General features: G+C 70.7%; 101 protein-coding genes (2 of these 101 running past the window's edge). 64 read left to right on the plus strand and 37 right to left on the minus strand.

Annotated elements, in window-relative coordinates:
• The 3 genes from AB0N02_RS05300 to AB0N02_RS05310 form a co-directional block, all read left to right on the plus strand.
• Positions 1–142: the 3' end of a deoxyribodipyrimidine photo-lyase gene (locus tag AB0N02_RS05300; RefSeq protein WP_363942964.1), read on the plus strand. The gene continues 1,139 nt to the left of window position 1, outside the view; the window shows 142 of its 1,281 coding nt (coding positions 1,140–1,281); its start codon lies off the left edge, out of view; the stop codon is at positions 140–142.
• A gap of 262 nt (positions 143–404) precedes the next feature.
• Positions 405–1,394, plus strand: a complete 990-nt coding sequence (locus AB0N02_RS05305) for a hypothetical protein (RefSeq protein ID WP_363942966.1) — start codon at positions 405–407, stop codon at positions 1,392–1,394.
• A 317-nt stretch (positions 1,395–1,711) separates the two neighbouring features.
• The gene (locus AB0N02_RS05310) at positions 1,712–2,113 is read left to right on the plus strand and encodes a VOC family protein (protein WP_363942967.1); all 402 of its coding nucleotides are present in this window, start codon (positions 1,712–1,714) and stop codon (positions 2,111–2,113) included.
• Between the two features lie 2 nt (positions 2,114–2,115).
• Here AB0N02_RS05310 and AB0N02_RS05315 read toward each other — a convergent pair whose 3' ends face one another.
• The 6 genes from AB0N02_RS05315 to AB0N02_RS05340 form a co-directional block, all read right to left on the minus strand.
• Positions 2,116–2,463: a hypothetical protein gene (locus AB0N02_RS05315; RefSeq protein WP_363942969.1), complete on the minus strand. Its 348-nt coding sequence runs from the start codon at positions 2,461–2,463 to the stop codon at positions 2,116–2,118.
• A 36-nt stretch (positions 2,464–2,499) separates the two neighbouring features.
• Positions 2,500–3,177, minus strand: a complete 678-nt coding sequence (locus AB0N02_RS05320; RefSeq protein ID WP_363942971.1) for a uracil-DNA glycosylase — start codon at positions 3,175–3,177, stop codon at positions 2,500–2,502.
• Between the two features lie 78 nt (positions 3,178–3,255).
• Positions 3,256–4,131 carry a carbohydrate ABC transporter permease gene (locus AB0N02_RS05325; protein WP_363942972.1) on the minus strand — a complete coding sequence of 292 codons (876 nt, stop codon included), beginning with the start codon at positions 4,129–4,131 and terminating at the stop codon, positions 3,256–3,258.
• Positions 4,128–5,459, minus strand: a complete 1,332-nt coding sequence (locus tag AB0N02_RS05330) for a sugar ABC transporter permease (protein ID WP_363942974.1) — start codon at positions 5,457–5,459, stop codon at positions 4,128–4,130. The genes AB0N02_RS05325 and AB0N02_RS05330 overlap by 4 nt, the downstream gene beginning before the upstream one ends.
• Before the next feature lie 254 nt (positions 5,460–5,713).
• Complete coding sequence (locus AB0N02_RS05335; RefSeq protein WP_363942976.1) at positions 5,714–7,045, minus strand: ABC transporter substrate-binding protein; 1,332 nt, start codon at positions 7,043–7,045, stop codon at positions 5,714–5,716.
• An 81-nt stretch (positions 7,046–7,126) separates the two neighbouring features.
• Positions 7,127–8,407 (minus strand): ABC transporter substrate-binding protein, encoded by a 1,281-nt coding sequence (locus AB0N02_RS05340; protein WP_363942977.1) that lies wholly within the window; start codon positions 8,405–8,407, stop codon positions 7,127–7,129.
• Positions 8,408–8,541: 134 nt separating this feature from the next.
• Here AB0N02_RS05340 and AB0N02_RS05345 point away from each other — a divergent pair, with 134 nt between their 5' ends.
• From AB0N02_RS05345 to AB0N02_RS05360, 4 genes are all read left to right on the plus strand, one after another.
• Positions 8,542–9,048 carry a PadR family transcriptional regulator gene (locus AB0N02_RS05345; protein ID WP_363942979.1) on the plus strand — a complete coding sequence of 169 codons (507 nt, stop codon included), beginning with the start codon at positions 8,542–8,544 and terminating at the stop codon, positions 9,046–9,048.
• Between the two features lie 76 nt (positions 9,049–9,124).
• Positions 9,125–9,874, plus strand: coding sequence for an ABC transporter ATP-binding protein (locus AB0N02_RS05350; protein ID WP_363942981.1), 750 nt, complete (start codon positions 9,125–9,127; stop codon positions 9,872–9,874).
• Complete coding sequence (locus tag AB0N02_RS05355; RefSeq protein ID WP_363942983.1) at positions 9,871–12,150, plus strand: FtsX-like permease family protein; 2,280 nt, start codon at positions 9,871–9,873, stop codon at positions 12,148–12,150. Before AB0N02_RS05350 ends, AB0N02_RS05355 begins: the two co-directional genes overlap by 4 nt.
• 159 nt (positions 12,151–12,309) lie before the next feature.
• Entirely contained in the window at positions 12,310–12,966 is a 657-nt protein-coding gene (locus tag AB0N02_RS05360) for an HAD-IA family hydrolase (RefSeq protein WP_363942985.1), read from the plus strand.
• A 51-nt stretch (positions 12,967–13,017) separates the two neighbouring features.
• Here AB0N02_RS05360 and treS read toward each other — a convergent pair whose 3' ends face one another.
• Both treS and AB0N02_RS05370 read right to left on the minus strand, forming a co-directional pair.
• Positions 13,018–14,703, minus strand: coding sequence for a maltose alpha-D-glucosyltransferase (gene treS / locus AB0N02_RS05365; RefSeq protein ID WP_363942987.1), 1,686 nt, complete (start codon positions 14,701–14,703; stop codon positions 13,018–13,020).
• 830 nt (positions 14,704–15,533) lie between these two features.
• Positions 15,534–17,192: an asparagine synthetase B family protein gene (locus AB0N02_RS05370; RefSeq protein ID WP_363942988.1), complete on the minus strand. Its 1,659-nt coding sequence runs from the start codon at positions 17,190–17,192 to the stop codon at positions 15,534–15,536.
• Positions 17,193–17,277: 85 nt separating this feature from the next.
• Here AB0N02_RS05370 and AB0N02_RS05375 point away from each other — a divergent pair, with 85 nt between their 5' ends.
• Positions 17,278–19,230 (plus strand): hypothetical protein, encoded by a 1,953-nt coding sequence (locus AB0N02_RS05375; RefSeq protein ID WP_363942990.1) that lies wholly within the window; start codon positions 17,278–17,280, stop codon positions 19,228–19,230.
• A gap of 124 nt (positions 19,231–19,354) precedes the next feature.
• Here AB0N02_RS05375 and AB0N02_RS05380 read toward each other — a convergent pair whose 3' ends face one another.
• Positions 19,355–19,780 carry an NUDIX domain-containing protein gene (locus tag AB0N02_RS05380; protein WP_363942992.1) on the minus strand — a complete coding sequence of 142 codons (426 nt, stop codon included), beginning with the start codon at positions 19,778–19,780 and terminating at the stop codon, positions 19,355–19,357.
• 11 nt (positions 19,781–19,791) lie between these two features.
• The gene (locus AB0N02_RS05385) at positions 19,792–20,019 is read right to left on the minus strand and encodes a UTRA domain-containing protein (RefSeq protein WP_363943430.1); all 228 of its coding nucleotides are present in this window, start codon (positions 20,017–20,019) and stop codon (positions 19,792–19,794) included.
• Positions 20,020–20,033: 14 nt separating this feature from the next.
• On the opposite strand from AB0N02_RS05385, the gene AB0N02_RS05390 reads away from it, so the two are divergent.
• The 5 genes from AB0N02_RS05390 to AB0N02_RS05410 all read left to right on the plus strand — a co-directional run bounded on the left by AB0N02_RS05390 (position 20,034) and on the right by AB0N02_RS05410 (position 25,694).
• The gene (locus tag AB0N02_RS05390; RefSeq protein ID WP_363942994.1) at positions 20,034–20,768 is read left to right on the plus strand and encodes a DALR anticodon-binding domain-containing protein; all 735 of its coding nucleotides are present in this window, start codon (positions 20,034–20,036) and stop codon (positions 20,766–20,768) included.
• A gap of 48 nt (positions 20,769–20,816) precedes the next feature.
• Complete coding sequence (locus AB0N02_RS05395; protein ID WP_363942996.1) at positions 20,817–21,611, plus strand: neutral zinc metallopeptidase; 795 nt, start codon at positions 20,817–20,819, stop codon at positions 21,609–21,611.
• Positions 21,612–21,751: 140 nt separating this feature from the next.
• Positions 21,752–23,134 (plus strand): diaminopimelate decarboxylase, encoded by a 1,383-nt coding sequence (lysA, locus tag AB0N02_RS05400; RefSeq protein WP_363942997.1) that lies wholly within the window; start codon positions 21,752–21,754, stop codon positions 23,132–23,134.
• A 91-nt stretch (positions 23,135–23,225) separates the two neighbouring features.
• On the plus strand, positions 23,226–24,518 hold the full coding sequence (locus AB0N02_RS05405) for a homoserine dehydrogenase (protein WP_363942999.1): 1,293 nt from the start codon (positions 23,226–23,228) through the stop codon (positions 24,516–24,518).
• A gap of 399 nt (positions 24,519–24,917) precedes the next feature.
• Complete coding sequence (locus AB0N02_RS05410) at positions 24,918–25,694, plus strand: polysaccharide deacetylase family protein (RefSeq protein ID WP_363943001.1); 777 nt, start codon at positions 24,918–24,920, stop codon at positions 25,692–25,694.
• Positions 25,695–25,896: 202 nt separating this feature from the next.
• Here the strand turns inward: AB0N02_RS05410 and AB0N02_RS05415 are convergent, their stop codons facing one another.
• The 7 genes from AB0N02_RS05415 to AB0N02_RS05445 all read right to left on the minus strand — a co-directional run bounded on the left by AB0N02_RS05415 (position 25,897) and on the right by AB0N02_RS05445 (position 34,574).
• The gene (locus AB0N02_RS05415) at positions 25,897–26,856 is read right to left on the minus strand and encodes an ATP-binding cassette domain-containing protein (RefSeq protein WP_363943002.1); all 960 of its coding nucleotides are present in this window, start codon (positions 26,854–26,856) and stop codon (positions 25,897–25,899) included.
• Between the two features lie 45 nt (positions 26,857–26,901).
• Positions 26,902–27,744, minus strand: a complete 843-nt coding sequence (locus AB0N02_RS05420; RefSeq protein WP_363943004.1) for a DUF4097 family beta strand repeat-containing protein — start codon at positions 27,742–27,744, stop codon at positions 26,902–26,904.
• 36 nt (positions 27,745–27,780) lie between these two features.
• The gene (locus AB0N02_RS05425) at positions 27,781–28,335 is read right to left on the minus strand and encodes a hypothetical protein (RefSeq protein WP_363943005.1); all 555 of its coding nucleotides are present in this window, start codon (positions 28,333–28,335) and stop codon (positions 27,781–27,783) included.
• Between the two features lie 158 nt (positions 28,336–28,493).
• Positions 28,494–30,314 (minus strand): glycosyltransferase, encoded by a 1,821-nt coding sequence (locus AB0N02_RS05430; RefSeq protein WP_363943007.1) that lies wholly within the window; start codon positions 30,312–30,314, stop codon positions 28,494–28,496.
• Positions 30,311–32,248 (minus strand): glycosyltransferase, encoded by a 1,938-nt coding sequence (locus tag AB0N02_RS05435; protein ID WP_363943009.1) that lies wholly within the window; start codon positions 32,246–32,248, stop codon positions 30,311–30,313. Before AB0N02_RS05435 ends, AB0N02_RS05430 begins: the two co-directional genes overlap by 4 nt.
• Positions 32,248–34,074: a glycosyltransferase family 2 protein gene (locus tag AB0N02_RS05440; RefSeq protein ID WP_363943011.1), complete on the minus strand. Its 1,827-nt coding sequence runs from the start codon at positions 34,072–34,074 to the stop codon at positions 32,248–32,250. The genes AB0N02_RS05435 and AB0N02_RS05440 overlap by 1 nt, the downstream gene beginning before the upstream one ends.
• Positions 34,071–34,574: a hypothetical protein gene (locus AB0N02_RS05445; protein ID WP_363943013.1), complete on the minus strand. Its 504-nt coding sequence runs from the start codon at positions 34,572–34,574 to the stop codon at positions 34,071–34,073. The genes AB0N02_RS05440 and AB0N02_RS05445 overlap by 4 nt, the downstream gene beginning before the upstream one ends.
• Before the next feature lie 208 nt (positions 34,575–34,782).
• Between AB0N02_RS05445 and AB0N02_RS05450 the strand changes: the two genes are divergently transcribed.
• Together AB0N02_RS05450 and AB0N02_RS05455 are read left to right on the plus strand one after the other, a co-directional pair.
• Complete coding sequence (locus AB0N02_RS05450) at positions 34,783–36,060, plus strand: glycosyltransferase (protein ID WP_363943015.1); 1,278 nt, start codon at positions 34,783–34,785, stop codon at positions 36,058–36,060.
• Positions 36,057–37,790, plus strand: coding sequence for a glycosyltransferase (locus tag AB0N02_RS05455; protein WP_363943016.1), 1,734 nt, complete (start codon positions 36,057–36,059; stop codon positions 37,788–37,790). The genes AB0N02_RS05450 and AB0N02_RS05455 overlap by 4 nt, the downstream gene beginning before the upstream one ends.
• On the opposite strand, the gene AB0N02_RS05460 is transcribed toward AB0N02_RS05455, so the two are convergent.
• Entirely contained in the window at positions 37,774–38,571 is a 798-nt protein-coding gene (locus tag AB0N02_RS05460; protein WP_363943018.1) for an SAM-dependent methyltransferase, read from the minus strand. The two genes, AB0N02_RS05455 and AB0N02_RS05460, sit on opposite strands and share 17 nt — an antisense overlap.
• Before the next feature lie 94 nt (positions 38,572–38,665).
• On the opposite strand from AB0N02_RS05460, the gene AB0N02_RS05465 reads away from it, so the two are divergent.
• Positions 38,666–40,030 carry an MFS transporter gene (locus tag AB0N02_RS05465; RefSeq protein ID WP_363943020.1) on the plus strand — a complete coding sequence of 455 codons (1,365 nt, stop codon included), beginning with the start codon at positions 38,666–38,668 and terminating at the stop codon, positions 40,028–40,030.
• Positions 40,031–40,109: 79 nt separating this feature from the next.
• Here the strand turns inward: AB0N02_RS05465 and AB0N02_RS05470 are convergent, their stop codons facing one another.
• Positions 40,110–41,693: a glycosyltransferase gene (locus AB0N02_RS05470; RefSeq protein ID WP_363943022.1), complete on the minus strand. Its 1,584-nt coding sequence runs from the start codon at positions 41,691–41,693 to the stop codon at positions 40,110–40,112.
• 202 nt (positions 41,694–41,895) lie between these two features.
• Between AB0N02_RS05470 and thrC the strand changes: the two genes are divergently transcribed.
• The 5 genes from thrC (at position 41,896) to AB0N02_RS05495 (ending at position 48,948) form a co-directional block, all read left to right on the plus strand.
• Positions 41,896–42,954: a threonine synthase gene (thrC, locus tag AB0N02_RS05475; protein ID WP_363943432.1), complete on the plus strand. Its 1,059-nt coding sequence runs from the start codon at positions 41,896–41,898 to the stop codon at positions 42,952–42,954.
• 204 nt (positions 42,955–43,158) lie between these two features.
• On the plus strand, positions 43,159–44,151 hold the full coding sequence (locus AB0N02_RS05480; RefSeq protein ID WP_363943024.1) for a homoserine kinase: 993 nt from the start codon (positions 43,159–43,161) through the stop codon (positions 44,149–44,151).
• 465 nt (positions 44,152–44,616) lie between these two features.
• Positions 44,617–46,671, plus strand: coding sequence for a transcription termination factor Rho (gene rho, locus AB0N02_RS05485; protein WP_363943025.1), 2,055 nt, complete (start codon positions 44,617–44,619; stop codon positions 46,669–46,671).
• Positions 46,672–46,969: 298 nt separating this feature from the next.
• Positions 46,970–48,292, plus strand: coding sequence for a sensor domain-containing protein (locus AB0N02_RS05490; protein ID WP_363943027.1), 1,323 nt, complete (start codon positions 46,970–46,972; stop codon positions 48,290–48,292).
• 11 nt (positions 48,293–48,303) lie between these two features.
• Entirely contained in the window at positions 48,304–48,948 is a 645-nt protein-coding gene (locus tag AB0N02_RS05495; RefSeq protein WP_363943029.1) for a response regulator transcription factor, read from the plus strand.
• A 338-nt stretch (positions 48,949–49,286) separates the two neighbouring features.
• Here the strand turns inward: AB0N02_RS05495 and AB0N02_RS05500 are convergent, their stop codons facing one another.
• Positions 49,287–50,387: a hypothetical protein gene (locus tag AB0N02_RS05500; RefSeq protein WP_363943031.1), complete on the minus strand. Its 1,101-nt coding sequence runs from the start codon at positions 50,385–50,387 to the stop codon at positions 49,287–49,289.
• Positions 50,388–50,674: 287 nt separating this feature from the next.
• Here AB0N02_RS05500 and rpmE point away from each other — a divergent pair, with 287 nt between their 5' ends.
• From rpmE to AB0N02_RS05595, 19 genes are all read left to right on the plus strand, one after another.
• A complete protein-coding gene (rpmE, locus tag AB0N02_RS05505; RefSeq protein ID WP_363943033.1) occupies positions 50,675–50,893 on the plus strand; it encodes a 50S ribosomal protein L31 in 219 nt (72 codons plus the stop codon).
• 108 nt (positions 50,894–51,001) lie between these two features.
• A complete protein-coding gene (gene prfA, locus AB0N02_RS05510; RefSeq protein WP_363943035.1) occupies positions 51,002–52,054 on the plus strand; it encodes a peptide chain release factor 1 in 1,053 nt (350 codons plus the stop codon).
• Positions 52,055–52,063: 9 nt separating this feature from the next.
• The gene (gene prmC, locus AB0N02_RS05515) at positions 52,064–52,918 is read left to right on the plus strand and encodes a peptide chain release factor N(5)-glutamine methyltransferase (RefSeq protein ID WP_363943037.1); all 855 of its coding nucleotides are present in this window, start codon (positions 52,064–52,066) and stop codon (positions 52,916–52,918) included.
• A gap of 10 nt (positions 52,919–52,928) precedes the next feature.
• Entirely contained in the window at positions 52,929–53,630 is a 702-nt protein-coding gene (locus AB0N02_RS05520; RefSeq protein WP_363943039.1) for an L-threonylcarbamoyladenylate synthase, read from the plus strand.
• Between the two features lie 106 nt (positions 53,631–53,736).
• Positions 53,737–55,803, plus strand: a complete 2,067-nt coding sequence (locus tag AB0N02_RS05525) for a hypothetical protein (RefSeq protein ID WP_363943041.1) — start codon at positions 53,737–53,739, stop codon at positions 55,801–55,803.
• A 16-nt stretch (positions 55,804–55,819) separates the two neighbouring features.
• Entirely contained in the window at positions 55,820–56,200 is a 381-nt protein-coding gene (locus AB0N02_RS05530; protein WP_363943042.1) for a hypothetical protein, read from the plus strand.
• A gap of 239 nt (positions 56,201–56,439) precedes the next feature.
• Positions 56,440–57,705, plus strand: coding sequence for a serine hydroxymethyltransferase (glyA, locus tag AB0N02_RS05535; protein ID WP_363943044.1), 1,266 nt, complete (start codon positions 56,440–56,442; stop codon positions 57,703–57,705).
• 57 nt (positions 57,706–57,762) lie between these two features.
• Positions 57,763–59,103 carry an MraY family glycosyltransferase gene (locus AB0N02_RS05540; RefSeq protein ID WP_363943045.1) on the plus strand — a complete coding sequence of 447 codons (1,341 nt, stop codon included), beginning with the start codon at positions 57,763–57,765 and terminating at the stop codon, positions 59,101–59,103.
• A gap of 153 nt (positions 59,104–59,256) precedes the next feature.
• On the plus strand, positions 59,257–59,673 hold the full coding sequence (locus AB0N02_RS05545; RefSeq protein ID WP_363943047.1) for a hypothetical protein: 417 nt from the start codon (positions 59,257–59,259) through the stop codon (positions 59,671–59,673).
• A gap of 85 nt (positions 59,674–59,758) precedes the next feature.
• On the plus strand, positions 59,759–59,974 hold the full coding sequence (locus AB0N02_RS05550; protein ID WP_242675831.1) for an AtpZ/AtpI family protein: 216 nt from the start codon (positions 59,759–59,761) through the stop codon (positions 59,972–59,974).
• A gap of 67 nt (positions 59,975–60,041) precedes the next feature.
• Entirely contained in the window at positions 60,042–60,836 is a 795-nt protein-coding gene (atpB, locus tag AB0N02_RS05555; protein ID WP_363943049.1) for a F0F1 ATP synthase subunit A, read from the plus strand.
• A gap of 64 nt (positions 60,837–60,900) precedes the next feature.
• Positions 60,901–61,128: an ATP synthase F0 subunit C gene (atpE, locus tag AB0N02_RS05560; protein ID WP_363943051.1), complete on the plus strand. Its 228-nt coding sequence runs from the start codon at positions 60,901–60,903 to the stop codon at positions 61,126–61,128.
• 34 nt (positions 61,129–61,162) lie between these two features.
• On the plus strand, positions 61,163–61,711 hold the full coding sequence (locus tag AB0N02_RS05565; RefSeq protein ID WP_363943053.1) for a F0F1 ATP synthase subunit B: 549 nt from the start codon (positions 61,163–61,165) through the stop codon (positions 61,709–61,711).
• Positions 61,711–62,520: a F0F1 ATP synthase subunit delta gene (locus tag AB0N02_RS05570; RefSeq protein ID WP_363943055.1), complete on the plus strand. Its 810-nt coding sequence runs from the start codon at positions 61,711–61,713 to the stop codon at positions 62,518–62,520. Before AB0N02_RS05565 ends, AB0N02_RS05570 begins: the two co-directional genes overlap by 1 nt.
• A 23-nt stretch (positions 62,521–62,543) precedes the next feature.
• Positions 62,544–64,193 carry a F0F1 ATP synthase subunit alpha gene (gene atpA / locus AB0N02_RS05575; protein ID WP_363943056.1) on the plus strand — a complete coding sequence of 550 codons (1,650 nt, stop codon included), beginning with the start codon at positions 62,544–62,546 and terminating at the stop codon, positions 64,191–64,193.
• A gap of 3 nt (positions 64,194–64,196) precedes the next feature.
• Positions 64,197–65,096 (plus strand): F0F1 ATP synthase subunit gamma, encoded by a 900-nt coding sequence (locus AB0N02_RS05580; protein ID WP_363943058.1) that lies wholly within the window; start codon positions 64,197–64,199, stop codon positions 65,094–65,096.
• A gap of 1 nt (position 65,097) precedes the next feature.
• A complete protein-coding gene (atpD, locus tag AB0N02_RS05585; protein ID WP_363943060.1) occupies positions 65,098–66,525 on the plus strand; it encodes a F0F1 ATP synthase subunit beta in 1,428 nt (475 codons plus the stop codon).
• Between the two features lie 64 nt (positions 66,526–66,589).
• Entirely contained in the window at positions 66,590–66,997 is a 408-nt protein-coding gene (locus tag AB0N02_RS05590) for a F0F1 ATP synthase subunit epsilon (RefSeq protein ID WP_363943062.1), read from the plus strand.
• Between the two features lie 40 nt (positions 66,998–67,037).
• Positions 67,038–67,451, plus strand: a complete 414-nt coding sequence (locus AB0N02_RS05595) for a DUF2550 domain-containing protein (RefSeq protein ID WP_363943064.1) — start codon at positions 67,038–67,040, stop codon at positions 67,449–67,451.
• A gap of 350 nt (positions 67,452–67,801) precedes the next feature.
• On the opposite strand, the gene AB0N02_RS05600 is transcribed toward AB0N02_RS05595, so the two are convergent.
• Both AB0N02_RS05600 and AB0N02_RS05605 read right to left on the minus strand, forming a co-directional pair.
• The gene (locus AB0N02_RS05600) at positions 67,802–69,412 is read right to left on the minus strand and encodes a M4 family metallopeptidase (protein ID WP_363943066.1); all 1,611 of its coding nucleotides are present in this window, start codon (positions 69,410–69,412) and stop codon (positions 67,802–67,804) included.
• A gap of 348 nt (positions 69,413–69,760) precedes the next feature.
• The gene (locus AB0N02_RS05605) at positions 69,761–70,600 is read right to left on the minus strand and encodes an NAD(P)H-binding protein (RefSeq protein WP_363943068.1); all 840 of its coding nucleotides are present in this window, start codon (positions 70,598–70,600) and stop codon (positions 69,761–69,763) included.
• 186 nt (positions 70,601–70,786) lie between these two features.
• On the opposite strand from AB0N02_RS05605, the gene AB0N02_RS05610 reads away from it, so the two are divergent.
• Positions 70,787–71,272, plus strand: coding sequence for a MarR family transcriptional regulator (locus AB0N02_RS05610; protein ID WP_363943070.1), 486 nt, complete (start codon positions 70,787–70,789; stop codon positions 71,270–71,272).
• Here the strand turns inward: AB0N02_RS05610 and AB0N02_RS05615 are convergent.
• Positions 71,269–73,932 (minus strand): helix-turn-helix transcriptional regulator, encoded by a 2,664-nt coding sequence (locus AB0N02_RS05615; protein WP_363943071.1) that lies wholly within the window; start codon positions 73,930–73,932, stop codon positions 71,269–71,271. The genes AB0N02_RS05610 and AB0N02_RS05615 overlap by 4 nt on opposite strands.
• 737 nt (positions 73,933–74,669) lie before the next feature.
• Positions 74,670–75,260: a cob(I)yrinic acid a,c-diamide adenosyltransferase gene (locus tag AB0N02_RS05620; protein WP_363943072.1), complete on the minus strand. Its 591-nt coding sequence runs from the start codon at positions 75,258–75,260 to the stop codon at positions 74,670–74,672.
• 66 nt (positions 75,261–75,326) lie between these two features.
• Here AB0N02_RS05620 and AB0N02_RS05625 point away from each other — a divergent pair, with 66 nt between their 5' ends.
• The 6 genes from AB0N02_RS05625 to AB0N02_RS05650 all read left to right on the plus strand — a co-directional run bounded on the left by AB0N02_RS05625 (position 75,327) and on the right by AB0N02_RS05650 (position 82,911).
• Positions 75,327–78,536, plus strand: a complete 3,210-nt coding sequence (locus AB0N02_RS05625) for a S41 family peptidase (protein WP_363943073.1) — start codon at positions 75,327–75,329, stop codon at positions 78,534–78,536.
• A 95-nt stretch (positions 78,537–78,631) separates the two neighbouring features.
• Entirely contained in the window at positions 78,632–79,714 is a 1,083-nt protein-coding gene (locus AB0N02_RS05630; RefSeq protein ID WP_363943074.1) for an ABC transporter ATP-binding protein, read from the plus strand.
• Positions 79,715–79,720: 6 nt separating this feature from the next.
• The gene (locus AB0N02_RS05635; RefSeq protein WP_363943076.1) at positions 79,721–80,518 is read left to right on the plus strand and encodes an ABC transporter permease; all 798 of its coding nucleotides are present in this window, start codon (positions 79,721–79,723) and stop codon (positions 80,516–80,518) included.
• 13 nt (positions 80,519–80,531) lie between these two features.
• Positions 80,532–81,734, plus strand: a complete 1,203-nt coding sequence (locus AB0N02_RS05640; RefSeq protein ID WP_363943078.1) for a sensor histidine kinase — start codon at positions 80,532–80,534, stop codon at positions 81,732–81,734.
• Positions 81,735–81,771: 37 nt separating this feature from the next.
• The gene (locus tag AB0N02_RS05645) at positions 81,772–82,365 is read left to right on the plus strand and encodes a response regulator transcription factor (RefSeq protein WP_363943080.1); all 594 of its coding nucleotides are present in this window, start codon (positions 81,772–81,774) and stop codon (positions 82,363–82,365) included.
• A 228-nt stretch (positions 82,366–82,593) separates the two neighbouring features.
• On the plus strand, positions 82,594–82,911 hold the full coding sequence (locus AB0N02_RS05650) for an STAS domain-containing protein (RefSeq protein WP_363943082.1): 318 nt from the start codon (positions 82,594–82,596) through the stop codon (positions 82,909–82,911).
• A 27-nt stretch (positions 82,912–82,938) separates the two neighbouring features.
• Here the strand turns inward: AB0N02_RS05650 and AB0N02_RS05655 are convergent, their stop codons facing one another.
• The 6 genes from AB0N02_RS05655 to nucS form a co-directional block, all read right to left on the minus strand.
• The gene (locus AB0N02_RS05655) at positions 82,939–83,520 is read right to left on the minus strand and encodes a TetR/AcrR family transcriptional regulator (RefSeq protein ID WP_363943084.1); all 582 of its coding nucleotides are present in this window, start codon (positions 83,518–83,520) and stop codon (positions 82,939–82,941) included.
• Positions 83,521–83,819: 299 nt separating this feature from the next.
• Positions 83,820–84,443, minus strand: coding sequence for a response regulator transcription factor (locus tag AB0N02_RS05660; protein WP_363943086.1), 624 nt, complete (start codon positions 84,441–84,443; stop codon positions 83,820–83,822).
• Between the two features lie 15 nt (positions 84,444–84,458).
• Positions 84,459–85,661, minus strand: coding sequence for a sensor histidine kinase (locus tag AB0N02_RS05665; RefSeq protein WP_363943087.1), 1,203 nt, complete (start codon positions 85,659–85,661; stop codon positions 84,459–84,461).
• Entirely contained in the window at positions 85,658–86,500 is an 843-nt protein-coding gene (locus AB0N02_RS05670) for an ABC transporter permease (protein ID WP_363943089.1), read from the minus strand. The genes AB0N02_RS05665 and AB0N02_RS05670 overlap by 4 nt, the downstream gene beginning before the upstream one ends.
• Positions 86,501–86,605: 105 nt before the next feature.
• Positions 86,606–87,448, minus strand: coding sequence for an ABC transporter ATP-binding protein (locus AB0N02_RS05675; RefSeq protein ID WP_363943091.1), 843 nt, complete (start codon positions 87,446–87,448; stop codon positions 86,606–86,608).
• 177 nt (positions 87,449–87,625) lie between these two features.
• Positions 87,626–88,285 carry an endonuclease NucS gene (gene nucS, locus AB0N02_RS05680; RefSeq protein ID WP_363943093.1) on the minus strand — a complete coding sequence of 220 codons (660 nt, stop codon included), beginning with the start codon at positions 88,283–88,285 and terminating at the stop codon, positions 87,626–87,628.
• Between the two features lie 163 nt (positions 88,286–88,448).
• On the opposite strand from nucS, the gene AB0N02_RS05685 reads away from it, so the two are divergent.
• The 4 genes from AB0N02_RS05685 (at position 88,449) to AB0N02_RS05700 (ending at position 91,861) form a co-directional block, all read left to right on the plus strand.
• A complete protein-coding gene (locus AB0N02_RS05685; RefSeq protein ID WP_363943095.1) occupies positions 88,449–89,921 on the plus strand; it encodes a 3-hydroxybutyryl-CoA dehydrogenase in 1,473 nt (490 codons plus the stop codon).
• The gene (locus AB0N02_RS05690) at positions 89,918–90,241 is read left to right on the plus strand and encodes an ATP/GTP-binding protein (RefSeq protein WP_363943096.1); all 324 of its coding nucleotides are present in this window, start codon (positions 89,918–89,920) and stop codon (positions 90,239–90,241) included. Before AB0N02_RS05685 ends, AB0N02_RS05690 begins: the two co-directional genes overlap by 4 nt.
• A 37-nt stretch (positions 90,242–90,278) precedes the next feature.
• On the plus strand, positions 90,279–90,995 hold the full coding sequence (locus AB0N02_RS05695) for an alpha/beta hydrolase (protein ID WP_363943098.1): 717 nt from the start codon (positions 90,279–90,281) through the stop codon (positions 90,993–90,995).
• A gap of 62 nt (positions 90,996–91,057) precedes the next feature.
• The gene (locus AB0N02_RS05700; protein ID WP_363943100.1) at positions 91,058–91,861 is read left to right on the plus strand and encodes an alpha/beta fold hydrolase; all 804 of its coding nucleotides are present in this window, start codon (positions 91,058–91,060) and stop codon (positions 91,859–91,861) included.
• Here AB0N02_RS05700 and AB0N02_RS05705 read toward each other — a convergent pair.
• The 3 genes from AB0N02_RS05705 to mce all read right to left on the minus strand — a co-directional run bounded on the left by AB0N02_RS05705 (position 91,821) and on the right by mce (position 95,068).
• Positions 91,821–93,017, minus strand: coding sequence for an AI-2E family transporter (locus tag AB0N02_RS05705; protein WP_363943102.1), 1,197 nt, complete (start codon positions 93,015–93,017; stop codon positions 91,821–91,823). The two genes, AB0N02_RS05700 and AB0N02_RS05705, sit on opposite strands and share 41 nt — an antisense overlap.
• A 148-nt stretch (positions 93,018–93,165) precedes the next feature.
• Entirely contained in the window at positions 93,166–94,446 is a 1,281-nt protein-coding gene (locus AB0N02_RS05710; protein ID WP_363943104.1) for a DivIVA domain-containing protein, read from the minus strand.
• Positions 94,447–94,645: 199 nt separating this feature from the next.
• Positions 94,646–95,068 (minus strand): methylmalonyl-CoA epimerase, encoded by a 423-nt coding sequence (gene mce, locus AB0N02_RS05715; protein WP_363943434.1) that lies wholly within the window; start codon positions 95,066–95,068, stop codon positions 94,646–94,648.
• Positions 95,069–95,152: 84 nt separating this feature from the next.
• On the opposite strand from mce, the gene AB0N02_RS05720 reads away from it, so the two are divergent.
• Both AB0N02_RS05720 and meaB read left to right on the plus strand, forming a co-directional pair.
• Positions 95,153–96,340 (plus strand): acetyl-CoA C-acetyltransferase, encoded by a 1,188-nt coding sequence (locus AB0N02_RS05720; protein WP_363943106.1) that lies wholly within the window; start codon positions 95,153–95,155, stop codon positions 96,338–96,340.
• Positions 96,337–97,332: a methylmalonyl Co-A mutase-associated GTPase MeaB gene (gene meaB, locus AB0N02_RS05725; protein WP_363943108.1), complete on the plus strand. Its 996-nt coding sequence runs from the start codon at positions 96,337–96,339 to the stop codon at positions 97,330–97,332. The genes AB0N02_RS05720 and meaB overlap by 4 nt, the downstream gene beginning before the upstream one ends.
• 46 nt (positions 97,333–97,378) lie before the next feature.
• On the opposite strand, the gene AB0N02_RS05730 is transcribed toward meaB, so the two are convergent.
• Positions 97,379–98,053 carry a DUF4230 domain-containing protein gene (locus AB0N02_RS05730; protein WP_363943110.1) on the minus strand — a complete coding sequence of 225 codons (675 nt, stop codon included), beginning with the start codon at positions 98,051–98,053 and terminating at the stop codon, positions 97,379–97,381.
• Between the two features lie 55 nt (positions 98,054–98,108).
• Positions 98,109–99,704 (minus strand): hypothetical protein, encoded by a 1,596-nt coding sequence (locus tag AB0N02_RS05735; protein ID WP_363943112.1) that lies wholly within the window; start codon positions 99,702–99,704, stop codon positions 98,109–98,111.
• A 304-nt stretch (positions 99,705–100,008) separates the two neighbouring features.
• On the opposite strand from AB0N02_RS05735, the gene AB0N02_RS05740 reads away from it, so the two are divergent.
• From AB0N02_RS05740 to AB0N02_RS05760, 5 genes are all read left to right on the plus strand, one after another.
• On the plus strand, positions 100,009–100,542 hold the full coding sequence (locus tag AB0N02_RS05740) for a MarR family transcriptional regulator (protein ID WP_363943114.1): 534 nt from the start codon (positions 100,009–100,011) through the stop codon (positions 100,540–100,542).
• Between the two features lie 125 nt (positions 100,543–100,667).
• Complete coding sequence (locus AB0N02_RS05745) at positions 100,668–102,335, plus strand: methylmalonyl-CoA mutase family protein (protein WP_363943115.1); 1,668 nt, start codon at positions 100,668–100,670, stop codon at positions 102,333–102,335.
• A 152-nt stretch (positions 102,336–102,487) separates the two neighbouring features.
• Positions 102,488–103,417: a tetratricopeptide repeat protein gene (locus tag AB0N02_RS05750; RefSeq protein WP_363943117.1), complete on the plus strand. Its 930-nt coding sequence runs from the start codon at positions 102,488–102,490 to the stop codon at positions 103,415–103,417.
• Positions 103,418–103,570: 153 nt separating this feature from the next.
• Complete coding sequence (locus AB0N02_RS05755; protein WP_363943119.1) at positions 103,571–104,200, plus strand: cytidylate kinase-like family protein; 630 nt, start codon at positions 103,571–103,573, stop codon at positions 104,198–104,200.
• An 81-nt stretch (positions 104,201–104,281) separates the two neighbouring features.
• Positions 104,282–105,694, plus strand: coding sequence for an NAD-dependent malic enzyme (locus AB0N02_RS05760; protein WP_363943121.1), 1,413 nt, complete (start codon positions 104,282–104,284; stop codon positions 105,692–105,694).
• A 75-nt stretch (positions 105,695–105,769) separates the two neighbouring features.
• Here AB0N02_RS05760 and AB0N02_RS05765 read toward each other — a convergent pair whose 3' ends face one another.
• Positions 105,770–106,549, minus strand: a complete 780-nt coding sequence (locus tag AB0N02_RS05765; RefSeq protein WP_363943123.1) for a hypothetical protein — start codon at positions 106,547–106,549, stop codon at positions 105,770–105,772.
• Between the two features lie 132 nt (positions 106,550–106,681).
• On the opposite strand from AB0N02_RS05765, the gene AB0N02_RS05770 reads away from it, so the two are divergent.
• Positions 106,682–107,260, plus strand: a complete 579-nt coding sequence (locus tag AB0N02_RS05770) for a YqgE/AlgH family protein (RefSeq protein ID WP_363943125.1) — start codon at positions 106,682–106,684, stop codon at positions 107,258–107,260.
• On the opposite strand, the gene AB0N02_RS05775 is transcribed toward AB0N02_RS05770, so the two are convergent.
• Positions 107,221–107,904 carry a TetR family transcriptional regulator gene (locus tag AB0N02_RS05775; RefSeq protein ID WP_363943127.1) on the minus strand — a complete coding sequence of 228 codons (684 nt, stop codon included), beginning with the start codon at positions 107,902–107,904 and terminating at the stop codon, positions 107,221–107,223. The genes AB0N02_RS05770 and AB0N02_RS05775 overlap by 40 nt on opposite strands.
• Positions 107,905–108,153: 249 nt before the next feature.
• On the opposite strand from AB0N02_RS05775, the gene AB0N02_RS05780 reads away from it, so the two are divergent.
• The 5 genes from AB0N02_RS05780 to AB0N02_RS05800 all read left to right on the plus strand — a co-directional run.
• Positions 108,154–109,659, plus strand: a complete 1,506-nt coding sequence (locus AB0N02_RS05780) for a DHA2 family efflux MFS transporter permease subunit (protein WP_363943129.1) — start codon at positions 108,154–108,156, stop codon at positions 109,657–109,659.
• Positions 109,660–109,772: 113 nt separating this feature from the next.
• Positions 109,773–110,027 (plus strand): DUF3039 domain-containing protein, encoded by a 255-nt coding sequence (locus AB0N02_RS05785; protein ID WP_363943131.1) that lies wholly within the window; start codon positions 109,773–109,775, stop codon positions 110,025–110,027.
• Positions 110,028–110,123: 96 nt separating this feature from the next.
• Positions 110,124–111,215: a zinc metalloprotease gene (locus AB0N02_RS05790; RefSeq protein ID WP_363943132.1), complete on the plus strand. Its 1,092-nt coding sequence runs from the start codon at positions 110,124–110,126 to the stop codon at positions 111,213–111,215.
• Positions 111,212–112,741: an MFS transporter gene (locus tag AB0N02_RS05795; protein ID WP_363943134.1), complete on the plus strand. Its 1,530-nt coding sequence runs from the start codon at positions 111,212–111,214 to the stop codon at positions 112,739–112,741. Before AB0N02_RS05790 ends, AB0N02_RS05795 begins: the two co-directional genes overlap by 4 nt.
• Before the next feature lie 70 nt (positions 112,742–112,811).
• Positions 112,812–114,020: the 5' portion of a hypothetical protein gene (locus AB0N02_RS05800; RefSeq protein WP_363943136.1), read on the plus strand. 666 nt of this gene lie beyond the right edge of the window; only the first 1,209 of its 1,875 coding nucleotides appear in the window; the start codon lies at positions 112,812–112,814; its stop codon lies beyond the right edge, outside the window.

Genomic DNA, 114,020 nt, shown 5'->3' on the forward strand with positions numbered 1-114,020 from the left:
CAGGCGGTTCGATCCGGAGGGGGAGTACATCCGGCGCTATCTGCCGGAGCTGGACGCCGTGCCGATAAAAATGATCTACGAGCCGTGGCGTCTGCCCAGGGGGGTCAGGGGATATCCCGCACCGCTCGTCTCGATGGACTGAGCGGTCCGGCGCGCGGCGAACGGACTCCGCCCCCTCGCGCGGACAGGGGGACCGACGCGGGGGTGCGTGTGACCCGCTGTCCGTCTTCCCGGCGGGCAGCGGGTCGGCCACCCTTCCGGGCCGCCCCCGGACCCCCGGACAGGGGCAGCGGGCCGGCCTCCTTCCGAGCCGTCCCCGCGCAGGGGACGACGAACCGGTCGCCGTCCCACACCGTCCCCGGACGGGGGACGGCGGAGCGTGGGGTATGACCGCAATCCCCGATATGTCACGTGCGGAACGATTCCCCACCGCCGCGCGTCGCACAGGTGTGATCTCCTTCGACGACATCGACGACGACCTGCGCGCCGCCCGTGAGCGGGTGCGGCGGCTGGAACAACTGACCACCCGGCATCGGACGCTGGCCCTGCAACTCGACGAAGTCGGGCAGTTGCTCGTCGACCTCGAAGACCGGCTCGCCAAGGAGGAGCACGACGTCGCCAAACTCGAGGCGGGCGGCTTCGCGGCGTTCCTGGCCGGGCTCGCCGGCTCCAAGGAGGAGAGGCTCGCCAGGGAACGGGCCGAGGCCCAGGCGCTGCGGGAGCGGCTGGAGGGCCAGCGGACCCGCCTGCGGTGGCTGGAGGCCGACAGGGCGACCGTGGAGAGCGGCCTGGCCGAGGTCGGCACGGCCCGCGAGGAGTTCGCCGCGCTGCTCGAACGCAAGGAACGCCTGCTGGTGGAGTCGGACGATCCGCGGGGCCGGGAGCTCACCGAGATCGGTCAGCGGCTGGCCGACACCCGGGCGGACCTCCGCGAGCACGAGGAGGCCCACGGCGCGGGGGTCTCCGCGGCCCAGGCCGTCGCCCGGGTCCTGCACAGCCTCGGCAACGCCCGCGGCGCCTCCCGGTGGGACATGCTGAGCGGTGGCGGCGGTCTCGCCGACATGATGGAGCACGGCCACCTGCGCAACGCGGACGAGGCGGCCTGGCACGCGCAGGGGGCCCTGGACGCCTTCTCCAGGGAGCTCGCGGACGTGGGGGTGCGCGCGAGCCTCCAGTTGCCCGAGGTGGACACCCGCTGGTTCGCCGACATGTTCTTCGACAACATCATCACCGACGCGATCAAACACCAGCGGATCGCCCGCACCGGCGAGGCGGTCGCCGAGATCGGCCAGTGGGTGAACGGCACGGTCGGCGACCTGGCCGCCCGCTGCGAGGAGCTGACGCGTCAGCGCGACCTTCTCGTCGCCCGCAGGGAGGAGGTCATCGCGGGCTGAGCCTCGCGGGGAAGGCGCGGAGACGAAACGGGGAGAGCGCCCTCGGACCCACGGGGAGCCTCTGGGGACCCACGGGGAGCCTCTGGGGACCCACGGGGAGCCTCTCGGGACCCACAGGGAGCCTCTCGGGACCAACGGGGAGCACGGAGGGGCGGGGGCAGGGCGGGGTTTCGCCGATGTGCGGGATCCACGGGGTGAGACGGGGACGTTCATGGGAAGATCGTTGGAAGGGAAGATGTGTCCCATGGGCTGACGGGGTCGGCCAACGGTGACAAGCTCTGGGCTGAAGGCATCGCATCGTCTCGATGGAGGGCAGCATGTCGAACCCCCACGTGGTTCCGTTCCTTCGTTACCAGGATGCCCCGGCCGCCATCGACTGGTTGGGCAAGGTCTTCGGCTTCCGGCCCGCGGTCACGATTCCCGGCCCCAGAGGGGGCATCGGATACGCCCGGCTCACCCTGGGGAACGCGGTGGTCATGCTGGCCTCGGTCCGCGCGGGCGAGCCGTACCTGCGCAGCGCGCTCGACCTGCCCGCGGTCAGTCAGGGGGTGTTCGTCGTGGTCGACGATCTGGACGCCCACTACGAGCAGGCGGTCGCCAGGGGGGCGGAGATCGTGGTGGAACCCGAGGCCGTCCCCGAAGGCGCCAGGGTCTACATGGCCTTCGATCTGGAAGGACAGCTCTGGGCTTTCGGGGACGGCTTCGAGGTCAACGACTGACCTCAGTGCTCGTGGTCGTGGTCATGGTCATGGTCGTGCTCGTCGTCTTCCTCCGAGGGGCCGTCTGAGGGCTCGACCCCCAGTACGGCCTCTCGAGGCTCGATCTGCTCGACATGCTCGATGAGCCCCAGCACGTGGTCCGGCTCGATGAGCCACTGCAGTGCCGTTGCTCCGCTGTCGTCGGCGGAGACCATTTCCGCCTGCTCCCTGCGCTCGTCGTCGTCCAGGTCGGCGTCAGGGTGGTTGATCTCCTTCAGCGCGGCTTCCTGGAGTGCGGCGAGGTCCTGCACCTCCACGGTCAGCTCGACCGTCAGACGTAGATAGCGTTCGGTGCCCGATTCATCACTCATGGTGGAATCCTAGTGCCCCGGCGAGAGGTGATCGGACTAAGGGAGCTTCCACTCGACCGGTGCCACGCCCTGCTGCTGGAGAAGGTCGTTGGCGCGGCTGAACGGGCGGGAGCCGAAGAAGCCGCTGCGGGCGGACAGGGGGCTCGGGTGGGCCGACTCGATGGCCGGGGTCTGGCCGAGCATCGGGCGCAGCGAACGGGCGTCGCGCCCCCACAGGATCGAGACCAGCGGCTGGTCACGGGCGACCAGGGCCTTGATGGCCTGCTCGGTGACCTCCTCCCAGCCCTTGCCGCGGTGCGAGGCGGGCTTGCCCGGCATGACGGTGAGCACCCTGTTGAGCAGCAGCACCCCCTGCTCGGTCCACGGGGTCAGGTCGCCGTTGCTCGGCATCGGCAGCCCGAGGTCCTCGGTGAGCTCCTTGTAGATGTTGCGGAGACTGCCGGGGATCGGACGCACGTCGGCGGCGACCGAGAAGCTCAGGCCGATCGGGTGGCCCGGCGTCGGGTAGGGATCCTGCCCGACGATCAGCACCTTGACCTGGTCGAAGGGCTGTTGGAAGGCGCGGAGCACGTTGGCCCCCGCGGGGAGGTACTGCCTGCCTTCTGCGACTTCCTGCCGGAGGAAGTCGCCCAGCTGGGCGATCTTGTCAGCGACGGGTTCCAGGGCCGTGGCCCACCCGGCTTCCACGACTTCGTTCAAAGGACGTGCGGACATACCGAAAACCTTATCGAGGTTTGAGACCCGGTACGGCTCGCAAGGGAAATCGGCGCGAGCCGTACCGGACCTGCCCCTTTATTTCACCGATCCCGCCATCATGCCCTGCACGAAATACCTCTGAAACGCGAAGAACAGGACTAACGGGATTAACAGCGACAGAAAGGCACCAGGAGCGAGAATGTCGATGTTGGTTCCAAACTGTCGCATCTGGGACTGAAGGGCCTTGGTCATCGGCTGGTTGTCGGTGTCGGCGAAGACCAGGGCGACGAGCAGGTCGTTCCAGACCCAGAGGAACTGGAAGATGCCGAGCGAGGCGATCGCGGGCTTGGCCAGCGGGAACACCACGGTCGAGAAGATCTTCCACTCGCCCGCGCCGTCCATCCGTGCAGCCTCGAGCAGTGAGCCGGGAATGCCCACGAAGAAGTTGCGGAGCAGGAAGATGGCGAAGGGGAGACCGAAGGCGGTGTGGAAGATCACCACACCGGCGATGGAGCCGAAGATGCCGAGCGCGCCGTAGAGCTTCGCGATCGGGATCAGCGCGATCTGGACCGGCACGATCAAAAGGCCGATCACGACGAGGAACAGCGTGTCCCTGCCGGGGAACTCCATCCAGGCGAAGGCGTAGGCGGCCATGGCCGCGATGCCGATCACCAGGACGGTCGTCGGCACCGTGATGAGCACGGTGTTCCAGAACGACGAGGTGAAGCCGGTGGCCAGCAGGTTCGAGTAGTTCCGCAGGGTCAGCTCGGCCGGCTGGGTGAACGCCGTCCACCAGCCCGAGGAGTTGTTCGCGCTCTCGCCGCGGAGCGAGACCACGAACAGGCCGAGCGTGGGGACCAGCCAGAACACGCCGACCACCGCGAGCAGGGCCTGGAGCAGGCCGCCGCCGACCCGGTCGAGGACCCGGCCGAGGGGGCCGCGGCGCGGCGCGCCGAGGGCGGAGGTCGTCATTGGTTGTCCCTCCTGAACCGGCGAATGTTGATGATCATGAACGGCAGGACGAGGACCAGCAGGAAGACGGCCAGCGCGCTGCCCAGCCCCTGGTCGCCCCCGCCGCCGAACGAGACCCGCCACATCTCCAGCGCGATCACGTTCGCCTGGGGCTGCACCGACCCGGGGGCGATCACGAAGACCAGGTCGAAGACCTTGAGGGTGTTGATGATCATGGTCACCAGTACGACGAGCAGCACCGGGGAGAGCAGCGGGACGGTGATCTTGCGGAACACCTGCCACTCGCTCGCCCCGTCGATGCGGGCCGCCTCCAGCGCGTCACGTGGGATGGCCGAGAGTCCGGCCGCGATCAGCACCATGGCGAAACCGGCCCACACCCAGATGAACGCCCCGATGATCGCCGGTGTGATCAGGGTCGGCCCCAGCCAGGAAACCCCGCCGAAGGACGCCTCGAAGTTCGACCGCGGCAGCCGCAGAAGGTAGTCCCCCTGGGGGAGACCGGTGAGGCGGAAGGTCCCGTCGGCCCCGGTGGTCGCGGTCGCCGCGACGGCGCCGTCCCGTACCGCCTCCACCGTCACCCCGGCCAGGGCCTTCTCCGTGCCGTCCACCTGGTTGAGCGTGCCGCCGCCGCCCTGGGTGAAGTCGACCCAGACGGTTCCGGCGACCTCGCCGGGGCCCGCCTGCGGGGCCTTCGCGACCGAGGCCGAGGCGAGGGTGTCCGGCTTGACCCCCACCAGCGGGATGAGCGCGGTCTGCCCCGGTCTGACGGGCTGCCTGGTCACGACCGCGCCCTGTTGCAGGGCGACCGGGGCCTTGTCGTTCTCCCGCGGCCTGGCGTCCGGATAGCCCTGCCTGGAGTCGAAGAGGCTCTGAACCGAGGTGATCACGGCGTTGGCCACGCCCCGGTCCGGATCCTGCTCGTAGACCAGCCGGAAGATGACGCCGGAGGCCATCAGGGAGACGGCCATCGGCATGAAGACCACCAGCTTGAACGCGGTCGCCCAGCGGATCCGCTCGGTCAGCACCGCGAAGATCAGGCCGATGACCGTGACCAGGGCGGGGGCGACCACGACCCAGATCAGGTTGTTCCTGATCGTGGTGAGCGTCGAGGAGTCGCTGAAGATCGACGCGTAGTTGTCGGCGCCGACGAAGGTGCCGCCACTCGAGTCGAAGAGGCTCCGGAAGATCGAGTAGATGATCGGGTAGATCACCATCGCGCCCAGGACGACCGCCGCGGGCAGCAGGAACAGCAGTGCCAGCACCTTGGACGGGCCCAGCCGCGTGGTGCGGCGTGGCCCGGCCACCGGTGCCCCCGGTGTCGCCGGCACCGCCGGTTCCGTGACGGGGCCGCGTGGCTCTGCGGAGCCGGAGTCACGCGGCCCGGCGGAGCCGGAGTCGTGCGGTCCGGGAGCGTCGGAGTCCGATGCTCCCGGAGGGGCGTGCGGTCCCGGAGAACCGTGCGGTCCCGGAGAACCGTGCGGTTCCGGGGAATCGTGCGGTCCTGGAGAGGAGCCGCGGGCGACGTCGTCGTCGCCGCGCGGTTCCTGCGGGCCGTCCAACCGTTCGGTCACGGCCTCTTCCCTTACTTCCAGGCCTTCTTGGCCTCGTCCTCCAGCTTTTGCTGGATGCCCTTGATGTCGGAGGGCGTGCGCACGAAGTCCTGCAGGAGCTTCCACTCGCCCTTGCCCTCGGTGCCGCCGAAGGCGCTGGGTGCGAGGTCGGACATGTCATAGCGGACGGCCTCGCCCCCCGCGACGATCGTCTGCGCCAGCTGCCTGGTCAGCTCGTCGGGGTAGACGTCGGGGGAGACGTTGCGGTTGGGGGACAGGTAGCCCGGGAGCTTGGCCCAGACCTCGCCGCCCTCCTTGGAGGTGAGGAACTCCAGCAGCGCCATCGCGCCCTTGCTGTCCTTCATCGCCACCGCGACGTCGCCGCCGAGCACCACGGGCGCGGTGTCACCGGCCTTCGGGAACGGGAAGATCTTGGCGTCCTCGCCGATCTTCGCCCCGCTCTGGGTGGCCGAGGCGGCCACGAAGTCGGCCTCGGGGATCATCGCGGCCTTCTTCTGGCCGAAGACCTTGGTCACACAGGTCGGGAAGTCGGTCTGCAGCGCCCCCGAGCTGCCGTCGAGCAGGAACTCCTTCTTGCCGACGACCTGGGCCAGCTTCTCCAGGGCCGTGGTGACGCTGGGGTCGGTCCACGGGATCTCGTGGTTGGAGAGCTTGTCGTACTTCTCCGGTCCGGCGCTGGACAGGTAGACGTTCTCGAACAGGTCGGTGAGCGTCCAGCCCGACGCCGCGCACAGGGAGAGCGGCGCGGTGCCCGAGTCGGCGATCGTCTGCGCGGCGGTCAGCAACTCGTCCCAGGTGGCCGGGGGCTTGACCCCGGCGTCGTCGAACGCCTGCGGGCGGTACCAGACCAGCGACTTGTGCGCCGCCTTCACCAGCACGCCGTACACCTTGCCGTCGACCGAGCCCAGGTCCTTCCAGTAGGGCGTGTAGTTCTGGTCGATCTGCGCGAGGACCTCGGGCGAGAGCGGCTTGAGGGCGTTCTGCTGGGCGTACTGCTTGGCCAGGCCCGGCTGCGGCAGGATCGCGACGTCCGGCGGGTTGCCGCCCTGGACGCGGGGGCCGAGGTAGGCGCCGATGTTGTCACCCGTCGAGGCGAAGGTCACGTCGGCGCCGGTCTTCTCCTCGAAGGCCTGGAGCACCTTCTCGAAGTTGGCCTGCTCCGCGCCGGTCCAGACGGCGGCCACCTCGATCTTCTCGCCCTGCAGCGGCTTGGCGCCGGCCTGGGACGTGCTCTGGGAAGCGCCCTGGGACGGGGCCGTCGTGCTCGGTGAGGATCCGCCTCCGCACGCGGCGACCGCGACGGCCAGACCGGCGGCCACGATCGCGGCTCTTGCTGTTCTCATACTGCTTGGCCTCCTGCGTTCGAAGTCCGAAAGGGGAAGATGTCGTGGGGATGACGACCTGGGATCAAGAGGGGGTCGCCCTCATCCGCGGGTCCGGTTGAGCTCGTCGAGCTCGGACTTCAGGGAGGCGATGACGTCGTCGCTCGACTCCTTGAAGGGTGGGGTGAGCGCTCGGGCGACCGAGCTGGTGATGGCCAGGCTCACCTGGTTGTAGTTCGGGCCCGCCGGCCGCGGCCGCGCCGCGAGGATGCTCTCCTTCAGGACCGGCAGGTAGGGAAAACGCTTGATCAGGGCGGGATCGTCGTACAACTCGGCCCACACCGGCGGGAACGATCCCTCGGTCAGCAGCCGGCGCTGGTTGGGCAGGTCGGTGAAGTAGCGGATGAACTCCAGCGCGGACTTCTGCCGCTTGGAGTAGGCGCTGACGGCCAGATTGAGCCCGCCGAGGGAGCCGGACCCGGGGCCCTTGAGGCCGGGGAGCCGGGTCACCGCGAACTTCCCCGCGACCGGTGACCGGGTTGCGGGGCCGTAGGCGTGCGGCCAGTTGCGGGCGAACAACAGACGTCCCTCCTGGAACGCCAGGCGGGACTCCTCCTCCTTGTAGGTCAGGGCCTCCTGCGGGATCCAGCCCTCGCGGAACCCCCTCAGCAGCAGGTCGAGCCCGGTCTTGGCCTTGTCGGCGTCCATCGTGACCGTGCCGTCGTCGGAGCTGCGGATCTCGCCGCCCGCCGACTGCACCGCCTCGGCGAAGTTGACGATCAGCCCCTCGTATGCGAGGAACTGGCCGGCGTATCCGCCGATGTCGTGCTTTCCGGATCTCCCGCTGAGCTGTCTCGCCTCCGTCCGCAGCTCCTCCCAGGTCCTGGGGGGCCGCAGACCCGCCTTGTCGAGCAGGTCCTTGCGGTAGTAGAGGAGACCGGCGTTGCTGCTGTACGGCACCGCCCACAACTTGCCGCGGTAGACGGCCGTGTCCACGACCGGTTTGAGGAAGCGGTCCAGCGGGAAACGGGTGCGGTCCAGCGGGATGATCCAGCCCGCGTCGGCGAACTCGGCGGTCCACACCACGTCCAGGCCGAGCACGTCGTAGCGGTCGCTTCCCGCCTGCAGGTTGGCGACCATCTGGGCGCGCTGCTCGTCGGCCGCCTCGGGCAGCTCCAGCAGCGTGACGCGTTCGGCGGGGTGCGCGGCGTTCCAGCCGTCCAGCAGGGGTTGCAGATAGGCGGTCGTGTCGCGCCCGGTGACGAAGGTGAGGGGGCCGACGCCCCCCGTCGCGCCCGGATCGCCGCCGCGTTCCTCGCCCGGAGCCGAGCACGCCGACAGCAGCAGGACGGTCAGCGTGAACGCGATCGTCGGATTACGCATCTGTCCTCCCGCAGCTCGTGGGCTACATACGTGTTATGTAGGGTTGAGATGCATGCATGTTATGCATGACGCTAAGGTGAGCGTCAACGGATGGTCCGTAACGCTCGTGTAACGAGCTCGCCGGGGAGGTGCGGGTGCGGCTGCTGCTGCTGGCTCTCCTTGCGAAGGAACCTGCCCACGGGTACGAGCTCAAACAGGAGCTGGAGCAGACGTTCGGGAGTGCCTATCCGTCACCGAACATCGGCCAGATCTATGTCACCCTGGGCCGGTTGGAGAAGGACGGACTGGTTCGCGCGGTCGACGTCGAGCAGTCCAACCGGCCGAACAAGAAGGTGTACCACCTGACCGCGGCGGGCCGGGACGCCCTGGTGACCTGGGCGGCCGAGCCGACCGAGGGCCCCAGGGTGCGCGACGAGTTCTTCATGAAACTGGTGCTCGCCCCGATGACCGGCATCGCCGACCGGATGGCGCTGATCAGCAGGCAGCGCCGCCACTACCTCGGCCTGATGCGCGACCTGAACGACCTCGCGGACCGTGTCGACCCCGGCAATCATGTCGAGCTGCTGCTGATCGAAGGAGCGATGTTGCACCTGCAGGCCGACCTTGACTGGCTCCAGCGCTGCCAGGAGGATCTGCGGTGAGTGCGCGAGGCAGGCGCGCCTACGCGCACGGCGGCTTTTCCGAGGGTCATCTGACGGAGCCGGCGAAGGAGGCCGCGTGAGTGGTTCCCCCGCCACGGTGAAGACCATCAACCTCAACAAGGTCTACCAGAACGGCACGGTGCCGGTGCACGCGGTGCGCGGGGTCGACCTGCGCGTCGATCCCGGGGAGTTCGTCGCGGTGATGGGCCCGTCCGGTTCCGGCAAGTCGACCCTGCTGCACATGCTCGGCGGGCTCGACAGCCGCACCAGCGGCGAGATCTGGCTGGACGGCAAGCGGGCCGACACGCTCTCGGAGAGCGCGTGGGCGCTCCTGCGCCGCAGGAAGGTCGGCTTCGTCTTCCAGTTCTTCAACCTCGTCGCGACCATGACCGTGGCCGACAACGTCGAGCTGCCCGCCCTGCTGGCCGGGATGTCCCCCCGTACGGCACGCGAGCGCAGGGAGTACCTCCTCGGCGCGCTCGGCATGACCGAGCGGGCGGACGCGCCGCCCGCCCAGCTCTCGGGCGGCGAGCAGCAGCGGGTGGCGCTCGCCCGCGCGCTGGCCAACCGCCCCAGCCTGCTGCTGGCCGACGAGCCGACCGGCAACCTCGACAGCCGCAACACCCGCGACGTGCTGCGCCTGCTCGGCGAGGTGCACCGCGACGGGCAGACGATCGTCCTGGTCACCCACGACGCCCGGGTCGCCGGTCTCGCCGACCGGGTGGTCTCCCTGCTGGACGGTGAGATCGTCGACGACGGCGTGGTCCCCGCCCCGCGCCGCGGCCCGGCGGGCAGGGTCGGCGACGTCATCGAACTGCGCGGATGAGCACCGTCCGGGCGGCGGCCCGGTGGATCAGGGCGGACCTGCGGGCCCGCCGGGGCCAGGCGCTGCTCACCGTGCTCGCGCTGGCCGGGATCGTCACCGCGCTGATCACCGCGGTGACGCTGCTGGAGGACGGCACCAACCCGTGGCGGGGCCTGTTCGCCAGGACCGTGGGCGCCCACGTGTGGATCCACACCAGGAGCGCCCCCGACCCGGCCGCCCTGTCCGGGCTGGACGGGGTCGAACGGGTGGCGGGGCCGTACCGCACCGCGCCGGTCACCTTCGTGCGCGACGGCAGGAAGGCCCAGGTCGAGCTGCGCGCGCTGCCCCCGCGCCCGCCCGCCGTCTCCCACCCGCTGGTCAGCGAGGGGCGCTGGCTGGACCCCGGCGACCCGTCCGGCGTCGTCGTCGAGACCTCGTTCGCCAGGACGTTCGGCCTGCGCCCCGGCAGCCCGTTCCCGGCCGTCGGGTTGAACGGCGCCCAGCACGCGCTGCGCGTCGTCGGCGTCGCCGACACCGCCGAGCAGGGCTTCTACCCCGCGTGGACGCCCGGCCTGGCCTGGGCGCGGCCCGAGACGCTCGCGGAGGTCGAGCCCGCAGTCGGCCGCAGCGAGTTCGTCACCGGGCTGCGCCTGGCCGACACCGACGCCACCGGCCTGGTCGCCCAGCGGGCGATGACCTCCCTGGGCGGCCAGGTGCAGCGGGTGTCCACCTGGCGCGAGGTGCACGCGGCGATGGAGTTGGACAACCGGCTGCTCGGCGTGCTGCTGGCGCTGTTCGGCGCCGTCGGCCTCGTCGCCGCGGCGCTGGCCGTCGCCAACGTCGCGGGCGGCAGGGTGCTGACCCAGCTGCGCGACCTCGCCACGCTCAAGTCGATGGGCTTCACCCGGGGGCAGGTCGCGGGCGCGCTGCTCGCCGAGCACGGCGCGCTCGGGCTGCTGGGCGTCGGGGCGGGCCTGCTCGGCGCCCGCCTCACGGGCGCCGTCGCGTTCGGCGACCATTCGGTGCCCTGGCTCTCCGTGGGCCCGCTGCTGGCGATCACCGCGGGGACCGCGACGGTGGTCCTGGTCGCCGTCGGCCTGCCCGCCTGGCGCGGCGGCCGTACCCCGCCGATCCCGGCGGCCCCCGCGGCCCCGCTCCGCGGCCGTCTGTCGCGGACGGCCAGGCTCGCCCTGCTGGTACGGCTGCCGCCCGCGCTCGTCCTGGGCGCCAGGGACGCCTTCACCCGCAGGGGGGCCGCGCTGCTGACCGTGTTCGGCGTCGCCGTGCCGATGATGATGATCACCATCGGGCTGGGCTGCTGGGCCACGCTCGACGGGTTCCTGCGCCATCCCGAGCAGGTGGGGCAGGCCGCGGCGCTGATCGTACGGCCCGGCAGGCTGACCACGGCCGAGGCGCAGCGCCTGGCGCTGTCCGATCCCGGCGTCGCCAAGGCCTATCCCGGCGCGGCCGTGGACTCCCTGGTCCCCGAGCAGACCCGGACCGTGCTGACCCGCGGGCTGGGCACCTCGGCCGACCCCTACCCGTTCCCGGTGGTCGAGGGGCGGATGTTCGCCGGGCCGGGCGAGGCGGTGGCCGGGCAGGGCCTGCTCAGCCTGCTCCACGTCAAGATCGGCGACCGGGTGCGGGTCACGGTCGGCGGCACGCCGCTGATCCTGCGCATCGTCGGCCGGGTGGTCGAGCCCGAGCAGGACGGCGAGGTGCTGTCGGCCGGGATGGACAGCCTGCCCGCCAGGGACGCGGTGCCCTCCGAGTTCTACAGCCTGGTGCTCAAGCCGGGGACGGATCCGGCGGCGGTGCGCGAACGGCTGCTGGCGGCCTCCGCCGGGGGACTGGAGGTGGAACGCGCGGTCAACCCGGCCGACCGGCTGAAGGTCATCCGGGTGATCATCGTCGCGCTGGTCGCGGTGCTGGCGCTGATCGGGCTGGCCAACCTGCTGACCGCGAGCGCGCTGAGCCTGCGCGACCACGCCGTCGACCTGACGGTGCTCAAGGCGATGGGGCTCACCCCCCGCCAGGTCGCGCTCACCCTGGTCACCGGCACCGGCCTGCCCGCCGCGCTGGGGGTGGTCGGGGGCGCGCTGGCCGGGGGCCTGCTGGCGGCGGGCCTGATCGATCTGCAGGGCCGCGCCAGCGGCATGGGCGCGGGCATCGGGCGCGCGCCGTCCCTGCTCACCCTGGCCGCCGCGGTGCTGGTCGCGGTCAGCGCGGCACTGCTGGTCGCGCTGATCCCGGCCCGCAGGGCCGCCCGCGCCCGGATCCGCGTCACCGCCCGCTGACCACCGCCCGCGGCGCGGGTGCCGGGGCGTGCGGCGGGCGCGGCGGGGGTATGCGGGGGGATACAGGGGGATGCGGGGATGCGGTCATCGCGCCGGCGCGTGCCGCCGCCCGCGCGTCAGGACGGTTCCGTAAGTCCGTAAGTCCGTAAGGAGGACGGGATGCTCACGGTCAGCGTGCGGGATCACCCCCGCCGGACGTTCACCTGCGAGGCGCTGCTGTTCGACATGGACGGCACGCTGGTGGACTCCAGGGAGTGCGTCGAGCGGACGTGGCGCGACTGGTGCGTCAGGCACCGCCTGGACTGCGACGAGCTGCTGCGGCTCTCCCACGGGCGGCAGAACCACGACACGATCCGGATGGTGGCCCCGCACCTGCAGACGGACGAGGAGCTCGCCCTCCTGGCCCGGGCGGAGGAGGAGTGCCGGGACGGCGTCGTGGCGGTGCGGGGCGCGGCCCGGCTGCTGGGCGGACTCGCCCCCCGGCACTGGGCGGTGGTGACCTCGGCCTGGCGGCGCCTGGCGGAGATCCGGCTCGGGCTCGCCGGTCTGCCGGTCCCGCCCGTCCTGGTCACCGCCGACGAGATCCGGCGGGGCAAGCCGGATCCGGAGGGATATCTCAGCGCCGCCGACCACCTGGGGGTCGATCCCGCCGCCTGCGTGGTGGTCGAGGACGCGCCCGCGGGGGTGGAGGCGGGCCGGGCGGCGGGGATGCACGTCATCGGCGTCACCACCACGTTCGGGCCCGGCCTGGCAGGGTGCGAGTGGTACATCGACGACTTCGACGCGTTGACGGTGCGGGCCTCGGAGGATCCGTAGCGGCCGCGCCGTCCGCGCGGAGGGCGGGCGTGGGCCGCGCCCCCCGCGGATTCAGCTCTGCAGGGAGAACCAGTAGAAACCGTGACCGGGCAGGGTCAGCAGGTACGGCAGCTCCCCGACGAGCGGGAAGGGCACGCCGCCCCTGGCCTCGACCGGCGTCATGCCCATGAAGCGCCGCAGGTCCAGCTCGACGGGCTGCGGATACTTCGACAGGTTGTTGACGCACAGCATCAGGTCGTCCCCGTCCTCGCGGATGAAGGACAGCACGGCGGGGTTGCTGGACCACAGCTCGTTGTAGATGCCGGTGCCGAAGACCGGGTGGTTGCGGCGGATCTCCAGCATCCTCTTGGTGAAGTGGAGCAGCGACGCGGGGTTCTTCTGCTGCGCCTCCACGTTGACCGCCTGGTAGCCGTAGATCGGGTCCATGACGACGGGGAGGTAGAGCCGGCCCGGGTCGGCCTGGGAGAAACCGGCGTTTCGGTCCGGGCTCCACTGCATCGGGGTGCGGACCGAGTCGCGGTCCTCGAGCCAGATGTTGTCGCCCATGCCGATCTCGTCGCCGTAGTACATGACCGGTGAACCCGGCAGCGACAGCAGCAGCGCGGTGAACAGCTCGATCTGGTCCCGGTGGTTCTCCAGCAGCGGGGCGAGGCGGCGCCGGATGCCCAGGTAGGCCCGCATGCGCGGATCCTTGGCGTACTCGGCGTGCATGTAGTCGCGTTCCTCGTCGGTGACCGTCTCAAGGGTCAGCTCGTCGTGGTTGCGGAGGAAGATGCCCCACTGCGCGGTGTCGGGGAGCTTCGGCGTCCGGGACATGATCTCGGAGATCGGCTCGCGGCTGCCGCGCCGTACGGCCATGAAGATGCGCGGCATCAGCGGGAAGTGGAAGGCCATGTGGCACTCGTCGCCGCCGACCGAGGGGTCGCCGAAGTACTCGACCACGTCCTCCGGCCAGCCGTTCGCCTCGGCCAGCAGCACCCGGTCGGGGTAGAGGCGGTCGACCTCGGCGCGGATCCGCTTCAGGTAGGCGTGCGTCTCCGGCAGCCCCGAGCAGTCGGTGCCCTCGCGCTCGAAGAGGTACGGCACGGCGTCCAGGCGGAAGCCGTCGATGCCCAGGTCCAGCCAGAACCGCAGGACCTCCACCATGGCCTCCTGGACCGCGGGGTTGTCGTAGTTCAGGTCGGGCTGGTGGTGGAAGAAACGGTGCCAGTAGTACTGCTTGCGGACCGGGTCGTAGGTCCAGTTGGACTCCTCGGCGCCGATGAAGATGATCGGGACGTCGGGGTAGCCGGTCGGCTCGTCGGCCCAGACGTAGAAGTCGCCGTAGGGGCCGTCGGGGTCGTGACGCGAGGCCTGGAACCAGGGGTGTTTGTCGCTGGTGTGGTTCATCACCAGGTCGGTGATGATGCGCAGCCCTCGCTGGTGCGCCGATTCGATGAGCTGGACGAAGTCACCGAGATCGCCGAAGTCCGGCAGGATCTTCATGTAGTCCGAGATGTCGTAGCCGCCGTCACGCAGCGGCGACTCGTACAGCGGCAGCAACCACAGGCAGTCCACGCCAAGCCACTGGACATAGTCCAGTTTGTCGATCAGGCCGCGCAGGTCCCCGGTGCCGTCGGCGTTGGAGTCGGCGAAGCCGCGGACCAGCACCTCGTAGAAGACAGCGCGCTTGTACCACTGCGGATCCGCCGAGACGAAGTCCTCGGGCACGGATTCCGGGCAGGGGGATGCGTTCATCGTGTTCTCGCTCACAGTGAGAAAGGGCAGGACGAAGTCACCGGATTGTCCGGCACATGATTTGTGATGACTGCGCTGGCGGGAGCCGTCATCCCCACGAGCTCCATGCCCTCGGCCGGACCGAATTTGTGATTCGGTGCCATCCGTTGTGGCGCTTTCTGGGCCGAACACTACCAGCCGTGTGAGTACGCCGAAGCCCCCTCAAACCGGGTCCCACCCCTGGACGACGCGGAATCCCCGCGATCATCGCGCCGTCCGCTCGTAATCGTCCCGTTACTTTATGTTCTTTTCCGGAGGGTGGGCGCCTCTCGCCGCGGTGACCTCGCCCTACGCGTCGCGGATTCCGTGGCGTTCCGTGAGCGATCGTGTGCCGGTGTACGCGGGTTTTTTCGGGGAATGAGGCCCCGACCGTCACCGGGCGGTGCCGTTGAGTTCCGGATCGTCACGCGTCCCGTGGCGGAGACGACCCCATACTACCGATCATGCCATCATGGGACGATCCCTTTGGGATGTCAGGTAGTGGAAAGCAGAAAGTTTTACCTTTAAAGCGTAAAGTCCGGTAAAAGCATCTCCGAGAAGATCTCCTTTCGGAGAGCCTAGCCGGGGGCCGGAACGGGCATCGGACCGGGGTCGGGTGAGAGCCGAACCCGCCGGTTCCGCCGCGACGGGCACCGGGACGGGCACGCTCCGTGACCGGCCCGAGGCGCGGTCCGAGACAGGCCCGGACCGCGTTCGGAAACAGGGCCGGACCACATTCCGAGACAGGGGTGGACCGCGGTCCGAGACAGGGCCGGACCGCGTTACGAGGCCGGCCCGGGGCGCCTTCCGGATCAGGCCCAGGGCGGGGTGAGCTCGGGCAGCCGGGACTCGTAGTCGCCCAGCCAGGCCCCGAACAGCACCAGGCTCCGCACCCAGAACCGGTCGTTCCACCCGTTGAACCGCGCCAGGGCGTCCGGCCCCTCGGCGACCACGGCATGCAGCGGCTCCGACAGCAGGGAGGGAACCGAGGCCGCGACCCGGGTGAGCATCCGGTGACCGTACTCCCTGGCGGGCGCGGCGGCCGAGCGCAGCGGAACGCGCCGCAGCGGCTGCTTGACCACGTTGGTCGAGGGCAGCGCGGCGACGCGCGGGTTGGCCGCCTGCAGCAGCTCCCGGTAGAACCGGCCCTGGGCCTTACGCGCCACGCCGACCGAGAGCGCGGCGTCGAAGAAGGCCGGATGCATGAACGGCGCCGCGAACGACACCTCCGGGCCGACCAGGTTGACCGGCGAGCGGGCGATGCCCCTGACCGTCCGGGTGTGCAGGACCGAGAGCGGCAGCTCGGCCCGGTGACCGTTCAGCGTCGAGGTCGACTGGGCGAACGCCGCGCAGACCGAGGAGGTGATCCAGTCCGCGGCCTCCTCGGACAGGAACGGCACCGACGGGGCGCCCAGCGTCAGCGAGCCGAGCAGCGCCGCCTTGCGCTCGGCCTGCGTCGAGGCCTCCAGGGCGGCCCCGCTGACCATGAAGTTCTTCAGCAGCGGGCCTCCGGCGAGCCCGTCGACCAGGGTGCGGCCCGCCCTGTGCACCTCGCGGGCGAAGGGGGTGTACCAGGCGTGGTGCGGGGTGAGGAACTCCAGGCGCCGCGCGACGGCCAGCGCGTCGTCGGGGTAGGCGGCGGGGTCCTGGCCGATCACACGGTGCGGCACGCCCAGCTCGCGGGTGATCGCCTGGGCGAAGGGGATGTCGGTGTCGGTGCCGTCGTCCGGGCTGGTGGTCCACGACTCCACGTCGGCGCCCCTGGTCACCGCGACCGAGCACAGCAGCCGCGAGTCGTAGCCGCCGCTGACGGGCACCAGCAGGGGACGCCCGTCGAACTCCTTGTAGACCTCCTGCAGGATCTCCAGGATCTCCCCGGCCGTGCGCCCCGCCTCGAAGGGCTCCTCGCGCAGCCACCTGGGCAGCATCCGCTCGGTCGAGATCCGCCCCGTCGACCGTCCGAAGACCAGCGCGCTCGCCCCCGCCAGCCGTTTGATCTGGGCGTAGGGGGTGTCGTCGCGGAGCGGGAAGGTCAGCTGGATGATCGAGGCCCACGCGTCCCAGTTGATCTCGTACGGCGTGCGCGCCAGCGACAGCAGCGGTTCCAGCAGGGAGGAGAAGTAGACCGCCCCGTCCCGGAACAGGTAGTAGACGTCGACCAGCCCGAGCCCGCCCGCGTGCAGGACGATCCGGGCGCCGTCGTCGATCAGGCCGGGCGCCTCGAACTCCTCCGCCACGGTGATCCACGACCCGGCCCCGACCGGCCTGCGCTCACCCCAGGCGAACGCCCAGGTCCGGTCGTCGCGCCGGTAGGGCGCCAGCGGCGAGGAGCTGAACAGCGCCGCCTCGGGCGTCTGCAACGCGGGTCTCACCCGCGGTCCGGCCCCTCGCAACGTCTCAAGGACGGTCTCGTCGAGGTGGCCGATGCCGCCGCAGACGTACGGTCTCACATTGAACGCCGGCCACTGCACCGTGCTGACTCCTCTGTGTCGCGATTGAGCAAAGGGTATCCTTTGCCCGGCTCAGGAATCGGAGGACGGCGTGGCGGACGGGCAATTGGAAAGCACGCGGCTGGCGTTGCGGGAGGCCATGGCCCACGGGGAGCGGGCCGCCGAACTGGCCAGGCTGCTCGATGCGGCGCAGGCGAAACTCGCCGAGACCGAGGACGCCGCGGCCGAGCTGCGGGGGCTTCAGGAGCGCCTGAGCGAGACCGAGACGCGGTTGCAGGCCGCGCAGGCGGCCGAGGAGAAGCTCCGCCGCGACCTGGCAGAACAGCGCTACCAGGCCGAGGTGGCCAAGTGGAAGCTGTCGTCGGTGCAGGTGGCCCGATGGTCCCGGCTCGGTGACGCGATCAAGACGGGCAAGAACAACCCGGTACGGCTGGCCCGAGGCCTGCGCGGAGCCGCCAAGCCCGCCAAACGCCCGGCCGCGCCCAAACGCCAGCCCGTCCCGCAGAAGGCGGCCGGCAAGCCCGTTCCCGGGGCCTCCTTCCAGGCCACCACGTCGACCAGGACCGTCGGCGGCACGTCGGTCAAGCTCAAGCCCTTCCGCGTGCCGACCGGCCCGAACACCCGCCCGCACCTGACCGTGGCCGTCGTGGCCGAGCCGCACGCCGAGGCGCTGCTGCGCTACGAGTGGCGGCAGACGACCGGCTTCACACCCAAGGACTTCGCCAGGGTGCTGTCCGCCGAGGTCCCGCACCTGCTGCTGGTCGAGTCGGTCACCACGGGGCCGTGGGCCGAGGAACTGGCCCGGCCGGGCGAGGGTCTGCACGCGCTGCTGTCCTGGTGCACCGAGCGGGGCATCCGCACGGTCTTCTGGCACACCGGGGGAGAGGTCGCCGCCTTCGCCTCCGCCGCCGGGCTGTTCGAGCACGTCGTCACCGCGCTGCCCAAGTCCGTCGGCGCCTGGGGGACGGCCCTGGCCTCCCAGGAGCCGGAGCCGGGCCGCCGCACCCCCTCGCTGGGACTGCTGCCCTTCGCCGTCCAGCCCCGCGTGCACAACCCGCTGCCGCTGGCCGGAGACAGGTTCGACCGGGTGCTCACCCTGGACGAGCTGCTCCCCGGCCACCTGTCCTACCCCGACGTGCTCACCTCCTACCGGTGGCCGAAGGCCGTGGACTGCCCGCCGGGCACCGAGACCTGGCGGATGGCCGAGCTGGCCGCCTGCGGTACGCCGATCGTGGCCTCGCGCGGCTCCGGGTCCGAGCGGCCCGCCGAGCCCCTCCCGCTCGGAACCACCCCCGACACCGGCGCGGACGCCCGCCGCGCCCACATGGCGCTCCGCCAGGCCTACGCCTCGGGCACGATGACCCAGAAGGTGGACGACCTGCTGGAGGCGGTCGGCCTGCCCAGCGCCCGCGCCACCCTGAACATCTCGGTCATCATGATCGACCGGGGCGACCTCGACCACACCCTGGCCCAGGTCGCGCCGCAGAAGGGCGTCATCCAGCTCGTGCTGCTCTCGGACGCGGAGAACGCCGTCCAGCGGGCCCGCGACGCGATGCCGAGCGGCGTCGAGGTCGTGGTCCGTCCCGCCGACCCCCAGCTCACCACCGGCACCATGCTCAACCGCGCCCTCGACCTGTGCCAGGGCGACCTGGTGGCCGTCATGGACGCCCAGGACATGTACGGCGAGCACTACCTGACCGACCTGGCCCGCGCCTTCCTGTTCACCACCGCCGACATCGTCGGCAAGGCCGCCTACTACGCCCACCTGCGCGACGTCGCCGCGACGGTGCTGCGCCAGCCGTCCGCCGAGTACTCCTACCTCCCCGAGGTCGCGGGAGCCACCCTGCTGGCCCGCCGCGCCGTCCTGCGCGGCATCGGGTTCGCCGACGTCTCCGAGGGCTGGGACCAGGTTCTGATGCGGCAGTGCCGTGCCGACGGGATCAAGGTCTTCTCCGCCGACCGCTTCGGCTACGTCCGCCTCCGCGACCGCGACCGCTGGCTCCTGGGCTCGGCCCAGCTCGTCGCCTACGCCCCCCCGGAACTCCACGCCCTGCCCTGAGGACCGCCTTGCTACGCCGGGTGGGCCGGTCCGGCCCACCCGTGGGGCCAGGGCGGTCCGAGCGCAGAAGATCTGTGAGCGTGATCATCAGGCTCCGGCGGCCGAGATCTATGAGAGGAAGGGGTTAGATCAGACTCGTACCGTCGTGGACCCGTACGAACGGGCCGTCTGTGCGAAGCGCGTCGAGCACTCGGATCCCTCGTGCCTCCGGCATCCGGTCGCGTACCTCGCCGATCGTCAGCCAGGCGGATTCCACGGCTTCGTCGCTGGGGCCCGGGTCACCGCCGATCACACGGCAGCGGAACACCAGTGACACGACCCCCAGCACCATGTTCTTGTAGACGCCGGTCAGGATCTTCGGCTTGACCAGCACGCCGGTCTCCTCCAGCACCTCTCGCACCACGGCGTCTTCGAGAGCCTCGTCCAGTTCGACGACCCCTCCCGGAGGAACCCAGCGTCCGTCGTCCCGGCGCTTGATCGCGAGCACTCTGCCGTCTTCGTCGAACACCGCTGCCGTCACACTGACGGAATGACGCGGAAGATCCGGCATCGGAAAGCCTCCTAGGACGCGGTCCACTCGTAGGACAGGCGCCACTGCTGGCTCGGGAAGACGTTGGTGACAGTCTCAGCTGCCACGTTATTCGCCGCGTAGGCGATGCGGACGACCTCGAGAACATGTTGCGTGTCCGTGAGGCGGAGGAACCCTGCCTCCTCCTCTGTCGGGTGGCGAGCCTCGATCTCTTCGACGCGTGGGCCGCGGGCCGTGTTCGGTGATCGGTGAGACGGAATCTAGGCTGCCGGGCATGACGCCCGGTCGGCTCGGTGAAGTCCTCGGCATGCCACCCATTCCCCAGGGGACGTGGGAGAGGGAGGCGCTGTACGTCTCCCCGGCCGCGCTGCGCCGGGGGGAGGCGCCGGAGGAGATGGCGGCGCGGCTGCGTGGGCTGCCGGGGATCGCGGACGTGCGGGTACGGCCCGGCGGGTTCCTGGAGATCGTGGTGGCGGTCCCCGGGGAGCTGGTGACCGAGTTGGCTTCCTCCGGGGCCGCAGGGAGTTCGGGGGCCGCCAAGGCCGCCGAGATCTCCGAGGCAGCAGGGAGGGAATCACCTGGCCGGGAGGTCTCGCGGGCCGGGGCGGTGTCGCCGTGGGCCGACTTCCCCCGGACGTGGAGCAACCCGGGGTTCGTCGTGAGATACGCCTGTGTGCGGGCGGCCGCCGTACAGCGCTGGGCGGGGGAGCTGGGCGTCGGCGGGGAGTTCAGGCCGGAGCTGCTCGACGGGCGCGAGGACAGGGCGGTGCTCAGGGCGCTGGCCGAGCTGTACGGCAGGCGCGGCGGCCGCGACCCCCGCTGGGCCGCCTACGCCGAGCAGCTCGCCCTCGCCTACCACGACGCCTTCGAGCGGGCCCCCGCGCTGCCCAAGGGGGACGAGGAGCCCACGGCGCTGCACACCGCCCGGGTACGGCTGGCGCGGGCCGTACGGGACGTGCTGGCCGAGGCGCTTGTGGCGATCGGCGAGACGGCGCCCGACAGGTTGTGATAGATCCGGTAAGCCCGGAAGATCGGAAAACAAGTCATAGGAGGGCGGGTGGACAACCCGCTGGACCGGACGAGAGAGGAACCGCAGTTCGGCGTGGTCAGGCGGACGCTGGGGTACCTTTTCGCCTTCGCCTTCATCGCTGCGGCGTTCTACTTCGGCGGCCATTTCGAGGGGGCGAGTGGGCCCGCGTCCGGTTCCAGCGTGCAGGCGGCGGTGACACAGCGTCTCTATCGGGAGACCGGCCCGATCGACGCGCGCTGTGACCCCCTGCCGGGCACTCTTGAGGCTGAGAGCACACTGAACGCGCTCTCGCTGTGCCTGGACCGCATGTGGTCCGCCACGTTGGCGAAGGCCGGCGTTCCCTACCAACAGCCGGAGATCCGGCTGGTCGCCACCCCGGCCGAGGCGGCCTGCACGACCGATGAGTACGACTGGTCCGGAATCTACTGCTCCGACTTGCGCGTGATCAACATCCTGTCCGAGGCGAGCGTCCTCCAGATGATGTTCACGCTCGCGCACGAGTACGCCCACCATGCCCAGGAGCTCGGTGGAACGGCGGGTGCGCAGTGGATGATGGAAGGCGGTGAGGAGTGGTCGCGCCGCTTCGAGTTGCAGGCCGACTGTCTGGCGGCGGTGACGCTGCGGACGGCCGCGCCCGGGGTGCTGGCGGTCACACGGCAGCTGGCCGAGGACGCGGCCGACGCGGTGGACGACCGGGAGAGGGCATACCGGCGCGGGCACGGTTCGCCGGTTCACAGTGCCGCCTGGATCGGGCGCGGTGAGCAGGGAGGAGCGATGGCCTCGTGTGACACCTGGGAGGTCCCCGCCGGGCAGGTCTCCTGACGGTGGGGCTGTCCGGAAACGTAAAAATATCCGGCTGAATCCGCAGATGACGCGAAAAACACGCGTATTCGGACATGATCGTGTCTCGGCAAATGGGCACTCGTCCCATGGGGATCACCGGGTCCGATAGCCTCGATAGGGTGAGTCGATTCGCCCACCCCGCCGGTGACCGGCACGCCGAAGTGCTGCCCGAGGACCGTCCTCCGCACGCACCTGCCGACCTGAACACGCTTGACCCCACGATCTGGCCGCGAACGTCGAGCCGTGCCGAAGGCTCGATCACGATCGGCGGCGCCGACGTCAGGGACCTGGTCGAGCAGTACGGCAGCCCGCTCTACGTGGTGGACGAGGAAGACTTCCGCTCGCGCTGCCGTGACTACCGCGAGGCGTTCGCCGGAGGCGACGTCCACTACGCGGGCAAGGCGTTCCTGTGCCGCGAGGTCGCCCGCTGGCTCATGCAGGAGGACCTCGGCCTCGACGTGTGCAGCGCCGGTGAGCTGGCCGTCGCGCTGAGCGTCGGGTTCCCGCCCGAGCGGATCACGCTGCACGGCAACAACAAGTCGCTCGCCGAGCTGGAGAAGGCCATCGAGGTCGGCGTCGGTCACATCGTGGCCGACTCCTTCGAGGAGATCGCCCGTCTCGGCTTCCTCGCCGACAAGCACGGCAAGCGTCCCCAGGTCATGATCAGGGTGACCGTGGGCGTCGAGGCGCACACCCACGAGTTCATCGCCACCGCCCACGACGACCAGAAGTTCGGTTTCTCCCTGAGCAGCGGGGCCGCCGCCGAGGCGGCCAGGCGCATCCTCGCGCTGCCCCAGCTCGAACTCGTCGGCCTGCACTCCCACATCGGTTCCCAGATCACCGACACCGCCGGGTTCGAGGTCGCCGCGCGCCGTCTGGCCACCCTCCTGGTGCAGATCAAGGAGGAGCACGGCGTCGTCCTGCCCGAGCTCGACCTCGGCGGCGGGTACGGCATCCCCTACGTCGAAGGCGACATCGCGCCCGACGTGAAGGAGATCGCCGACAGCCTGCGGGAGATAGTGGCCAAGGTCGCCGAGTCCGCGGGACTGCCGGTGCCCAGGCTGACCGTCGAGCCGGGCCGCTCCATCGCGGGCCGGGCCGGGGTGACGCTCTACGAGGTCGGCACGATCAAGGACGTCGAGGGGCTGCGGACCTACGTCAGCGTCGACGGCGGCATGAGCGACAACATCCGCACCGCGCTCTACGGCGCCGAGTACACCGCGCGGCTCGCCTCGCGCGAGAGCGCGGCCGCGCCCATGCTCTCGCGCCTGGTCGGCAAGCACTGCGAGAGCGGCGACATGGTCATCCGCGACCTGTGGCTGCCGCAGGACCTGGCCACCGGCGACCTGATCGCCGTCGCGGGCACCGGGGCGTACTGCCGTTCGCTCGCCAACAACTACAACTACCTTCCCAAGCCCGCCGTCGTCGCGGTCAGGGCCGGAGAGTCCCGAGTGATCGTCCGCCGCGAGACCGAGGACGACCTGCTGAGAGGGCAAGTGTGAAACGATCTGGAGCGGTGGCCCGCCGAGCGGGCAAACCAGCAGGAGCGGGACAGAAAGCCCGCGCAGCGAACGAGATGAGGAGCGCGACCCAATGGCACTGAAAGTCGCTCTCCTCGGGTGTGGTGTCGTCGGCTCCCAGGTGATTCGGCTGATGCACGAGCAGGCCGACGACCTGGCCGCGCGCATCGGCGCGCCGCTGGAGCTCGCCGGTGTCGCCGTGCGGCGCCTCGGCCGCAGGCGGGACACCGACGTCGACCCCTCCCTGCTCACCACCGACGCCGAGACACTGGTCACCCGCGACGACGTGGACATCGTCGTCGAGGTGATCGGCGGCATCGAGCCCGCCAGGTCGCTCATCCTGGCCGCGATGAACCGCGGAAAGTCGATCGTCACGGCGAACAAGGCGCTGCTCGCCGAGGACGGCGCGACCATCCACGCCGCGGCCAGGGCCAACAACGCCGACCTGTACTTCGAGGCGGCCGTCGCGGGCGCGATCCCGCTGATCCGGCCGCTGCGCGAGTCCATGACGGGTGACCACGTGCACCGGGTGATGGGCATCGTCAACGGCACCACGAACTACATCCTCGACAAGATGGACTCCTCGGGAGCGTCGTTCTCCGACGCCCTGGAGGAGGCTCAGGCGCTGGGATACGCCGAAGCCGACCCGACGGCCGACGTCGAGGGCTTCGACGCCGCGGCCAAGGCCGCGATCCTGGCCGGGATCGCCTTCCACAGCCGGGTGACGGCCGCCGATGTGCACCGCGAGGGCATCACCGAGATCACCGCGGCGGACGTGGCCAGCGCCAAGGCGATGGGATACGTCATCAAGCTGCTGGCGATCTGCTCCCGCTCCGACGACGGGCAATCCTTCGGAGTACGGGTGCACCCCGCGATGATCCCCAGGACGCACCCGCTGGCCGGAGTCCGCGAGGCCTACAACGCGGTCTTCGTCGAGGCCCGTTCCGCCGGGCAGCTCATGTTCTACGGGGCCGGCGCCGGTGGGGCCCCGACCGCGAGCGCGGTGCTCGGCGACATCGTGGCCGTCGGCCGCAACCTGCTGGCCGGAGCGCGGGGCCCCGAGGAGTCCACCTACGCCGACCTGAGTGTGCACCCGATGGGCGAGACCGTCACGCGCTACCACGTCTCCCTGGACGTCGCCGACAAGCCGGGCGTGCTGTCCCGGGTCGCCGACATGTTCGCCAAGCAGGACGTGTCCATCCAGACCGTCCGTCAGGAGGGACACGGCGACGACGCGCAGCTCGTCCTGGTCACCCACCGTGCCACCGACGCCGCCCTGTCGGCCACCATCGAGAGCCTTCGGGAGATGGACATCGTCCGCGACGTGGTGAGCGTCATGCGGGTCGAGGGCGAGGACGCTCCGTAGTGCCGTCACCGCGTGCCCCCGCCGTACCGGGGGCACGCGGCGGGCACGCCCCTGTGCCCGGAGCGCCGCGAGCCGTCGCAACGCGCCCGTTTCCCGCCTCGCCCCCTACCGCTCTCCGCGCCCATCCTCATCGCGCGTCCTTACCGCTCCGCGTCTGATCTGCGCCCGCTCCTCGCTCCGCGTCTGGTCTGCGCACGCTCCTCGTTCCGCGTTCGGGGTTTCGTGTGATGCGCCGGTGCGGTGAGGGGGGGCGCGGTCCTGTCCGGCGCGGGTGAGCGGTGGGGCACCGGTGAAAGTTCATCCGGGTTCATTGTGGGCTTATATGGTGCCTTGCGTGCCCTAGTCCGTTGCCGGGAAGGACGGCTCACCGTGAAGGCTGCTCATCGAGTGGGAACGCTGATGACGCTGGTCGCCCTGGCGGTGGCGGCACCGGTCGTCCCCGCGCGGGCCGCCGGTCTCCCGGCGAAGGCCACGACGATCGTCTCGCTCACCTTCGACGACGGGGACGCGACCCATACGGCCGCGGCACGCGCGCTGGAGCGCCGAGGCATGCGCGGGACGTTCTACGTCAACACCGAATCCGTCGGGCGTGAGGGCAAGCTGACCCGCCGTGCGCTCGCCGCGTTGGCCAGGGTGGGGCACGAGATAGGCGGCCACACGCTGACCCACGTCCGTCTCGACGAACTGACCCGCGACGAGCAGCGTACGCAGATCTGCGACGATCGCAGGACCCTGGTCAGGTGGGGCTACCGCCCGGCCACCCTCGCCTACCCGTTCGGCGCCGTCGACGCCGACGCCAAGGCGGTCGTGCGTGAGTGCGGCTATGACGCGGCCCGTACGGTCGGCGGGCTCCGGCACGGAGGCTGTCCCGCGTGCCCGGCGGCCGAGACCCCACGCCCGAAGGACCGCTACGCGGTCCGCACGCCCAGTTCCGTCCGTGAGGACACCCTGGTGCGCCAGATGAAGCAGCAGGTCCTCAACACGGAGAAGAGCGGTGGCGGGCTGCTGCCCCTGGTGTTCCATCGAGTCTGTGACGACTGTGGTCTCTACTCCGTCTCGCCGAAGGTCTTGAACGAGTTCCTCGACTGGCTCGCGGCCCGCGAAACCCGCGGCACGGTCGTCAGACCCCTGCGGGACGCGCTGAACGCCCGCTACCGGCCCCTGCCCGCTGGGTAATCGATTCTCTTCGCCTTCCGGGCTGTCCGGCGGGACGGTTGTGAACCTTTCGGTGGGACGTGTCCCGAACGCTTTCCGGGTCACGCGCCGCTCACCGGCGCCGTTCCGCACCGCGTCGCCGCTCGCCGTACCGGCGCCATGGAATGCCGGCCCGGGGAGACGGAAGGGAACGTCGCCGGGGAGGTAAGAGGGAGAGGGTGGGTTAGAGGGTGGGGGTTTTTCGGTTGGTGGGGTGGTTGGTGAGGGTGAGGAGGACGTCGTCGAGGCCGGGTGTGTGAACCGACAGTTCGTCGACGGCGAGCAGTTCGTGGTCGATCCGGTTGAACAGGACGCGCAGTGAGCCGACGCTGCAGTCGCTCGGGATCCGCAGGGTGAACGCGTCGTCGTCGCGCGGCGCCTCGGCGAAGGCGCGGGTGGCCCATTCGAACTCCTCCGCGCCGGTGAACCGCAGCAGGACGTGGCCGTCGGGGGCGAGGCGTTTCAGCTCCTCAACCGTCCCCTCGGCGACCAGTCTGCCGTGGTCGAGGACCGCGATTCGGTCGGCGAGTTCCTCCGCCTCCTCCGCGCACCGCGTCGTGTGGAAGACCGTGACGTTCTCCGCGACGAGGCCGCGGATGATCCGCCACATGGCGCGGCGGCCGCGCGCGTCCATGCCGCTGGTCGGTTCGTCGAGGAAGATCACTCGCGGGTCGCCGACCAGGATCATCGCGAGGTCGAGCCTGCGCCGCATGCCGCCGGAGTAGGTCGCCACCGGGCTGCCGGCCGCCTCGGCCAGGTCGAAGCGGTCGAGCAGCTCGGCGACACGGCGCCTGCCCTCGCCGGGGTTCAGACGGTGCAGGGCGGCCGTCAGCGTCAGGTTCTCCTCGCCGGTGCGGAGAACATCCACCCTGGAGAACAGGCCGGCGGCGCCGATCACGGCGCGCGCCGCGCCGGGGCCGACGGCGAGATCATGACCGGCGATCCGCACCCGGCCCGCGTCGGCGCAGGTCAGGGTGGACAGGATCCGCGCCGTCGTGGTCTTGCCCGAGCCGTTGGGGCCGAGCAGCGAGAAGATCGTTCCAGCGGGAACGTGCAGGTCGAGGCCGTCCAGCACGGTTCTGTCGCCGAACGACTTGCGCAGCCCGATCGCCGAGATCGCCGGCTGGGCCGGGGAGAGGCCCATGTTTCCCTCTTTTCGTCACGCGGGTTCGTCATGCCCGGGGATATGTCAGGAGCGACGGATCACGACGTCGCCGTAATGGGTGCGGGCGCGCACCTCGAGGGTCTCGTCGGAGGGGCCGGGGGAGTCCACCGCCTCCAGGGAGTTGCGCAGCCTGCCGTACGGCGTGCTCACGTCCAGCCACGCGGCGGTGCCCTTCCGGACGCCGACCTCCAGCTTGCCGTAGGAGGTTTCGAGGGTGACCGAGCCGCGTACGGCCTCGTCGATCCGGATGTCCCCGGAGGCGGTCCTGGCGTCGACGCTCGCCAGGGCACGGCCGACGGTGATGTCGCCGTGCGCCGTGTTCAGCCGGAGGTCGCCGGTGATCTCGCCGACGGTGATGTCGCCGTTGGCGGTCTTGACCACGGCGGCTCCGTCGATCTCGCCGATCCGGATGTCGCCGTTCGCGGTGGTGATCTCGGTGTGCCCGGCCGACCGGGCGAGTGTGATGTCGCCGTCGGCGGTGTTCAGCCGCAGTTCCCCGGTCCGGTCGAGCCAGATGGCGCCGGAGACGGTCCTCAGCGTGGTCTGGCCGAGGCGTCCCTCGCAACGGAGGTCGCCCGTCGTGCCGGCGTCGACCCGGGAGCCCGTCGGCAGGTCGATCGTGACCCTGACCGAGCCGTCCCACCCGAACAGCGAACCGAGCCTGCTCTTGGGGGTCTTCACGAACAGCCTGCCCCGGCTGCATTCGACCAGGGCCTGTTCGGCCGCCCGCGTGTCCGTGCCGTCGAGGCCGTCGGTCGGCCGTATCTCGACGACCGTGTCGGAGCGGTCGCTCGCGGTGATCCGGATGTCGCCCGCCCCGAGGTCGATGACGGCGATGATCGGTTCGGGGGTGTCGAAGGTGGGCATGGCGCTCTCTTCCTGGTGGGTGGGAATCGGGCGCCGCTACCGCACCCAGCCGGTGTAGCGCTGTCCGCTCTGCCGGTCCGTCCGGTGGGCGGAGTCGTTCCTCCGCTCGCGAGGTTCGAGCGCGGAGGAGACGGCGCGCACCAGCCAGGCGTTGACCGACAGTCCCTCACGGCCCGCCGCCTCCTCGATGCGGGGCTTGAGGTGCTCGGGGACTCGCAGCGAGAGCCGCGACGTGCCGCCCTCCTCCGCCTCCTGCGGAGCGGCGCCGTCCGCCGCGGCCGTCCCGGATCGCGTGGCTCCGATGCCGCCGTCGGTGCTCTCCGGAGTGTCCTCGAAGGGCCGGTTCGAAGGCGGTGGCGTCACCACGAACTCGGGGTCGCGTCTGCGCAGTCGTATCTCGACCGATCCGGGCGCCAGCTCACAGGTGATCTCGTCCGCGGCCGCGGACAGCGCCTCCAGCAGGACGAGCCGGGTGGCGGACTCCAGTGAGGCGGTGAGCCGCCTGGTGGCGGCGACGACTTCCTTGCCGCCCGCCTCGGCGGCGACCGTGAGCTCATGGCGAAGTTGGTCGACGTACGGCGAGAGGTCCATGACGTCACTATGACGCCATGGTGACGTCATAGCAAGTGGCGTGTGATGCCAATCCGACGCCATGTCCATGGCCTGGTGTGAGGGATCGGCGGCTTCACCTCCACGGGAGCCTCACAGCGAGGAGACGGCCGGGCAGGGCGGAGGGACGTCCGCCCGGGTCAGGGCGGGCCTTTGACGAGGCCGCGCAGGCGGCCGGCGGCACGGCGGAGGAGGGAGCGGTTCCGCGCCCGGTGCAGGGCGACGGCCTCGCGGCGGCGCTGCTCGGCCTTCTCCTTCCAGCGGGCGGAGTCGCGTTCGCCCTTCGCCGCCTGGGCGCGCAGTTCCCTCAACTCGGCCTTGAGCGCGGCGACCTGCTGCCGGGCGCGTTCGGCCTCTCGCCCGCGTGACTCGGCCTCGGCTCGCCAGCGCACGGCCTCCCTGTTGCGGTCGGACGCCCAGGAGGGGTAGGCCCGGGCCGCCGGACGCAGCCGCCACGACTCGGCGTCCAGCCAGGTCGCGCCGTACAGGTCGGCGATCACGTCGTCCAGGGACTCCCCGTCGCGGGCGACGCGCAGCGCCCTCGCGACGGCGGCGGTCCGTTCGAGGCGGGCGGTGACGACACCGGTCGCGGTCTCCTCGAGCGCGATGAGCAGCAGTCCCTCGTCGTCCTTGTCCGCCAGTTCGATCAGCGAGGCCAGGGACTCCGCTCCGGGCACCCAGCCGGCGGGACAGGTGAGCCGGAAGGGGGCGGGGAACGAGGTCGGGGGCACGCGCTCGGCGAAGCGGACGCGGCCGTCGTTGGCGTACTGCCCGTGGACGAGCCGCAGGTCCAGCAGCGGATCGTCCAGCGGTGTGCCGGGCCGTACGGCGGGAGCGCCGTCCGGGAAGGCGTCCCGCTGTCCGGGCAGGGAGGGCGAGGCTGACAGGGACGGCGAGGCTGACAGGGACGGCGGAACCGATGGGGACGGCGGGGAGGGCGGGGAGGGCAGGGACTCCCAGGGGCCGGTCAGGGTGACGCCCACGTCCGGAAGCGTGCTCGCCAGTGCCCCGTCCACGCTCGCCTTGACGTCCTCGAAGGAGGCGCCCCCGGCGTCCACCACCACCTCGACGTAGGGGACCAGCCACTGGCGGCCCGGGTCGGAACGCAGGTTGCGCCGGTACGGCACGCGGTCGGCGATGAACGGGTCGTTGTGCCGCTTGATCTCCTTCGGCCTGCGCATGGCCGCCGTGGTGCCCAGGTGCCAGCAGAGCGCCTCGGCGTCGGGGACGAACACCGCGCCCGCCTGGGTGAGCCGGTAGCCGAGCTCGGTGTCCTCGCCGAGGGCCAGACGGGTGTCCATCCCTCCCACGGCCCTCAGCAGGGCCGCGGGCAGCGAGACCGTCGCCCCCACGTGGACGTGGTGCAGCAGCCGGCCGGGCGCGTCGCGGAAGCCGCGGTTGGCGGCGACGAGTTCGTCGATCCAGTCGTGCCGGTGCTCGGGATCCTCCTCGAAGAGGACGCCGGCCCCGTCCTTGGCGACGGCGGTCCGGACCTCGGCCGCGGACGGCGGCGTGCCCACCGGGGCGGTGAAGCGCAGCGTGCCCAGCACCACCAGGTAGTCGGCCAGGTGGTGCCAGCGCATGTGCGCCTCCACGTGGTCCCGGTAGGAGACGATGTCGGCGTCCAACCGGTGGATCACCTCGCCGTCGGCGGCGGCCGTACCGGCCTCCAGGGCCCAGGCGATGCCCCGGCCGCCGGGGGCGGAGGCGACGATCCGGGTGCGCTCCGGGGCGATCTCGGGAAGCCGCAGCGGGGGCGCGCTCCCGTCGTCCACCACGACCACCTCCAGCAGGTGCGGAGGATAGGTCTGGGCGGAGAGGGCGGCCAGCGTCAGGTCGAGCTTGTCCTGCCCTCCCCGGGCGGGGACCACCAGGCTCACCGTCAGGCGCGGCTCCCACGCGCCGAGAGCGGGGACGGCGAGCACCCCGTAGTCGTTGCCGGGGATCCGCGGCGCGTTCATCCCGCCGCCCCGGGGAGGTCCTGTCCGGGAAGCTCCATGAGCGCGCTGGGCCGGAAACCGCGCCACTGGCGTTTGTTGCGCCGCAGGAACGTGCCGATCGGCTCGCGCCAGGTGTGGTCGGCGGCGTTGCCGCGCCGCAGGATGTAGCCCAGTCCGTGGGTGCGGTAGATCTGCCCGCCCGCGGCCTGTACGGCGTGCTGGAACTGGGCGTCGATCGTGCCCGGCAGCGCGCGGAAGCCGCCCACCGCCTCGAAGGCCGAGCGTTCGGTGAAGATGGTCCCTCCGGCGATGAAGTTGGTGATCTGCTCGGTGACCTGCTCCCGGTGGACGGTCACCCCGATCGACGCGAGGTAGACGAACTCCGGCACCGTGCCGACCACCTCGGCTCCCGAGTAGGAGTGGGCCAGGAGCAGGTCGGACACGAAGTCGGGCCCGTACCAGTCGTCGTCGTCCATCTTCAGCAGGAACGCCCCGGACGCCCTGGCCGCCGCCTCGTTGAGCACCGTGCCGAACACGGTCTCCCGGGGTGCCTCGTACACGGTCACCGGGCCTTCGAAGGAGGCGAGCGCGCCCGCGACGTCCGGGTGCCCGGCGGGGATGCCGTGCAGCGCGAGGATCACCTCGAAGGTGGCGCCGCGCTGCCTGGCCAGCTGTCCCAGCGCGAAGCGCGCCATCTCGGGGCGGCGGGTGGCCAGCAGTACCGAGACCGGCCGCGGGGGCGCCGCCGGGGCGCCGAGCTGCTCCCAGCGGCTGCGGACGCCGTGGGTGCGCAGCGCCTGCCTGCGGAGCCTGACGCTGTGCTCCTCCCGTTCCAGGTCGTCCGCGAGACCGGCCTCGCCGGTCGAGGTGAGCAACCCGGCCAGCTCGGGTCCGAGGGCGCCGGCCCACCCCGGTACGGCGTCGCAGACCAGCGGCACCCCGGCCGCGGCCAGCCCGGTGACGACCCGCAGCGCGGCGACAGGGCCGCTGTGGCCGCGCCGCCAGTTCACGCGCACCCCTCTGACCTGCCTGATCCGGTTCACGTCCACGTCGGTGACGCAGCCCGGGGTGCCGAAGGCGGTGAGCGTCCGCCCCCCACAGGTGATCGTCCAGCGGCCCGACCTCACGGACAGGTCGGCCATGCCGAGCGAGGGCACCGTGACGAAGCCCATCGGGTTGACCGAGCGGTCGTCGACCGGCGGGATGGCGCGGGGGTCGGACAGGTCCCCGAGACCGGTCCGCAGGATCTCGGCCCCGCCCGGGCGGCCGATCCGCTCCCAGCTCATCAGCTCGGTGACCGGGCGGTCGACCGGTGTCTCCTCGCCGGTCCAGGGCGGCGGATCCTCACCCGTGGTGCGGACGACCAGGTCTCCGCCCCGGGCGCCGAACCGGTCGGGGAGCGGTCCCGTCACGTTCGCGGGGGCCGCGTTGGGGTCGCCGGGGCGCCAGTGCGCGGCCCCCGGTCCCGCGAGTCCGGCCACCGGGGCGGCGACGGCGTCCATCCGGTGCCCGGCGAACGCCCTGGCGGTCGCGGCGACCGTACGGCCCGCGGGCGTGGGCTTGGAGAACGTCGCCTCGACCGCCCAGGCGGCGCGCTCCGGGCGATGGACGCGCAGCTCGGTCAGGGACCGCCAGCGGTGCGCGGGGGTGGGGGAGGGCACCGGGGCGGCGTGCCAGTGGGGGGTCTCCTCGACGGCGACCACGACCCGCGAGGCCATGGGCAGCAGTGACTGCAGGGTCGCGGCCCGGCGCAGGTCGGTCGGCGTCCTGGCGAGCACCAGGATCTCGGCGGCGCTCTCCTCGGGGCTCGGGGCGCCGTCGAGATCGCCGTCGAGGTCGGTCACCTCGTACGGTTCCAGCTCGTCGAGCGTCTCGAAGCCCGCGCAGTAGACCAGGAGGCGCCGTCCGCCGCGGCGCTCTCCGGCGGCGCCCAGCAGAGCGGCCAGGAACGACATCAGCCCGCCCTCCTCTGCCGTACGGCCGCCGCGATGATGTCTCCCAGCGGGCCGCGCCGCCGCGTGTCCTGAGGCCGTTCGGTCTCGGCGCGCAGGTGCTCCGTCTCGCGGCGCAGCCTGTCCACCTCGTCCCGCAGGCGTTCCGCCTCGCGCTGCCAGCGCACCGAGGCCGCCCGCCACTTGGCGGCGTCCCCGGAGACGGGCTGGGCGTCCTGGGCGGCCGTGAAGCCGAACCGGTCCCCGTCCGCCCAGAGCGAGCCGAACAGCTCGTGCACCACGTCGTCGTCCTCGTGCGGAACGCAGGAGACGCAGGAGACGCGGGGGACGCCGGGAACGCCGGGAACGCCGAAGACCTCGTGCTCGCCGTGCCCGTCGCGACCGCCGGGATCGCGGGGGTCGCCGGGGATGCCGGGGATGCCGGGAACGTTGAAATCGCGGAGGTCGCCGGGAACGTCGGGGGCGCCGGGATCGCGGAGCAGGGCGGCCCTGGCGAAGGCGGCCGTGCGTTCGAGCCTGGCGGACCTGACGCCGTGCGGCCCCTCGTCGAGCACCACGCTCAGCAGGCCGTACTTCTCACGCTCGGCCAGCCCGACCAGCTCAGCCAGGGTGTCCGCGCCGAGGGCCCACCCGGCGGGGCAGGTGAGGCGGAAGGGCGCGGGGGCCGAGTCGCGGGGCGCCCGTTCGGCGAAGGAGACGCGCGGTTCGTGGGCGTACAGGTTGCGCACCAGACGCAGGTCGAGCATCGGCTCGTCGAGGCTGGGGTGCCGTTCCGCGGGGAGAGCCGACCACGGCCCGGTGACGGTGACGGCGACGTCGGCCAGGGTGCCCGCGAGCGCGCTGTCCACGGTCGTCCTGACGTCCTCGTACGAGGCGCCGTCCGCGTCGACCACGACGTGCGCGTACGGCACCAGCCACCGCCGGCGCGGGTGGGTGCGCAGCCAGCGCAGGTCGGGGATGAGGTCCGGCAGGACAGACCAGTTGTGCCGGTGCACCTCCTTCTCCCTGAGCATCACCGTGGACGGGCCGAGATGCCAGGCACGGGCCCGCGGGTCGGGGACGAAGACCGCGCCCGCCTGCGCGAGGCGGTAGCCGAGGTCGGTGTCCTCGCCCATGTTCAGCGCGGCGTTCACCCCGCCCGCCGATCGCAGGAGCGCCAGCGGGACCGACGTGGTGGCCCCGGAGTGGAGCCGGTAGGCCCCGGCCCCCGCGTCCCGCAGCCACCGGGTCTCGGCGAGCACGCCGGCCCGCCACGCGTGCGGGGCCGCCGCCTCGAACAGCCTTTCCGCGGTCCCGGCGCGCACGGCCGCGAAGATCTCGCCGGGGTCCGGGCCGGTCGCCTCCGGGGTGAAGCCGACGTCGCCGAGGACCACGATGTAGGGGGCGAGGTGGTGCCAGCGCATGTGCGCCTCGACGTGCTCCCGGTCGAGGATCATGTCGGAGTCCACCCAGTGCAGGACGTCTCCGGTCGCCGCCGCCGCGCCGGCCCGGCGCGCCCAGCCCCGTCCCCAGCGGCCTTCCGGCACCCGGACGATCCGGGTGCCGACCGGCGCGAGCCGGGGGATCCGCAGTGGCGGGTCGCTGCCGTCGTCGGCGACGATCACCTCGGTGAGTTCCGCGGGGTAGCTCTGCGCGGCCAGTCCGGCGAGCGTGCGGTCGAGGGCCTCCTGGCAGTCGTGGGCGGGGATCACCACGCTCACCCGGAGCAGGGGCCGCCACCGGCCCGGATCGGGCGGGGTCAGCGAGCCGTAGTCGTTGTGCCTGATCCTGGCGCGGGGAACGAGGGCCCGGCCCGCATCCTGTCTCGCGGTGGCACGGGGCGCGCTCACGCCTTGCCCTCTGACCAGGTTCGCCCGGCCCCGGCCCCGGCCTCGACCGCCGTCGGCCGCGGCGGTGGCTGTGGCTGTGGCTGTGGCAGTGGCCCACCGGCCCCTTCCTCCGTCTCCCCGCGCGGGGAGACGGAGGCCAGCCGGATCTCACCGAGGGAGACCAGGACCTCCCGCAGGTCCTCCTCGCGTCTGTTCCCGTGCTCTCCGAGCAGTGTCACGATCTCGTCGAGGCGCCGGTCAAGCCGTTCCGTGGCCGCTCTGACCCGGGCCATCTCCGCCTCGTACCGTTTGACCCTGTTGTCGATGCGCTGGGCCTTGCCGTCCGCCCTGCGGACGGTCGCGACCGTCAGCGCCTGGGCGGCCAGGACCGCCGCGATCGCGGCGAGCACGAGAGCCGCCGTGACCGAGACGACTCCGGAGCTCGCGAGCGCCGCCAGCGCGATCAGGACGAGCGGGCCGACGATCGTCGTCAGCAGCGTCAATTTTCGGGGCGTGGACATCCGCGCTTACCTTCCGTGCCGCTCCATCGTTTCCTGTCGGCTGGGGGGTGTTTGAGGCTATCCACGGCTGAAGTGTGAATATGTCAATAAATGGAAACCCCAAGGTTTTTGTGACCTGCGTGAACGCTGTGAGTGACTGATCGCAAGCGCTCAAGTCAAGTCGGAAGCGCGGTGAGAAGTGATCTTTCGGCCTCGCTATCCTTCGCTGGTGCCCGCACCGCCGATCTCCCCCGTCCCGCCCCCTTCCGCGACTCCCACAGGCTTCCTGCGATCGGCGACGGAGGGAACGGCCGAGTTGTCATGGACCGGCGCGGGGTGGCGGGCGGCGGGCGAACCCCTCGGAGAGCGGCCCGGTGCCGCCGAGGTCGCCCGGCTCAGGGCGCTGCGCGGCCTGACCGTCCTGTGGCCCTCCGTCGAGGTCCCCACCGACGCCGTCGTCGATCTGGCGGCCGCCGGGGTGCCCCTGCGCGCCGCCGTGTCACCCGGCTGGGTCGAGCCGGGACTGGCCCGCCTGCTGGCGGCCTGGACGCCGGAGGAGAACCCGGAGGGTGGCGAGGGCGGGCCGCGCTCGGTGGCCGCGCTGCGCAGGGAGGAGCACAGCGTACGGCTGCGCCGCCACGGCCTCGCGCACCACCACGGCCTCCCGTACCACCGTGACCTCACGCGCCGCCGCGGTCCCGCGCACCGTGGCACGGCGTCCACGGCCGCCATGGCTGCCACAGCCGTCATGGCCGCCACCGCTACCGGAGCGGCCCGGACGGCCACGGCGAGCCCGGCGGCCACGACGGCCGTGCCCGGCGTCAGCGTCGTGATCTCCAGCATGCGCCCGCACATGCTGGGCTCCGCGCTCGCCCAGATCGCCGGTCAGCGCGGGGTGGAGGTCGAGGTCCTGCTGGGCCTGCACGGAGTCTCCGCCGGCCACCCGGACGTACGGCGGGCGCTCGCGGAGAGCGAGCTGCCGATCACGGTGACCGAGGCCGACGCGGCGACACCCTTCGGGGAGGTGCTGAACCGGGCCGCCTCGAAGGCGGGCGGGCAGTACGTCGCCAAGTGGGACGACGACGATTGGTACGGTCCCGAGCACCTGGCCGACATGCTTCTGGCGAGGTCCTACGCGGGCGCCGACATCGTGGGCGCCGCGGCCGAGTTCTTCTACCTGGAGCCCCTGAACGTGACGATCCGCAGGACCGACTACACCAGCGAGGTCTGGTCCGACCACGTCGCCGGGGGAACGATCCTGCTCGCCCGGGAGAGGTTCGAGGCGCTCGGCGGGTTCCCCGCCCTGCCGCGCGGGGTCGACGCCGGGTTCCTGAAGGCCGCGCACGCCGAGGGGGCGCGCATCTACCGCACCCACGGTCTCGGCTACGTACTGCGGCGCTCGTTGGGCGCCGAGCACACCTGGCGGCTTCCGCTCGCCCACTTCCTGCGTGTCGCGTCGAACCAGTGGCGGGGCTTCCGGCCGAGCCTGATCCTGGAGGCCTCGTGATCGCGCGGATCGTGGGCAACGACTACCGCACCCTCGCCCCCGCCGAACTGGGCGCCTGGACACCGTCGCTGCGGGTCAGCGTGGTCGTGCCCGCCTACGGTGGCCAGGACAAGCTCGACCTGGCGCTGGCCGGGCTCGCGGCCCAGACCTACCCCGCCGAGCTGACCGAGGTCGTGGTGGTCGACAACGGCAGCGATCCGCCGCTGCGCCTGCCCGATCTCCGGCCGGAGGGCACCCGGCTGGTGGTCTGCCCGACGCCGGGCAGGGCGCACGCCCGCAACGCCGGGCTGCGGGCCGCGACGGGCGACGTGATCCACTGGCTGGACTCCGACGTGGTCCTGGACCGCCGGTCCGTCGAGGCGCACATGCGCTGGCACCACGCGGCGCCGTACCTCGTGGTGACCGGATACCTGCGCTTCACGTCCGCGCCGCTGCCGACCCCCGAGGCGGTGGTCGCCTCGGGGGACCTGGCCGAGCTGTTCGAACCGGCGGAGCCGCACGCCTGGCTGGTCGACCTGATCGAGCGGACCGGCGGCCTCACCGACAACCCGCACCGCGCCTTCAGCCTGCACGTGGGCGGCGCGACCTCGGTCAACGCCGCGCTGCTCGCCCAGGCGGGCCCCATGGACACCGACCTCGTCCTCGGCCAGGACACCGAGATGGGCTACCGGCTGGCCCAGGCGGGGGCGGTCTTCGTCCCCGAGCCGCTGGCCCGCGCCTTCCATCTGGGCCCCACCATGCGGATGCGCGGCAAGGCGCCCATCGACCGGGTCAGCCACGCCTTCGTGGCCGACCGGATCCCCGCCTACCGCTGGCTCCGCTCCCATCCGTCCAGGCAGTGGAAGGTGCCCTACCTGGAGGTCGTCGTCGAGACGGAGGGCGGCCGAGGGCAGGAGGGTGGCGGCCTGGGCGATCAGAGCGATCAGAGCGATCAGAGGTACGACGAGGTCCGCGCCACCGTCGACGCCGTGTTCGCGGGCACCGTGCCCGACGTGGCGGTCACCCTTCCCGGGCCGTGGGACAGGGCCGCCGCCGAGGGCCGCGCCCCCCTGCGCAACCCCGACCTGGACCTGGTGCTGATCCGCGGTCACTACGCCCACGACGCCCGGGTGTGCCTCACCCTCGCCGCCCCGCCGCCCGGCGGGCCCGCCGCGCCGTACCCGGCGGACGGTGGCGGGAGGGGCTGGGGGGCGGCGCCGTACCGGCTGAGGCTGCCCGCCGGGTGGACACCGGGGGAGGACAGCCTCGCGCGGCTGCTCGACCTCGCGGTGGAGGAGGGGCACGGCCTGATCTCGGTACTGCTGGCGGAGGAACCGGGGCACGGGATCGTCACGGCCAGGCTGGAGCGCACCGCCGCGTTCGCCCGCGCCGCCATCGTGCTGCGGGAGGGCGAGGAACTCGACGAGGCGGTCGAGGACACCTTCGGCACCTTCTGGGTCGACGGGGAGACCTACGGGTTCCGGCCCGAGGCCAGGGCGCTCACCGGGCGCCGCGGCGCCTACCGGGCCAGGGCCGAGGCCCAGGCCGAGGTGGCCCGCCTCACCAAGGAGGTGGAGCGGCTGCGCGGGCAGGTCGCCCGGTGGCGTGAGGAGGCCGGTCGCTGGCGCAAGAGCGCGGTCGAGCTGCGCAGGGAGGTCGGCGGCCTGCGCAAGGAGCTGGCCGCCGCCAGGAAGGTCGTCCAGTACGGCCTGCTGTCGTCGGTCAAACGGGCGATCACCCGTCGGCGGTGACGGCTCCGACCCCGCCGAGGAAGTAGGACCCGATGCCCTTGTAGGGGACCACGGCGCCGGGATCCGGGCGCCACTCGGGAAGGTTGACGATGCCGGGCTCGACCACGTCGAAGCCGTCGAACAGGCGGATGATCTCCGCGCCGGTCCTGGCGACGAACGGGGAGGAGGCCCGGTCGTAGACCTTGGTGACCCCGTCGGCCGCCGCGGGCCTGGCGTCGATCGCGACGTGTGACATGGCCAGGTGGCTGCCTGGCACCATGGCCTCGCGGAGGGTCGCGACGATGCCCGAGGGGTCGTCCTCGTCGGGCACGAAGTGCATGATCGCCAGCAGGAGGATCCCCACGGGCCTGTCGAAGTCGATCGCGGCCCGGACGTCCGGGTGGTTCAGGATCTCGAGGGGGCGGCGCGCGTCTCCCTCGACGATGGTCACGTTCTCGTTCTTGCCGAGGATCGCCCTGCCGTGGACCAGGACCGTTGGGTCGTTGTCGACGTAGACGACCTTGGCGTCGGGCGCGACCTGGTGCACGTTGTTCTGGGTCGGCAGACCGGCGCCGATGTCGAGGAACTGGTCGACGCCCGTCCTGGCGATGAAGTCGACCGTGCGGCGCAGGAACGCACGGTTGGAACGGGCGCTGTGCCGGATTTCGGGGACGACGGTCAGGACCTTCTCCGCGGCCTCCCGATCTGCGGGGAAATTGTCCTTACCTCCCAGGTAGTAGTCGTACATGCGCGCGACATTAGGTATGTGCGTGTTGATGCCCTTGGGTGCCTGGTCGGTCACGTGCTGCTCCCCGGTGGAGATTTTTCCGGAATTGTCGTGATCATATCGAGAAGGGTGCCTGGAGAAGAGATCCGGGAGCTGGCAAGATCGCGCCATGGCCGCTTCCCCTCCGCGCCGTTTCCTCGGTCTCCACCTCGCCGACGGTGTCCGTCCCGGCAACGTGGTGGCCTCCATGGTCATGGCGTTCGCCGCGACCATGATCATTACTTTTCTGCCCGCGGCGCAGCCGTACATCCTGTTCGCCGTCCTCGGGGGTGAGGCGAACCAGGGCGGCGTGGTGGGGTTGCTGGCCGCCGCCGCCGAGATCGCGATGATCCTCAGCCTGCCCTGGTACGGCGCGCTGGCCGACCGTTTCGGCCGGCGGCCGGTCGTGGTGGCAGGGTTCGTCCTGTGCGGCCTGGGCGCCGCGCTGTCCCCCTTCGCCGGAGGCGTGCCCGTGCTCGTCGCGCTGCGGGTGGTCTTCGCGCTGGGGGTGGCCGCGCTCAGCGGGATGCTGGCCACGGTCGCCGTCGACTACGTCCGCGACCGTTCCCGGAGCACGTCGTACGGCCTGGTCGGCCTGTTCAGCGGCCTGGGCGCGATCGTCGCCGTGCTCGGCCTGGTCCGTCTCCCCGCGGGCTTCGAGGCGGCCCTCGGCGACGGGGAGACGACCAGGGTCACCGCCGCCCGCCTGTCGTTCCTGACCGTCGCCGCGGTCGTCCTCGTCGTCGCCGTGCTGATGTGGTTCACCCTCTCCCGGATCGGGGGCGGCGCGGGCGCCGAGCGCGTCCCGCTGCCCCGCCTGGTCAGGGAGGGCGTCGTGCTCGCCCGCGACCCCGGGGTCGCCCTGTCCTACGCGGCGGCATTCGTGGCCCGCGCGGACCTGTCCGTCGTCGCCGCGTTCATGCCCCTGTGGATCGTTCACCAGGTCCAGGGCGAAGGCGGCATGTCCACGGCCGAGGCCCTGGCCCGCGCCGGGGCGGTGGTCGGCATCGCGCAGACGGTGGCCACCGTCGGGGCCCCGCTGTTCGGCCGGCTGGGCGACCGGATGCGCCGTCAGGACGCGGTCATCCTCGCCCAGGCCGTGGCCGCGGTGTCCTACCTGTCCACGTTGCTGATCGACGATCCGCTCGGCTCCGGCATGATGATCGTCGCCGTCTTCGTCGGCCTCGGGGAGATCGGTGCCATCGTCACCGCGGGCCCGCTGCTGGCCCAGCAGGTCCCATCGGCGGTGCGCGCCTCCGCCTACGGCGTGCAGACGCTCTGCGGCGCCGTGGGAATCCTCGTCGTCTCCGCGCTCGGCGGAGCGCTCTTCGACAGCTGGCGGCCCGCGGCGCCGTTCGCGGTGGCGGGCGTGGCCGGTCTGCTCGTCGTCGCCTTCGGCCTGGCGGTGCGGCGGCGTGTCACCCCCCGGCCCGAGAACCGTGAGCCCGGGGGACGGGATCCCGGAGGGTGGGAGAACGCTCCCTCGGCGGGCTGACCTCCAGGCCGTCCCCTCAGGGCCGCCCCGTCACTCGTCCCCTCAAGGCCGCTCCGTCACCCGTTCCGTCACACGCCCGTCACCCGTTCCGGATCGCCCATACCGCCGCCCTGAGCCTGCCGCGCAAGGACCTCGGCGCGGTGGCGTGCCACGCGGCGGGTGCCGGGGCCACCGGAGACACCGGGGACACCGGGGGCTTCTGGGGCTTGGGGGAAGCGGGCTCGGTCCTGCCACCGGAGGCCTCGGGCGGCCTCTCCCCGGTGGGCGCGGGCGCCGTCCACGCAGGCCAGAACTCCGCCCGGTCGCCGTGCCGTACGCCGTGGGTGGTCCTGATCGAGGTGACGACGTCGTCGGCGCCCAGCAGCCTGGCCCGGCCCAGCGCCTCGGCGCGCTCCAGGGCCGCCGAGCCGTCGTCGCCGAGGTCGACCACGAGCAGACCGGAACGGTCCTCCTGAACCGCGGCGATCATCCGCTCCAGCGAGTCGTGACCAAGCGGGACCGAGACCGGGCCCGTGTAGCGGAACGGGGTCGGCGCGGGGGTCGGGGAGACCTCGTCGGCCAGCCGTACCCGGTCGTCGTGGGCGAACTGCTCGCGCAGCAGGCGCAACTCGAACGACGGGTCGCCCAGGGCGGAGTGCCGGCCCCCGGACAGCCGTGACCAGGGGGCGAGCAGGGTGACCCGCACGTCGGCGACCGATCCGTCGAGGGCGGCGCTCACCGCCCGGCGCACCCGCTCCTCGTCCGCGTCGACGCGCAGGACCACCTCGACGTACGGCACCAGCCACCGCCTGCCCCGGTCCTTTCGCAGGTCCCGCCGGAGCGGCACCCGGTGGGCCAGGTAGGGGGTGACCGCGCGGACCGCCCGCTGCCGGTCGCGGCGCTGGGCGGGGATTCCCAGGTGCACGGCCCTGGCCGCCATGTCGGGGACGAAGACCACACCGTGGGTGGCGAGCCGGTAGGCGAACTCGGTGTCCTCGCCCCTGAGCACGTCGGTGTCGACCCCGCCCACCGCGTGGAAGGTCTCCCGCCGCATCGAGACCGTCGGCCCCGTGCACACGTGGTAGGGGTTGCGGCTGGTCCGCAGGCCGTCGGTGCGGGAGATCGTCTGCTCCGTGGAGCTGGCCAGCGCCTCCGACAGGTCGAAGACGTCCTCCAGCGAACCCGCCCGCGCCCGCTCGTGCAGCTGCGCGGGGAGGAGCGTCCGGTCCTCGACGAACTTCTTCGCGCCGATGGTGACCAGGTAGTCGGTCAGGTGGTGCCAGCGGGCCAGTGCCTCGATGTGCTCGCGCCAGACGATCATGTCGGCGTCCAGGCGCTGGATGATCCGCCCCTCGGCGAGGCCGGCCCCGGTGTTGAGGGCGTGCGCGATGCCCCAGCCCCCGGGGGCCGCGGGCACCAGCCGGGTGTTCGGCGGGACGATCTCCGGCAGGCGCAGCGGCGGATCGCTGCCGTCGTCGACCACGATGACTTCCATGAGGTGGTCGGGGTAGGTCTGCGCGGCCAGGGCGGCCAGGGCCAGGTCGAGCCGGTGCTGCCCGCCGTGCGCGGGGATGATCACGCTGACCGAGAGTTCCGGATCCCAGGCGCCCAGTGGCGGCGGATCCAGGGGGGAGTAATCGTTGTGCCGGATCGGGGGCCGGTCGATCGCGGCTCCGCCCGTCATGATGTAGTGCTCCTTGTCTGCGTTCCCGCTTCTCAGGACCCGTTGACCCTACCCGCGCTTCCTTAGCGTTTCCTGGATGGAAGACGCGCGGCCCGTCCATTTGGTGGACAGGCGATCCCGGGCTCGACGCGGGTGCCCGTAGACTTGCTGCCTAACACCGCAGGTAGGACGCGCGTGCTGATGACGCGCGGGAGGAGCAATGATGACCAGGGCGTGGCGTGGCCTCATCGAGGAGTACCGCGACCGACTTCCGGTGACCACGGCGACGCCCGTCGTCACGCTCCTGGAGGGCGGCACGCCGCTCGTCCCGGCGCACCGGATCTCGGCGCTGACCGGCTGCGACGTCTACCTCAAGGTGGAGGGCGCGAACCCGACAGGCAGCTTCAAGGACCGCGGCATGACGATGGCCATCAGCAAGGCCGTCGAGGACGGCGCGAAGGCCGTCATCTGCGCCTCCACCGGCAACACCAGCGCCTCGGCCGCCGCCTACGCCGTCCGCGCCGGCCTGACCTGCGCGGTGCTGGTGCCCCGCGGCAAGATCGCGATGGGCAAGCTGGCCCAGGCGCTCGTCCACGGCGCGAAGCTGCTCCAGGTCGAGGGCTCCTTCGACGACTGCCTCGACATGACCAGGAAGCTTTCGGAGAACTACCCGATCGCGCTGGTCAACTCGGTCAACCCGTTCCGGCTCCAGGGCCAGAAGACCGCGGCCTTCGAGATCGTGGACGCGCTCGGCGACGCGCCCGACATCCACTGCATCCCGGTCGGCAACGCGGGCAACATCTCGGCCTACTGGATGGGCTACACCGAGTACGCCAAGGACGGCGTCGCGGTGAAGACCCCGCGAATGTTCGGCTTCCAGGCCAGCGGCGCCGCGCCGATCGTCAACGGCGCGCCGGTGGCGCACCCGCACACGATCGCCACCGCGATCCGCATCGGCAACCCCGCCTCCTGGCAGCTCGCCGAGGCGGCCCGTGACGAGTCCGGCGGCGTCATCCAGGCCGTCACCGACCGTCAGATCGCCGCGGCCTACAAGCTGCTGGCCCAGGAGGAGGGCGTGTTCGTCGAGCTGGCCTCCGCCGCCAGCGTCGCCGGTCTCCTCCAGGCCCACGACCAGGGGCTCGTCGCCTCCGGCCAGCGGATCGTCTGCACGGTGACCGGCAACGGCCTCAAGGACCCCGACTGGGCCATCTCCGGCGCGCCGACCCCGGTGACGATCCCGATCGACGCCCACGCCGCGGCCACCGCCCTGGAACTCGCCTGATCCCCGCTCCACGGGATCTCGCCCGCCCACGCGCGTCGCGGCGGCCGGGCCGCCGCGACCGCCGGGCGCCGTCCGCATCAGGTAGACCGTCTCGGATCAGGTAGATCCCGAATCAGGCAGATAGGAGGAGGGGCTTCCTCCCCGTGCCGCGCCGGGGGCCCCGCCTCACCACGGCCGTGCCGGGGGCCGCGCCCCAGATTCTCGATGACCGACAGCATCAAGGTCACCGTCCGGGTACCGGCGACGTCGGCCAACCTCGGCCCCGGATTCGACACCCTGGGGCTCGCCCTCGCCCTCTATGACGAGGTCGAGGTCAGCCTGGTCGACCCCGGTGGCGACCCCCGTTCCCTGAGCATCGGGATCGAGGTCACGGGGGAGGGCGCGGGCGAGCTCGACGACGGCGAGGGGCACCTCGTCGTGCGGACGATGCGCCGGACCTTCGACCGGATGGGGGTCCCGCAGCCGCGCGGCATCCGGCTGCGCTGCCTCAACCGCATCCCGCACGCGCGGGGACTCGGCTCCTCGTCGGCGGCGATCTGCGCGGGCATCCTCGCCGCGCGGGCGCTGGCCGGCACGCCGTACGCGGCCGTGCCCCACGAGGACGGGACGCCCGCCGAACATCCCGCCGGGCCGCCCGAGTTCACCGACGACGACGTCTTCGCGCTGGCCACGGAGCTGGAGGGGCATCCGGACAACGTGGCTCCGTGCCTGGCGGGCGGGCTGACCGTCGCCTGGACAGACCAGTCGAACGTTCCGCATATGCTGAAACTGGTTCCACACGCCGACATCAGGCCTGTGGCCGTTATTCCCAGGCACCGTCTCTCCACGGAGGTCGCCAGGGGGCTGCTTCCCGAGAGCGTGCCACACGCCGACGCGTCCGCGAACGCGGGGCGGGCGGCGCTGCTGGTGGCGGCGTTGACCACGAGGCCGGACAGGGAACTCCTGCTCGCCGCCACCGAAGACCGCTTGCACCAGGACTACCGCGCGCCTGCGATGCCGCAGACGGCGGATCTGGTACAACGTCTGCGCGGGATCGGCGTCCCTACGGTCGTCTCGGGAGCGGGTCCCACCATTCTTGCGTTTTCGACAGTGGATACGCAGGATTTGATCGCACCGGAAGTGGGTACTGATTGGCTCATCCAGCCACTGGATGTCGAAACCCGCGGTGCCTGTGTTGTCTCTCCCGAGACACGCTGATACCTCTTCGACCTTCAGGGAATAGCTGTGTGCGCTGGTGATGTTAGGCTGGTAGCCGCACCAGGTGCCCCCTTGTTGGGTGCGTGCTTGTCAGCCACACATCGCTGCTTCATGTCTCACTCCGTGGGGCATGAACGCCGCAGTGGCCTCCCCGAATCCGTCGCCTCCGAATGCTCCACATTCGGTTGGGGCAACGAGAGGCGGCGTTTGAGGGGACATGCGCGTTCGAACTACCTCGACATCTGGTTGCCGGTAGCAATCCGGGGGGTGTCCTCCAAGCCCCACCGTCGGCGAATCTCGATGGTGACGGCATGGATGTGCCCTTCTCCGACAGTGGCGGCGGTCCCCAAGGACCGCCGAGGATCGCGACGTGCAACCCGACCCGGTCTGTCCCACCGGGTCGATCGCACCACCGGGACGATTGGCTGATCATGGCCACGCCCGACCCCTGGGAAGGACCCATTAGTGAGCGACACCACCGAACTCCTCTCCGACGCCACCGGCGCATCGCCGGAGGCCGGCGACACCCCCACCCGCGCCGCGGCCAAGCCGCGCCGTCGCTCCGGTACCGGCCTGTCCGCCATGGTGCTGCCTGAACTGCAGGCCATGGCGTCCGGCCTCGGCATCAGCGGAACCGGGCGGATGCGTAAGAGCCAGCTCATCGCGGCGATCCAGGAGAAGCAGGGCGTAACCACCGAGAGCGCCCCGGCTCCCGTCGCCGTCAAGGAGACCCCGGCGGCCCCGGCCGCCGCGGCCGCCCCCGCTCCCACGGCGGAACCGGTCGCCGAGCGCCCGGTCCGCAGCCGGAGGGAACGTTCCCGCGCCGCTGCCGTCGTCGCCGAGCCGGTCGCCGAGCAGGCCCAGCCCGCGCCCGTGGCCGCCCAGGCCGCCGCGCCGGTCGCCGAGCCCGCCGCCCCCGCCGCTCCCGTCGTGGAGCAGCAGGCCGAGACGGGACAGGCCGAGAACCGCGCCGAGCGCGGCGAGAGCCGCCGCGAGCGCGGTGAGCGCCGGGGCCGTAACGGCGACCGCGGCGAGCGCGTCAACGACCGGCGCGAGCGCGGCGACGGCCGTGCCGACCAGCGCGCCGCCGACGCGGGCCAGAACCGCGAGCGCGTGAACGACCGGAACGACCGGAACGAGCGCGGCGACCGGGGCACCGACCGCGGTGACCGTGTGAGCGACCGCGGCGACCGTGGTGACCGGGGCGACCGTGGCGACCGGGGGCCGCAGAACCGTGGCCCGCAGGACCGTGGCCCGCAGGACCGCGGCGACCAGCACGGTGTGGACGACGACGACCGCCGTGGCCGTCGCGGCCGGTTCAGGGAGCGCAACCGCCGTGGCCGTGACCGCTTCGACAGCAACGAGCCCGTGGTCGGCGACGACGACGTCCTGATCCCGATCGCCGGCATCCTGGACATCCTCGACAACTACGCCTTCGTGCGGACCAGCGGCTACCTTCCGGGAGCCAACGACGTCTACGTCTCGCTCGCGCAGATCCGCCGGAACGGCCTGCGCAAGGGCGACGTCGTCACCGGCGCGGTGCGCCAGCCCCGCGACGGCGAGCGCCGCGAGAAGTTCAACGCCCTGGTCCGCCTCGACACGGTCAACGGCATGGACCCGGAGCAGGCGCGGCAGCGGCCCGACTTCAACAAGCTCGTCCCGCTGTACCCGCAGGAGCGGCTGCGCCTGGAGACCGAGCCGAACGTCCTGACCACCCGGATCATCGACCTGGTCGCGCCGATCGGCAAGGGCCAGCGAGGCCTCATCGTCTCGCCGCCCAAGGCAGGCAAGACCATGGTGCTCCAGTCGATCGCCAACGCGATCACCCGGAACAACCCCGAGTGCCACCTGATGGTCGTCCTGGTCGACGAGCGTCCGGAAGAGGTCACCGACATGCAGCGGTCGGTGAAGGGCGAGGTCATCCACTCGACCTTCGACCGTCCGGCCGAGGACCACACCACGGTCGCCGAGCTCGCCATCGAGCGCGCCAAGCGCCTGGTCGAGCTGGGGCACGACGTCGTCGTGCTGCTCGACTCCATCACCCGCCTGGGCCGGGCCTACAACCTGGCGGCCCCGGCCTCCGGGCGCATCCTGTCCGGTGGTGTCGACTCCACCGCGCTCTACCCGCCCAAGCGGTTCTTCGGCGCCGCCCGCAACATCGAGAACGGCGGCTCGCTGACGATCCTCGCCACGGCGCTGGTCGAGACCGGCTCCAAGATGGACGAGGTCATCTTCGAGGAGTTCAAGGGCACCGGAAACCTGGAGCTCAAGCTCAACCGCCAGCTCGCCGACAAGAGGATCTTCCCCGCGGTGGACGTCGACGCGTCCGGCACCCGTAAGGAAGAGATCCTCATGTCGAAGGACGAGCTCCAGATCACCTGGAAGCTGCGGCGCGTCCTGCACGCCCTGGACATGCAGCAGGCCCTGGAGCTGCTCCTGGAGAAGATGAGGGAGACCAAGTCCAACGCGGAGTTCCTCCTCCAGGTCCAGAAGACGACGGTCAGCTCCGACCGCGACTGACGGGATCGACAGGACTGACCGGACCGGCAGGTCCGGGAGGGCTGTGAGGGGCGTGAGGGCCGTGAGGACCTCGGCCGGCTCCGGCCGTGCCACCACCCCGCTGTACGACGAACGCCCCGGCCCCGCGGCCGGGGCGTTCGCCGTTCCACGGCCCTTGTGCGCCCCGTGTCTTCGGGATATCCATGAGTCAGGACGCCTGCCCGCCCCATGTCGCCGCGCCCCGGGGCCCGCAGGCCGGACGACCCGGGGCCGGCCTCCCGGGGACTTCGTGACCGTGACGTGCCGGGGCGGAGGGGGCATGACGGCCGAGACGGTGGTGGGCGCGCCCCCCGCGGAGCGGACGCCGCTGCGGCGGCGCGTCCCGCTGGGGCCCAACGGGCCGCTGGGCGTGTTCGTCGATCCGATGACCTGGCGTGCCGTGCCGTACCTCCTGCTGAGCGTGTTCTACGGCGCCGTCTGCTCCGCCGTGCTGATCACCGTGATCCCGATCTCGCTGACCCTGGTGGCGGTCTGGGCGGGGCTGCCGCTGTTCACGCTGACCATGCTGGCCTGGCGCGGTGCGGCGATGCTCGAACGCCGGACGCTCAGGCTGGCCTTCGGCACCGTGATCGCCGACCCCTACCGGCGCTCGGAGAGCCGCAACCCGTTCCTGCGCTGGAAGGACGTGATCGTCGATCCGGCGACCTGGAAGGACCTGCTGTACCTCGCGCTGCTGCTGCCGGTCGGCGCGGGGGAGTTCGTCGTCTCCGTGGCGCTGTGGTCCCTGGCGCTCGGGCTGATCGCCGTCGTGCCGATCATGCTGTCCGGAGCCGGACACCTGTCGGTCGCCGCGGGAGTGTCGGTCGACAGCGTGGCGGAGGCGCTGCCGTGCCTCCCCGCGGGGCTGGGCTTCCTCTGCGCCGCGCTGTACGCGACGCGGGGGATGGCGTGGCTGCACGCGTCGCTCGCCGTCGTGCTGCTGGGCGAGGGGAAGAAGAGCGTGCTGCTGGCCAGGGCGGCCCACCTGCGCGCCAGCCGGGCGCGCGGGGTCGACGCGGCCGAGGCGGAACGGCGCAGGATCGAGCGCGACCTGCACGACGGCGCCCAGCAGCGGCTGCTGTCCGTCGCCATGGACCTCGGCCGCGCCCAGGCCAAGATGGACAGCGAGCCGGAGATCGCCCGGCGACTCCTCGCCCAGGCCCACGCCGGGACCAAGGCCGCCATCGCCGAGCTGCGTGACCTCGCCCGGGGCATCCACCCGGCGATCCTCACCGACCGCGGCCTCGACGCCGCGCTGTCCTCGCTCGCCTCCCGGGCGCCGGTGCGGGTGCACCTGTCGGTCGAGATCTCCGACCGGCCCCCGGCCGCGGTGGAGAGCATCGCCTACTTCGTCGTGGCCGAGTCCCTGACCAACATGGCCAAGCACGCCGAGGCCACCGAGGCGTCCGTACGGGTCAGCCACCGTGACCGGCGGGTGGTCGTCGAGATCCGCGACAACGGGGTCGGCGCCGCGGTGCCGCGCCCCGGGGGAGGCCTGGCGGGCCTGGCGGACCGGGCCGCGACCATCGACGGCGTCCTCAGCGTGGACAGCCCGCCCGGCGGCCCGACCCTGATTCGCGCCGAACTGCCCTGCGAGTGGTGAACACTTGGGGCATGCGAGTGGTGATCGCCGAAGACTCCGTGCTGCTCCGCGAGGGGCTGGCCATGCTCCTGGCCGACGGCGGGATCGAGACCGTCGCCGTGGCCGGGGACGGTCCCGGGCTGGTGTCCGCGGTGACCGAGCACGATCCCGACCTGGCGATCGTGGACGTCCGCATGCCGCCGACCCACACCGACGAGGGGCTGCGCGCGGCGCTGCGGGCCAGGGAGCTGCGGCCCTCGCTGCCGATCCTGGTGCTGTCGCAGTACGTCGAGGAACGGTACGCCACCGAGCTGATCGGCGGGGGCGCCGCGGCCGTCGGTTATCTGCTCAAGGAGCGGGTCGCGGACGTGTCCGACTTCCTCGACGCGGTGCGCCGGGTCGCGGCAGGGGGGACGATCATCGACCCCGAGGTGATCGCGCAACTGCTCAACCGCTACCGGCGAGACGATCCGCTCGACTCGCTGACGGCCAGGGAGCGCGAGGTTCTGACCCTGATGGCGCAGGGCCGCTCCAACACCGCGATAGCCGGCCGCCTGGCCGTCACCGACGGTGCCGTGGAGAAGCACATCTCCGGCATCTTCGCCAAGCTGGGCCTGAGCCCGGCCTCCGACGACCACCGCCGGGTGCTGGCCGTACTGGCCTATCTGGGGCGGTGAGAGGTCCGGGACGCCGGGGCGGTGAGGGCATCCGGAAACGGGAGAGCGCCCGGCTGCGGACGCCGCCGGGCGCTCTTTCGTTCCCGCCTCCTGCCTGTCGCCGTCTGTACGGCTTGCGCCCGGGGTTGGGGACGCGAGGCGTGCAGCGCGGTCTTCGGGCGCCGTGACGGGGTCACGGTGCCGTTCGGCGAGGTGATGCGGTGGTGCGATGGTGCGATGTGGTGCGGTGTGGTGCGTGGTGTCCGTGTCGCGGTCTCGCGGTTCCGCTCAGGTGAGGTCGCGGCTCACACGAGGGGCCATGAGGGGCGCGTACCGCTCACGCCATGGCGTCCGGCCGTTCAGCGGACGTCGACGAACTCGGCACCGGAGGTGGCCGCGTAGGTCTTGCTGGTTGCCGGGAGCCTCGCGCGCCAGTAGGCGTCGAACTTCGGCTTGACGGTCTTGCTGAACTTGCCCTTGGCGTTCGCCTTGGTGAAGGAGAGGAACTTCCAGCTGGAAGTGCCCTTCTTCTTGTAGTAGAGCTCGACCATCTTGCCGGAGTAGGCCGAGCTGCCCCGGTAGGCGGTGCCGAACAGGCGGATCGACTTGCCCTTCTTGACCTTGTTCGCGCTGACGTCGAAGGCGACCTTGGTCTTGCTCTTCTTGGTGCTGGACTTGCCGGCCTGCACGTAGAAGGTGTCGGCCCGCTCGTACTTGACGCTCTCCTTGCCGCGCCCGGCGGTCAGCTCCAGCGTCCAGTTGCCGGTGGTGAAGTCGCTGTCGAACCAGGTGTCCTGGTACCAGGTGTTGGCGCTGTTGCCCTTCTCCAGCGTGAGGTCGACGGAGTCGTTGCCGTCGTTGCTGAAGAGCCTGGCGGAGACCGAGGAGGCGCCGAGGACGGTCGCCTTGACGGCCACCCTGGTGTCCTGGCCCGGGGTGACGACGACCGGGTCGGTCACCGCGGAGCTGACGTACTTGACCTGCGGGTCAACGGCGACTTCCTGGCAGCTGTCCTTGGCCGCGGCCCCGTCACGGGTGACCGCCAGCCGGAGCTGCCACTTGCCGTCCTTGTTGTCCTTGGTGATCTTGAAGTTGCCCTTGACCTTGACCTCGGCCGGAGGCGTCGTGGTGGCGGGCGGGTTGTCGATCTGCGCGACGATGGCCTCGTTCCAGCCGGTCTCGCCGGGGCGCTGGAAGTCCGCCTTGATGCCCGTCACGTCCTTGACGAGCGCTCCGTTGGCAAGCTTGTACGGGGCCTTGATGGTGGCCTCGAAGCCGACGGTGATGTCGTCCTTGAGCGGGACGTATGCCTCTTCGAACTTGATGTCCGAGACGTCGGTGGTGGTGAGCGCGCAGGCGGCCGCCGCAGTCTTGGAGAGGGCGGACTGGGTGGCGAGGGCTGTCGCCGTACCACTGGCGAAGACGACGGCCCCCGTTGCGGCTGCCAGAAGCAGTCGCATCCCGTTCCTCATCATTGGTCCCCTTACTCGGGTAAAAATAATGGTAAAAGTTACGGTTTGGGCACCGGAGCCTAGTGGTACGGGTGTGACTCGTCTACAGAACCAGGTCATGGCCTCCCGGGAATGTCCTGTGGCCTGGGGTGGTTGGAGCATCTGGCACACTGGTAGCCGAACCGCAGCGGTTCCGGTTCCCGCCCGCGCGCACCCCGTGTGCTACAGCGCGCAAGCCGCACAGGCGAGAGACAGTGGCGACCCGGCGACCGCGCCTTGGAGAGGACTGACAGGACATGAAGCCCGACATTCACCCGGAGTACATCACCACCGAGGTGACTTGCACGTGCGGTAACACCTTCACCACCCGTAGCACCGCCAAGAACGGTGCGATCCACGCCGACGTGTGCTCCGCCTGCCACCCGTTCTACACGGGCAAGCAGAAGATCCTGGACACCGGTGGCCGGGTGGCGCGCTTCGAGAAGCGCTTCGGCAAGAAGTCCACGGGCCAGTAGCTCGCTCCCGACGCCGGCTCGGAACCACCCCTCATTCTCCGGGGGTGCCCGGGTCGGCGTTCGTGGTGATTAGGCAGGCTTCGTAAGGACTTCGAGGAAGGACGCACGGTGAATCTCGACGAGCTGCTCAGTGAGTATGCCGAGCTGGAACTCAAGCTCGCCGACCCCACCGTGCACGCCAATCCCACCCAGGCGCGCACGTTCGGCAGGCGTTACGCAGAGCTGACCCCGATCATCAACACCTACCGGGAGCTCGAAGGCGTCCAGAACGATCTGGAGACCGCCAGGGAGCTGGCCTCCGAGGACGAGGCCTTCGCGGAGGAGGCCAAGGAGCTCGAGGCCCGCGTCCCCGAGCTGGAGGACAAGCTCAGGCACCTGCTGATCCCGCGTGATCCCAATGATGACAAGGACATCATCATGGAGATCAAGGCGGGTGAGGGCGGCGAGGAGTCGGCGCTGTTCGCCGGAGACCTCCTGCGGATGTACCTCCGCTACGCCGAGCGGGTCGGGTGGAAGACCGAGCTGATCGACGCGACCCACTCCGACCTGGGCGGATACAAGGACGTCACGGTCGCGGTGAAGGCCAGGGGCGACGACGGCGTGTGGTCGAGGCTGAAGTTCGAGGGCGGCGTGCACCGGGTGCAGCGCGTGCCGGTCACCGAGTCGCAGGGGCGCATCCACACGAGCGCGGCCGGCGTGCTCGTCTACCCGGAGGCGGAGGAGGTCGACGTGCAGATCGACCCGAACGACCTCCGTATCGACGTCTACCGCTCCAGCGGCCCCGGAGGGCAGAGCGTCAACACCACCGACTCGGCCGTGCGGATCACGCACGTCCCGACCGGCGTCGTCGCCTCCTGCCAGAACGAGAAGAGCCAGCTCCAGAACAAGGAGTCGGCCATGCGCATCCTGCGCGCCCGCCTCCAGGCCATCGCCGAGGAGGAGGCGAACGCCGCCGCCATGGCCGAGCGCAAGTCCCAGATCCGGACCGTCGACCGCTCAGAGCGCATCCGGACCTACAACTTCCCCGAGAACCGCATTTCCGACCACCGCGTCGGCTTCAAGGCCTACAACCTCGATCAAGTACTGGACGGCGACCTCACCGCCGTGATTCAGTCCCTGCTCGACGCCGAGATGGCGGAGAAGCTCGCAGACCACTCATAGAACGCGCCCATGACCTTTCTGCTGGACGAGATCGCCCTCGCCACCGCCCGGCTCGCCGAGGCAGGTGTGCCGTCGCCGCGCACGGACGCCGAGGAGATCGCCGCGTTCGTCCACGGAGTACGGCGCAGCGAGCTTCACAACGTCACGGACGCGGAGTTCGACGCGCTCTTCTGGGAGGGCATCGCCCGGCGCGAGGCTCGCGAGCCGCTCCAGCACATCACCGGGCGCGCGTACTTCCGCTACCTGTCCCTGGAGGTCGGGCCCGGTGTCTTCGTGCCGCGCCCGGAGACCGAGGTCGTGGCGGGCTGGGCGATCGAGCGCCTGAGGGAGATGGACGTCGCCTCACCCGTGGTCGTGGACCTCGGCACCGGATCCGGCGCCATCGCGCTGTCCATCGCCCAGGAGATCGCACTGGCCACGGTGCACGCCGTCGAGGTCGATCCCGAGGCCTACAGCTGGGCCAAACGCAACATTCTGGAGCACGGGCAGGGGCGCGTCCACCTGCACCCCGAGGACCTGGCCGACGCCCTGTCCGAGCTCAACGGGCAGGTGGACCTGGTCATCTCCAACCCGCCCTACATCCCGCCCGGCGCGATCCCCCGTGATCCCGAGGTGCGCGACTACGATCCGCGTCGCGCGCTGTACGGTTCGGGCAGCGACGGCCTCGACGAGGTCAGGGCGGTCGAGCGCACGGCCAGGCGGCTGCTGCGCCCCGGAGGCTTCGTCGCCGTCGAGCACGCCGACGAACAGGGAACACCGGTCTATCTGATCTTCCCCGAGGACAACGGCTGGCGCGACGTGCGCAGCCGTCAGGACCTCACTCGCAGGGACCGCTTCGTCACCGCCCGTTTCGGCCAGGAATAGGATGGTTGTTGTGAGCCGACGCTATGACTGCTCAGACCCCGATCAGCGAGCCATGGGTTTGGCCGACGTGGTGATAGCCATACCGAAGTACGAGCTGGTGGTCTTTCCCACCGACACCGTCTACGGGGTCGGGGTGGACGCTTTCATACCGCCCGCCGTCACGGCGTTGCTCGATGCCAAGGGACGTGGGCGCGACATGCCCCCGCCCGTGCTGGTCGGCACCGTGCGCGCGGCCACCGCCCTGGTGGAGAACCTCGGCCCGTACGGCCAGGACCTCATCGACGCCTTCTGGCCCGGCCCGCTCACGCTGATCTGCCGCGCCAATCGGTCACTGTCGTGGGACCTGGGCGATGCCAAGGGCACGGTGGCCCTGCGGATGCCGCTGCACCCGCTCGCCCTCGAACTGCTCAAGCAGACCGGCCCACTGGCCGTGTCCAGCGCCAACCGCTCGGGCGCCCCCGCGGCGACCACGGCCGCCGAGGCCGAGGAGCAGCTGGGCGACTCCGTGGGGGTCTACCTCGACGGCGGCCCGACCGCCGGCAACATTCCTTCCACGATCCTCGATCTGACCACGGCGGTGCCGCGGTTGCTGCGCCGCGGGGTCATCCCGGTGGAGAAGCTGCGCGAGGTGGTCGGCTACGTGGCGACGGACGGTGATCCGGACGCGGAGCCGAAGGGGGAGACGAAGGAGGAGCCGGACTCCGGCAACTGACAATGGATCATCACGTATGCCAGTGATCCATACTGTCTGATTATCATCGTGACGCGGGGCTGGAGCCCCGGTACCTTGAGGTGGCCGACACTTCCGGGAGACGTCCATGGGCAAGTTAGACGGAATGGACCCCAAGCTGGTCCGTGATCTGCTGTCGGAGGTACGCCAGGCGGCGGAACACATGCGGAATGCGGAGGGGCGGGTCGCCCGTCTGCTGAGCGCCGCGGGTCTGTCCTCGCAGACCACCCACCGACCCGTACAGGTCGCCGACGCGTGTGACGTGATGGTCCGTGACGTCTCCTCCCGCGTCGAGCTCCTGGAGAAGCGGGTCAAGCAGGAGGGCGGGTCCCAGGCGGGACCCGCCGCCGCCGGGGACAGCCGGAGCGGGGATCACAAGGTCGAGGACGGCAAGGCCGGCGACCACAAGACCGGTGACGGCAAGACCGGTGACGGTAAGGCCGAGCATCACAAGGCGGACGACCGTAAGGCCGGTGACGGCAAGACGGAGACGTCCAAGGTCTCGGACGCGAAGGCGGAGGCCCCGAAGGCGGAGGCCCCGAAGGCGGAGGCCCCGAAGGCCGAAGGCGCCGGGACGGGAGAGTCCAAGGGGACGCACGCGAAACCGGACACGCCGAAGGCCGAGGACCTCAAACCCGCGGTTCAGTCCGACGGCGGCCACCGTGCCGGGGACCAGTCGACGGACAACGCACCCAGAAACGATCAGAAGCCCCACACGTCGCCGGATTCGAAGCCGGAGACAGGATCCGACCCCAAGCCCGATTCGAAGCCTGAGAGCGGCTCCAAGGGCGACGAGACGTCCCCCCGGGACGGCCATTCCTCCTCCGATCGTTCCGGTGACGGTTCGTCGCAGGGGCGGCATGACGTCAAGGGCGACACCGGCTCGAAGGCCGATGCCGATCCCAAGGGGGACGGTGGTTCGAAGGGTGATGAGCGCTCTCCCCGGGAGGGTGGTTCCTCCTCCGATCGTTCCGGCGATGGTTCCTCGCAGGGGCGGCATGAGGTCAAGGGCGGCGCCGATGCCGATGCCAAGGGCGACACCGGTTCGAAGGCCGACGCCGATCCCAAGGGGGACGGTGGTTCGAAGGGTGACGAGCGGTCTCCCCGGGAGGGTGGTTCCGGCTCGGATGGGGCGGGTTCCGGTGGTTCGGGAGACGGTTCGTCGCAGGAGCGGCCGGACGCGAAGGGCGGCGCCGACGCCAAGGGCGATGGTGGTTCGAAGGGTGATGAGCGCTCTCCCCGGGAGGGTGGCTCCGGCTCCGATCGTTCCGGTGACGGTTCGTCGCAAGGGCAGCATGACGTCAAGGGCGGCGCCGACGCCAAGGGCGACAGCGGCTCGAAGGGTGACGAGCGGTCTCCCCGGGGCGACGACAAGATCCAGATCATCGACACCCCGCAGAAGGACCACCCTGACGACGTCGACCAGACAGGCACGAAGGGGCCGCAGGTCGTCCAGGTGGGCGGCGTGAAGATGCTGCAGATCCCGCTCGACTCGCCGTCGGCGGCGCAGGTCGGGGAGTTGCTGAACCACATCGAGGACATCCCGTTGCTGGACGCGCCCGGGGGCGACGGCACGGGCTCTTACCAGCCCGGTCAGATCGAGCCGGATCAGTTGGGGGCGCTTCAGCCTTCGGCTCCTCCGCTCGATACCGTCGCGCCTGCTCTTGATCAGCCGTCTCATTCCACGGGTGCGGTTCAGCCTTCGGCTCCTCCGCTTGACACTGTCGCGCCTGCTCTTGATCAGCCGTCTCATTCCACGGGTGCGGTTCAGCCTGCGGTTCCTCCGCTCGATACCGTCGCGCCCGCTGTCGACCAGCCGTCCCATTCCACGGGCACGAGCGGGCAGACGAGCACCCAGGCGGTCGGGACCTTCTTCGACGGCGGCGGCACGGATTCGACGGGCACGCACACGGGCGGGAGCCAGTCGGCCGAGGCCCGTTCGGCGGGGACGCACACGAGCGGGACCCGCTCGGCCCCGGCGGACGACGGGATGCTCGCGCGGTGGGCGGCCGAGGCGGACGGTACCGTCTCGAAGCATGCGCCCGCGCCGGATCCGGACGTGCTCAAGACGCTCGCGAACGACGCGAGCGAGGTCAGGCCGCTGGACGAGCCGAGCGTACGGCTGCCCGGCGGCGGCCAGTCGGGTGTGAAGTGAGTGTGAGGAGCCTGTGATGTTCGTGGACCCGCCCGCGCCGCAGCCGTTGCAGCCGGGGGAGACCCCTCCCGCTTCGGGAACGCCCGGTTTCCCCTCTCCCGACGCGGCCGTTTCCTGGGAGTTCAACCCGGACTACCAGAAGCTGGTCATGATGTGGCGACAGGTCCTTCCCACGCTTGACAGGCTGACCTCAAGCCTGGACAAGGCGTACGAACTGGCTAGGAGCAAGGACGTCTGGGACGCCCCGGTCTCGGGGCGTTACGTGGAGGAGATGGCCCAGTGGCGCACCCGCCTTGGCCTCTACCGGCAGGCGATCCTCACCTCGATCAGTGATCAGGCGGCCGACACCCCCCGCTGGATACCCGTCAACGCGGGGGCTCCGCACGCGTTCTCCTGACCCTCTCCCGGCCCCCTCTCCCGACCTCCCGGCACCCTCTCCCGACGCTGTCCTTCTCCGCCGTCTTCTCCGCTCCGGGGGCGGGGAGGACGGATCGTGGGCGTTCGACGGCGCCGCCCTCCCGATCCGGAAAACCCCGCCTCGGCCGGACAAGCGTCGGACAAACCCTGCCCTGGCGTGGGAAAAGCGGTGAGGACGGGCATACAGTGGGGTGAGTCGTCATCCCCGGGATGTGAGTCATGGGTGCTGAGACGTACTACGGGCCCGACTTCGGCCTCCTGCAGAGGCAGGATCCCGAGATCGCGCAGGTCCTCACCGACGAGCTCGACCGACTCTGTGACGGCGTACAGCTCATCGCCAGCGAGAACTTCGCCTCGCCCGCCGTGCTCGCCGCGCTCGGATCGACGCTGACGAACAAGTACGCCGAGGGATATCCCGGCAGGCGTTACTACGAGGGCTGCGAGGTCGTGGACCGGGCCGAGCGGCTCGCCATCGACCGGGCCAGACGGCTGTTCGGCGCCGAACACGTCAACGTGCAGCCGTATTCGGGCGCCTCGGCCAACCTGGCCGCATACGCGGCGCTGCTGCAGCCGGGCGACACCGTGCTGGCGATGGCGCTGTCCCACGGCGGTCATCTCACCCACGGTTCCAAGGTCAACTTCTCGGGCCGGTGGTTCGACGTCGTGGCGTACGGCGTCCGCAGGGACACCGAGCTGATCGACTACGACGAGGTCAGGGAACTGGCGCTGCGCCACCAGCCGAAAATGATCATCTGTGGCGCCACCTCCTACCCCCGCGAGATCGACTTCGCGGTCTTCCGGGGAATCGCCGACGAGGTCGGAGCCTGGCTGCTGGCCGACATCGCGCACACCGTCGGGCTGATGGCGGGAGGAGTCATGCCGTCCGCGGTGCCGTACGCCGACGTGGCGACCTTCACCACGCACAAGACGCTGCGCGGTCCGAGGGGCGGCGGCATCATGTGCACCGAGGAACTGGCGGCCAAGATCGACCGAGCGGTCTTCCCGTTCATCCAGGGCGGCCCGCTCATGCACGTGGTGGCGGCGAAGGCGGTGGCGTTCGGCGAGGCGCTCCGGCCCGAGTACGCCGAGTACGCCCGGCAGGTGGTGGACAACGCCCGGGTACTGGCGGACGGGCTGTCGGCCGAGGGCATGCGGCCGGTCTCGGGAGGCACCGACAGTCATCTGGCCCTGATCGACCTGCGGGACACGGGGGTCTCCGGCGCGGTCGCCGAGCGGCGGTGCGCCGCCGCGGGCATCACGCTCAACCGCAACGCCATTCCCTACGACCCCGAGCCGCCCACGGTGACCTCGGGCATCAGGGTCGGCACCCCCTGCGTCACGACCCAGGGGATGGGCGTGGAGGAGATGAAGGAGGTGGCCTCGTTGGTCGCACAGGTCATCCGCAACCCGGACGCCATAGCCGAAACCAGGGTGCGGACCAGGGAGCTGGCACGCGTCCATCAGATATATCCCAGGGAACTATAAGACGTTCTGTCAGGTTTTCCGGTCACAGACGGCCGGACTATCAGCGAAACTAGGTCCGTGCGCGAATACCTACTCATGGCACTGGTCGCGGCAGCGGCGACATACCTCCTTGTCCCCCTGGGCCGCGTGTTCGCCATCCGCATCGGGGCGATGCCGGAGGTCCGTGACCGGGACGTGCACACCATCCCGACCCCCAGACTCGGCGGCCTGGCCATGTACGGCGGGCTCGTCGCGGGCCTGCTGGTCGCCAGCCGGCTGCCGTACGCCGGGAGCAAGCTGGCCGAGGACGCGCTGGGCGGCGGCAGGACCGCGATCGCGCTGATCGCGGCGGGCGGGCTGATCACGCTCACCGGCTTCCTGGACGACTGGTGGGGGATGAGCGCCCTCATCAAGCTGGCCGGGCAGATCGGCGCCGCGGGCATCCTGGTGGCGTTCGGCGTCAGCCTGCCGTGGCTGCCGCTGCCCATCGCGCTGGGCGGCCCGATCATCCTCGACTCCACGCTCAGCCCGTTGATAACGATTCTGGTCGTGGTCGTCGCGATCAACGCGGTGAACTTCGTCGACGGGCTCGACGGACTGGCGGCGGGCATCGTCGGCATCGCCGCCATGGCCACCTGGAGTTACTCCATCGTCCTGTCCAAGGACTACGGCAACACCAGCATCAACGTCACGGCGGTCGTCGCCTCGGTGCTCATCGGGGTGTGCCTGGGCTTCCTGCCGCACAACTTCCATCCGGCGAAGATCTTCATGGGGGACACGGGGGCGATGCTGATCGGCCTGGTCCTGGCCTCCACGATGATCACCATCACGCCGCTCGACTCGACCGCCATCAACAACTTCCCGGTGATCCTGCCGCTGGTCGTCCCGGTCGCCATCCTGGTGCTGCCGCTGCTCGACCTGATCATGGCGGTGGTCCGGCGCACCTCGAACGGCCTGTCGCCCTTCGCCCCCGACCGGGGACATCTGCACCACCGGCTGCTGGACGTCGGGCACTCGCACCGGCGCACCGTCCTGATCATGTACGCCTGGACGTTCCTGTTCGCCTTCGCGGTCGTCGCGATGTCCATGGAGGGCGTCCCGTTCATCCTGTTCCCGCTGACCGTGCTGCTGGCCGTCGTGGTGCTGGTGATGATGGCGCTGCCGCGCTGGCGAGCCCGTAAGGGGGGTGGAGCGCACGGCGCGGGCCGTCACTCCCGCGACGCCGAATCCGAATCCGAACCCGTCCCCGCTTCCGGGCCCGTCGCCGAATCCGTCTCCCCGCGGGTCTCCCCGCTCCCGCAGCGGACGCCGGCTCCCCGGCCCGCGTCGGGCGACGACACGGCGGTGCTGTCCGCACTGCCTGACCTGTCACTCACCGCGCCCACCCCCGGTTTCTCGAATCCTGAGACGCTCCCGTGAGCATCCTCCGGAAACTTCTTGATCGTTTACTTGAAACGGCAGGTAAAGGCGCTCTTCCATGAGCTTGTGATAGCTTTCACTAGCAGCGGCTCGGTTTGGGTGAGCCCTGTAAGGTAGCAATCGCTCGCTTGATAACAGTTACTTGGAGTGCCGATGCAGGCCGACGACGTGCGCCTCCTCAAGGGAGCCGCGATACCCACCGTCCTGGTGGGTCTGGTCGTTGTTCTCGTCGCAACCCTGGTGGCCGGAGGTAAGGGCGCACTGGGGGCGGCGATCGGAGTCCTGGTCGTCTGCGTGTTCTTCACCGCCGGCCTGGTCGCCGTCTCCTTCGCGAGCCGCGTCTCACCGATGGCCATGATGACGGCCGCGGTCGTGGGCTACGCGGTGAAGATCCTCGCCGTCATGGCGCTGCTCAAGGCCTTCGAGGACGCGACCGCGTTCGAGCCGAGGGCGTTCGGATGGGCCGCCATCGCGTGCACCATCGCCTGGACCGTCGGTGAGATCCGGGGCTTCATGAGGCTGAGAATCCTCTACGTCGAGCCCGGCGGAAAGCCCCCAGGGTCCCGGTGAACGGCGATGAGGCGTAGGATCCAAGCGGGCGTTGTCCGGCCCGATATGACTAGTCCTCACGGCGACTGCTATCGTCATGCCCGCGATGAGCGAGAAGAAAATCCGGCCCGAGGACGACGGCCGCGACTTCGCCAGCGCCGCCTGGTCGATCCCCAGCTATCTCCTCTCCGGGATGATCCTGTACGGCGGCGCCGGCTGGTTGCTGTCCAAGTGGACTGGCGTGATCGCCTTCACTCCGATCGGGTTGATCCTCGGTGTCGCTCTGGCCGTCTACCTGGTCTATCGGAAGTACGGTCGCTAGCCCTCGGCGGCGGTCGCCTCGCCAACGAAGTCATCTTGATTCACTACCACGCTGAAGGGAACGCCGCGTGAGCACGCTGACGCTCCTCGCTTCCGGGGAAGACCAGTTCACGCCCCCGGGCCTCGAACTGTTCGACTCCGCCCCGATCATCTCAGGCGTCGACTGGTTCACCAAGCCGGTGCTGCTGGCGCTCCTGAGCACGCTCATCGTCGTTGTCTTCTGCTGGTCCGCCTTCGCCAAGCCCAAGCTGGTGCCGCGGGGTGTGCAGAACGTCGGTGAGATGGGCTACATGTTCGTCCGCGACCAGGTCGCCCGGCCGTTCCTCGGCAAGGACGCCGACCGGTGGATGGGCCTGCTGCTCAGCATCTTCTTCCTCGTCTGGATCTGGAACCTCATGGGGGTCATCCCCATCCTGCAGTTCCCGGTCGCCTCGCACATCGCCTTCCCGATCGTCCTCGCGGTCACCATCTACGTCCTGAAGATCTATCTGGGCGTCAAGCACCAGGGCGCGATCGGCTACTTCAAGAACATGATGTTCCCGCCGGGGCTGCCCAAGCCGATCTACGTGCTGCTGGCCCCGATCGAGTTCCTCTCGAACATGATCATCGCGCCCTTCACGCACGCGGTGCGACTGTTCGCCAACATGTTCGCCGGCCACATCATCCTGGCGTTCTTCAGCCTGGTCGGCTTCTGGTTCCTCTTCGAGAAGCTCACGCCGCTCGGTGCCCCGCTCGGCGTGGTCGGTGTCGTCATGACGATCGCCATGACCGGCTTCGAGATGTTCATCCAGTTCCTGCAGGCGTTCCTCTTCGCGATGCTCGCCGCGATGTACATCGGCAACTCGCTCCACGCCGATCACTAGACCATCCTCGAATATCCAGACCGGTGGAGAGAATTCCACTGGCCGACCAGTAAAGGAAGAGACAATGAGCGTCCTCGCTGAGGTCACCGGCTCCCTCGGTTCCGTCGGTTACGGCCTTGCCGCCATCGGCCCGGGCATCGGCGTCGGCATCATCTTCGGTCAGGGTGTGCAGGCCATCGCCCGTCAGCCCGAGGCCTACGGCCTGATCCGTCAGAACATGCTGCTCGGCTTCGTTCTGACCGAGGCGCTGGCCCTGATCGGCCTCGTCGCGCCGTTCATGTTCGGCCAGTAAGACGCAGAAAAACCACTGACGGAAGGCTGCACCAATGATTCAGGCAGCTTCGCTCCTCGCGGCGGCTGAGGGTGCCAACCCTCTCCTGCCGCACCCCTACGAGCTCGTCGTCGGCGTCTTCTCGTTCTTCGTTGTACTCATCGTCGTCGGCAAGATCCTCACCCCGCGCATCCAGAAGACCCTGGCCGAGCGGACCGAGGCCATCGAAGGCGGAATCCAGAAGGCGCAGGACGCCCAGGCCGAGGCCCAGGCGCTGCTCAAGCAGTACAAGGACCAGCTCGCCGAGGCTCGTCACGAGGCGTCCCGCCTGCGTGAAGAGGCTCGTGAGCAGGGTGCGCAGATCAAGGCCGAGCTCCGCGAGGAGGCGCAGGCCGAGGCCCGCCGCCTCGTCGAGGCCGCGCACGCCCAGATCGAGGCCGACCGCCAGCAGGCGTTCGCCCAGCTCCGTGCCGAGATCGGCCGCCTGTCGGTCGACCTCGCGGGCCGCATCGTCGGTGAGTCCCTCGAGGACGAGGCGCGCCAGCGCCGCACCGTCGACCGCTTCCTGGAGGAGCTCGAGTCCAGCAGCGCGGCGGTCCGCTGATGCGTGGTCTGAGCAGGGCTTCGCTGGCCGAGGTCGAAGAGCGCTTCAACGCCGTGGCGGGAAGCGCGGACCTCGGCTCGCTGGCCGACGAGCTTTTCGCGGTCGCCGACCTGTTCGACCGTGAGCACGGGCTCCGCCGTTCCCTGTCCGACCCGGCCCGCCCGGCGGCCCAGAAGGCACAGGCCGTACGGGTGCTGCTGGAGGGCAAGGTCAGCAACGCCGCCCTGGAGACGGCCGTTCAGGCCGTCTCCGCCAAGTGGTCGCGCTCGGGCGACCTGGCCGACGCGCTCGAGCACCTCGGTGTCGTCGCCGCCGCGGCCGAGGCCGAGGCGCAGAGCCGCCTCGACGACGTCGAGGACGAGCTGTTCAGGTTCGGGCGCATCGTCGCCTCCAGCCTGGAACTGCACCGGGCCCTGACCGACCCGGCCGTCTCCGAGCAGGCCAAGCGGGAGCTGCTGGGCTCCCTGCTCGACGGCAAGGTCGCCCCCACCACCCTCCGTCTGGTGACGCAGCTTGTGCTGCATCCGCGAGGACGTAGCCTGGACAGAGGGTTGGACGAGTTCGGCAACCTGGTCGCCGCGCAGAGGCAGCGCCTCGTCGCGGTGGTGCGCAGCGCTGTCGAGTTCTCCGAGGAGCAGAAGCGGCGTCTGGCCACGTGGCTTCGCGCATCCTACGGCCGCGACGTTCATCTGAACGTCGAGGTGGACCCGCGAGTGCTCGGAGGGTTCTCGGTGCAGGTCGGGGACGACCTCATCGACACCACCATCGCGGGACGAATCGAAGAAGTCCGCCGCCGGTTGGCCGGCTAGGCGAATAGGGAGACTGAAGAGAGATGGCGGAGCTTACGATCCGGCCGGACGAGATCCGGGACGCGCTTGAGCGCTTCGTCCAGGCGTACGAGCCGGAAGGCGCCGCGCGCGAGGAGATCGGGACCGTCGTCGACTGCGGCGACGGTATCGCCCATGTCTCCGGCCTTCCCTCGGCGATGGCGAACGAGCTGCTTGAGTTCGAGGACGGCACGCGTGGCCTGGCACTGAACCTGGACGTCCGGGAGATCGGTGTCGTTGTTCTGGGCGACTTCAGCAAGATCGAGGAGGGCCAGTCGGTCCGCAGGACGGGCGAGGTCCTGTCCGTGCCGGTCGGCGACGCCTTCCTCGGCCGTGTGGTCGACCCGCTGGGTGTTCCGATGGACGGCAAGGGCGCCATCGAGTCCGAGGGCCTGCGCGCCCTCGAGCTCCAGGCCCCGTCCGTGGTCCAGCGCCAGCCGGTGAAGGAGCCGCTGCAGACCGGCCTCAAGGCGGTTGACGCCATGACGCCGATCGGCCGCGGCCAGCGCCAGCTGATCATCGGTGACCGTGGCACCGGCAAGACCGCCATCGCCGTGGACACCATCCTCAACCAGCGGGAGAACTGGCTCTCCGGCGACCCCGACAAGCAGGTTCGCTGCGTCTACGTCGCGGTCGGTCAGAAGGGCTCCACGATCGCCCAGGTCAAGGGCCGCCTCGAGGAGGCGGGCGCGATGGAGTACACCACCATCGTCGCCGCCCCGGCCTCCGACCCGGCCGGTTACAAGTACCTCGCGCCCTACACCGGTTCGGCCATCGGCCAGCACTGGATGTACCAGGGCAAGCACGTCCTCATCGTCTTCGACGACCTGACCAAGCAGGCCGACGCCTACCGCGCCGTCTCGCTGCTGCTGCGCCGCCCGCCGGGCCGTGAGGCCTTCCCCGGCGACGTCTTCTACCTACACTCCCGTCTGCTGGAGCGCTGCGCGAAGCTGTCGGCCGACCTGGGTTCCGGCTCGATGACCGGTCTGCCGATCATCGAGACCAAGGGCAACGACGTCTCGGCGTTCATCCCGACCAACGTCATCTCCATCACCGACGGCCAGTGCTTCCTCGAGACCGACCTGTTCAACTCGGGTGTGCGTCCGGCCATCAACGTCGGTGTCTCCGTCTCCCGAGTCGGTGGCTCGGCGCAGATCAAGGCGATGAAGAAGGTCGCGGGTACGCTCCGTCTGTCGCTGTCGCAGTTCCGTGACCTGGAGGCCTTCGCCTCCTTCGCCTCCGACCTGGACGCGGCCTCCCGCGCCCAGCTGGAGCGCGGCCAGCGCCTGGTCGAGCTGCTCAAGCAGCCGCAGTACACCCCGTTCCCGGTCGAGAAGCAGGTCGTCTCGGTCTGGGCCGGCACCACCGGTGAGCTCGACGACGTCCCGGTCGAGGACATCCGCCGCTTCGAGGAGGAGTTCCTGGACTACCTCGCCCGGGAGAAGAAGGGCGTCTTCGACGGCATCCGCGAGACGAAGGACTTGTCGGATGACACGGTGACGACTCTCAAGGACGCCATCACCGACTTCAAGAAGACCTTCGAGACCTCCGCGGGCGAGCTGCTGGTCAACGAGGAGCCGGTCGCCGCGCTCGGCGCGGACGAGGTCGGCCAGGAGAAGATCACCAAGCACGTCCGCTCGGCTGAGAAGAAGTAACCGATGGGTGCCCAGCTAAGACTGCTGCGGCGGCGGATCAAGTCGGTCAGGTCCACGGCGAAGATCACGCGCGCCCAGGAGCTCATCGCCTCGTCGCGCATCGTCAAGGCGCAGCAGCGGATGCAGGCGGCCGTGCCGTACGAGCGGGAGATCACCCGCGCCGTCACGGGCGTCGTCAGCAACACCAGCAGCGTCGACCATCCGCTGACCGTGACGAAGGAGCGGCCCACCAAGGCCGCGGTGCTCATCGTCACCAGCGACCGTGGCTTCTGCGGTGGCTTCAACGCCAACATCCTGCGTGAGGCCGAGGCCCTCAGCACGCTGCTGAAGGGCAGGGGCATCACGCCGCTGCCCTTCGTGGTGGGCCGCAAGGGCATCACCTGGCACACCTTCCGCGGTCGTGAGATGGGCGGGCAGTGGTCGGGGTTCTCCGACAACCCGGCCTACGTCCACGCCAAGCAGATCGCGGACACGCTGATCGAGGCGTTCTCGGCGGAGGACGGTGTGGACGAGATCCACATCGTCTCCACGGGGTTCGTGTCGATGCTCACGCAGGAGGTCGCGGTCAAGCGCATCCTCCCGCTGGAGATCGAGGAGACCACGGACAAGCCCGACACGCCGCTGCCGTACTTCGAGTTCGAGCCCAGCGCCGGCGCCGTGCTCGACTCGCTGCTGCCGCGCTACGTGGAGTCGCGCATCTTCAGCGCGCTGCTCCAGTCGGCCGCCTCCGAGCACGCCTCGCGTCGCCGGGCCATGAAGTCGGCGACCGACAACGCCAACGAGCTGATCCGCGTGTTCACCATGCAGATGAACCAGGCTCGCCAGGCCGAGATCACCCAGGAAATCAGCGAGATCGTCGGTGGCGCGAACGCGCTGGCTGACGCCGCAGCGGGGAAAGAGTGAAATGACTGCACAGACTGTTGAGACCGGCGTGGGCCGCGTCGCGCGGGTCACCGGTCCCGTCGTCGACGTGGAGTTCCCCGTCGAGGCGATGCCCGAGATCTACAACGCGCTGAAGGTCGACGTCGTCCTCGCCGGGGAGACCAAGACCCTGACCCTGGAGGTCGCCCAGCACCTGGGTGACAACCTGGTCCGCGCCATCTCCATGCAGCCCACCGACGGCGTGGTCCGCAACGCGCCGGTGACCGACACCGGCGCGGCCATCTCCGTGCCGGTCGGCGACGTCGTCAAGGGCCACGTGTGGAGCACCCTCGGCGAGTCCCTGGACGTGCCGACCGCGTCGCTCAAGATCGAGGAGCGCTGGGGCATCCACCGTCCCTCGCCCGCCTTCGACACCCTTGAGTCGCGCACCGAGATGCTGCCCACCGGCATCAAGGTCATCGACCTGCTCACCCCGTATGTGAAGGGTGGGAAGATCGGTCTGTTCGGTGGCGCCGGTGTCGGCAAGACCGTTCTGATCCAGGAGATGATCCGCCGCGTCGCGCTGAAGTTCTCGGGCACCTCGGTGTTCGCGGGCGTCGGCGAGCGCACCCGTGAGGGCAACGACCTCTGGCTGGAGATGGAGGAGGCCGGCGTTCTCAAGGACACCGCCCTCGTCTTCGGCCAGATGGACGAGCCGCCGGGCACCCGTCTGCGCGTGGCGCTGTCCGCCCTGACCATGGCGGAGTACTTCCGTGACGTGCAGAAGCAGGACGTGCTTCTGTTCATCGACAACATCTTCCGGTTCACCCAGGCCGGTTCCGAGGTCTCCACCCTGCTCGGCCGTATGCCGTCCGCGGTGGGTTACCAGCCGACCCTGGCCGACGAGATGGGTGTCCTCCAGGAGCGCATCACCTCCACCCGCGGTCACTCGATCACCTCGATGCAGGCGATCTACGTTCCCGCGGACGACATCACCGACCCGGCCCCGCACAACGCGTTCGCGCACCTCGACGCGCAGACCGTTCTGTCGCGGCCGATCTCGGAGAAGGGCATCTACCCCGCGGTGGACCCGCTCGACTCCACCTCGCGGATCCTCGACCCGCTGATCCTGGGCGAGGAGCACTACCGCGTGGCCCAGGAGACCAAGCGGATCCTGCAGAAGTACAAGGAACTGCAGGACATCATCGCGATCCTCGGTATCGACGAGCTCTCCGAAGAGGACAAGGTCACCGTCAACCGGGCCCGTCGCATCGAGCGCTTCCTGTCCCACCCGATGTACGCCGCCGAGGCGTTCACCGGTCAGCCTGGTGAGTTCGTGCCGCTGGACGAGACGATCGCCTCGTTCAAGGGCCTGTGCGCCGGTGACTACGACCACCTGCCCGAGCAGGCGTTCTTCATGGTCGGCGGCATCGAGCAGGCCATCGCCAAGGCCAAGGAACTCGCCCGCTAGTCGCCTTCGGCACCGGTACGGCCACGGCCGTGCCGGTGCCTGGTTCGAAAGGAACTTCAGGAAAGTGGCGAAGCTGCGAGTAGGTGTCGTCTCGCCGGAGCGTGAGATCTGGTCGGGCGAGGCCGACATGGTGATTGCCAAGACCATCGACGGCGAGATCGGTATCATGCCTAAGCACGCGCCCGTGCTCGGCGTCCTCGTCGAGGGCGGCGTGCTGACGGTCAAGCGTGGCGACGGTGAGTCCGACCTCGTCGCCGCAGTCCACGGAGGGTTCCTCTCGGTGGCGGACAACGAGGTGTCGATCCTGGCCGAAATGGCCGAGCTCGGCTCCGAGGTGGACGTCGCCGCGGCCAAGGACGCCCTCCAGCGGGCGCAGGCCTCGATCGAGGCCAACCAGGAGGACGCCGACGCCGCCGTCGAAGCCAAGCGCGCCAGAGCCAGGCTGCGCGCGGCCGGCGAAGAAGTCGGATAAATTCTGCTTCTGAGCGGTACCGGTTGTTGGGGGCGGAGACATGGTGGTGCTGGACGTACTCATCGTGGTGACGCTGCTTGTCGCCCTCCTCGCCTCCCGCGTGCTGATCCTGACCCGGTCCCGGGGCTCGGTGCTGTGTTGCCTGCGCCCCACGTCGGGTGAGCGAGGCTGGCGGGTGGGGGTGGCTCGCTATGCCGACGGCCATCTCAACTGGATTCCGCTCGTAGGTCTGCTTCCAAGGCCGCGCCACGTGATCGTGAGGCGCGGCCTTGTCGTTTCCGGGCGCCGCAGGATCGGCCCCGACGAGTTCTACGGGTTCATCGAGGGTGTGACGGCACTGGAGTGCCGCAGCGGGCAGAACGCCTTCGAACTGGCCATGGGCTACCGTGCGCTGACCGGCTTCGTCGCCTGGCTGGAGTCCGCCCCGCCCAGCGCCTATCTCGACGTCGCCTGACCTCTCCTGGCCCGCTCGGCGCCCCCGGACGGGGCTTCGGGCGGCCTTCCGGCCGGGGTTCCGCACGAACACGAATGGCCCGGACCGATGTGGTCCGGGCCATCCGGCGTTCTGCCCGGCGGCGGGCGCTCCGGCGTCTCCCTCCGGGAGGGGCTGCGGGTGTTGCTCGTCCGGAGGGACGCGGGCCCGCCAGGCGGCACCCCAAGGAGTGAGATGCGGGTGTGTCACTCCTTGAACCCCGGGGCCGCCGGTGAACCGGGACCGGGCGCCGTCACCGAGACAGTCGGCGCCGGCCCGGCCGGGCGGTGCTCGGCGCCGGGTTCACCGTCGCCGGCATCCGGTGTCCCGCCCTACGGGCAGGTGGGCTCGCCCGACTGCGCCGGGACGTTGACCGCGCTCCACGCGGCCTTGACCGCGTTGAACTCGACGCAGCTGCCCGAGAACAGCGACTTGGCGGCCTTCAGGGTCGCCACACGAGCCTTGGCGTGCGTCCAGGGGGCGGTCTTCAGGTTGAGGCCGCCCTGGAAGATCTTCCCGGCCTTCTGGATGCCGATGCCGGTCAGGCTGGACGGGCCGGAGCAGACGGGGCTGGTCGGCTTGCCGCCGCCGGGGTTGGTGCCCTCGGCGAGCAGGTAGAACCAGTGGTTCTGCGGACCCGCGGCCTTGTGCACCTCGGTGCTGGGGATGGAGGAGCTGTAGCAGTTGGGGTCGCTCTTGAGGGACGGGTTGTACATGTAGCGGATCGGGCCGCTGCCGACCAGGTTGACCTCCTCGCCGACGCTGTAGTCCGGCGGGTCGTAGGCGTTGTTGGCGTATGCCTCGGTGAGGGCGCCGAAGATGTCGCCGGTGGACTCGTTCAGACCGCCGGCCTCGTTGCCGCTGCCGGCACCGCCGGAGCCGGAGAACTGGAAGATGGCGTGGCCGTACTCGTGGGCGACCACGTCGATCGGGGTGGCCTGCTGGTTGTTGGCCTGGTTGTGGCCGAAGTTGGTGTAGGAACCGTTCCAGTAGGCGTTGACGTCGCCGAGGCCGACACGCGCGGGGTAGGCGCCGCCGCTGCCGTTGAAGCCGTTGCGGCCGAGCCAGCTCTTCAGCAGGTCCCATTCCTTCTGGGCCGCGTAGAGGGCGTCGACGCAGGCGGTCTCCAGGTTGGTGCCCGAGCCGTTGCCCCAGGAGTCGGTGCTCTTGGTGTAGGCGGTGCCGCCCTGGCCGCCACACCGCAGGCCGGGCCTGGTGGTGTCGGTCAGCGAGTACGAACCGGCCGAGCCGGAGGTCTGGATGGTGACCGGGTTGCCGTTGTAGAAGCTGTTGCCGGTTCCCTCCCTGACCTCGTCGACCTTGTCGATGACGGCGCCGGTCTGCGCGTCGACGTACACGTGCAGCACGCTTTCGGCGCTCTCGGTGCGGCCGGTGAGCGACACCTCCCAGGCCAGCCTGGGCGTGTCGGTGGCGGCGTGCACGACCAGCACGGGCTGGGCCGCGGTCTCGACGGTCGTGAGCTCGCCACGGGCGGTCGCCGCGGCCGCGTCCGCGGCGACGGTGGCCTTGGTGTCCAGGGACAGCGTGGCGGTCTGGCCCGAGACGACGTCCTGCACGCGCTCGCCCGACCGGTCGGTGGAGACGATCACGTCGCCGCCGTAGACCGGCAGGCCACGGTAGGTGCGCTTGTAGTGCACGTACTGGAGACCGAACGTCCCAGCGACGGTCCTGTCCTGGACGAACTTGTCTTCGGCTGCCTTGTGCAGTGCCCGCGACTGCGACGCCAGCGTCCTGTCGGCGTTGGCGATCGCGCGCTCACGGCTCTGGGCGTCCGGCGGTGCATAGGCGGAGCCCGCGGTGAGGGAGGGATCGGTCGAGCCGCTCCGCTGGGCGTAGGCGCCGGTCGCGCTCGTGAGCGCGGAAGTGGCCAGGGCGGCGACCGCCAGTACGGCGATGCCTCCCAGCCTTGTCTTGGACCTCACTAGGGGTGACTCCTCTCACAAGTCCCACGAGGGGGGAAGGGACTAGCTGGGAGCCATGGCCGGCCAGGGCTGCACTAAAGGTGACATGTGGGAGGAAGGTTGACAACCCCCGTCAACCCATAGCATTTGCGTATGTCAAGTCAGACAGGTGTTGTTCCTCCACACCGGCACCAGAAGGCCCACCTGGCCGGAGGATGGTCGTTCACGCTCGTCACACCGTGTTCTCGGGTGTTCGCGGGCGTTCGCGCGGGGGCCTCGGGGCCGGGCCGTACGGCGATCCGGAGGGGATCGGCCGGCGGTCACCGCCCCGAGGCCACGTTCGGCGGAGGCTCGGAGTGCAGGGAGATGTCAGTTTTTGAAGGCGGCGGCGTGCTCCTCGGCCCAGGTGGCGAAGGTCCGGGCCGGACGGCCGGTCACCTGCTCGACGGTCTCGGTGGTCTCGGTGGGGACGCCGTCATGGGAACGCTGCCAGCCGAGGAGGGCGTCGACCAGCTCGCCGGGGACGTACTCGGTCATCTCCCGCCGCCACGTCTCCTCGGCGACGGCGTTGACCGTCAGGGGCCGGCCGATCACCTGGGCGATGTGGTCGATCTGCTCCTGGAAGGTGAGGGACTCGGGGCCGGTCAGGTGGTACTCCTTGCCGCGCAGCGCGGGATCGGCGAGGACGGCCAGTGCGACCGCGGCGATGTCGGCCTCGTGGATGGGGTCGGTGTGGGCGTTGGGGTGGGGCAGGTCCACCGAGCCGGTCGACGTGATGGCCCGGGACCACTGCAGCGCGTTGCTCGCGAAGGCGCCGGGCCGCAGCAGCGTCGACTCGATGGGGGAGGCCGTCAGGGGCTGCTCGACCTCCCGGTGCATTCTGGCGATGGGGTTGGTGGCCGTGCCGGGCGAGATTACCGAACTGGACGACAGCAGCACGATGTGCCGCACTCCGGCCTCGGTGGCCCGCTCGATGAACGCGTCGATGTGCGACGGCTCGGCGTAGAGGAAGACCGAGGTGACCCCGCTGAGCGCGGCGGGGAAGGTGTCCGGGTCGCCCAGGTCGCACCGCACCGCCGGTACACCGCCGGGTGGGGTGAGCTTCGTGGGATCGCTGGAGGCCACGCGCACGTCGTACCCCTCCTCGTGCAGCAGGGGAACGAGCGTGCGGGCGACGAGGCCGCGGCCTCCGGTGACGAGAACGGTCATGATGGGTTTCCTTTCGATGGATGTCCCGGTGGCCCGTGACGGCCGGACGACGGCTGAGACGCCGGAGTCCGGGGCCGCGCGTGACAGAGAGGGCACCGGGGGTGTCACATAGAATTCAGCCGTGATACGCATGTTGTGTCACGCAATCTTTGCGCCACGCACTTAATTTGAGGCAAGGGAGGCTCGGTGTCAAACCGGGCGGAGCTGCTGGAGCGAGTCATCGCCGAGAGCAGACGGCACTACGCGGCATACACGCTGTTCAACCAGGCACTGGCCGATCGGCTGGGCCTGCACCCCACCGACGTGCAATGCCTGAGCCTGCTCGATCTGGAGGACGAGCCGCTGAGCACGGGCGAGGTCGCCAGACTGACCGGCCTGACCCCGGGGTCGGCGACCCGGCTGGTCGACCGCCTGGAGAGGGCCGGTCTCGTCGTACGGCGCGCCGACCCCGCCGATCGCCGGCGCGCCCTGGTCGCCCTGGCGCTCGACCCCGTGGCCGAGATCGGGCAGGCATGGGACGCGCCGGGGAAGGCGTTCGGCGAGATCCTCGAGGCGTACACCGACGAGGAACTCGCCGTCATCGGCGACTACCTGCACCGGGCCGCCGCGGTGGGACGGGAGCAGGCCCTGCGGCTGGCGGAGGAGACCTCCGCCGGTGTCACAACGCACTAGCCGGGCTTGCTCCCGGAACGGGGCGCCCGCGGCGAGGCGATCCCGCCGGTGCCGGTGAGGCGGTGTGAGATCGTCTGGGCCGCGAGCGTATTTCCGGCCATCGCGGCGGTCTGGAGCACGGCCTCCGCCTCCCTGTGCCGCCCCTCCTGGTCCAGGAGGCGGACGAGGGCGAGCAGGGCGAGGCCGTCTCCGGCGCCCGACGCGGCGCGCAGCTCGTACTCGACGCGCAGAGTCGAAAGAGACGTGTGGGTCAGGCGGGCGAGGGCCCGGTGGGAGAGCGCGCGCTCCGCCGGGTCCTTCGCGGTGCCGGCCACCTGCTGCCAGATCTCGATGGCCTCCTCGGTGTGTCCGGCCTGTTCGAGGAGGCGGGCGAGTTCCTGGCAGGCATGGGGGTCGCCGGTGCCGGCCAGCTGCCGCCAGATCTCGACGGCGTCTTTGGCACGTCCGGTCTGTTCGAGGAGGCGGGCGAGTTCGCGGTGGGCGTGGGGATCGCCGGTGCCGGCCACCTGCCGCCAGATCTCGATGGCCTCCTCGACGCGTCCGCTCTGTTCGAGGAGGCGGGCGAGTTCCGGCCAGGCCTCGCCGCCACGGGTGGCGGCGGCGCGCCGCCAGACCTGGGTGACCTGCTTGGGCCGGCCCGCCCGTTGCAGGAGCTGAGCGAGCATGTGGACGGTGAAGAGATCGCCCTTGTCGGCCGCCTGCCGCCAGATCTCGATGGCCTCCTCGACGCGTCCGCTCTGTTCGAGGAGGCGGGCGAGTTCCTGGCGGGCGTGGGAGTCGTCGGCGTCGGCCGCCTGCCGCCAGATCTCGATGGCCTCCTCGACGCGTCCGCTCTGTTCGAGGAGGCGGGCGAGTTCCTGGCGGGCCTCGGCGTGGCCCGCGTTCGAGGCGCGATGCCAGGCGGCGACGGCCTCCTCGGTGCGGCCGGCTCTCCGCAGGAGGCGGGTGAGTTCGTGGGTGGCGGGCAGATCTCCGGTCGCGGCGGCGTGCTGCCAGACCTCGATGGTCTCCTCGGTGTGTCCGGTCTGTTCGAGGAGGCGGGCGAGCTCCTGCCAGGCCTTTGTGTCACCCGCCTCGGCGGCGCGGCGCAGCCAGGTCATGGCCTTGTCGCGATCGCCGAGGCGCACGAGGAACTCGGCCGTCATCGCCATCGCGTAGGTGTCCCCGGCCTCGGCCGCGGTCCGCCAGACCTGGACGGCCTCGGTGGGCTTGCCCGCCTGTTCCAGGTGGTCGGTCAGCTTCCAGAGCACGAGAGTGTCCCCGATGCCGGCCGCCACATCCGCGTAGCTGTCGGCCTCCGCCGTCTCCTGAGCGCGCCAGGCGTCCTCCCACAGCCTGCGCGCCGTCTTCAGGTCGCCGTTGAGGGAGCCGACGATCCGCGCGGTGAACCCCCAGCGGGGCAGGGAGGTCGCTCCCGCGAAGACGGCGGTGACGTGCGTGTGGCTGTATCCGATCCGGGCCGCCAGCTTCCGCAGTGACAGGTTTCCCCCTTCGCTGCGCAACTGGACGAGATAGCCCAGGTAGTCGGCGTGTTCGACGGTGATCGGGGTGGCGCCGCCGAGGCGGAAGTAGGTCCGCGCCCGGCGTCTGCGCCCCTCCACGGCCGCGGTTGTCATTTCGAGCCGCCGGGCGATCTCGGCGGTCGTGAAACCGTGGCTCGTGAGGTGGACGACCTGCGCCGTACGGATGTCCATGTCCCGCAGTAACTCCTCGGCCGACATCCGGGCCACCACGTCGTCGGCGATGTCGTCCTGGCGCAGCTCCCGGAGCGGTGGCGGTGACGTGCCCAGGTCGAGGCCGAGGGCGGGCAGGCGGGTGCCGTCCAGGTGCCAGGTCCGGTGGGTCTCCCGCAGCAGGGGCAGGGCCGTCCGGCGGGCCTGCCGGGCCGTCCACCGCGGCAGGTTGCGGATCGCCGACCACCAGTGCTGGTAGGCGAACAGGAGCGTCTCCTGGGCGATGTCCTCGATGTCGGTCCCGTGCAGCCCGTACGGCCGCAGGGCGTCGTGGACCCACTGGACGCCCAGCGGGTAGAAGTCCTGGAAGAGGTAGGGGATCCAGATCCCGTACCGGATGCTCTGCTCGGCCAGGGAACGGCGCAGCGCCCACTCGCGGGAGTCTCCCGCGCAGGCCGACACGATCGCTTCGAGCAGGTTCTCCGAGGGGAGGGTACGGCCGGCGAACGCCTCGGAGAGCGCCGCCGGGCTGTAGTAGGTGCGCGCCGCCAGTTGCCTGAGCGAGGGCCTGCCCACGCGCTCCCGCAACCCGCGCAGTTCGTGGACGAACTCCTCGATGACCTGCTCGGCGCCGACCGTGCCGCCGGGCGGGTGCCCGGAGCGGTCCGGCGGCGCGGTGGCCGTCCGTACCGCCGGGGAGACCTTGCGCTCGCGTCTGCGCAGGGCGGTGGCGATGTGCTCGCGGCCGTCGTCGGTGACCCGGTAGTAACGGCGGCGGGGGCCCTTACGGCGCGTGCCGTCGTCGGCCTCCCAGCCGCTTTCCAGCCAGCCGCGCTGTTCCAGGCGCGCGAGAATCGGATAGACAGTGCCGGTCGGCCTGCGGGTGGCGGCGGCGATCTGCAGGCCGTACACCGTCTGTCCCTGGGCGGTGGCGAGTACTTCGAGTATGTCGAGAGTGGCGCCTGTAAGGCGGGGAACATCATTCATCGGCGGATACCATCTAGCTATATAGAGATAGAGCCGGGTGTTCAGCCGTCGCGATGTAATAACCGACGACGGAACTAAGAGGCGGAGGTTCCGGCCCAGCTCCAACTGTTCACGGAACCCCCGCCCGGTGCGCCGCTAGCTGGCTTGGGCTCTCCTAAAGCTCAAGCCAGCCTTCGCGGATGGCGAGATACAGCTTGACGAGCACGGTGGCCACCGTGCCCAGCTGCACCACCAGGCGAAGACGACGACGAAGGCGGTTACCACGGGGACCTCGGGGAGTCGGCTCCTGATGAGGAACATCCTCCCTTTCGTCCCTCTTCACCGGCTCATCGCCGGGCTGTGATGTTGACATCCGCCTTTACCCTCTCTGTCGGTTCTCGATGGGTTTCGCCGCCCCAGGGTCCAGCCTCACCGGCTTCCCATGAGTCCCACGAGAGAAGGTTGATAAGTAGCGTAGCGGTCCCGGTCGCTTCGCGAGTTATGCATCTTTTGCTCGCCTTGCTTTAACCCCCGGCGGGAGGGGATATGGGGGGTTATGCGCATTTGGTGGGTAATGCGTGTGATTTAACTTCGGGCGGCGGGAAAGGCGGGGCCGAACGAAACGAAGGCGCCCGCGTCGCGGGCGCCTTCGGTCTGTCCGGAGAGTGGGGACGGGTGGGACGGCGGGGGCGGCCGGCGCGGAGCCGGGCGGCCACTGGAGGTCGGCGAGGGTCAGCGGGTGGCGGGAGCCGGTCGGGTCAGCGGGTGCCGCCGGGCTTCCAGAGGATCTCCTCGCCCTTGGCGGCGACCCGGCACAGGATGAACATCAGGTCGCTCAGCCGGTTGAGGTACTTCGCGGTCAGCGGGTTGACGTCGTCGTGGTCCTCCAGCGCCGCCCAGACGGTCCGCTCGGCCCGCCGTACCACGGTCCGCGCCACATGAAGCTGGGCCACGACGGGGGGGCCGCCCGGCAGGATGAAGCTGCGCAGCGGCTTGAGCCGCGCGTTGAACTCGTCGCACCGCGCCTCCAGCCACTCGACGTAGGAGGCCTCGACACGCAGCGGGGGGAACTCGGGGTTCTCCGTGATCGGTGTGGCCAGATCGGCGCCGACGTCGAACAGCTCGTTCTGGACACGGGCGAGAACCGTGGAGACGTCGTCGTCGAGGGCTCCCGCGGCCAGGGCCACGCCGATGGCCGCGTTCGCCTCCTCGACGTCGGCGTAGGCCGCCAGGCGGGGATCGGTCTTGCGGGTGCGGCTCATGTCACCGAGCGCGGTGGTGCCGTCGTCGCCGGTGCGCGTGTAGATCTTGGAGAGCACGACCGGGTTGTCTCTGTCAGCTCGCGTCATGAAGTTCAGCGTATCCGGTAAAGAAATACCTCTGATTAGCCGGATGCCCGACAATATGATTTACCGATGGTTTCTGGTTTTTACCTGCGATTCCCTCACATCTCCCGGGAGACCCTGACCTTTGTCGCCGACGACGACGTCTGGGCCGCGCCCTCGGACGGAGGCAGGGCGTGGCGCCTTTCCTCGGACCGGGCGCCCGTCGCGCATCCCCGTCTCTCACCCGACGCCGCCAAAGTCGCCTGGACGAGTGTTCGCGACGGCCATCCCGAGGTGTATCTCGCCGACCTGGAATCCGGCTCCGCCGAGAGGCTGACCCACTGGGGCGATCCCAGGACCCGCACGCGCGGCTGGACGCCCGACGGCAGGGTCCTCGCGATCAGCGCGACGGGCCAGCCGTTCAGCTGGCGGAGCTGGGCCTACGCGATCGGGGGCGAGGAGGTGGAGCGGCTGCCGTACGGGCCGGTCACCGACCTGTCGGTCGCCGGTGACGGCGGCGGCGGGGGAGACGCCGGGGGCGGCGGGGTCGGCGGGGGCGGCGGGGTCACTGTGGCGCTGCTCACCGCCGCTCTCATCCGCGACCCGGCGACCTGGAAGCGCTACCGGGGAGGTACGGCCGGGCGCCTGTGGGTACGGCGGGGCGGCGATCCCGCGGAGGACTTCGTCCGCCTCCTGGCGGAGGTCGACGGACACTTCGCCGACCCGATGCTCGTCGGCGGACGCCTGGCCTTCCTCTCCGACCACGAGGGCGTCGGCAACCTCTACTCCTGCGCGCTGGACGGGACGGACCTGCGCCGCCACACCGACCACGACGTCTTCTACGCCCGGCACGCCACCACCGACGGGACCAGGATCGTCTACCAGAACGCCGGTGACCTCTACCTGCTGGAGGGGCTGGAGGCCGAGACCCGCAAGCTAGACGTCCGGCTCGGCTCGCCGCCGCGGGGGCGGCAGCCGTTCCAGGTCAACCCGGGCTGGCGGCTGCACGATCTGGCGGTGGACGCCACCGGGCAGGCCAGCGCGGTCGAGGTCCAGGGGACGGTGCACTGGCTCACCCACCGGGACGGCCCGGCACGGCAGCTCAGCACGGGCCTGGCGGCGGGCAGACCGCGTGTCCTCGGCACCGGCCAGGTGGTGTGGGTCTTCGACGACGGGGAGAGCCAGGGGCTGGAGATCGGCCCGGCCGGCGGCGGGGAGACCCGCAGGATCGCCGTGGGGAAACTGGGTGAGGTCGGGGACCTGGCCGTCGCCCCCGACGGGAGCACGATCGCGGTGGCGGCCAGGGACGGCAGGCTGCTCCTGGTCGACGTGGCCTCGGGGGAGGTCGTCGAGCTGACCTCGGCCAACGGCGAGATCGACGGGCTGACCTGGTCGCCGGACTCCGCCTGGCTGGCCTGGTCGCACCCGGACGCCACGCCGCTGCGCCGGATCCGGCTGGCCAGACCGGCCGACCGGCTCGTCACCGACGTCACCGACGGCCGCTTCGTGGACGTCTCGCCCGCGTTCGCCGGGGAGTATCTGGCGTTCCTGTCGCGCAGGGGCTTCGACCCGGTCTACGACGCGCACTCCTTCGACATGTCCTTCCCCTTCGGATACCGCCCCTACCTGGTCCCGCTGGCGGCGGCCACGCCGTCGCCCTTCGCGCCGAGCTCGGCGGGACGGCCCTTCACCGACCCCGACGACGACAAGAAGAAGGGCAGGGACGAGGCGGTCGTCGTCGATCTGGAGGGCATCGCCGCCAGGGTCGTGCAGGTGCCGGTGCCCGAGGGCCGTTACTCGGCGCTCAGCGCGGTCAAGGGCGGGATCGTCTGGCTGCGCGAGCCGCTGGCGGGCGAGCTGGGCGAGGACCAGGAGCAGGTGGGAGGCGAGGCTCCCCGGCCCGCGCTGGACCGTTACGACCTGGCCAGGCGCAAGTGCGAGGAAGTGGTCGACAAGCTCGACTGGTACGCGGTGAGCGGTGACGGCACCCATCTCGTCGTCTCGGACAAGGGCACGCTCACGGTCCGGCCCGTCACCGGCAAGAACGGTGACGACACGACCGTCGACCTGTCGCGGATCCGGGTCACCGCCGACCCGCGCGACCTGTGGCGGCACGCCTACACCCAGGCCGGGCGGCGGATGCGCGCCGACTTCTGGGTCGAGGACATGGCCGGCGTCGACTGGGACGGGGTGCTGGAGGAGTACCGGCCGCTGGTCGAGCGCGTCGCGACCGCCGACGACTTCGCCGACCTGCTGTGGGAGGTCGTGGGGGAGCTCGGCAGCTCACACGCCTACGTGTACGCCGCTTTCTGGGGGCACCCGCTCTCCGCGCCGGTCGGTCTGCTCGGCGCCGACCTGTCCCGCGACGGCGAGGGGCGCTGGCGGGTGGACCGGGTGCTGCCCGGCGAGTCCTCCGACGTGCACGCCCGCTCGCCGCTGGCCGTACCGGGGGCGGGGATCGGCGAGGGCGAGGTGCTGCTTGCCGTGGACGGCCGGCCCGTCCCGCCGCGGGGTCCGGCCCCGCTGCTGGTCGGCGCGGCGGACAAACCGGTCGAGCTGACCCTGGGCGGCGGGCGGAGGGTGGTCGTCACGCCGCTGCGCGACGACCGGCGCCTGCGCTACCAGGACTGGGTGGCCGGGCGCAGGGCGCACGTCCGGGAGCTCGGCGGGGGCCGGATCGGCTACCTGCACATCCCGGACATGGTCGCGGAGGGGTGGGCGCAGTTCCACCGCGACCTGCGCAGGGAGATGACCATGGAGGCGCTGGTCGTCGACGTCCGGGGAAACCGGGGCGGTCACACCTCCGAGCTCGTCATCGAGAAGCTGATCCGCAGGGTCATCGCCTGGGACCTGCCCAGGGGACTGAAGCCGGTCACCTATCCCGAGGACGCCCCGCGCGGCCCGCTGGTCGCGGTCACCGACCACAACGCCGGATCCGACGGCGACATTGTCACCGCCGCCTTCAAAATGCACGGGCTCGGGTCCGTGGTCGGCACCCGGACCTGGGGCGGTGTCATCGGCACAGAGGGCGACCACCGCCTGGTCGACGGCTCCTACATCACCGTTCCGCGATACTCCTTCTGGTTCGAGGGGCTCGGCTGGGAGGTGGAGAACCGCGGCGTCGAGCCCGACGTCGAGGTGGAGATCACCCCCGCCGACTGGGCCGCGGGGCGCGACCCGCAGATCGAGGAGGCGGTACGGCTCGCGCTCGCCGCGCTCCAGGAACGGCCCGCCGCGGCCCCGCCCGACCCGGCGAGCCGTCCCTCCCGCCGCCGCCCGATGCTGCCGCCCCGGTCGTAGCTGACATTTGTCATCCCGATGGACTGACATATCTTCATCTGTCCGGTGATATCAACGACTACCTGGCAAAACCCGGGAAGACGACGATTATCCCCATGAGAACCCGGCAGCGTGCGGACACGGCGGACAGTGGGACCGCCGGCCTCGAGAACGTGATCGAGGTCGGCGGTCTCCGGCGGAGATACGGCGACTTCGAGGCCGTGCGCGGAGTCTCCTTCGGGGTGGCGAGGGGAGAGATCTTCGCCCTGCTCGGCACGAACGGCGCGGGCAAGACGACCACCATGGAGGTGCTGGAGGGCTTCGTCCCCGCCTCCGACGGCACGGTCAGGGTGCTCGGCCTCGACCCGGTCAGGCAGCACCGCGTGCTGCGTCCCCGGGTGGGGATCATGCTGCAGGAGGGCGGCTTCTTCGGGGACCTCACCGTCGCCGAGACCGTGGACCTGTGGAAGGGGATGAGCGAGGACGCCGGGCGTCCCGTCACCCTGTCGGGCACCGAGCTGCCCACGCGCCTCACCCTGACGGGCCGGATCAGGGGAGCCGACCGGCGGACCATGGGGGCCCTCGAACTGGTCGGCCTGGAGAACAAGGCCAGGACCAGGGTCCGCCAGCTCTCCGGAGGCCAGAAGCGCAGGCTCGACCTCGCCCTCGCGGTGCTGTCGGCGCCCGAGGTGCTCTTCCTGGACGAGCCGACCACGGGGATGGACCCCGAGGCCCGCCGTACCACCTGGAAGGTGATCGAGGACCTGCGGGCCGGCGGCACCACGGTGCTGCTCACCACGCACTACCTGGAGGAGGCCGAGCGCCTCGCCGACCGGCTGGCCATCATGCACGAGGGGCTGATCCACACCTACGGCTCGGTCGAGGAGGTCGTGGCCGGGTCGGGGGACCTCGTCTCCTTCCGGCTGCCCGGCGCGCCCAGGTCCTACGACGAGCTTCCCCTCCTCGACGGCGCCGCCCCCGTGCTCACCTACGCGGGCGGGGGCACCGAGGTCTCCTACACCCTGACCGGGCAGGCGGCGGAGACCCGCGCGCACGCCGCGCTCAGACCGCTGCTGGCGTGGGCGGACGACGGGGGCGAGACCTTGGAACGGCTGGCCGTACGGCGGGGGACCCTGGAGGACGCCTTCATGCGGGTGGTCGGGGAAACGAGTGGCCGCGTGGCGGCCGGGGAGCGGTGAAGGATCATGAAAACCGACGTCCTGCACGCCGTACGGCTGGCGAAGCTGGACCTGAGGCTGGTGGCCAGGAACACCACCGTGCTGTTCAACGTGCTGCTGATGCCCCTGTTGATGGCCTGGCTGTTCACACAGACCCAGGGGGACACGGACATCCAGGGCGTGCCCGCCCGTCTCTTCGTGCTGACCGGGGTCCCGGGCCTGATGCTGGGCTTCGCGGTCTTCATCAACCTGGTCAACTCCTTCACCGCCCGGCGTGAGGAACTGGTGCTCAAGCGGCTGCGCGGGGGCCAGCCGTCTGCGGCGGCGGTACTCGGCGGCAGCGCGCTCGGCGCGCTCGCGCTCTTCCTCGGTCAGGTGGTGCTGCTGGGGGTGTGGATCCGGGGGGCCGACGGGGTGCTTCCGGCCAACGTGCCGTTGCTGGTGCTCGGGGCCGTCCTCGGGGTCGCGCTGTTCGCCCTGCTCGCCGCCGCCTTCTCCGGCATCACGCCCAACGCGGAAGTGGCCCAGATCACGGTGATCCCGGTGATCCTGATCATGCTGATCGGCGCACCGGTGGCCTTCCCGCCGGACGTGCTGCCCGGCCCGCTGGGCACGATCTCCAACGTGCTCCCGGTGACCCCGGTCGTGAAGATCATGCGGAGCGCCTTCCTGGGCGCCGACCACTTCTCCGGCGACGGGCGGGCACTGAGCATGCTGGAGCAGTGGACGGGGGCGCTGCCCTCGGTCGGGCTGCTGCTGCTCTGGATCGCGGGGGCGGCCCTGCTGGCGAGGTGGCTGTTCCGCTGGGAGCCCCGGCACGGATAGTGTCTACCGCGAAATGCCCACGAACCTCCTGCCGCGCGGCGGCCTCCTCCGGTGGCGGCGCGGGAAGCGGTCGAGCGTCGAGAAGCTCCGCCGGTCGACGTTCGCCAGCCTGCTCGTGGGCCTGTTCCTCGCCTGGGTCTGCCTGCTCGGCGGGTTCACCGAGCAGAAGTGGCCGATCCCGCCCCACCAGCTGATCCTCGGCGTGCTGGGTGTGGTCGCCTTCAGCGTCCTGTACGTCCGGATGGTCAGGGTCGCCGTGGCCGGGGGCGAGGCGAGGCGCGAGCTCGCCGTGTCGGGCGTGATCGTGGTGGTCCTGCTGCTGGTCGAGGACGGCCCGCTGTGGAGCTGGGGACTCCTGAGCGTCGCGTGGTCCTCGGGCGCCGCCCTGATGCTGGACAGGTTCTGGACGACCGTCGCGTCCGTGGGCGCGGGCGCGCTGGCCGTGCTGGTCACGCCCTTCGGCGCCGCCAGCCCGTTCGGCCGGGATCCCGCCTTCTCGCTCATCGCCTACCTCGTGATGGCGGCGAGCCTGCCGGCGGCGAACCGCTTCCAGCTCTGGTTCTGGAAGGTGGTCAGGGCGGCGGAGGAGGGCAAGGAGGCCAGGGCGAGGCTGGCGGTCACCGAGGAGCGGCTCCGCTTCTCCCGCGACCTGCACGACCTGGTCGGGCACAGCCTGTCCGCGATCGCGCTCAAGAGCGAGGTGGCCGTCAAACTGTCGGGCGTCGACGTCGAGCGGGCCGCCGCCGAGATGGACGAGGTGCGCGGGCTGGCGCGGGAGGCGCTGAAGGAGATCCGTACCGCGGTGCGCGGCTACCGCACGGTCGATCTCCACGCCGAACTGCGCAGCATGGTGGCGGTGCTGGAGGCGGGCGGCATCCGCTGCGCGCTGGAGACCCAGCAGGAGCCCGTCCCCGAGGAACCGGCCACCCTGCTGGCCTGGGTGATCCGCGAGGGCACGACCAACGTGCTCCGGCACAGCTCGGCCACCCGCTGCCACATCACGATCGGTGTGCGCGACGGCACGGCGGTGCTGGAGATGACCAACGACGGGGTGTCGGGGACCGGGGACTCCGGGGGCCCCGGGAACCACGGCGGCACCGGGCTGACCGGGCTGTCGGAACGGGTGACCGCCGTGGGAGGGGTCCTCACCGCGGGCGCGGGCGGGGCGGGCGAGTTCAGGTTGCGGGCCACGATCCCGCTGGAGGGAGCGCGATGATCCAGGTGTCGCCGGCCGATCCGCCGGGAGGGGCGCGATGATCCGGGTACTGCTGGCCGACGACGAGCATCTGATCCGCGGGGCGATCGCCACACTGCTGAGCCTGGAGCCGGACATCGAGGTGGTGGCGGAGGTGGCCAGGGGGGACCAGGTGGCGGCGGCCGTACGGGAGCGGGAGCCCGACGTGATCGTGCTGGACATCGAGATGCCGGGGATGGACGGCCTGAGCGTGGCCGAGACGCTGCCGGGACACGCGGTGCTGATACTGACCAGTTTCGGGCGGCCGGGCTATCTGCGGCGGGCCCTGGCGGCGGGGGTGCGCGGGTTCGTCCCCAAGGACGCCTCCGCCGACGAGCTGGCGACGGCGATCCGGAAGATCCACTCCGGCGGGCGCTATCTCGATCCGGAGATGGCGGCCTCGGCGATGATGGCGGGGGAGAGCCCGCTCACCGAGCGCGAGCGGGGCGCCCTGTCGCTGGCCTCCCGGGGCGCGACCGTCGGCGAGATCGCGGCCTCGCTGCATCTCACCGAGGGAACGGTGCGCAACTACCTGTCCAGCGCGATCACCAAGCTCGGCGCGACCAACCGCATCACCGCCATTCGTGTCGCGCAGGAAAAAGGTTGGCTGTGAACAGCATCTTTCCCTTGGAAGGGGGCAAGGGATTCTCACGGTGACGGAAACCCTGCCTCGCGGGCCGTGGGGCCGTGGGGCTGTGAGGCCGTGAGGCCGGGGCTCTCCCTCACCTCTGAAGTCACGTGACCGCTACACGTGGTCGGCGGTCGTGGTGCCGGGCGGTGACCCCGCCCGGCCGCGCCCCCTCTCCGGGCACGCCCGGGGAGCCCGATCCGAGGAGGAGGCATGCGCGCCACTGGGAACCCCGGAGCGCAGGTGGTCGGCGTCGGCAACCGCCTCGACGTGGGCACCGTCGCCGGAGTGCGCCCGAGGCTGCACGATGCCGTCGACTCCGGTGACGGAGATCTGATCGTGGACCTCTCCGAACTCGAGATGATCGACGCCACCGGTCTCGGCGTGCTGGTGGGCACGCATCGCCGCGCCCTGACCGAGGGACGCCGTCTCGTCCTGCGCGGGGTGCCTCCGCGGGTCATGCGGGTGCTGGCGGTGACCCGGCTCAACCGGGTCCTCGTCGTCGAGGCCTCCGTGGTCGTGGTGGCCTGACTCCGGCCACCGCGCCGGGGCGGACGCTCACAGCACGAACGACCGGTAGAAGATGTGGACGGCGGTGCTGACCAGGCTGTCGACCGGGGGCGGATCCTCGGCCAGCACCCACTCGATGAGCAGTTCCTGGATGGCGCCGATCATGCCCAGGGCGAGCAGGTGCCGGTTGGCCTCGATCGTCTCCGGCAGGTCGAAGACACTGGCTTCGATGATCTTCGTGAAGGCCCGTACGGCCTGCTGCCGTGACGCGGTGAGACAGTCACCCGCCCTGCGCACCTCCAGGTGCATGATCCGGGCACGCCGCCTGTCCTCGGTGACGAAGGTGATGTATCCCGCGATTCCCGCCTCGACCCGGCCCAGCAACGTGTCGGGAGCCTGCTCCACGGCCTTCGCCACCGCGGCCAGCGTCTCCTGCACGCATCTCTCGTGCAGCGCCTGCATCAGCTCGTTGCGCCCGGAGAAGCACTCGTAGAACGCGCGGTTGGAGATGCGCGCCGCGGCGCACAGCTTCTCGATCGTGGTCTCTGGGAACCCGGGATCGGAGTAGAGCGTGTACGCGGCGGAGATCAGACGTTCTCGACGTTCGGCAAGGCGCTCCTCTGCTGACATTCCTCTGTATGACCGGCCATTCATGTCAAGTCCCCCACTTCAATGCGGGGTTGACAAATACTCGCTTTATCACTTCCACCTCATGATCCTGGCCCCCAGAATCAACCATTATGGGTGCAAGATCCTTTTTGTGGAAGAGTAAGTGTGCAATCGTCTACGTCATCCATGCAAGAAGGTCAGAAGCCTGACTGGTCAGTCAAGTTACCCGAAGCCCCGGAAGGCGTGAGACGCGGGGGTGGAAACGGGCCGCCTTCGGCAGAATGCAGTCGTCAGAGGGGTAAGTTATCCCTTACTTACCCTTACCGGGTGAGGAACCCCCGGTCCAAGGCCGTGGTCACGGCGGCGGTGCGGTCGGAGACGCCCAGCTTGCCGAAGACGCGCAGCAAATGGGTCTTGACCGTGGTCTCGCTGATGAACAACGCCCTGCCGATCTCGGCGTTGGTCAGCCCCCTGGCCACCAGGGAGAGCACCTCGGTCTCGCGTGGCGACAGCGTCTCGGCCACCGGCGCCCGCATCCGGGTGACCAGCCGGGTCGCCACCGACGGCGACAGCACGGTCTCCCCCCGCGCGGCCGAGGCGACCGCGGCCAGCAGGTCGGCCCTGGAGGTGTCCTTCAGCAGATATCCGGTGGCCCCCACCTCGACCGCCCGCACGATGTCCTGGTCCGTCTCGTAGGTGGTCAGCACGATCACCCGGCTCTCTGGCCGGTCCGCGAGGATGCGGGAGATGGCGCTCACCCCGTCGCCGTTCGGCATGCGCAGGTCCATCAGGATCACGTCGGGCCGGAGCTCCGCCGCCCGCACGACCGCCTCGTCGCCCGACGCCGCCTCACCGACCACCGTGATCTCCGGGGCGGCCTCCAGCATGCCCCGCAGGCCCTCGCGGACCACCGGGTGGTCATCGACGATCATCAGGCGCAGCACTCGTCACACTCCTCGTCAAGCGGATGGATCGCCGGAGCCGCGGAGGGGAACGACGATCTCCACGGCGGTGCCCCCGCCGCGGGGAGTGGACAGCGACAGGGCGCCGCCCACCTGTTCGACCCGGGCGCGCATGCCGCGCAGGCCGTACCCCTCGCCGTCGGACGGCCCCAGGCCCACGCCGTCGTCGCGGACGACCAGCCGGAGCGCCGCCGAAGCGTACTCCATCGTCACCGTGACGGCCGAGGCCCGAGCGTGTTTGCGGACGTTGGCCAGCGCCTCCTGGGCGGTGCGGAGCAGGACGACCTCGACCTTGGTCGGAGTCGGCCCGCACTCGCCCCGCACCTCGAAGACGGCGGCGACGCCCAGTTCCTCGCCGAACCGCCCGGTCATCCGCTCCAGCGCCTCCTGGAGCGTGCTCCCCGCCAGCGGCGCCGGGCCCAGCGCGGTGACCAGCGCGCGGGCCTCGGCCAGGTTCTCGCGCGCGGTCTGTACGGCCAGCCGCAGATGGTGCGCCGGGTCCCGCTGGGCCTCGGCGGCCTGGATCAGCATGATGATGCTCGTGAAGCCCTGCGCCAGGGTGTCGTGGATCTCCCCGGCCAGACGCTCGCGCTCGGCCAGTGCCCCGCGCTCGGCCGAGAGCCTGGAGATCTCGGCCCGCTGGGCCTCCAGCTGCTCGATGAGCGCCGCCCGCTCGTCGCTCTGCTGCATGATCCGTTCCATCCAGATGCCGAACACGGCGGAGAAGAAGATCACGATCGTGGTGACGGTCAGGAAGTCGAACGCCCCCTCCAGCCCGGCGTCGCCCATCAGGAAACGGATGGTCGGGGAGGCGTTCAGCACGACCACCGCCACGACCGCGCGCCGGGCCTGCAGGATCATGAAGCAGTGCGGGCAGATTCCGAAGAGGGTGAACGTGGTCGCGGACTCGATGAACGTCGCCGGGGTGAACAGGGCGATCAGGATCCCGAGATAGACGACGCCCCACCGGCGATCGTCGTTCAGGATCGCCGGCCTGCCGATCAGGAAGTAGGCCGGGATGATCGCGACCATGAGGCCGCCCGCGACGACCTTCTCCCGGTCCGGCATGTCGCCCAGCGCGATGAACGCCACGGGCAGGAGCACCGAGACGACGAACAGGGCGTCCCAGCCGCGCAGCGAGTGCCAGACGTTCGGCCCCGACGGATCGACGGTGAGCCGGGGCCGGATCAGCGGTCTCATCCGTCGCGGCGGCTTTTCCACCGGAACGTCACCAGACACAGCATCAGTCCTCCGACGACCCAGACTCCCAGGATCAGGGCGACCCGGTCCAGTTCGTATGACTTCGCGAGCTCAAGTGTGGCGCCCGCGTCACCCAGGAAGACCGAGCGGAACCCCTGGCACATCCACTTGAGCGGGAACGCCGAGGCGATGTTCACCAGCCAGCCCGGGAGTTCGGTGACGGGGATGAACACCCCGGAGATGAACTGCAGCACCACGAACGGCATCGCGATCACCGCGGTGGCGCTCTTGCCGGACCGCGGCAGGCTGCTGGCCGCGATGCCCAGCAGCGACGAGCCGAGCACGCCGAGCACGAACACCCAGGCGAAGGTCGCCCAGGCCGACACCTCGGAGGGAAGCCTCAGGCCGAACGCCGCGACCCCGATGACCAGCAGGATCGCCACCTGGCAGAAGGAGAGGACCAGGGTGCTGAGCGCCTTGCCGGCGAAGTAGGAGCTGCGCGGCAGCGGCGTGCCCAGCAGCCGCTTGAGCGTGCCGTCGTCGCGGTCCATCGCGATGCCGATGCCGAGATTCTGGAAGCCCGTCATCGTCGCCGAGCCGATCAGCCCGGCCACGTAGAGCTGCGAGACGTTCAGGCCGGTCCCCTCCAGGTCGTCCGCGAAGATCGATCCGAAGATCGCCAGCAGGACGATCGGGAAGGAGAAGGTGAAGATGACCGCGTCCCTCTCGCGGAAGAACAGCACGGTCTCCAGGAACGCCCGCGACAGCCCCAGTCGTGCCGCGGACGGAAGACCTGCCGCGGCGGGCGCGGCGGAAGTCCGGATGTCGGTGTGGCTCATGGAAAAGGATCACCTCGGGGATTGGCCGATGCCGATGGGAGATGGCCGCGCTCTCTCCCGCCCGTCAGGCCCGGTGGGCGGAGGGAACGGGAGAGGCCCGGCCGGTCAGGCGGGTGCCTCGACGAGCTGGAGGTAGACCTCCTCCAGGGAGGGGCGGGTCACGGTGAGCTCGGGGACCTCGCCGTCGAACCGGTGGGTCAGCTCCAGCACGGTCCTGGTCGGCGTCTCGGTCTCCAGCGTCCTGCGCTCGCCCCCGTCGGACCAGCTCACCCTGGCCTTCGCGCTCGCCCGGCCCCCCAGCGTCGCGGGCTCCCCCTCGGCCACGACACGGCCCCCGGCGACCACGCTCACCCGGCTCGCCAGCGCCTCCGCCTCGTCCAGGTAGTGGGTGGTCAGCACGATCGTGGTCCCCCGCAGGGCCAGGCTCCGGATCAGCTCCCAGAACCGCCGCCGCGCCTCCGGATCGAACCCGGTGGTCGGCTCGTCGAGGAAGAGCAGCTCGGGTGCGCCGATCACGCCCAGCGCCACGTCCACCCGCCGCCGCTGGCCGCCGGAGAGCTGCCGGATCCGTTTGTCCGCCTTCTCCGTCAGGCCGACCCGCTCGATCACCTCGTCCGGATCCTCGGCCCTGGGGTAGTAGCGCGCGAAGTGCCGTACGGTCTCCCGCACGGTCGCCTCGGCCACGTCGTTGGCCGTCTGCAGCACCACCCCGATGCGCGACCGCCACTCACGGGTGGGCGTGCCCGGATCGACGCCCAGGACGCTGACCTCTCCGGAATCCCTGCTCCGGTACCCCTCCAGGATCTCCACCGTGGTGGACTTCCCGGCCCCGTTCGGGCCGAGGATCGCGAACACCTCGCCCGTCCTGATGTCGAGGTCGATGCCCCCGACGGCTTGCACGTCGCCGTACCGCTTGGTCAGGCCCCGTACCCTCACCGCTGTCGTCATGCCTCAAGGGTCGTTTCCGTACGGCTCGCGCGGCACCCACGACCGGTGGAACGGGCTGTCCTCCGTTCGGAGGACAGCCGGGTCGTACGGGGATCCCCGACCCCTCGGAGCCCGCCGGGCGGTACCCGGGCTTATGCGACGGGACCCTTCAGGGTCTCTCGGAACCCCTCAGAACCCTCAGAACAGGGTGTCGTTGCGCTCGATGCCCCGCAGCGCGTCGTAGTCCAGGGTCACGCAGCGGATGCCGCGGTCCTCCGCCAGCGTCCTGGCCTGCGGGACGATCGCCTGGGCCGCCAGGATGCCGCTGACCGGGGCGAGCAGCGGATCGCGGTTCATCAGCTCCAGGTAGCGGGTCAGCTGCTCCACCGCGTCGATGTTCGCGCGGCGCTTGAGCTCGACGGCCACGTTCGCGCCGGTGTGGTCACGGCAGAGGATGTCCACCGGGCCGATCGCCGTCATGTACTCACGGCGGACCAGCGTCCAGCCCGCGCCGAGCGTGGTGATGTGCTCGGCCAGCAGCTCCTGCAGGTGAGCCTCGACGCCGTCCTTGATGAGCCCGGGGTCGACTCCCAGCTCGTGGCTGGAGTCGTGGATGATCTCCTCCATCGTGAGGACGAGCTTCTCGCCGGTCTTGCCGTGGGTGACCGTCCAGGTGCCCTCCTCCTCACGGAGCTTGCAGGGCGGGTTCATCCAGTTCAGCGGTTTGAAGGCCCGGTCGTCAGCGTGAATGGAGACCGAACTGTCCGCTTTGATAAGGATGAGCCTGGGCGCCATCGGAAGATGAGCGGTGAGCTTTCCCTCGTAATCCACGCTGCATCGCGCGATGACCAGCCGCATGGCACACAAGACTAGTCCCACGTTCCCCGCCGCCGATCCAGAATCGGCCCGCGAGGGGGGCGGACGGCGTCCGTTCCGGGACGGGGTGGTGCCTTGACCCGAACCTGGTTGATTGACCAGGTTGGTTTTGGGATGAGACGGACACCTCTGGGAGACTGACAGCATGACGCGCAGCTTTGAGAAGGTCGGAGTCGTCGGGCTTGGCACGATGGGCGCGGGAATCGCCGAGGTGTTCGCCCGCGCCGGGCTCGCGGTGATCGGTGTCGAGGCCGATCCCGCCGCGCTGGAGCGGGGCCGGGGTCACCTGGAGGGGTCCACCGGCAGGGCCCTGGCCAAGGGCAGGCTGAGCGAGGCCGAACGGGCCGAGATCCTCGGCAGGGTGACCCTGACCACGTCGCTGGAGGACCTCGCGGACGCCGACCTGGTGGTCGAGGCCATCCCCGAGGTCATGGACTTCAAGCGGGCCCTGTTCACCGACCTGGACCGGATCTGCAAGCCGTCCGCGGTGCTCGCGACCAACACCTCTTCGCTCTCGGTCACCGCCATCGCGTCCACGACCACCCGGCCCGGCCAGGTCGTCGGCATGCACTTCTTCAACCCCGCGCCGATCATGAAGCTGGTCGAGGTGGTCCACACGGTGGTCACCGAGGACGGCCTGGCCGACGAGATCGCGGCCCTCGCGCGAAGGCTCGGCAAGACGCCGGTGAGCGTCGGCGACCGGGCCGGGTTCGTGGTCAACCGGCTGCTGCTGACCTACCTCAACCACGCCGTCGTCCTGCTGGAGAACGGCCTGGCGACCCGCGACGGCATCGACGCCGCGATGAGACTCGGCGTCGGGCTGCCGATGGGCCCCTTCGCGCTGCTGGACCTGATCGGCCTGGACACCTCCTACGAGGTGATGTGCGTGCTGTTCCAGGAGACCCGCGACCGCCGCCACGCCCCGGCGCCGCTCCTGCGCGAGCTGGTCACCGCGGGACTGCTCGGCCGCAAGGCGGGCGCCGGCTTCTACGACGGCGACGAGCCCAAGCCCTCGCACGCGGTCGGCAAGCCCTCGGTGAGCTCGGTCTCGGTGCTGGGCGACGGCGCCGACGAGTTCGCGGCCAGGCTCAGCGCCGCCGGTTTCAAGCCGGGGTTCGCCGACGACGCCGACGTGGTCGTGGCGCTGTCGCACAACCCGGTGATCGAGCTGGCCGCGCAGCTGCCGCACCCCGAGCGCCTGGTCGGGCTGCACCTGGTCGGAGACCAGATCGCAGAGGTCGCCTCGACCGTGCTCACCTCGCCGGACGCCACGCGCGCCGCCGAGGGGCTGGTCCGCATCGTCGGCCGTACCCCGGTGCTCTGCAAGGACAGGGCCGAGTTCGTGGTGGACGCGCTCCTCTACCCGTACCTCAACGACGCCGTGCGCATGTACGACTCCGGCTACGCGAGCATCGAGGACGTCGACGCGGCCATGAGACTCGGCTGCGGCTACCCGGCGGGCCCGTTCGAGATGCTCGACACCCTGGGGCTGGAGACCGTCCGCGACGGCCTGCGCGCCCTCTACGCCGAGTACCGTGACCCGGCCTTCGCCCCCGCGCCGCTGCTCGACCAGCTCGTCACGGCCGGGGTGCGGAGCATCCGCGACCTGTCGTCATGAGCCCCCGCAGAGCCCGCCGGATGGACCCCTTCGACCGGGGTGACGGCCGGGGATCCCCCTCCCGCCCCGTCGGCGGCTCCGTGCCCGGTGTCGGCCAGGTCGAGGAATGGCCGGACGGCGACTGGCAGGTGCGCCGGGTCACCGGCGCTGCCGTCGACAAGGTGTACCGGTGCCCCGGCTGCGACCAGGAGATCAGGCCGGGCCTGCCGCACCTGGTGAGCTGGCCCGCGTGGTCGGGCGGGGAGAACGAGCGAAGGCACTGGCACACCGCGTGCTGGCGCAACCGGGTCAGACGCGGTCCCGGCCGCAGCAGGTACTAGGCCGTACCGGATGCCGGGACGGACAGTGAGGAGAGACATGGAGATCAGGGCTTCGACGGTGCTGCCCGCGCGCAGGGAGCCGATCGAGCTGCACACCGGGGACGGGCTGACGCTCGTCGGCGAACTGGCCCTGCCCGCCGGCAGACCCCCGGTGGCCACGCTGGTCTGTCTGCACCCGCTGCCCACGCACGGCGGCATGATGGACAGCCACATCTACCGCAAGGCCGCCAACCGGCTGCCCGCGCTGGCGGATCTGGCCGTCCTGCGGTTCAACACGCGCGGCACCTCCTCCGAGCGCGGCACCTCGGAGGGCACCTTCGGCGGAGGCGAGGACGAGCGCTTCGACGTGGCGGCGGCGCTGGAGTACGCCGACTTCCACGACCTGCCCCAGGCCTGGCTGGTCGGCTGGTCCTTCGGCACCGAACTCACGCTCAAGTGGGGCCGCGACCCGCTCGTGACGGGTGCGATCCTGCTCTCCCCGCCGCTGCACCGGGCGACCGAGGCCGACCTCGACGCGTGGGCGGTGTTCGGCCGTCCGATGACGGCGCTGATCCCCGAGTTCGACGACTACCTCCGGCCGCAGGAGGCCAGGGAGCGGTTCGCCAGGGTGCCCCAGGCCGAGGTCGTCGGGGTCGAGGGGGCCAAGCACCTGTGGGTCGGCGAGCCGTACGTGCGGATCGTCCTCAACGAGATCGTCAGGCGGGTGAACCCGGCGGCCTATCCGCTTCCCACCGAGGTCCTCTCCGCGGAGTGAGGTGAACGCGGCCGGGTCGTCGAGGGTGCCGGATCGCGGGGGCGGGGGCTACGGTGGACAGCGTGCACCTGTACACGCGATCGGCGGGTGAGGGCCTTCCGGTGGTCCTCCTGCACGCCTTTCCCCTGTCGTCGGCCATGTGGCTGGCGCAGCGCGAGGGCCTTGCCGCCGTATGCCAGGTCATCACCCCGGACATGCGTGGCTTCGGTGGCTCCGCGCTCGGCGATGAGGAGCCGTCCGTCGACGTGATGGCCGACGACGTCGCGCGGCTGCTCGACCGTGAGGGCGTCGACCGGGCCGTCGTGGGCGGTCAGTCCATGGGCGGTTACGTGACGATGGCCATGTGCCGTCGCCACCCCGACCGGCTGCTGGGGGTGATCCTCGCCGACACCAAGGCGGGCGCCGACAGCGAGGCGGCCAGGGCGAACCGCGAGCGGATCGCCGCGGCCGTGCTCGACGGAGGCCCCTCGATCCTGGTCGAGGAGATGCTGCCCGCGCTGGTCGGGCGGACCACCGCCCGGCGCAGGGCGATGGTGTTCGGCCGGGTGCGCGCGCTGGTCCAGTCGGCCCCGCCGCGGGCGGTGGCCTGGGCCCAGCGGGCGATGGCGGGCCGCCCGGACTCCTTCGACACCCTGCGGGGGCTCACGGTCCCGGCCCTGGTGATCGTGGGCGAGGAGGACGAGCTCGCCCCGCTCGCCGAGGCCGAGGCGATGGTCGAGGCGGTGGCCGAGGCCGTGCCCGGCGGACGCCTGGCCGTGATCGAGAAGGCGGGGCACCTGAGCGCGCTCGAACAGCCGGAGGCGTTCAACCGCGCCGTGGCGGCCTTCACAACTGAGATTGCCGGGGGATCACCACCTCGCGGATGATCAGCGCGATGGCCGCGGCCACCGGGATGGCCAGCAGCGCCCCCACGATGCCCATCAGCGCGCCGCCGAACAGCGCGGCGATCACGGTGACCGCCGGTGTCACGTCCACCGAGCGCTTCATGACGCGCGGGTAGACCAGGTAGTTCTCGATCTGCTGGTAGATCAGGAAGAAGATCGCGCAGGCGATGCCGAGCGTCCCCGACTGCAGCAGCGCGACCAGGCTCACCAGCACCGCGCCGATCGTCGCGCCGACCAGCGGGATCAGGTCGGTCACCGCCACGACCAGCGCCAGGGCCAGGGCGTACTGCACGTTCAGGACCGCGAGGAACAGCCAGGTGACCACGCCCGCGATCACCGAGATCAGCAGGTTCCCCGCCACGTAGCCGCCGATGCCGTCGAGGATCTCGTCACCGAGCGCCCTGGTCCGCTCCCTGCGGCTGTGCGGCACGAGCTTGAACAGGTAATCCTTGATCGTGGGCAGCGAGCCGAGGAAGTACAGCGTCAGCACCAGCAGTGTGACCCCGGAGAAGAAGGCGTCGAACACCACCGCGCTCGCGCCGACCAGGCCTCCGGCCACGGTCTGGGCGAGGCCGCCGCTGGTGATGTAGTCGCCGATCCTGGTCAGGATCTGGTATTCGCTGTCCAGCCCCCTGAGGGTGGGGTTGGCCAGCAGTTCCCTGACGTATCCCGGTACGGCGTTGACGAAGGAGGCGGCCTGCTGGCTCACCGGCGGGACGATCGCCAGGCCGAAGAGCACGAAGAACAGGATCACCGCGCCGAACACGATCGAGATCGCCCACCGGCGGGGCATCCGGCGCCGCTGCAGCGACTCGACCGCCGGATTGAGGCCGACCGCCAGGAACATCGCCACCACGACCAGCACGATCACACTGCGCGAGGTGATCAGGGCCTGGGCCAGCGCCCACGCGGTCAGCAGGCCCAGGCCGGCCGTCAGGCCGATCAGGAACGGGCTCCTGACCAGGGGTTTGCCCGGCTTGCCGTACGGTGCCCCGAACTCGGCCCCGGGTCCTGGGACGAACTCGGCACCGGGTCCTGGGACGGGTCCGGGCGCGGGAACGGTCCCGGCGGGGTGCGGAGAGGCAGTGGCGGGTTCGGGCGTCTCGGAAAGATCGGTCGTCTGGGACGCTTCGGGCACGACTGCTCCTGGCGGTGGGGGGCGCGAAGCCGTACGGGACGGCGGGAACGTGACGTACGGGACGGTGGGAACGTGACAAGAGAGCCTGGCGACCATCAAGGTCGCCAGGCTCTCCCGTAGCCGTCGACAACGCCCCGTGAAGCGATGCCTACTCCTGCCACCACTCCGCGTCGTCGTCCTTGGAGGCCGCCTTCGCGGCGGCCGTGACCGGCTTCTCGGCGCCGTTGGGGGCGGGGATCGCCGGCTTCGGCGGGGCCGCGGTGATCGCGGGCTCCGGGTCCGCCGACGGGAGCGGCGCGCCACCGAGCAGCTGACGCAGCTGCGCCAGGTGGCTGGTGATGCTGTCGCGCTGGCGGGTCAGCTCGTCGACCTGGCGCTGGGCCACCGAGCGGCTCCGCTCGGCCTCGGACTTGGCCTCGGAGACGATCGACTCGGCGCTCGCCTTGGCGTCGGCCACGAGCTGGTCGGCGTTCTTGCGCGCGTTGGCGAGCAGCTGCTTGGCGTGGGTGTCGGCCTCGCGGCGGGTCTGCTCGGCCTGCTGGGTCGCCTTGGTCGCGCGCTGTTCGGCGGTGGCCGCGCGCTGCTCGGCCTCGGAGACCAGCTTCTGGGTGTTGGCCTGCGCGGTCGCGTGGCGCTCGGCCTCCTGGCGCTCGGCCTCCTCACGGCGGGAGGCGAGCTGGATCTCGAACTCGGCCTCGTCCTGGGCGCGCTTGGCCTCGGACTCCTCAAGGACCCGCTGGGCCTGGGCCCGCATCTCGTCGGCCTGACGCTTGGCCGTGGTGAGGATCTCGTCGCGCTCACGCTTGGTCGAGGCGCGCAGCTGGGCGACCTCGCGCTCGGTGGTCGTGCGCAGCTTGGCGATCTCGCGCTCGGCGTCGGCGCGCTTCTCGGCCACCTCGTGGTCGGCGGTGGCGCGCAGCTTGGCGACCTCGCGCTCGGTGGTCGCGGTCAGCTCGTCGGACTCGCGGCGGGCGGTCGAGCGGATCTCGTCGGCCTCCCGCTCGGCGGTGGTGCGCATGTCGTCGGCCTCGCGGGTGGCGAGGGCGCGCTTCTCGGCCGCCTCGTTCTCGGCCGCGGCGCGCAGGTCGGCCGCGTCGACCTTGGAGGCCGCCTTGATCTCGTTCGCCTCTGAGCGGGCGGCCTGGACGAGCTCGGTCGCCTGCTCCTCGGCGAGGCGGAGCAGCTGCTCGATCCGCGCTCCGAGGCCGGAGTAGGTCGGACGCTCCTGCTCCTGCAACTGGCGCTGGGAGTCGGACAGCTCCCTTTGCAGACCCTGAAGTTGCTCCCTGGTCTGACGCAGCTCGTTGTCGACCTGCTTGAGGTGATCGTGGACCTGGTGCCGGTCATAGCCACGGAGCACCACGTCGAATTCCCGGGCGGGGGCGTCCTCGAAGAAATTGTTGAGCTGGGCGTCGATATCGGACTGCATGGAGGCTCGATCCTGGGTTGTCGAGACGGCTACACGGGCCGGACGGGGGACTTCGGACATCCGTGACGGGAGCCGTGGCGGGATCCACACGTCCGGTGGTAGGCCAGCGTACTCTGGAGTTGCCGAGTTGTCGGTCTCCTCTGGCTTTCTGCGTGACTTGTTACGTATGAACGTTTCTTACATTTGACATGGCACGCCTTTAGTGCTTTGGCGCCTGTACGAGTTCGGTGAGCATTCCTCCGACGTCCTTGGGGTGCAGGAAAGCGATTGACGACCCCATCGTGCCGTGCCGGGGCTTCTCGTCGAGCAGCCTGATCCCTCTGTCACCGATCTCCCGCATCGCCTCCGCCACGTCCGGGACGCCGAACGCAACATGATGCACTCCCTCTCCGCGCTTGGCCAGGAATTTGCCGACCGGTGTGTCGGGGCCGAGCGGTTCGAGGAGCTGGATGTAGGAGCCGCCGCCGTTTCCGTCAGCTATGTGCAGCATCGCCTCCTTGACGCCCTGCTCCTCGTTCACCTCGCGTGCCACCACCGTGAGGTCGAAGGTCCGCTCGAAGAGCGCGATCTTCTCCTCCAGGTCGTGGCAGGCGATTCCCACATGATCGATCCGCATGAACATGTGACCAACCTCCATGGCGCTTGCTTGGGTACCCATGGGTATGGTGGCAAAGTCGTCGCACGCCCCGCCAGGGAGGCCCCTGCTATGTCTGGTTCCGTCATTGTCGCCGGAGCTCGCACCCCCATCGGGCGGCTGCTCGGCTCACTGTCCGGCCTGTCGGCCGTGGAGCTCGGCGGCATCGCCATCAAGGCCGCGCTGGAGCGTTCAGGCGTCGCTCCCGAGGCCGTGCAGTACGTGATCATGGGACAGGTCCTCCAGGCCGGAGCGGGGCAGATCCCCGCACGCCAGGCGGCGGTCAAGGCCGGGATCCCGATGACCGTCCCCTCGCTGACGATCAACAAGGTCTGCCTGTCGGGGCTCGACGCCATCGCCCTGGCCGACCAGCTCATCAGGGCCGGCGAGTTCGACGTCGTGGTCGCGGGCGGCATGGAGTCCATGTCGAACGCCCCGCACCTGCTCCCCGGCCTGCGCAGAGGGGTGAAGTACGGCGACGCGGGCATCGTGGACTCGATGGCGTTCGACGGTCTCACCGACGCCTACGACCAGGTGTCCATGGGCGAGTCCACCGAGCGGCACAACGCGCGCCTCGGCCTGACCCGTGAGGAGCAGGACGCCTTCTCGGCCCGCTCCCACGAGCTCGCCGCCGCCGCGATCAAGAACGGTGTCCTCGACGACGAGATCGTCCCGGTCACGATCCCGCAGCGCAAGGGAGACCCGGTCGTCTTCGCCGCCGACGAGGGCGTGCGGGCCGACACCACGGTCGAGACGCTCGGGCGGCTGCGTCCCGCCTTCAGCAAGGACGGCACCATCACCGCCGGATCGGCCTCGCAGATCTCCGACGGCGCCTGCGCGGTGGTCGTGATGTCCAAGGCCAAGGCCGAGGAGCTGGGCCTTGAGTGGCTGGCCGAGATCGGCGCGCACGGCAACGTGGCGGGCCCGGACAACTCGCTCCAGTCCCAGCCGGCCAACGCCGTCAAGCATGCCCTGGGCAAGCAGGGCCTGTCCGCCGGCGACCTCGACCTGCTGGAGATCAACGAGGCCTTCGCCCAGGTCGTCCTGCAGTCGGCCAAGGAACTCGGCGTCCCGCTCGACAAGATCAACGTCAACGGCGGCGGCATCGCCGTCGGCCACCCGATCGGCGCCTCCGGCGCCCGCATCGTCCTGACCCTCGCCCACGAGCTCAGGCGCCGCGGCGGCGGGCTCGGCGCCGCGGGACTGTGCGGCGGCGGCGGCCAGGGCGACGCCCTGATCATCCGGGTGCCCTCGGCGTGACGGTGAACGACTCCGGGGCGGCCGTCCGGGACGGGCGCCCCCTTCCCGTCGAGGTCCCCGACCTGGTCGCGCGGGCGCGGGCCGGGCAGCCCCGCGCCGTGGCCCGGCTGATCTCCCTGGTGGAGAACGGCTCGCCCCAGCTCCGGGAGATCATGGCCGAGCTCTGCGCGGCCCGGCCGGACCGGGCCCGGATCATCGGGCTCACCGGCTCTCCGGGAGTGGGCAAGTCCACCTCCACCGGGATGCTGGTCCAGGCGTTCCGCAAGCGGGGCAGACGGGTCGGCGTGCTCGCCGTGGACCCGTCCTCGCCGTTCACCGGCGGCGCGCTGCTCGGTGACCGGGTGCGGATGCAGGACCACGCGACCGACCCCGAGGTCTTCATCAGGTCGATGGCCAGCCGCGGTCACCTGGGCGGCCTGTCCTGGGCCACCCCCCAGGCGCTGCGCGTGCTGGAGGCCGCCGGGTGCGAGGTCATCCTCATCGAGACCGTCGGGGTCGGCCAGGCCGAGGTGGACATCGCCTCGCTGGCCGACACCACCATCGTGCTGCTCGCGCCGGGCATGGGTGACGGGGTCCAGGCGGCCAAGGCGGGCATCCTGGAGATCGCGGACGTGTTCGTGGTCAACAAGGCCGACCGTGACGGCGCCCAGGCGGCAGTCCGGGAGCTCCGCAACATGATCGCCCTGGTCGAGCGGGCGTGGAAGCCGCCGATCGTGCAGACCGTCGCCTACCGGGGCGAGGGGGCGGAGGACGTGGTCGACGCCCTCGACGCCCATCTGGCCTACCTGGAGAAGTCGGGCGAGCTGGCCCGCAGGCGCCGTGTCAGGGCACGTGACGAGATCGAGGCGATCGCGCTGACGGCCCTCCGTGCCCGCTTCGCCCACCTGCACGGTGACCGGCGGCTCGACGCCCTCGCCACCCGTGTGCTGGAGGACGGCCTCGACCCCTACCGGGCCGCCGACGAACTGCTGGCGGCCGTCGGCGACCGCTGAGCGGTCACCGGGTGGCCGCCGGACGCGCGTCCGGCGGCCCCGGACGTCAGGGCTGGTCGGCGAACTTCACGGTGACCTTCTCGAAGCCCAGGCCGTTCAGCATGCCCTGGAGCATGACCTTGGTGTTCTGGTCGGCCCGGGCGAGCAGGTCACTGGCCCGCGCCGCCTCGGAGATCTTCTTCTCGGCCAGCACGTAGAGCTCCTGCTGGTCGTTGGGGGAGGAGGACAGGAAGTCCTGGACCCGGTCGAAGAGGCCGCGCTGCTGGGCGTAGACGTAGGAACGTTTGTTGTCGAGGTTGGGCTTTTCGAGCTGGGCGCGGGGAAGCCTCACCGTGACCTCCTTGCGGTCGGGGGAAACGGTCAGCGCGCCCGTGGTGAGACCGCCGAAGTCGACGTAGGCGTCCACGCCGCCCGCGCCGACGAAGAGGGTCCGGCTGCCCTTGATGGCGTCGGGCAGGAAGGCGGCGTCCTTCTCCAGGTCCACGACGACCTGGAAGTTGCCGGTGGCCGCCTCGAAACGGCTGAGGTCGTGGATGGACTCCAGCAGCACGGGCTGGCTGCGGTCGACCGTGGTCTCGCCGAACGGGTTCAGCCACGACCAGGCGAGACGGGCGCCCACGACGAGAAGGACCACGACGACGAGCAGTCCGGCGAGCAGGCGCCAGCCTCTCCGGCGAGGCGCGGGCGCCGCCTCGGGCGGCGCTTCCAGGGGGGCGTTCACAGCCGTTTCCTTCCCTCAGGGGCCGCGTTCTCACGCCGAGCCTATGCCGATCTTGTCAGCCCCGCCGGTGCGCTTCCTCGGTCGTTCTCCGGGCCGTTTCCCCCCTCGTCCTCCCGGCCGGTTCCCCGGCTGGAGGACCGTCCGGCGACCACGTCCGCGCCGCCCGCCCGTGGTGTCCCGGCGGCCGGCCCAGCCCCGCCTGCGGTGCCTGTGGTGCCTGCCCTGCCTGCCCTGCCTGTGGTGCCTGCGGTGCCTGGACGAACGGCCCCGGCAGGCCGTTCTGGTAGGCCCGGTCGTTCCGGGAGATCTGATCGTCCTGGTAGGCCCGGTCGTCCTGGCCCGCCTGCGTCGCCTGGTCCGCCTGCGTCGCCTGTCCCGTCCGCGTCGCCTGGGCGAACTGTCCCGGCTGCGGGGTCTGCGCGGCCTGGCCGCCGAAGTGGCCGCCCTGCAGCCTGCATCCCACGAAGTCGGCGTAGTGCAGCCGCAGCCACTCGCGCCGCTGGGTCTCGGTGAGGCCGGAGAACCACGCCGCGGCGTACTGGTGCTCGGGAAGCGGCCCGCTGGGCAGCGGCTTGCCGCGCAGCCACGCGACCACGATGTCGCGGTACCCCCCGGCCGGGGTGCCGTCGCACTCCTGGGCCAGCCCCTCGACGAACTCGTCCGCCGCCTCGTCGGCGAACCCGTTGGACAGGTCGTCCACGTGGATCGGGATCGCGCCGTCGGGAAGGGTGTCGCCGTCGCTGCGGGGGCGCTGTTCGAGCCGGGAGAACTCGCCGGGCGTGCCCGCCAGGCGTGATGCGATCTTGACGAACTCGGAGCCGAGCTCGGGCAGGCCGGTGCGCATCCCCGGGTGCACGCAGACCGTGATCGGCCACTCCTGGCAGCTGTAGACCACCCGCTGGGCGGCGATCGTCGGCGGCTCGGTGAGCAGCCTGGCCATTCCGGTGCCGGCGGCCAGCACCGCCAGCAACGACCCGGCCAGCACCAGCGCCTGGCGCGTCACCAGCGCGGCCCAGCCGAGCAGGAGCGCGGTGCTGACGCCCAGCAGCCAGAGCGTCTGGTCGGTGAAGGCCGTGGAGCTCAGCCCCTGGAACACGTCGTACGGCTCCCGCGTGGCCGGAGCGAGCTGGTCGGCCCAGGTCTTCCCCTGGGCCAGCCAGGTGAACAGCCCGTAGCAGCCGAGCGCGGCGAGCACCGGGGTGATCGTCCACGGCAGCTGCCAGCCGGTCACCCACCCGATCGTGACGTACAGCGCCAGGCCCGCGACCCCCATGACCAGGCCGCTGGGCAGCAGCCGTCCCACCTGCTCGGTGAGCATGGTCCTGACCGCCAGGACCAGGACCGTGGCGGTGAAGGAGCCGACGACCGCCACGAGGATGGCCAGCGGCGCGCGCATCGCCTGCCACGTGGTCAGCGACCGCCGTCCCGTTCCACGCCGCCTGCGCACCGCGACCCAGGCGGCGAACGCGGCGGCCACCGGTCCGGTGAGCCGCAGCGAGCCGATCAGCGCGACGACGATGTTCTCCCACGCGCTGACGCCGGGAATGAGGACGCTCCACGCCGCGACCACGCCGAGCACGAGCAGGACGGCGACCGCCACCAACGCGCTCTGCTGGAGTTCCTCGCGTGAAACGCCCCTGTGCTCACGCACCGCCGTGCGCGGAACGGGTCCACGCACCGCCGGTCGGGCACGAACAGGTGTCCAAGGGCATACGGCGTCCGAACGCCGTCAAGTTGTCGTTCATCAAGCACCCCCCAGTGCTGTGAATGTGCGGTGGCCGGTCCCCTCGGCAACCGGTCCGGCCCACGTCCCCCGTGGCCGGACTGAGCGCACGCGGCCACTTGGCCGCGCCCTCACCATTCGATGTGGGAACCATAACCGAGCGTGACGTTTGGTGCCGGGCTTCTTGGTGAAGCCGTCAATCCAGTTACTCTACGTATAAGGGCGAACCGGGATGAGGTCGCGCTACCGTAGCCCTGTGGCTACAGGTCAGCTGAATTTGCCGTTCGACCCCATCGAGCGCGCCGCGGAGACGTGGCGCGTTCACTTCGGACAGTCCTCGGCCATGGCCGCCGTCACGTCGATCATGAGAGCGCACCAGATCCTGCTCTCGCAACTGGACACGCTTCTTAAACCGTATGACTTGACCTTCGCCCGCTACGAGGCGCTGGTCCTGCTCACGTTCAGCAAGTCGGGGGCGCTGCCGCTGTCCAGGATCGGCGAGCGCCTGATGGTGCACCCCACGAGTGTGACGAACACCGTCGACCGGCTGGAACGCGCGGGCCTGGTCCGCCGCATGCGCAACCCCCGTGACGGCCGCGGCGTGCTGGCGGAGATCACCGACCGGGGGCGGACCATCGTCGGCGAGGCCACGGAGGACCTCATGGGAGCCGGGTTCGCCATGACCATGTACGGCGAGGCGGAGCTGGAGCAGATGTTCGGTCTGCTCAGGACCATCCGGGTGGCCGCCGGGGACTTCGAAGGCTGACCGCCCTCCCGGCCGTTCCCTCGGGGAGTTGTGGCCAAAAATTAGTAGGACGTCCTAGTATCTTTGTTGGGCCACAAGCCGTGCGAGAAGCCGAGCCGTACAAGGGCCGTACAAGGGAGTGGGCTATGGACGCCGAGGAGATCGAGGCGGGAAGGGCGCGCTGGCAGGCGCGCTTCGACAAGGCACCCAAGCGTGATTCGGAGTTCCGGACGCTCTCCGGTCTCGACGTGGCGCCTGTCTACGGGCCGACCGGCGACGACCCGCGTTTCGAGCGGATCGGCTGGCCGGGGGAGTACCCCTTCACCCGGGGACTGCACGCCACCGGTTACCGGGGCAAGGCGTGGACCATCCGGCAGTTCGCCGGGTTCGGCAACGCCCGGCAGACCAACGAGCGCTACAAGATGATCCTCGGCGCGGGCGGCGGAGGCCTGAGCGTGGCCTTCGACATGCCGACGCTGATGGGGCGCGACTCCGACGATCCGCGTTCGCTCGGCGAGGTCGGGCACTGCGGGGTGGCGATCGACTCCGCGCTGGACATGGACCTGCTCTTCGACGGCATCCCGCTCGGGGACATCACCACCTCGATGACGATCAGTGGCCCGGCCGTGCCGATCTTCTGCATGTACATCGTCGCGGCCGAGCGTCAGGGGGTGCCGGTCGGCAGGCTCAACGGGACGCTCCAGACCGACATCTTCAAGGAGTACATCGCGCAGAAGGAGTGGCTGTTCGCCCCCGAGCCGCACCTGCGGCTCATCGGTGACCTGATGGAGTTCTGCGCCGCCGACATCCCGGCGTACAAGCCGCTCAGCGTGTCCGGCTACCACATCCGCGAGGCCGGGGCGACGGCCGCGCAGGAGCTGGCCTTCACCCTGGCCGACGGGTTCGGCTACGTGGAGCTCGGCCTCTCCCGGGGGCTGGACGTCGACGTCTTCGCGCCCGGCCTGTCCTTCTTCTTCGACGCGCACATCGACTTCTTCGAGGAGATCGCCAAGTTCAGGGCCGCCAGGCGGATCTGGGCGCGGTGGCTGCGCGACGTCTACGGCGCCAAGACGGACAAGGCCCAGTGGCTGCGCTTCCACACCCAGACGGCGGGCGTCTCGCTGACGGCGCAGCAGCCGTACAACAACGTGGTGCGGACGGCCGTCGAGGCGCTCGCGGCGGTGCTCGGCGGCACCAACTCGCTGCACACCAACGCCCTGGACGAGGTCCTGGCGCTGCCCTCGGAGAAGGCCGCGGAGATCGCGCTGCGCACCCAGCAGGTGATCATGGAGGAGACCGAGGTCGTCAACGTGGCCGACCCGCTCGGCGGATCCTGGTACGTGGAGGCGCTGACCGACCGGATCGAGGCCGAGGCCGAGGCGATCTTCTCGAAGATCCGCGAGATGGGGGCGGACGGGTCGATGACCTCGGGCATCCTGCGCGGCATCGAGGACGGCTGGTTCATGTCCGAGATCGCCGAGGCCGCCTTCGACTACCAGCGCAAGCTGGAGAAGGGGGAGAAGCGGATCGTCGGGGTGAACTGCCACCCGTCCTCCATCGACGAGCCGCTGGAGATCCTCAGGGTCAGCCACGAGGTCGAGCGCGAGCAGAACCGCGTCCTCGCCGAGCGCAGGGCGGCCCGCGACACGCAGGCCGTGGACACCGCGCTGACCGCGATGGTCCAGGTCGCCAGGGGCGAGGGCAACCTGATCCCGTCCATGCTCGACGCGGTCCGCGCCGAGGCCACCCTCGGCGAGATCTGCGACGCGCTGCGCGGCGTGTGGGGCGTCTACACGGAGCCCGCCCGCTTCTGACCTCCGCGCCTCCACTGCGCCTCCACTGTGCCTCCACTGTGCCTCCGCCGCGCCTTCGGTGCCCCGTCCGGTGCCGTGGCCGGGATCTCCCGGCCACGGGGCTCGGCGGGAGCCGCGTCGGGGCAGCGGCCGGGATGCGGCAGGATTGGAGTATGAGCCCAGCGGACTTCAAACGAGCAGGATCGCTCTACGGTGCCATCGATCTCGGCGCGCGCAAGCAGGCGCTAGAGGCGCAGGCGCGCCGGGAGGCCACCGCCCAGGAGACCGGCGGCGTCCCGGCGCCGGTCGTCGACGTGGACGACGCCAACTTCGCCACGGAGGTCGTCGAACGCTCCATGAACAGCCTCGTGCTGCTGGAGCTCACGGTGACCCGGGCCGAGCAGGCGAGGGGATACAGCCTGCTGCTGGAGAAGCTGGCCGCGGAGAACGCGGGCCGGTGGACCCTCGCCAGGGTGGACGTCGAGGTCAACCCGCAGATCGCGCAGGCGCTCCGGGTGCAGAACGTGCCCGCCCTCTACGCCATCTTCCAGGGTCAGCCGGTGGCCGTCGTGCCCGGCATCGCCACGGAGGCGCAGCTGCGCGACTGGCTGTCGCAGCTCATGGAGGCCCTGGCGCAGTACCTCCCCCCGCCATCCGAGGGCGCCGCCGAGGAGCAGCCCGCCGAGCCCCCGGCCGACCCCGACCTGCTCGCCGCCGAGCAGGCCATCGACGACGGTGACCTCGACGCCGCGACGGCCGCCTACGAACGGCTGCTGGCCCGCTCCCCGAACGACCCGGACGCCAAGCTGGGCCTGGCCGGGCTCGGCCTGATCCGGCGCACCCAGGACGTCGACCCCGCCGAGGTGCAGAGCCGCCTGGCCGACCCCGCCGACCTCGACGCCCAGCTCCTGGCCGCCGACTTCGAAATGCTCTCCGGCGACGTGGACGCGGCCTTCGACCGGCTCATCGGGGTGGTGCGGCGGACCTCGGGCGATGACCGCGACCGGATCAGGGTGCACCTGCTCGGCCTGTTCGACACGCTTCCCGCCGAGGACCCGTCCCTGGGCAGGGCCCGCAGGAACCTGGCCAGCGCGCTGTTCTGAGAGGTCTTCCGTCCCCGGCCCCGGGACCCCTCCTCACCGGGGCACGGAAAACTCTCTCCGAGGTCGCGGAAAGCCTGTCCTGGAGGGGCGGGAAGCCCGGAAAGCCCGATTTTTCGGGCGTGAGCGCCCCCGGTTTCCGGGCATGAACAAGCTATGCGGGTCGTGACCATCTCCGCGACGTACGGCACCGCCGGCAGCGTGATCGGACCGGCGGTCGCCGGGCGCCTCGGAGTGCCCTTTCTCGACCGCGCGATCCCCAGCGCGGTGGCCGCCGAGCTCGGCTGCAGCCTGGAGGACGCGCTCGTCCACGACGACCGGGCCGAGCACGGCCTCGGCTGGCTGCTGGCCGGTGCCATGAGGCTGCCCACGGCCACCTTCGGCGGCCTGGACCTGTATCTCCCGGGATCGGTGTCGCTGCCCCCCGAGGACTTCGTCGCCCACACCGAGCTGGTGATCAGGCAGGTCGCCCGGGGGCAGGGCGGGGTGATCCTCGGACGGGCGGGCGCGGTGGTCCTGGCCGACCACCCCGGCGCGCTGCACGTGCGCCTCGACGCCCCGCTGCGCCGCCGGGTGATCCAGACGGCGACCCTGACCGGCGTGACCGAGCGCCAGGCGCGCAAGCTCGTCGAGGAGAACGACAGGGCGCGGGCCGCCTACGTCCGCCACTTCTACCGGGTCGACCCCGCCTGCCCGACCGTCTACCACCTTGTCCTGGACAGTACGACCATCCCCGTCGACGCGTGCGTGGAGCTGATTGTGGCCGCATCGACAGCCCTGAGCTGACCCACCTCGGCGCGGACACCCGTCCGGTGATGGCACGATGGAGGGGCCCCAACCAAGTCAGTCGCAAAGGAGCGGATGACTGTGGCCACCGTGCCAAGCGTGTCCTACTCCATCACCGTGCGCCTTGAGGTGCCCGCCGGCGGCAAGGCCGTCAGCCAGCTCACCCACGCCGTAGAGTCCGCCGGAGGTGTGGTCACGGCCCTCGACGTGACCACGGCAGGGCACGAGACCCTGCGCATCGACGTCACCTGCGCCGCGCGTGACACCGACCATGCCCAGGCGATCGTCGACAAACTGGACGTCGTAGAGGGCGTCGTCATCCACAAGGTCTCCGACCGGACCTTCCTCATGCATCTCGGTGGCAAGATCGAGATGAAGTCGAAGGTGCCGCTGCGCAACCGAGACGAGCTCTCGATGGCCTACACGCCCGGTGTCGCCCGGGTCTCCATGGCCATCGCGCGCAACCCCGAGGACGCCCGGCGGCTGACCATCAAGCGCAACAGCGTCGCCGTGGTCACCGACGGCTCGGCCGTGCTCGGCCTGGGCAACATCGGCCCGGCCGCCGCGCTTCCCGTCATGGAGGGCAAGGCCGCCCTCTTCAAGCGCTTCGCCGACATCGACGCCTGGCCGATCTGCCTGGACACCCAGGACGTCGACGAGATCGTGCGGACCGTCCAGGTCATGGCCCCCGGCTTCGGCGGCATCAACCTGGAGGACATCTCGGCGCCGCGCTGTTTCGAGGTGGAGCGGCGGCTGCGCGAGCTGCTGGACATCCCGGTCTTCCACGACGACCAGCACGGCACCGCGATCTGCGTGCTCGCCGCGCTCACCAACGCGCTGCGCGTGGTGGGCAAGGAGCTGAGCGAGGTCCGCATCACCCTCGCCGGGGCAGGGGCGGCCGGTACGGCCGTGCTGCGCCTGCTGCTCGCGGCCGGCGCCCACAACGTGATCGTCTGCGACTACCTGGGCGCGGTGCACGGCGGACGTGACGACCTGGACGACTCGCTCCGGTGGATCGCCGACCACACCAACGCCGAGGGCTACTCGGGAGACCTGCGCGGCGCGGTCAAGGGCGCCGACGTGTTCATCGGGGTCTCCGCCCCCGGCATCCTCAACGGCGACGACATCGCCACGATGGCCGACGGCGCGGTGGTCTTCGCCCTGGCCAACCCGGAGCCCGAGGTCTCGCCCGACGACGCCCGCGAGCACGCGGCCGTGGTCGCCACGGGCCGCTCCGACTACCCGAACCAGATCAACAACGTGCTCGCCTTCCCCGGTGTCTTCCGCGGCCTGCTCGACGCCCAGGCCAGCGTGGTCACCCAGGAGATGCTGCTGGCCGCGGCCAGGGCGCTGGCCTCCGTGGTCACCGACGAGGAGCTCGGCCCCAACTACATCATCCCCAGCGTGTTCCACGCCGACGTGTCGGGCGCCGTCGCGGCGGCCGTGCGCGAGTCGGCGGGCGGCCGGGCGCGCACCGGCATGACCGAGGCGTAGTCCGGCGCGGCCGGAGCGGAAGTGACACGACCAGGGCGCCGGGCCCGGCCACGGGACCCGGCGCCCTGGTCGTGTTCAGATCTTCAGGCCGGGATAGCGGCGGGGGCCGTACGGCGAGCGGTCCGGGTTGACCGGCTCCCTCGGGAGACGGCGGGGCCAGATCGCGCCGAACCAGATCAGGCCGCCGGCGAGCGCCACCACTCCCGCCGTGAGGGCCCAGCCGGGGAGACCGGTGGACGATCCCGTGACGGCGGACGCCTCGGCGCCCGTTCCCGGGGAGCCGGCGGCGTCCGTCCCGGCTGCGTCCGTCCCGGTTGCGCCCGTCTTCCGGGGGCCGGGAGAGCTCCGGGGGGTGGGAGGCGGTCTCCGGGAACCGGGCCTCCGGGAACCGGACGGGGAGGGACGGGAGTCCTCGGGGGACTCTCCGGGGCGGGCCGCCGTACCGTCCGGGGACGATCGCCCGCCCGCGCGTGCCGGGAGGCCTCCGGCGTTCGCGGGACGGGAGCGCCGCCGGCGGCACGGGGAGTCGACGGTTCGCTCGACGGTGCTCTGACCGTCGACCTTCACCGAGATGCGGGCCGTGCGGCCGGGTTCGACGCGGACGGCCACGGTCCGGCCGCCCTCCGAGCCGATCGTGCCCTCCCGTACGGCCCGGCCGTCGCGATAGACGCCGTACGCCGCCCCCCGGTCGAGCCCGTTCCTGGCCGACAGCCTGACCGTGGCCCTGCCCGCCGGGCAGGAGACGGGCGAGACGGTGACGTCCACCCGGGCCGGGGAGACGGTGCCCGCGACGGCCAGGAAGGCCAGGGCGAAGAACGCCGCGGGTGTCATCGCCAGCCGGCCAAGCTGTCTCATTTATCCCCCGATTAGCGACCTATATCCGTAGAGTGCCCGTATGGCTGCTTTGTGTAACGTGTTATGAGATTCGGAAGATCTAGGGCCGGGGTAGCGCAGCGCGACAGGGTGTCCACCCCTCATGATGGAGATATGGCGGAGGCGATCTACGTCGGTGGTCTGCTGGTGGCGACGCCGCGGCTCGACGATCCCAACTTCCGGCGGAGCGTGGTCCTCGTCCTGGAGCACGATCTCGACGGTGGCACTCTGGGTGTGGTGCTCAACCGGCCCAGTGACATCTCGGTGACACAAGTACTGCCCACATGGGACACCATGGTGACCGGACCGTCCGTGCTGTTCCAGGGCGGACCGGTGCAGACCGACAGCGCCCTGGCCCTGGCCGCGGTGCCGAGCGGGCAGGAACCCCTCGGCTGGCGCCGGCTGCACTCGGGAACCGCGGCGGTCTCCCGCATCGGCACCGTCGACCTCGACGCCCCGCCGGAGATCCTCGCCGGGGAGATCGCCCAGATGCGGATCTTCGCCGGATATGCCGGGTGGTCGGCGGGGCAGCTGGAGGCCGAGATCGGCGAAGGCGCGTGGTACGTCGTGGACTCCGAGCCCGGCGACACCTTCTATCACGATCCCGGCTCCCTGTGGCGGGCGGTGCTCCGCCGTCAGCCGGACGAGCTCGCCTATGTGGCGACCTGTCCCGACGACCCCTCGATGAACTGAGGGCCGGGGCGGGATCCCGCCCCGGGGCGGTCCCAGCCGGGACGCAGTGAGCGCTCGGCCAGCGCCAGCGTCTCCTCTAGGCGGCGGGAGAGCGAGTCGATCGCCAGGGTGCCGTTCTGCCCGCAGAACTCGAAGCCGATGCGGGTGACCGCGCTGAAGACCGCGACCACGAAGTGGGCCAGCGGGTCGTCGCGGCTCACCCCCTCGCGCCCGGCGATCTCGGTGATCAGCCGCTGCTCGCTCTCCATGATCCGGCGCAGGCTTCCGGCGAGCAGCGCCGGGGTGTTCTCGATCAGCTCGCGCGCTTTGAGGAACCTGGCCGTGTCGGCCAGATCCCCTTCCCCTAGCATGGTGACCACGGCGCGCATGGCCTGGCTGAGCGCGGCGAACGGGGGCTCCTCCGCCGGGCGGGCGGCCAGCTCCGCGAGCATCGCCTCCTGACCGTCGAGGGGCAGGGAGAGGGCGACGTCCTCCTTGGTTGCGAAATAGCGGAAGAACGTGCGAGGCGAGACGTCGACGGCGGCCGCTATCTGGTCAACGGTCGTGGCCTCGTAGCCCTGTTCGGTGAACAGGTGGAGGGCGGCGTCGATCAGCGCAAGGCGGGTCTTCTGCTTCTTGCGCTCGCGTAGGCCGGGCTGACCCATGCTTGTCACCTCTTCGCAACTTATGGTTCACAGTCTGTCATAAGTCATGTGCTGCCTCATCAAAGAATTTGTCACATGTCAGTGACTGTCATAAATTACCTCAGGTTGACGCTATAAGCGCCTCAAACGGGGGCGAAGCGAACTTACGAGGGGACCCCTTCCATGTCACAAGCGAAGACGGCGGTCGCACCGCCGCCGTCGGGCCCAAGCGCGTCGAAGAAGGGCCATCCGTGGCTCACGCTCCTGTCGGTGTCACTTGGCGTGATCATGGTGATGCTCGACGGCACCGTCGTCTCCATCGCCAACCCGGTGATCGCGCAGGACCTCAAGGCGTCCCTGTCCGACCTGCAGTGGGTGACCAGCGGATACCTGCTCGCGCTCGCCGTGTTCCTGATCACCGCAGGCAAGCTCGGTGACCTGTTCGGCCACAAGCGGATCTTCCTGATCGGTGTCGCCGGTTTCGCGCTCAGCTCGCTCGCGATCGGCCTCAGTTCCTCGGTCGGGATGCTGATCGGGCTGCGCGTGCTTCAGGGCCTGTTCGGCGCGCTGCTGCAGCCCGCCGCCCTCGCGCTGCTGCGGGTGGCCTTCCCCGGTGAGCGGCTGAAGACGGCGATGGGTGCCTGGGGCGGCATCATCGGCCTGTCCAGCGCCGCGGGCCCGATCGTCGGCGGCCTGCTGGTCGAGAACGTCAGCTGGCAGTCGGTCTTCTTCATCAACGTCCCCGTGGGCGTCGTGGCCCTGGCCATGGGTCTGTGGGTGCTCACCGAGAGCAAGGCCCAGACCCTGTCGAAGGTCGACTGGCTGGGCGTCGTGCTGCTGTCGGTCGCGATGTTCTCCCTGGTCTGGGCGATCATCAAGGCTCCCGAGTGGGGCTGGGGCGACCCGCTGACCATCGGCTTCCTGGCCGCGGCCGTGGTCATCGGGGCCGTGTTCGTGTGGTGGCAGGCCCGTGCCGCCGAGCCGCTCCTGCCGCTCAGCCTCTTCGGCAACGCGTCGGTCTCCATCGGCACCGGCCTGATGATGCTCGTCGCGTTCTCCATGTTCGGTGCGATGTTCTTCCTCACGTTCTTCTTCCAGGGCGTGCACGGGCTCACTCCGCTGGAGTCGGGCCTGCGGATGCTGCCGATGAGCGCGGGCATGATCGTCGCCTCGCCGCTGGCCGCCGTGCTCATCGGCAGGCTGGGCGCCAGGGTCACGATCGCGGGCGGCATGCTGGTCACCGCGGTGGCGATGTTCATGATGTCCAGGCTCAGCCTCGACGCGGCGTTCATGGACAGCGGGTTCCCGTTCCTCCTGCTCGCCTTCGGCCTCTCGCCGGTCTTCGTCGGCGCCACCGAGATCATCGTCGGCAACGCGCCCGAGGACCTCAGTGGCGTCGCCGGTGGTGTCCAGCAGTCGGCCATGCAGGTCGGCGGCGCGCTCGGCACGGCCATCCTGGGGGCGATCGTGTCGGCGCGGGTGGCGGACGTCTACCCGGACCACTGGGCGCAGGCCAAGCTTCCGGCGCTCCCGCCCGAGCAGTTCGAGGGACTGGAGAAGCTGGCGACCTTCGGCGGGGCGCCGACCGCCCAGCAGATGCCCGGTATCCCCGAGCAGCTGGTGCAGGGCATCGCCAATGTCTCGCACCTGTCCTTCCTGGACGGCATGCATCTCGGCTTCGTGGTCAGCACCGCCGTCGCGGTCCTGGCCGCTGTGTTCGCCCTGTTCGTCAAGGCGGGCCGTAAGACCGATGACGCTCCGATCCACATGGGCTGATCCCGCCCGTCCCGCCACGGCTCCCGCCCCCTCCGGGCGGGAGCCGTGGCCGTTTCCGCGACCGGCGAGCGTCGAATCCGGACCCGGGGCTTCGCGGGCATAAAATCAGCAGAGTGAGCACGAAGATTCTCCCTGAGAGCGACATCCGGCCCGACCTCTCACACGGTGACGGCGACCACGAACGGTTCGCCCACTACGTCGAGAAGGACAAGATCATGGAGAGTGCGTTCACCGGCACCCCGGTGCGCGCGCTCTGCGGCAAGGTCTGGGTGCCGAACCGCGACCCCCAGAAGTTCCCGGTCTGCCCCGAGTGCAAGGAGATCTACGAAGGACTCCCCAAGGGTGAAGACAACGACGGCAACCAGTGAGTGTTGCTCGTGAGTGATCGCCGCCGATGAGGTTACGGTCGGGATGTCGCCGAGGGGCGACGGTCGGCCAGCGGACGTGACATCTCGGGGGAGTGCATGGCTCGGCGTGCGATCGCCGTCGTTTCGGCGTGCCTGTTCACAGCGGCTGCCTTTCCCGCCGGTTCCGTCTCCGCGGTCACCGTGACCGTCGCCGGAGCCGGTGCGGCCGGGACCGCGGTGACCGGGGACGCCGTGACCGGGGACGCGGTTGCCGGGAAGGCCATGACCGTTATGACCGGGCCCGTCGTGACCGGGGACGCGGTCGCCACAGAGGCCATGACCGCCGTGACCGGGACCGCCAGGATCGGGAGCGCAGCCGGCGGGGCGGCCGGGTGCGTCCGCGGCGCGCGGGCCGCGACGCCGGGGCGCGGGGCCGAGCCGTACGCGCCGGGACCGGCGCAGATCGCCGAGATGCTCGCCGACCTCAGGCTGCGCCAGTCGCGGCTGCGGCGCGGGCCACTGACGACCATCACCGTCCCCACCTGGGTGCACGTCATCACCGAGGGTGTCCTGGGGGCGCAGGACAGCGCGGCGCGCGCCCAGATAGCCGCGCTCAACGCCGCCTACGGAGGCCGGTACGGCGGAGCCGACACCGGCGTCCGCTTCCATCTCGAAGGGATCACCAGGACCGAGAACACGGCCTGGTTCCGCAACCCCCTCGGCTACGAGCGGTCGATGAAGCAGATGCGCAGGGGCGGCGCGGAGACGCTCAACCTCTACGTGGCCCAGCTCGGCGAGCTGGTGCTCGGCTACTCCACCTACCCCTACTGGTACGGCGGCGAGCCCCAACTCGACGGCGTGGTCATCGACTGGCGCACGCTGCCCGGCGGATCACTGCGAAACTTCGACCGGGGGTTCACCGGCGTCCACGAGATCGGCCACTGGCTGGGCCTGCTGCACACCTTCGAGAACGGCTGCGAACCACCGGGCGACGCGGTGGCGGACACCCCGCCCGAGGGCCAGCCGACCGAGGGCTGCCCGCTGCACAAGGACACCTGCAAGGGCGGCGGTCCCGACCCGATCCACAACTTCATGGACTACGCCCAGGACCGCTGTATGTGGGAGTTCACCGCGGGGCAGGCAGTCAGAATGCATGAGATGTGGGCGATTTATCGCGGTCTGGGAGCGGACACTACCCTTGACGGGTGACAGTACCGAAGACTCTTGACGCTCCATACGCCCCTCCTCGGATCTTCGGCCCGGTCTATCGCACGGCATCCCTCGGCATCCTGCTCGTCGTCACGCTGATCGCATTCGAAGGAATGTCCATCGGTGCGGTGATGCCCGCCGTCTCCAAAGACCTCGATGCCCTCGACCTGTACGGCATGAGCTTCTCCGCCTTCCTCATCGCGGGGTTGTTCGCCAACGTCGTCGCCGGGCTCTGGTCCGACCGGCGGGGTCACGCCTGGCCGTTCCTGCTCGGGGTGATCCTGTTCGTGGTCGGAATGGTCATGGCGGGCGCGGCCGGAACCAAGGAACTCTTCATCGTGGCGCGCGTCGTACAGGGGCTGGGCGGTGGCGCGGTCGTCGTGGCGATCTACGTGATGATCGCGCGGGTCTACGATCCGGCGGCCAGGCCCAAGGCGCTCGCCGCCCTGTCGGCCGCCTGGGTGCTGCCCGCGCTGGTCGGGCCGGGCCTCGGCGGGGTCATCGCCGAGACGCTCGGATGGCGGTGGGTCTTCTTCGGAATCGTGCCGCTGGTCGTCCCGGCCCTGGTGATGCTCCTGCCCGCACTGCGCTCCGGACGGGACCCGGTGGCCGTCCCCGCTTCCGACTCGACTTCCGCCCCCGCGCACGGCTCCGGCTCCGGCTCGGAGACGAAGGGGGCGGTTCCAGCGTCCGGGCCCGAGTCCGAGTCCGGGTCCGTGGAGGGCGGGACGACATCCGCGCCCGAGGGGGACGGGCCGGCGGCCGGGGACCGTTCCCGGCCGGTGGCGATGACCCTGGCGGCGGCGGCCACCGCGATCGGCGCCGGAGTGCTCCTGTACGGTACGGACCGGCTGCACACCGCCCCGGTTTCCGGCTGGATCGCCACCGTGGCCGGATTCGCCGTCCTGGCCGCCGGACTGCCCAGGCTGCTGCCCGCCAGGGCGCTCGTCTTCGGCCGGGGCCTGCCCACCACGATCATGATGCGCGGGGTGCTCGCCGCGGCGTTCTTCGGGATCAACATGTTCATCCCGCTGATGCTCACCGAGGTGCGCGGATTCTCCGTCGTCGAGGCCGGATTCGCCCTCACCATCGGGGCGATCGGCTGGACGACCGGTTCCTACCTGCAGACCCGCCGTGACTTCGACCGCCCCCGGCTGGTACGGCTCGGCGCCGCCGCGGTCACCACCGGCATCCTGCTCACCTTGGTGGCGCTCGTGCCGGGGATCACCGGCTGGGTCACCGTGCCCGCGTGGGTGATCGCCGGGTTCGGCATGGGCATCGGCGTCACCAGCGTCAACCTCACCATGATGCGTCAGTCGCCCGACGCCGAGCAGGGCGCGAACTCCGCGGCCCTCCAGGTCGTCGACACGCTGGGCGGCGCGCTCACGATCGGCTTCGGCGGAGTCCTGATCAACGTGATCGGCCACGACGACATCGCCACCGGCTACACCACGATCGTCGCGCTGATGGCGGCACTGGGAGTGCTGGGAGTGGTCGTCGCCGGGCGGATGCGAGACGCCTCCTGACTCATTCACCACTGCGGTAACAACGATCACCTATAGCCGGACCGTGCCCGGACGGGCATGGTAGGACGGTATGACCGTGACCACCGGGAGGGCAGGCGTCGTGGACGAACGACCTCGCCAGGTGTGGCCGCCGCAGGAGCCCGGCCACGACGGCGACCGCCGGGCCCGGCAGCCCGGGGAATCCGACAGGAACGACGGCCGTGAAGCGCATGGGGCGCCCACGGAGGGAACCGCGAGGAAGGGGCGCCGCCGGGCCGCGCCGTACGGGCAGCCCTCCTACGGAAAGACCATTCCTCACGCGGCTCCCTTCCCCGACGCTCCCGCCTCGGGCGAGCCGTCGTCCTCAGGTCCGGGCGGTCCGGGCGGTCCGGGGGAGCAGTCCCCGCCCGCCGAGGACACCGGATCCCGCGAGGAGGCCGAGGCCGAGACCGGCGGGAACGCCATGGCGGGTGAGGAGGCGGAGCCGGACGGCTTACTACGGCCGTGGCGGCCGGGAGCCCCGGCCAGAGGCGGCTCGGGAGAGCGGCCGGAACGGCCCGCCCGAGGCGACGGCCCGGAGCGGACCGCTCGCGGCGACGGGCCGGGGCGGCCGGAGGAGTCCGGCGACGACGGGGACCGCCTGGTATGGGCGCCCAGGGAGTCGCCCGGCGACGGCCCCCGACCGTGGCCGCCCGAGAGACACGCGAGGAGAGGGCAGCACGGTGCCTCTCCCTGGGGAACGACCGGACGCGAGGAGCGGGAGCGCGAGGCCGCGCCGGAGGCCGAGCGCGGGGAGGGGACGCCCTGGACCTTCTCCGCCGCCCCTGCCGGCGACCCCGGAGGCTCCGGCGGCTCGGTCGCCGGCTTCCGGGCATGGGCGGCCGGTGGCGACGGTCCTCACGGGCGGAGCTCCACGGACGCGGAGTCCGCGGACGACACGGGCCCCCACGAGCCGATGTCCGACGGGCGGAGCTCCACGGGTGCGGGATCCGCGGACGACGCCGGCTCCCACGAGCCGATGTCCGAGCAGGGATCCGAAGACGCTGCGCACGCCACCGACCTCCGGAGCCGGACGCCCGGTGACGAGGACGGGGGCGGCCGCTCCGGCTGGGTGTCGGAGGAGTCCACGGACGACGAGCCGCAGGGGTGGACCTCCGAGGAGTTCCGGGGCGACGAGAACCGCAGGCCTTGGGCGATCTGGAGCCGCGGGCGCGAGGGACGGCGCAGGACGCGCGCCGTGAGGAAGGTGCGGCAGGACGAGCAGATATGGCCGGAGGAGTCCGTATGGGAGGTCCACAAG

This window comes from Streptosporangium sp. NPDC051022 (genome assembly GCF_040683035.1).
In the GTDB taxonomy this organism is placed as follows: Bacteria; Actinomycetota; Actinomycetes; order Streptosporangiales; family Streptosporangiaceae; genus Streptosporangium.

What these genes read in the sequence shown, in the direction of transcription:
- AB0N02_RS05305 (WP_363942966.1), top strand. Translation starts at nt 405, where the DNA reads ATGTCACGTGCGGAACGATTCCCCACCGCCGCGCGTCGCACAGGTGTG.
- AB0N02_RS05310 (WP_363942967.1), top strand. Translation starts at nt 1,712, where the DNA reads ATGTCGAACCCCCACGTGGTTCCGTTCCTTCGTTACCAGGATGCCCCG.
- AB0N02_RS05315 (WP_363942969.1), bottom strand. Translation starts at nt 2,463, where the DNA reads ATGAGTGATGAATCGGGCACCGAACGCTATCTACGTCTGACGGTCGAG.
- AB0N02_RS05320 (WP_363942971.1), bottom strand. Translation starts at nt 3,177, where the DNA reads ATGTCCGCACGTCCTTTGAACGAAGTCGTGGAAGCCGGGTGGGCCACG.
- AB0N02_RS05325 (WP_363942972.1), bottom strand. Translation starts at nt 4,131, where the DNA reads ATGACGACCTCCGCCCTCGGCGCGCCGCGCCGCGGCCCCCTCGGCCGG.
- AB0N02_RS05335 (WP_363942976.1), bottom strand. Translation starts at nt 7,045, where the DNA reads ATGAGAACAGCAAGAGCCGCGATCGTGGCCGCCGGTCTGGCCGTCGCG.
- AB0N02_RS05340 (WP_363942977.1), bottom strand. Translation starts at nt 8,407, where the DNA reads ATGCGTAATCCGACGATCGCGTTCACGCTGACCGTCCTGCTGCTGTCG.
- AB0N02_RS05355 (WP_363942983.1), top strand. Translation starts at nt 9,871, where the DNA reads ATGAGCACCGTCCGGGCGGCGGCCCGGTGGATCAGGGCGGACCTGCGG.
- AB0N02_RS05360 (WP_363942985.1), top strand. Translation starts at nt 12,310, where the DNA reads ATGCTCACGGTCAGCGTGCGGGATCACCCCCGCCGGACGTTCACCTGC.
- treS (WP_363942987.1), bottom strand. Translation starts at nt 14,703, where the DNA reads ATGAACGCATCCCCCTGCCCGGAATCCGTGCCCGAGGACTTCGTCTCG.
- AB0N02_RS05380 (WP_363942992.1), bottom strand. Translation starts at nt 19,780, where the DNA reads ATGCCGGATCTTCCGCGTCATTCCGTCAGTGTGACGGCAGCGGTGTTC.
- AB0N02_RS05390 (WP_363942994.1), top strand. Translation starts at nt 20,034, where the DNA reads ATGACGCCCGGTCGGCTCGGTGAAGTCCTCGGCATGCCACCCATTCCC.
- AB0N02_RS05405 (WP_363942999.1), top strand. Translation starts at nt 23,226, where the DNA reads ATGGCACTGAAAGTCGCTCTCCTCGGGTGTGGTGTCGTCGGCTCCCAG.
- AB0N02_RS05410 (WP_363943001.1), top strand. Translation starts at nt 24,918, where the DNA reads ATGACGCTGGTCGCCCTGGCGGTGGCGGCACCGGTCGTCCCCGCGCGG.
- AB0N02_RS05415 (WP_363943002.1), bottom strand. Translation starts at nt 26,856, where the DNA reads ATGGGCCTCTCCCCGGCCCAGCCGGCGATCTCGGCGATCGGGCTGCGC.
- AB0N02_RS05420 (WP_363943004.1), bottom strand. Translation starts at nt 27,744, where the DNA reads ATGCCCACCTTCGACACCCCCGAACCGATCATCGCCGTCATCGACCTC.
- AB0N02_RS05425 (WP_363943005.1), bottom strand. Translation starts at nt 28,335, where the DNA reads ATGGACCTCTCGCCGTACGTCGACCAACTTCGCCATGAGCTCACGGTC.
- AB0N02_RS05430 (WP_363943007.1), bottom strand. Translation starts at nt 30,314, where the DNA reads ATGAACGCGCCGCGGATCCCCGGCAACGACTACGGGGTGCTCGCCGTC.
- AB0N02_RS05435 (WP_363943009.1), bottom strand. Translation starts at nt 32,248, where the DNA reads ATGTCGTTCCTGGCCGCTCTGCTGGGCGCCGCCGGAGAGCGCCGCGGC.
- AB0N02_RS05445 (WP_363943013.1), bottom strand. Translation starts at nt 34,574, where the DNA reads ATGTCCACGCCCCGAAAATTGACGCTGCTGACGACGATCGTCGGCCCG.
- AB0N02_RS05465 (WP_363943020.1), top strand. Translation starts at nt 38,666, where the DNA reads ATGGCCGCTTCCCCTCCGCGCCGTTTCCTCGGTCTCCACCTCGCCGAC.
- AB0N02_RS05470 (WP_363943022.1), bottom strand. Translation starts at nt 41,693, where the DNA reads ATGACGGGCGGAGCCGCGATCGACCGGCCCCCGATCCGGCACAACGAT.
- thrC (WP_363943432.1), top strand. Translation starts at nt 41,896, where the DNA reads ATGACCAGGGCGTGGCGTGGCCTCATCGAGGAGTACCGCGACCGACTT.
- AB0N02_RS05480 (WP_363943024.1), top strand. Translation starts at nt 43,159, where the DNA reads ATGACCGACAGCATCAAGGTCACCGTCCGGGTACCGGCGACGTCGGCC.
- AB0N02_RS05490 (WP_363943027.1), top strand. Translation starts at nt 46,970, where the DNA reads ATGACGGCCGAGACGGTGGTGGGCGCGCCCCCCGCGGAGCGGACGCCG.
- AB0N02_RS05495 (WP_363943029.1), top strand. Translation starts at nt 48,304, where the DNA reads ATGCGAGTGGTGATCGCCGAAGACTCCGTGCTGCTCCGCGAGGGGCTG.
- AB0N02_RS05500 (WP_363943031.1), bottom strand. Translation starts at nt 50,387, where the DNA reads ATGCGACTGCTTCTGGCAGCCGCAACGGGGGCCGTCGTCTTCGCCAGT.
- rpmE (WP_363943033.1), top strand. Translation starts at nt 50,675, where the DNA reads ATGAAGCCCGACATTCACCCGGAGTACATCACCACCGAGGTGACTTGC.
- prmC (WP_363943037.1), top strand. Translation starts at nt 52,064, where the DNA reads ATGACCTTTCTGCTGGACGAGATCGCCCTCGCCACCGCCCGGCTCGCC.
- AB0N02_RS05525 (WP_363943041.1), top strand. Translation starts at nt 53,737, where the DNA reads ATGGGCAAGTTAGACGGAATGGACCCCAAGCTGGTCCGTGATCTGCTG.
- AB0N02_RS05530 (WP_363943042.1), top strand. Translation starts at nt 55,820, where the DNA reads ATGTTCGTGGACCCGCCCGCGCCGCAGCCGTTGCAGCCGGGGGAGACC.
- glyA (WP_363943044.1), top strand. Translation starts at nt 56,440, where the DNA reads ATGGGTGCTGAGACGTACTACGGGCCCGACTTCGGCCTCCTGCAGAGG.
- AB0N02_RS05545 (WP_363943047.1), top strand. Translation starts at nt 59,257, where the DNA reads ATGCAGGCCGACGACGTGCGCCTCCTCAAGGGAGCCGCGATACCCACC.
- AB0N02_RS05550 (WP_242675831.1), top strand. Translation starts at nt 59,759, where the DNA reads ATGAGCGAGAAGAAAATCCGGCCCGAGGACGACGGCCGCGACTTCGCC.
- atpE (WP_363943051.1), top strand. Translation starts at nt 60,901, where the DNA reads ATGAGCGTCCTCGCTGAGGTCACCGGCTCCCTCGGTTCCGTCGGTTAC.
- AB0N02_RS05565 (WP_363943053.1), top strand. Translation starts at nt 61,163, where the DNA reads ATGATTCAGGCAGCTTCGCTCCTCGCGGCGGCTGAGGGTGCCAACCCT.
- AB0N02_RS05570 (WP_363943055.1), top strand. Translation starts at nt 61,711, where the DNA reads ATGCGTGGTCTGAGCAGGGCTTCGCTGGCCGAGGTCGAAGAGCGCTTC.
- atpA (WP_363943056.1), top strand. Translation starts at nt 62,544, where the DNA reads ATGGCGGAGCTTACGATCCGGCCGGACGAGATCCGGGACGCGCTTGAG.
- AB0N02_RS05580 (WP_363943058.1), top strand. Translation starts at nt 64,197, where the DNA reads ATGGGTGCCCAGCTAAGACTGCTGCGGCGGCGGATCAAGTCGGTCAGG.
- atpD (WP_363943060.1), top strand. Translation starts at nt 65,098, where the DNA reads ATGACTGCACAGACTGTTGAGACCGGCGTGGGCCGCGTCGCGCGGGTC.
- AB0N02_RS05595 (WP_363943064.1), top strand. Translation starts at nt 67,038, where the DNA reads ATGGTGGTGCTGGACGTACTCATCGTGGTGACGCTGCTTGTCGCCCTC.
- AB0N02_RS05605 (WP_363943068.1), bottom strand. Translation starts at nt 70,600, where the DNA reads ATGACCGTTCTCGTCACCGGAGGCCGCGGCCTCGTCGCCCGCACGCTC.
- AB0N02_RS05615 (WP_363943071.1), bottom strand. Translation starts at nt 73,932, where the DNA reads ATGAATGATGTTCCCCGCCTTACAGGCGCCACTCTCGACATACTCGAA.
- AB0N02_RS05620 (WP_363943072.1), bottom strand. Translation starts at nt 75,260, where the DNA reads ATGACGCGAGCTGACAGAGACAACCCGGTCGTGCTCTCCAAGATCTAC.
- AB0N02_RS05625 (WP_363943073.1), top strand. Translation starts at nt 75,327, where the DNA reads ATGGTTTCTGGTTTTTACCTGCGATTCCCTCACATCTCCCGGGAGACC.
- AB0N02_RS05630 (WP_363943074.1), top strand. Translation starts at nt 78,632, where the DNA reads ATGAGAACCCGGCAGCGTGCGGACACGGCGGACAGTGGGACCGCCGGC.
- AB0N02_RS05635 (WP_363943076.1), top strand. Translation starts at nt 79,721, where the DNA reads ATGAAAACCGACGTCCTGCACGCCGTACGGCTGGCGAAGCTGGACCTG.
- AB0N02_RS05640 (WP_363943078.1), top strand. Translation starts at nt 80,532, where the DNA reads ATGCCCACGAACCTCCTGCCGCGCGGCGGCCTCCTCCGGTGGCGGCGC.
- AB0N02_RS05645 (WP_363943080.1), top strand. Translation starts at nt 81,772, where the DNA reads ATGATCCGGGTACTGCTGGCCGACGACGAGCATCTGATCCGCGGGGCG.
- AB0N02_RS05650 (WP_363943082.1), top strand. Translation starts at nt 82,594, where the DNA reads ATGCGCGCCACTGGGAACCCCGGAGCGCAGGTGGTCGGCGTCGGCAAC.
- AB0N02_RS05655 (WP_363943084.1), bottom strand. Translation starts at nt 83,520, where the DNA reads ATGTCAGCAGAGGAGCGCCTTGCCGAACGTCGAGAACGTCTGATCTCC.
- AB0N02_RS05665 (WP_363943087.1), bottom strand. Translation starts at nt 85,661, where the DNA reads ATGAGACCGCTGATCCGGCCCCGGCTCACCGTCGATCCGTCGGGGCCG.
- AB0N02_RS05670 (WP_363943089.1), bottom strand. Translation starts at nt 86,500, where the DNA reads ATGAGCCACACCGACATCCGGACTTCCGCCGCGCCCGCCGCGGCAGGT.
- AB0N02_RS05675 (WP_363943091.1), bottom strand. Translation starts at nt 87,448, where the DNA reads ATGACGACAGCGGTGAGGGTACGGGGCCTGACCAAGCGGTACGGCGAC.
- nucS (WP_363943093.1), bottom strand. Translation starts at nt 88,285, where the DNA reads ATGCGGCTGGTCATCGCGCGATGCAGCGTGGATTACGAGGGAAAGCTC.
- AB0N02_RS05685 (WP_363943095.1), top strand. Translation starts at nt 88,449, where the DNA reads ATGACGCGCAGCTTTGAGAAGGTCGGAGTCGTCGGGCTTGGCACGATG.
- AB0N02_RS05690 (WP_363943096.1), top strand. Translation starts at nt 89,918, where the DNA reads ATGAGCCCCCGCAGAGCCCGCCGGATGGACCCCTTCGACCGGGGTGAC.
- AB0N02_RS05695 (WP_363943098.1), top strand. Translation starts at nt 90,279, where the DNA reads ATGGAGATCAGGGCTTCGACGGTGCTGCCCGCGCGCAGGGAGCCGATC.
- AB0N02_RS05710 (WP_363943104.1), bottom strand. Translation starts at nt 94,446, where the DNA reads ATGCAGTCCGATATCGACGCCCAGCTCAACAATTTCTTCGAGGACGCC.
- mce (WP_363943434.1), bottom strand. Translation starts at nt 95,068, where the DNA reads ATGTTCATGCGGATCGATCATGTGGGAATCGCCTGCCACGACCTGGAG.
- AB0N02_RS05720 (WP_363943106.1), top strand. Translation starts at nt 95,153, where the DNA reads ATGTCTGGTTCCGTCATTGTCGCCGGAGCTCGCACCCCCATCGGGCGG.
- AB0N02_RS05740 (WP_363943114.1), top strand. Translation starts at nt 100,009, where the DNA reads ATGAGGTCGCGCTACCGTAGCCCTGTGGCTACAGGTCAGCTGAATTTG.
- AB0N02_RS05745 (WP_363943115.1), top strand. Translation starts at nt 100,668, where the DNA reads ATGGACGCCGAGGAGATCGAGGCGGGAAGGGCGCGCTGGCAGGCGCGC.
- AB0N02_RS05750 (WP_363943117.1), top strand. Translation starts at nt 102,488, where the DNA reads ATGAGCCCAGCGGACTTCAAACGAGCAGGATCGCTCTACGGTGCCATC.
- AB0N02_RS05755 (WP_363943119.1), top strand. Translation starts at nt 103,571, where the DNA reads ATGCGGGTCGTGACCATCTCCGCGACGTACGGCACCGCCGGCAGCGTG.
- AB0N02_RS05765 (WP_363943123.1), bottom strand. Translation starts at nt 106,549, where the DNA reads ATGAGACAGCTTGGCCGGCTGGCGATGACACCCGCGGCGTTCTTCGCC.
- AB0N02_RS05770 (WP_363943125.1), top strand. Translation starts at nt 106,682, where the DNA reads ATGGCGGAGGCGATCTACGTCGGTGGTCTGCTGGTGGCGACGCCGCGG.
- AB0N02_RS05775 (WP_363943127.1), bottom strand. Translation starts at nt 107,904, where the DNA reads ATGGGTCAGCCCGGCCTACGCGAGCGCAAGAAGCAGAAGACCCGCCTT.
- AB0N02_RS05790 (WP_363943132.1), top strand. Translation starts at nt 110,124, where the DNA reads ATGGCTCGGCGTGCGATCGCCGTCGTTTCGGCGTGCCTGTTCACAGCG.